Consider the following 110,910-nt stretch of genomic DNA (forward strand, 5'->3'; position numbering starts at 1 on the left):
GCTCGCAATGACGAAACTACTTCCCTTTCGCCCGCGCGATGCCTTCGGCGATCAGCTGATGCGCGTCCTCGGCGCCGCCCCAGCGCAGCACCTTGACCCATTTTCCGGGTTCGAGATCCTTGTAGTGCTCGAAGAAATGCTGGATCTGCTGCAGCGTAATGTCGGGCAGGTCGCTGTAGGTTCTCACCTTGTCGTAGCGCTGGGTCAGCTTCGACGACGGCACCGCGATGATCTTCTCGTCGCCGCCGGCCTCGTCTTCCATCAGCAGCACGCCGACCGGCCGCACGCTCATCACCGCGCCGGGAACGATCGCGCGGGTATTGGCGACCAGCACGTCGCAGGGATCGCCATCGTTCGAGAGCGTATGCGGAATGAACCCGTAATTGCCGGGATAGCGCATGGCGGTATAAAGAAACCGGTCGACGACAAGCGTGCCGGCTTCCTTGTCCAACTCGTATTTGATCGGCTCGCCCCCGACCGGCACTTCGACGACGACGTTGACCTCGCGCGGCGGATCGATCCCGATCGAAATGGCATCAACGCGCATGGGTGGCTCCGCAAGGTTTTGGAGTTAGGTCGGGGATAGAGGCGCTGGCGCGAATTTCTTGCCTCGACGCTTCAGCTTGGCGCGAGCCGGCATCTTCGCTCGAAAACGCGCGTTGAATGGCGAAGCTCAATTGGTCCAGGCGAAGGCGACCTTGTCGAGCGACTTGGGTCCGAATTTCTCCGAGGAGCGCGCCACCATCCGGCCGCCCAGCGCACGGTAAAATTCCGTCGCCGGATCGTTATCGGACAGCGCCCAGATCACCATGCTTTTGAGGCCGCTCTGCAACAGGTCACGCCTCGCCGCGGTGAACAGCCGGCGGCCGAAGCCGAGCCCCTGAAACTCGGGCCGCAGATAAAGCTCGTAGATCTCGCCTTCGAAATGCAGGCTGCGGGCGCGGTTGCGGCCGTAATTGGCGTAGCCCGCAACCTTGTCGCCGAATACCAGCACGCTGACCCGGCTGCCCTTGCGGATCGCGCTGTCCCACCATTGCGGGCCGCGGCGGTTGATCAGCTTCTCCAGCTCGGCGCCAGGGATGATGCCCTGATAGGCCGAACGCCAAGCTTCGTCATGCGTGGACGCTACCGCAGCTGCGTCCGCAGCCTTGGCCGGTCGAACCTCGATCAGGGTTGTGCTCATGGCCCAATCAAAGCAAGTCGGCGCGTCCGCTTCAAGGTCCATCATTAATTATCAGTTAAGCTGTGGATTTTTTGCATCAGTTTTCTTCCCCGGCTGTACCGAAACTGGACAGACTGGTGCCTTAAGGAGCATTTGGCCGGCGGTTGGCGGGATTTGGCCGGTGGTGCCAAGCCCGGCGGAGACATCGGCCGAGATCGCGTTCACCAAAAAATGCTCGGGATTTGATTCGCCGTGGGTACTCTGTTCGCCGATCCGGAAATCCTCCGCTCCCCTTGCGTCGGGTAAATTCATGCAGTCCTTCAAGGCGCTTTTGGCTCTGTTCGTGCTGGGTGCGGTCTGGACGCAGGCCGCGGCCGCGCAAGGGCGGCTCGGTCCGCAAGCTGCGGAAGCCGAACCAAACCGCGAGCAGCAATGGCTGGTGCCGTCACCCGATCCGGACACCGCGGCGCACGCCGTCTTGTTTCGTCCGCCCGGCGACGGACCGTTTCGCCTGGCGGTGATTGCGCACGCCTCGGTCCAGAACGTGCTGCGTCGCGCTCAAATGCCGCAGCCTGAATACCGCGCGCTGGCGGCATGGCTGGTGGCGCGGGGGTTTGCGGTGCTGGTGCCGGAGCGTCCCGGCCATGGCGCGACGGGGGGGAAATATCTCGAGGATCAGCGCGGCTGCGACGAGGCCGACTATTCCCATTCGGGAAGCGCTACCGCCGAGGAAATATCGGCGGCGTTGAACTATCTGCGCGGACAATCCTTCATCCGGCCGGATGGCGCCATCGTGCTCGGGCACTCGGCGGGGGGATGGGGTGCGCTGGCGCTCGCCGGGGCTGATCCAGCTGTTGTTTCGGGCATCGTGGTATTCGCCGCCGGCCGCGGCGGTCACGCCAACGACTTTCCCAATCAGGTCTGCGCACCGCACACGCTGATCTCCTCGGCCGCCGAATTCGGCCACGGCGCGCGGGTGCCGGTGACCTGGCTGGTCGCGGCCAATGACAGCTATTTCTCGCCCGATCTGTCGCGGAAACTGGCCGATGCGTTCCGCGGCGGTGGCGGAAAAGCAGACTTTCACGTGCTGGCGGCTTCGGGAAGCGAAGGTCACTGGCTGCCGGAGACCGAGGCCGGCGTCAAAATCGCGAGCCCCGAGATGGATCGCGCGCTGAAGGCGCCCAGGCTGGGCGGGGCCAGCAAGCGATGACGCTTTATTTCATCATCAAGTACCTCCATGTGCTCGGCGCGATCGTCATTCTCGGCACCGGCACTGGCATCGCCTTCTTCATGCTGATGGCCCACCGCAGCCGCGACCCGGCGTTCATCGCCCGCACCGCCGCCACGGTCGTGGTCGCCGACATGCTGTTCACGCTCAACGCAGGGGTGCTGCAACCCGTCAGCGGCGGGATATTGATGACGCTGTCCGCGACCACTTTTGCCGAGCGCTGGCTGGCAACTTCGCTCGCGCTCTATGCGGTGGCCGGCCTGTTCTGGGTTCCGGTGGTTTTCATGCAGATTGAAATGCGCAATCTGGCGCGCGTGGCTGTGCTACAGAATGAACCTTTGCCGGCGCGCTACTTCACCCTGTTTCGCCGCTGGTTCATATTCGGAATTCCCGGCTTCGGATCGGTGATGATCATCCTGTGGCTGATGATAGCCAAGCCGGTGTTCTAGGGACGGGCGCGGAGATGGGCGAAACCAGAACAATTCTCGTGCTCGGCGCCTCCGGCCTGATCGGGAGGTACGTTACCGACGATCTGCGGGCGCGCGGTTTCCAGGTGATCGGAATGGCGCGGCGATTCTCGTCCTCGCAGAAGGTGGGCGCGTTCGATCTGGAGATGCCGCTGCTGTCGCTGGATTCGTCCACGCTGGCGCGGCTGCTCGGCGACCACGGTATTGACGTCGTCGTCAATTGTGTGGGGCTATTGCAGGATGGGCCCGGCAGCAGCGTCGCCGCCGTGCACCGCGATTTCGTCGCGCGGTTGCTTCAGGCGATCAGGGATTGCGGCCGCGCGATCCGGCTGGTTCAGATCTCGATCCCGGGCGACATCACCGCCGACCATACGGCCTTCAGCGCGACCAAACGCGACGCCGAACGGCTGATCGCGGCATCCGGCCTCGCTTTCGCGATCCTGCGGCCCGGATTCGTCATCGCGCCATCGGCCTATGGCGGCAGCGCCATGGTGCGGGCGCTGGCGTCGTTGCCGTTTGATCTTCCCGCACGCGAATCGGCAGCGCCTTTCCAGCCGCTGGCGGTCGAAGACATTTCCGCGACGATTGCCTGGCTTGCCTGCCGCGATATCGGGGACAACAGCGCCAATGCCGTGGTCTGGGATCTGATGCAGCCGGAACCGATCACGCTCGGCGGCGTGATCAAGCTGTTTCGCCGTTCGCTCGGCACCGGCGAGTACCCGCGCATTGCGCTCCCCACGTTCATGCTCGATCTCGGCGCTGCGCTTGGCGATTTGGCAAGCTGGCTCGGCTGGATGCCGCCCATTCGCAGCACTGCGATCGCCGAATTGCGGCGTGGCGTGTGCGGCGACCCGTCGCCATGGATGGCGACAACCGGCATCGTGCCGACCGACCTGGGCAGGATCGTTGGGCTGCGCTCAGCGACCATCCAGGACAAATGGTTCGCCCGGCTGTACCTGATCAAGGCCCTAGTGATCGCAAGCCTTGTGGTGTTCTGGACCGTATCGGGCTGCATCGCGTTGTTTGTCTCCTACACCGCCGCCGCCGACATCCTGCGTTTGCATGCCTTCCCGCCGGCGCTGATCGCGCCAGTTACGGTCCTCACCAGTCTGATGGATATGACCATCGGCGCCTTGATTGCTTTCCGCCGCACCTCGGCCGCGGGATTGATCGCGGGGATAGCGGCGTCATTCGGCTACATGCTGGGGGCAGCGATTCTGACGCCGGATCTGTGGATCGAGCCGCTCGGCGCGCTGGTCAAGACCGGGCCGGCGATCGTGCTGATGCTGGTTGCGCTGCTAACGCTGGATAGCAGATGAGCGGTTGGCCTGACGACGACGTGATTCTCTACGACGGCGTCTGCGTGTTCTGCTCGCGCTGGATCCGCTTCATCGCGGCGCGAGACACGGCCGCGCGCTTTCGCTTCACCGCGATCCAGTCACCTTACGGCACGCGCCTGGCGCAGGCGTTCGGCATCGATCCGCAGGACCCCGACAGCAACGCCGTGATCCATGGTGGCATTGCCCGGTTCAAATCCGACGCGGCGCTGACGGTGCTGAGCCTTTTGCCGGGTTGGGGATGGACGCGGGCGTTACGCGCGGTGCCAAAGCCGTTGCGCGACGCCGCCTACAATCTGGTCGCGCGCAACCGTTACCGGATTTTCGGCAAGTATGAGGAATGCTTTGTGCCTGATACCCGCGTTCGAGAAAGGGTCATTGAATAGACCCGCGTGGGTTGGCGCCGCCTCCTCTGAACCAGCCGGCGGAGCAAGCCATCGACAAAGCTACAATCCAAGGTAACATTTTGGCTTTCAGCAATCGGAGGATTTTCATGCCCGAAACTATTGCGGAAGCCGCTGTCGACGAGACGAGTCCGGGACTGAAGCGCCGCACCGCGGTGCTTGTGGTCCACGGCATGGGTAGCCAGCGGCCGTTGGATACAGTGCGCGGCATCATCAATGCGGTTTGGCTCGACAAGGACGGCAAGCCCGGCAAGGGCGACAAGCGCTACTGGTTGCACCCGGAGCGAAAGAACGACGACATTGATCTGGCGGTCCTGACGACAAGTGGTGTGTCCGACACGACCGATCACCGCAGTGTCGATTTTCACGAACTCTACTGGGCCCATCTCATGAGCGAGACGCGGGCGGTCGCGGTGTTGCTCTGGCTTTTTGAGCTGGTGAGGAAGGGACCGCGACTGAAGCCCGGGATTCGCGCCCTGTGGTGGGGAACCACCATCTTCCTGTGCTTGCTGGTGCAATCCGTCGTCCTCCTCGGATTGCACGTCATTTTACTGTTCCTTGGCAATCCGCCTCTCATCGACAATCGCACGTTATCAGGCGTGGTTGAATTCGGGGCTATCAGGCTCTGGAATCATTCGTATCACGAACCGGAGGCCTTGTTGCTGGCGCCCTTCCTCGTCCTTTTCATGGCTGCTTCCTACGCTCTCTTTTTCTCGACGATTCGTGGCGCGTGGAAGATCATGATCGGGGCCGTCGTACTCGCCTTGCTCTCGGCGACCTTCTTCTATTTCGGCATCAATGATGACCACTCGTATTGGATTGCAAAAGAGATCGCTTATCTGCTTCATCCGTCGGTTTACAGAACGGTGGCGACAATGTTCCTCCCAATTCTTGTTTCCCTCTGCGTCGTTGCGATCGCAATGGGTACATGGGGAGCGCTCGCGATGATTGCCACTTACGTTCTCTCCTCGGCCTTCTTCTTACTTTATCTGAATGCGCGATGGCTGATTGGGTGGAATCATGACGACCCACTGGGTGATCTGCTTAGCCATCACGGGAATATTTTCGGTCCTGATTGGACGCCATTTTCCGATATCTGGCAGCAAGGCTGGATTCTCTGGAGTTTGAACGAGCGCTACAGTGCGGTCATCGCATGCGCCATTATCGTCATCTACTTCTCCCTGTATGCGCTATTCCTTCAGCCATATCTCGGCGATGCCGCGAGATATTTTCGCGCGTCGCCCGGAAATGTGTTGGTCAGACGCAAAATCAGGAAAGAGGCGGTCGATACACTTGATACGCTTCACAAATGGGGCAACTACGACCGCATCATCATCGTGGCACACAGCCTTGGCACCGTCGTTGCTTACGACATGCTGCGCGCGTATTTCAGCAGGATCAACGGCTTGCTTCCCGATGGCGCTCTTCTGGAGCCGCAGTTCTCGCAGATCGACAGATACGATCCGGACAAGCCGTCAGGCGAGATCAAGAACAAGAGCGATTTCAGGTCGGCAGGGCGCGAAATCATTAGAAAAATCGCCGCTCAAACCATTAATAGTCCGATCCCTTCAAATCGAAAGCTGCCGAGCTGGCTGGTCACTGACTTTGTCACGCTCGGTAGTCCATTGACGCATGCCCACTATCTGATCTGCGATTATCCCACCGAAGATAAGCTTTTTTATCATGCTACCGAAGACAAGCTCGTCGAGGATTTCAACAGACGGGTGGCGCAAAGGGAGCTTCCAACCTGTCCTCCCCACGCGGATGATGACGGCGGATTGCTCGCCTTCCGAAATCCCAACACGGGCAAAAAGGAATTTCATCACGCGGCGCTGTTCGGCCTGACGCGCTGGACCAATCTGTATTTCGAGATGAACCAGATGTTCTGGGGCGATGCGATCGGTGGGCCGCTCAAAATCTTCGGCCCTTACATCGAGGACGTAAAGGTCTCGACGCTGCCTTCGGGCGGACCTGCCCTCTTCACCCATACGTCCTACTGGAAAATTACCGGCCCGATGGGACGCGGCTCCCCACAAATCGGCGAGTTGCGCGCCGCGGTGAATCTGGTTGACGGACCGGTGTAGCGGCGCCTAACTCCTGGCCAGCCCCATCACTTCCCGCGCCGCCCGCTCCCCGGAATCCCGTGCGCCATGCGCGGTGGAGAAAAAGTTCGGCGAGGTTGCCTCGCCCGCAAAGAACAGGCGGTTGTCGACGGGCGCGGCGAGCACGGCGCGCTTGCCGGCGTGTCCGGGCAGGGCGTGCGAATAGGAGCCGCGCGCGAACGGATCGTGCGCCCAGCGCGATTCGGCGAGCGGTTTTAGTCGTCGGCGGTAATCCGAACCGAGCAGCGCCACGATTTCGTCGATCGCCTGCGCCGCCAGCGCGCCGTCGCCGGCGTTCTCCAGTTCGCGCGCAAAACGCCCGCCGAAAAAGCCTTCGATGCAGGCCTGCCCGAACGGGCGCAGATGATAGCCGCCCATCGCGGCGCGCATGGTGGCGCCGCGCAGATTGCCGTCCTTGGGCAAGGCCTCCGGCTGATCCAGCGCCAGCATCACCTTGTTGGCGAGCCCGAGCGGCAGGCCGCGCGCCGCGTCGACCTTTGCCGGGAGTACCGGGTGAAACCGGATCGCCTCGTCGGCGATCAGGTTGGTCGGCACGGTGACGATCACCCTGGCGGCGGAAAGCGCGCCGTTCGAGGTTTCGATCCGCACGCGCTGTCCGGAATGATCGATCAGGGTGACTTGTGTGTTGAGCGCGAGCGGGCAGGGTGCGCCATAGGCCGCCATCAGCGCGCCGTAGCCGCGCCGGATGCGCCAGTTGATCTCGCTGTCTTGATAGGCGTCCATATCGAGGATGGAAACCCGGTCGAGCTCGGCGCCATTCACATAGGTCGAGATCGCATCGATCATCGGATTCCAGCGATTGCCCGGCTCGAGACAGGTATTCGCCGGCCGGTCGCGGCCGGTCGTGGCGACTTCTTTGGCGGCTTGCTCGGCGCGGTCGTAGAACGCGTCGAGCGCGTCGATGAAGTCGAAGCGTTCGCTCGCCGGAAACACCGCGTCAAAACCCTGCTCGCGCCATGGCGGGCGGGTCTTGTCGATTTCGAAATTCAGTTGCTCGGCGACCCGGACGAACGAGTTCTGGTCGGCCGAATGCAGCCAGCCGCAGCCGACGTCGAAGGTGATGTCGGGCGCCGCCATGATGGTGTGGCCGCGGCCACCGACGCGGTCGCGCGCCTCCAGCACAATCAGCGAGAGGCCGGAAGTCTCCAGCGCGCGCGCCGCGCCAAGGCCTGCGGCGCCCGCGCCGACAATGGCGACATCGACTTCGGAGGGGAGGGACATGAATTGCGCATTTCTCCCCCTTCCCGTTCTGTACGGGGAGAGGGTCGGGGTGAGGCAGAAGGTGAGGCGATCAGAGTGCCTCGCCCCTCACCCGCTCGCAAGATGCTCGCGACCTCCCCGTAAAGAACGGGGAGAGGTGAAGAAAGCTTACGCCACCGCTTGCTTGGTCTTTTCCGCGCGCTTGCGCTCGTTGGCGTCGAGAAACTTCTTGCGCAGCCGGATCGACTTCGGGGTCACCTCGACCAGTTCGTCGTCCTCGATATAGGCCAGCGCCTTTTCCAGCGGCATCTGGATCGGCGGCGTCAGGCGCACCGCCTCGTCCTTCGAGGTGGTGCGGATGTTGGTGAGCTGCTTGCCCTTGAGGACGTTGATCTCGAGATCGTTGTCGCGGGTGTGCTCGCCGACGATCATGCCCTTGTAAACCTTGCAGCCGGGCTCGATCATCATCGGGCCGCGGTCCTCCAGCTTGAACATCGCGTAGGCCACCGCCTCGCCCTGGTCGTTGGAGATCAGGACGCCGTTGCGGCGGCCCTGGATATCGCCCTTGTAGGGCGCATAGCCGTGGAACAGCCGGTTCATGACCGCGGTGCCGCGGGTGTCGGTCAGCAATTCGCCCTGATAGCCGATCAGGCCGCGGGTCGGCGCGTAGAACACCAGCCGTTGCCGGTGACCGCCCGAGGGACGCATCTCGACCAACTCGGCCTTGCGTTCGCTCATCTTCTGCACGACGACGCCGGAATGCTCCTCGTCGACGTCGATCACGACTTCCTCGATCGGCTCCTGCCACTCGCCGGTGGCTTCGTCTTTCTTCAACACGACGCGCGGACGCGACACGCTGAGCTCGAAACCTTCGCGGCGCATGGTCTCGATCAGGATGCCAAGCTGCAACTCGCCGCGTCCGGCGACTTCCATCGCGTCATTGTCATCGGATTCGCGAACCCCCAGCGCAACGTTGCCTTCGGCTTCACGCAGCAATCGGTCGCGGATCATGCGGCCAGTGACCTTGGTGCCTTCGGTGCCAGCCAGCGGGGAATCGTTGACGCGAAACGTCATCGCCAGGGTTGGCGGATCGATAGGCTGCGCCTGGATCGGCAATTCCACGGAGGGATCGCAGATGGTGTGGGCGACGGTGGCGTTCGGCAGGCCGGCGAGCGCGACGATGTCTCCGGCTTCTGCCTCTTCGACGGGAACGCGTTCAATGCCGCGGAAAGCCAGCACCTTGGTAATACGGCCGGTCTCGATCAGCTTGCCATCATGGTCGAGCACCTTGACGCTCTGGTTCGGCTTGACCGACCCCGAAGTAACGCGTCCGGTGATGATGCGGCCGAGATAGGGATTGGCTTCGAGAATGGTGCCGAGCAGGCGGAACGGGCCTTCCTCCACCACCGGAGGCTTGACGTGGCTGAGGATCAGATCGAACAGCGGCTGCATGCCGTCGTCGTGCGAACCCTCGAGCGTCGTCGCCATCCAGCCCTGCTTGGCCGACCCGTACAGGATCGGGAAATCGAGCTGTTCCTCGGTGGCGTCCAACGCGGCGAACAGATCGAACACTTCGTTGATGACTTCGATGGGGCGCGCGTCGGAGCGGTCGACCTTGTTGATGACGACGATGGGCTTGAGGCCCATCCGCAGCGCCTTCGACACCACGAATTTGGTTTGCGGCAGCGGACCCTCGGCAGCGTCGACCAGCACCAGGGCGCCGTCCACCATGTTGAGAATGCGCTCGACCTCGCCGCCGAAATCGGCGTGGCCCGGCGTATCGACGATGTTGATGCGGATGTCCTTCCACTGTACCGAAGCCGCTTTGGCCAGAATGGTGATGCCGCGCTCGCGCTCCAGGTCGTTGGAATCCATCGCGCGCTCAACCTGGCGCTGGTTGTCGCGGTAGACGCCGGATTGCTGCAGCAGGCGATCAACCAGGGTGGTCTTGCCGTGGTCGACGTGGGCGATGATGGCGACGTTGCGAAGCTTCATGGTGTTTCTTCTGCATCAGACATTGGTGGGAGGCGCGATCTCACCGGAAAACCGGGACCCACTTTTCCGGATCACGCTCGAAAAACCTTGGAGTTTGAAGGGCGCTGAAACGCCCAAAAAGGAAGCCCGGCCAAAAGGACCGGGCATCACCCTACTCGTTGCGTTGCAATATAGTCAGAAATCGCTAAAAAACAATGGCTTCTTTGAAGACTTCTCGCCGACACCCGGGCCAGTACCGGGCGCTTTTTGGCTCAAATCAGCGGAAATGCCAGAGCAAAAAACCCGCATTCCCGCACCATCTCCTACGCTGCTGATGCAAACCGTTTCCACCGCGCCAATGCGGCGCTTCGGGTCCGGATCATGGTCTATTTGCCCGTTCCCTCGGTCGGGTATACCCCGCGCAGTACCTCCTCGAAGTGGTTTTTGACAGTTTCGTTACAGAGGCAGGCTCGCCTCTGCAGCGCCTCGGGGTTTCGGACCAGGATCGAGCCGCGACGTGTCTCCAAAACCCCCTCCGCCTTGAAGGTCTGGATTACACGGCTGACATAGCTGCGTCCGACCCCCAGCAGGGTCGCCAGCTGCTCGTGGGTCAGCGGCACGATGTTGTCGCCATTGGTCCGCTCCATCGCCGCGATGATCCATTTCGCCGTGCGCTGCTCGATCGAATGGATCGCATTGCAGGCGGTCGACTGAAACATCTGCGCCAGCAGGCAGTCGGCATAGCGCGCGAACACGTTGCGCAGCGAGACGGAGGTTGTTTTTGCCGCATCCAGCTTTCCGACCGGCAGGCGTCCGAACGGCCCGCCGAATTTGACGGTGATGCGTGTAAAGGCCGGCAGATAACCCAGGCTGACGATTCCGCCGACGGCGCCCTCGCGGCCGACGAGAATGGTCTCGACGTCGCGGCCGTCCTCGTTGGCCACCAAATAAGAGGCAAGGCTGGGTCCGCAGGGAAAGTGGACGGTATCGACGTCGTCGCCGGGATTATAAAGCAGCTCGCTGGCCTCAGCCTCATCGGGAACGAGATGCGGGGCAATCAGCGCAAAATCGCCAGCGTTGAGTCGTCGCAACAGATTATTGTCGGGCCGATCGAGGCCGTTGGTGGCCTTTGTCTGCAAAATCATTCCGTGTTCCCTGGCTTCGCGCTTTTCACGATAACCGCTCACATCCGACTGTTGCGTGCACAAGTGCACAGACAAACGGCGTAGGGATGTGATGGTTTCATCGGGGGAACCGGCCGCCGGGGTTTGTTATGCGCGGGCGGCGGGGCCAATCCGAGTTTGTGCAATGTTTAATTCTGGAACTTTTGCTAGCGAGATGATGAACGCTTCCGCCGATCGTGTGCCCGACGATGTCCTGATCGTCGAGGACGACCCGATCATTGCGCTCGACTTCGAAGACAGGATTCTTGGTTTCGGAGTGAAAATGGTCCGGACCGCGGGAAACGTCACCCGCGCGCTTGAGATGATCGCCGATCGCGCCCCGGATTTTGCGCTGCTCGATATCGGGCTCGTCCGGGAGAAAAGTTTTGCGGTCGCCGAGCGGCTGGACGCGTTGGAAATTCCGTTCGCCTTCGTCACCGGATATGGCGCCGATGTCAGGCTTCCCGCAGCCTTCGCGCAAAAGCCGAGACTGCCCAAGCCTTGTCTGTCCGACGCATTGGCAACCTTGCTGAAAGGCTGGTCGCTTGATCGCGCCAGGCGCTGACCGGTCTTGCGCATCGGCTTCGGATTCGCACAATTCGCAGGGAATGCTAGCCTTGTTTCGGCTCGAGCGTCGTCGACCACAGCGCCACGTCGGCGCGATCGCGCAGGGTCACGGTCATTTGCCCGGTCGCGCCGTCGATTCCGACGTGGCCGAAGAACTGCATGCCGGCGGAAGGCGGCAGGTTCTGCATGTCCGGACCCGGCGCCTTGAAGAACTTCACTTCCGGACCAAACGTGTTGTCGAGCTCGCCGGGGCCAAACGTGCCGGCATGCAATGGCCCGGAGACGAATTCCCAGAACGGCTCGAATTCCCCGAATTGCGCCCTGTTGGGGTTATAATAATGCGCGGCGGTGTAGTGCACGTCCGCCGTCAGCCACACGGTATTGGTGACGCCTGCGGTCTTGATGAAGCGCAGGAGCTCGGCGATCTCCAGTTCGCGGCCGCGCGGCGGACCATCGCCTTGTGCGAAGGCTTCCGAACCCTTCCTGTTTGCCGCGTCGTCATAGACGATCAGGCTGAGCGGCATGTCGGAGGCGATCACCTTCCAGGTGGCGCGCGAGTTCAACAGCCCGCGCTTCAGCCATGACAACTGATCGGGCCCGAGGAAGTAACTGTCGGGACCGTAACTGGTTTGCAGATTCGCGCCATTGGGGCCGCGGTAGCTGCGCTCGTCCAGCATGAAGACGTCGAGATGCGGCCCGTAGCCGAGGGTGCGATAGACCCGGCCCGGCTCCACAATGCTCTCGCGCATCGGGTACATCTCGTGGAATGCGCGGGCCGCGCGCGCGGCAAGCAGGCTGATGTCGCGCACCTTGTAGGCGGCGGGAAGCTCTTTCGATGCCGACCAGTTGTTGGTGACTTCGTGGTCGTCCCACTGCACGAAGATCGGTACCTCGGCGTTGAAGGCGCGCACATTGTCGTCAAGGAAATTGTATTTATGCGCCGCGCGGAACTCGTCGAGCGTCTCGGCGACTTTGGCCTTCTCCGGGATCGTGAGGTTTTTCCACAGCTTGCCGTCGGGTAATTTTACCTCGGATGAAATGATGCCGTCGGCATAGATGGTGTCGCCGGAATGCAGCAGGAAATCCGGGGCGTGTTTGCGCATGGTGGAGAAGGTGGCCATGCCGCCATCGTCGGGATTGATCCCCCAGCCCTGTCCGGCGACATCGCCGCCCCAGACGAAACTGACGTTGCGCCGGTCGGCCGGCGCCGTGCGAAAACGGCCGGTCACCGGCTCGCCGGAAATGTCCGGATGCGACAGATCGCGGAATCTGACGCGGTAAAAAATATCCTGTCCGGCCGGGAGGTTTTCCAGCAGCATTTTCGCGGTGAAGTCGCTCTCGGGCAGCGCCGCGATCGGCGGCAAAACCCTCGCATGATTGAAGGATTCGGTGGTGGCGACCTCGACCAGCATCTGCGCGGGCCGGTCGGCGCGCGCCCACACCACGCCGCCATCGGCGCCGACATCGCCGGATTGCACGCCATGGGTCACGATCGGCCGGTCGGCGGCGCGGCTGAGATAGGGCATCGCCATGGTGCCGAGTGCGCCCGCGCCGGTGGCAAGAAAGCGCCGGCGGGAAAGCCCAACGGAAGCGCCAAGGGAAGGCCTAAGAGAGGGCCAGGACGAAATCCGGCGAGGAATTTCGATGGTCATGCAGGGCCTTTCGGATCGGTCGTCGGAATGCGAGAGGTCGTGCGGAAACATTTAGGGGGCAAATGTGACGGCTCGATTGCGGAGAGACCAGCCGCGATGACGGCTTACAAAGTTCCGGTCGCCCGGAACTGCGCGCTCGCCCGTTGCAGATTCTGCGGCATGTTCGCCAGCAACGCCTTGCGGTCGGCCACCGCGTGGTGGAACTGCTCGAGCGCGATATTGAAGGCGGTCAATGCCCCTTCCTCGATGGCGCCGTCTTCGAAGCAAAGCAGCGTATCGCGTAATATGCTGTCCGCCTCCGCCTGCATCGTGTCGAGCTCTTCGGCGGAATCGCTGCGGCGCGCGGCCGCGATCATCTCCAGCAGCCGCTCGCGAAGCGACGAGTTGTTGTGGCGCTCGTCCTTCTTCAGATAGCCCGCGAACCAGGCGCCGGCGGAGCCCATCGCGGACAGCGCCATCAATCCCCACCAGATGTAATCGCTGTAGCGATCGAGGAAGGACTTCTCCTCGCCATCGACAAAGGCCGCGGCGCCCGGATGAACCGGGATCGCGGCATCCTTGTCGGTATCCGGGGTTTCGATTTTCGCCGCCAGCGGGAATTCCGCCATCACCGTCTGCCGAATGGCGAACAATTGCCGCGTGAAGGCGGCAACCGTGGGTTCCGAGAGATCCTTGCGGGCGACAATGTGGTGCGAGAAGCTGATCGTCTTCACCTCTTCTTCCGGCCGGTCAGGTGCGCCACCAAAGGCGCCGGCGGGAATCTCGGAGGCCTCGTAGATCGGGTGATTTTGCGCAATCGCCTCCGCCGAATCGATTGCGAGGAAGGTTGGCGCGCGCCCATCGCGTGTCGAGGCGGCGACCGCCTCGGCGGTAATCTTGCTGTTGACCGGACCCGCGGCGAGATAGGCATCCGCCTTCTGGCTGCGGATGGCGTCCGCGGCCTCGTTGGTGGGAAACTGCACGATCTCGACCTTGCCCGGATCCACGCCATATTGCAGCAGGATCACCTTGAGCAGGTCGACATTGGCCTGGGTGCGGCCGATGACGCCGACGCGGCGTCCGGAGAGCTGTGCAATCTTGGTGATCTTCGGCCCGGCCTTCTTGCCCTTCACGGCCGGAGGCACCCAAAGCACGGCGACGTTCTTGCGAAGCGTCGCCACCGCTTGCGCATTCTTCGGCACGTTGAGGTCGCCGCGGATGATGGCGAGATCGGCCTTGCCGTCGGCAATGGTCTGGGCGCTCGCGGCCGCACCGTCGGTCTGAATCGGCCGCAAGCGGATATGGCTGTGGGTCTGGGCAAAGGCCTGGGTCAGCGCCTGAACGACCCTGAGGTCGTCGCTGTTGGCGGGACCGACCGCGATCCGCAATGTCACCGGCCGCATCTCAAAATAATAGCCGCCCGCCAGCGTGCCGACGATGGCAAGCAGCCCGGCCAGCACGATCAACATCATGCTGCGCTTCGGCGATCGCGGCGACGACTCTTTCGGCGGCTCGGCGAGGTCAAGACCGCTGGTCATCGATCTGGCAAACAATCGTTTGAGGTCCAATTTCATCCGCCGCTGCGGTTTGAGGGATAATTGTAGCAAATTTCGAAGCCGCGCGCAGTTACATCGGCGTCATGGTTACCGGCCGGCTCGAAAAGGGACGATTTTGACCGGTTTGCGGCGCTGGAAGTGTGGATCCAGCAGGTATGGTTCGGTGTTAGGGTAGGTTGCGGGTCAAACGGGAGGCTATCATGGCGGAGCGGCTGTCGGCGGAGGCGCGGAAATCGGCCCTCAAGGGCTTGACGGGATGGACCGAGGTGGCCGGCCGCGAGGCCATTGCACGAACCTTCGTGTTCAGGGATTTCAACGAGGCGTTCGGATTCATGTGCCGCACCGCATTGGTGGCCGAAAAGAACGACCATCACCCGGAATGGCGTAACGTTTACAAGACGGTGGAGGTGGTCCTGGCGACCCATGACGCCGGCGGCGTCACCGCGCTGGACGTCGACCTTGCAAAGGCCATGAATGCGATCGCGGCGCAGCTCGGGGTCGCCTGAACCCGGTTCCTGCCATCAAATCTTGAAGGTCGGAGCCGACATCCCCAGCTTAAGTTGGGGATCGGCGTCGACGATCAACGTGGGTCCGCCGCGGCGATCAGCCGCGCAAGCCTGATGGGAGCTCCAGGGCGATGATGTCGGAACATACCGTGGGTTTTGAGCCGGCCGACGAGCTGGCGAAGGACCGCGAAAGCGTGCGTCGGCGCTTCTGGATCAAGTTGAAGCGGGTGGTGGCAAAGCTGCCCTTTGCCGAGGATTTGCTGAGCGCCTATTATTGCGCGTTCGACAAGCAGACGCCGCGCCACGTCCAGGCCGCGTTGTTAGGGGCCATCGCCTATTTCATCCTGCCGTTCGATTTCATTCCGGACATGTTGCCGGTGCTCGGCTTTACCGACGATGCCGCTGTGCTCGCCACCGCGATCCGGATGGTCGCGAGCCACATCACGCCGGAACATCGCGAAGCCGCCCGCGCCGCGCTCAAGCGCGGGATCGAGCAAGAGAATTAAGTGTCTGGAATTGCGCGCCCGCCCCGTCGAAGTTGACCGACGGCGACGAAACGCATCCGGTCGCCTTGGCGAATTCGCATTTTTCGGCAACGGCGAGGGCCGGGGTGCGGATCACCCCGGCCCAAGCTGGAGAGGTCTAGCGTTGTTTTGGCGTCGCCTGAACCTGGGCCCGGGCTTGTTCAGCTTCCCAGGCTTTGAATTGCTTGAATAGCGCTTCCTTGTCGGCATCTGCGGGCTGCTTTCCCGACGCCGCATTCTGCTTCAGAAATTCGTCAAAGCGGCTTCGCGCGACCGGCTCGATCCGGTGGCTGTCGAGCCATTGCTGCGCGTAGGGGAAGCGGTTCCAGCCAGCCAGCGGCGCCGACAACGAAACTTCCTTCCATTTCGGATGGAAGGGCGGATTCTGGAAGGTCGGGAATTTCGTGAAGAACGCGTCCACGAACTGCGTCAGCTTGCGATAGCGATCGGTATTGGGCGCCCAGTTATACGCCGCAAGCAGCGCCGGCACCGCGATGGTGTCCACCTTCTCGCCTTCCGCGATCAGGTTCGGATAATCCTTCGCGGTCAACGTTGCCGGCAGGTAGTCACCCTGCAGCGGCTTTTCGTAATCGACCTTCACGAGGTGGAAACGGCCGTCATTGCCGAAGCTGGAGACCGATTTGTAGGGTTTGCCTCCCACCACGATGACGGCGTCGATTTCGCCGGCCTTGAGTTTCTCCATCGCAATGCGTTGCTCGACATAGACCCAGTTCGCCTTGATCCCGAGCCGATCGGCAACCGTCAGCACGGTGACGAAGGTGCTGCCGTTGGGCAGGTCGACGCTGACAGTCTTGCCTTCGAGGTCCCTCAGGCTTTGCACCGATTTCGGTGCGATGATCTGCATCTCTTCGTTGTAGAGCTTCGTCACATAGGTGAATTGCTTCTTGATGTCCTTGGCGAAGCCCTTCTTCTCAAGATAATCGAGTGTGTCGGCCCGCACGATTCCCAAATCGACGCCCTGCAGGAACAGGATGTCGGCGACGCTCTGCACAGAGCCGCGCCCGACGATCGGAAGTACGCGCAACTTGTTTCCGTCGTCGAGCACGGAAGCGAGGTCGGCGCCGAATTGCACATAGGTGCCGCCGATGGTGCCGGAGATCAGCGTCACCGTGTTGGCGTTCAGCGCCTGCTTGGTGGCGGTCGAGCCGAATTGAAAGATGGCTTTAAGGCTTTCGCTGACCTTGGCCGGGTCGTATTCGTTGACTTCCGCCCGCGCCGCAAAGCCGCAAGCCATCATCATGGCAACGAGTGCTAATCCAAATAATCGTCGCATTTTTTGTGCCCCACTTGAAAAAATTATTGCCGTTGAATTATTGCAGTTGACTGAGACGCCGCTGTGCATCGGCCGAGCCGAGCTGGGCGGCCCGCTGGTACCAGCTGCGCGCCAGCGCCGGATCGGCAGTGATGTTGCGGGCATCCTGCGTTCCCAGCACCGCGGGATCGTAGGTCTGCGCCAGCAACAGCGCGGCGCCGGGCTCCTGCGCCTCCGCCGCCCGTTCCAGCAACAGGCGGGCCGGCGGAATATCACCCGCCGCAAGCAAGCCCTTGGCCCGCGTCATCAGCGTGGCGAGTTCGTCGGCACTGATCTTTCTTGCCGGCAGCGCAGCGATCACCGGCGGAGCCGCTATCGGCGGAGCCGCAGCGACGACAGGCGGGCGGATTTCCACCGGAGCCAAGGTCTGGTGGGCTGTTTTAAGGGCGGCAGCAATTTCGTCGCGCGTCGGTGCAGTCAACGGCGAGGGCTGAACGCGGGCGGTTGATGAAGGGACCGGCGCTGGCGGAACGGGGACCGATTGAGCCTCCGATGTTCCCATCAGCATCGCCGTCGCGTTGGCAAAAACAGGGAACGGATTCCTGACCGACAGGACCGCGTAACAGGTCACCGCGGCAGCGAGCAGCACGATACTGGTCCTGATAGGACGCCGCGAGATGACCCCTCTGTTCCGGGCGCTTCCAAATACCGGTGGCAGGGGATCATCGGCATATTCAGATAGAAAGAGAGGGGCGGGATCTTCCGGGAGGTAATCATCCCTTGTCGAGACCGATCGAGGGGCGCGGTAGGACCTGAGCTGCGAACCGAACTCGTCCAAGTCCATCGGTCCGTCAAATGGTCTGTCGTCAAATGGTCTGTCATATTGTTCGCCGCTAAAGGGGAACCTTGTTTCCTGCGCCATAGTGATGCCTCCCGTTACCACGCAACATCGGGCATCGCGGCCTTAGTCAGTTTCTTATCTTCTTGTTAACCAAGCCCAGTCTGCCCGCTACTGGAACCCGTAATTCGCATTTCGAATCCGTCCAAAAAGCGACGGCCGCCGGCACGATTTGGGAGATATTTTGATTTCTTTGAGGCACCGTGCGGTTGCCCACAGCGTTTCGACGCTTGTGGCGAAAACAAGAATGGCGCGATCTGCGAACGGCTGGAACCGCATCCGCCGCCCATTTTCGCATCACGGATGCAGGATCACCTTGCCCATCGCCTTGCGTCCCGCGAGCACCTTGAGGGCATCGGCGGTCTGTGCCAGCGGAAAGGTGCGGTCGACATGCGAGGAGATCTTGCCCTCCGCGGTCCACTTCACGAGCTTTTCCAGATTGGCGCGATTCTTTTCCGGATTGAGCCGTGCCCACGCGCCCCAGAACACGCCGCGGATATCGCAGCCCTTCAGCAGTGCCAGATTGAGCGGCATTTTCGGAATCTCGCCGGCGGCGAAACCGATCACCAAAAAGCGGCCCTCCCATGCGATCGACCGCAGGGCCGCTTCGGCATAGCTGCCGCCGACGGGATCAAAAATGATGTCGGCGCCCTTGCCGCCGGTGAGCCGGCGCAGGCCTTCCTTGAGATCTTCCTTGGCGTAGTTCAGGCCGAGCTCGGCGCCATGCGTCTTGGCGAATTCAAGCTTCTCGTCTGACGATGCGCAGGCAATGACCTTCAGGCCCATCAGCTTGCCGAGTTCGCATGCCGCCAGGCCGGTGCCGCCGGCAGCGCCTAACACTGCCATGGTCTCCCCCGCTTTCGGGCGGGCGCGATCCTCCAGCGCATGCAGCGCGGTGCCGTAGATGATGATGATCCCGGCGGCGCGGTCGAAATCCAGATTGTCGGGAATCCTGACGATGGAATTGGCCGGCAGCGCGATCTTTTCACGCGCGCCGTTGTGGCCGCACGAGGCCACGACGCGGTCGCCGGCCTTGAGGTCGGTGACCCCTGCGCCGACACTTTCGATCACGCCCGCGACCTCGGCCGCCGGCGAAAACGGAAACGGCGGCTTGATCTGGTATTTGCCCTGGATCATCAGGAGGTCGAAGAAATTCAGCGCGGCGGATCTGATCGCGATCACGGCCTCGCCGGGGCCCGCCACCGGATCCGGCAGCTCGGTCAGCACGAGATCGTCGGGGCCGCAATATTGCGAGCAGAGAATGGCTTTCATGGATTCACCTGAGTTTCCGGCGCGCAAGCAACGCGGTACGCTTCATGCCGGATTTGAAGCCGGGCTACAATTGGATTCGAAGGCCCGCTGCCCGGGATCAGGGCCGGCTTTGGCCGAAGAGGGTTAAAACGATGTTCGAAAAAGGCCTGCTCGCGGGAAAGCGGATATTGGTCACCGGCGGCGGCTCCGGGCTCGGCGCCGCGATGGTGCACCGTTTCGTCGAGCTTGGCGCCGAACTGATCATCTGCGGCCGACGGCTCGACGTGCTGGAGGCGACGGCCGCCAAGCTCCGCGCCGATCTCGGCGGCAAGGTCGACGTCATCAGATGCGATATTCGCGATGGTGCCGGCGTCGATGCCATGATGGATGCGATCTGGCGCACCGCGCCGCTCGACGTTCTCGTCAACAACGCCGCCGCGACCTTCGTCGCGCAGACCGAGCACTTGTCGTTTCGCGCCGCCGACGCGGTTCTGGCACCGACGCTGCACGGCGCGATGTATTGCACGCTGGCTGCGGGCAAGCGCTGGATCGAGGCAGGGCACCGGGGCGTGGTGCTGAGTATCCTGTCGACCTCGACCATTACCGGCCGCGCCTTCACGGTGCCGTCGGCGATGGCCAAGTCGGCGATTCTCGCGATGACCAAAAGCCTCGCGGTGGAGTGGGGACCCAAGGGGATCCGCACGGTGGCGATCGCGCCTGGCGCGTTTCCGACCGCGGGCGCCGTCGGCCAGCTTCGGCCCCAGGGCCGCGACGACAACTGGGGATCGAGAAATCCGCTCGGCCGCGTCGGCGAACATGGCGAGCTTGCCAATCTTGCGAGCTTCCTGATTTCCGATTCCGCCGGCTACATCAATGGCGAGATGGTGGTGCAGGACGGTGGCGCGCATTTGCGCAGTTCCGGCGCCGAGGACCTCCTGGCCTGGACCGAGGCGCAGTGGGAGGCGCAGCGGATGGCGCGGTCGAAGGACCGCACATAAAATGGCGCAGCGAGCGCGGAGCGGTCTCGGACGCTGGTGTCCGTGAGGACCGTAACTGCCTTCCCAACCAGAGATTTCCCGGCTATCCATCGGGCCTGTGACCACACGGTATCGGGCCATCTTCCAGTCACAATAATGAGGGACCAGATTTGGCGATGTTCGTGCGGCGAATGCTGACAGCTCTGATGGCAAGCGTACTGGTGTGCGGGGGTGCAGGCCTTGCGCAGGCGCAGGGCGCGCCGTCGAAAGGCGCGGCCAAGCCGGCGGCGGCCAAGCCGGAAGCTGCCGCCGCCGCTGTCGGTGCCGAGCCGACATTGATCGGCCAGTTCGGCCCCTGGGGCGCCTACACCGCGACGCCGAACGGAAAGAAGGTATGCTTCGCGCTGGCAAAGCCTTCATCGTCAAAAACCAATCCGCCGAACCGTCCGCGCGACCCGGCCTATGCGTTCGTCTCCACGCGTCCGGCTGAAAAGGTTGTCAACGAAGTCTCGATCATGATCGGCTATGCCCTGAAACCAGGTTCGGAATCGACGCTCGAAGTCGGCGGCGCTTCCTACGCGATGTATACCCAGGGCGATGGCCTCTGGATCAAGAACGCCGCCGAGGAAGAGCGGATGGTGGATGCCATGCGCAAGGCCGCCGATGTCACCGTCAAGGGCGTGTCGACGAAGGGCACCGAGACCACCGACGTGTTCTCGCTGAAGGGGCTTGCCCAGGCGCTCGACCGGCTGGCGCAGGATTGCAGGCGGTAGCGGCCTCAATGTCAAAAACCACGTTGTTTGGCGGCCCTAGAAGGCCTATCTGGTAGCTGTATCTCCCCATGGTGAGGAGGCGCGTTTGCGCCGTCTCGAACCATGAGGCCACAAGCTCATCCTGCGAGACGCGGCGAAGACGCCGCTCCTCAGGATGAGGAAACAACCCTCTAGCCGTGACGCATGACCATCACCATCACTTCAATCGAATCCGGATCCTATGCCCCGGCGCCCCTGGAAAAGGTCGCGCTGGAATCCTACGTGCCGCCGGCAAAGCCTTCGCTGGTCGGGTTGTCGCGTGACGAGATCGCCGAACAATTGGGAGCCATCGGCGTCGCGGCTGCGCAGCGCAGGATGCGGGTGCAGCAGCTGTGGCACTGGATCTATGTCCGCGGCGCGCAGCGGTTCGACGAGATGACCAGCATCTCCAAGGAGATGCGCAGTCAGCTCGAAGCGCATTTCACGGTGGCGCGGCCCGAGGTGGTCGCCGAACAGATTTCCAGCGACGGCACCCGCAAATGGCTGTTGCGGCTGCCGAGCGGCGACAGCATCGAGAAGGCGCATGAAGTCGAGTGCGTCTATATTCCGGAAACCGATCGCGGCACGCTGTGCGTTTCATCGCAGGTCGGCTGCACGCTGAATTGCTCGTTCTGCCATACCGGCACGCAACGGCTGGTGCGCAACCTCACCGCGGGCGAAATCGTCGGCCAGGTCATGGTGGCGCGCGACCGCCTCAATGACTGGGCCGACCGCGAAACGCCGACCGGCGGCCGTCTCGTCACCAACGTGGTGATGATGGGCATGGGCGAGCCCTTGTATAATTTCGACGCGGTGCGCGACGCGCTCTTGATCGTGTCGGACAATGAGGGCATCGGAATTTCCCGCCGCCGCATCACGCTGTCGACCTCGGGCGTGGTGCCGAACATCATCCGCACCGGCGAGGAGATCGGCGTCATGCTGGCGATCTCGCTGCATGCGGTGCGCGACGAATTGCGCAACCAACTGGTGCCGCTGAACCGCAAATATCCGATTGCCGAACTGCTGCAGGCCTGCCGCGATTATCCCGGCTCCTCCAACGCGCGGCGCATCACCTTCGAATATGTCATGCTGAAAGGGGTCAACGATTCGCTCGATGATGCCAAGCTGCTGGTGAGGCTCCTGAAGGGGATTCCGGCCAAGATCAATCTCATTCCGTTCAATCCGTGGCCGGGCACGGTTTACGAATGCTCGGATTGGGAACAGATCGAAAAATTCTCCGAATATATCTTCAACGCCGGCTACTCCTCGCCGGTGCGCACGCCGCGCGGCCGCGACATCCTGGCTGCCTGCGGCCAGTTGAAATCGGAGACCGAGAAATTGTCGGTGCGCGAGCGGCAGGCGCTGCGCGCCATGGCGATGACGGATTAGCGATGACGAGACTTCCGATTCAGGCTGTCATTGCCTGCGACAAACGCGAAGCGTTTGCGCAAGGGAGCGAAGCGACGAAGCAATCCAGCGTCCCGTGCGGTGCCATGGATTGCTTCGCTGGCGCTCGCAATGACGAGTTCGGATTGCCCGCATGGCATTGATCGGTCGCCTGTTCGTCATCCTCTTCGGATTTCTCGCCGCCTCTCTGGTGGCGGGGATGATCGTGGTCGGTGCGATCATGTTTCCCGAATTCAGCGACCTCGGTGCCGGTCCGGTTGATCCCGGCGCGCTGAACGTCCTGCTCGGTTTCGGCTTCATCTTTGTCAGCGGTTTTGCGCTTCTGCCGGCGGCGATCGTGGTCGCGATCACGGAAGCGTTTTATATCCGGGGCGCGCTGACCTACGCGGTTGGCGGCGGCATCGTTGGCCTGGCGTGCTATCTGGGCCTCGTGCCCTTCGATTCCGAGACGCTTCGCTTCGAGGGCATCGTGCGGCGTCACCTCGAAATCATGACCGGGGCGGGCATCGTCGCGGGCGTGGCCTACTGGATGATCGCCGGTCGCAATGCCGGCGCCTGGCGCAAGCCGCCGACCCCGCTGCGGTCGCCGCCGCCATTGCCGTCGCATTCGCCGCCGCCGGCATTGTAGCAAGCGTTACCCTCCCCTGGAGGGATCCGGCCACAGCCAAGCCTTTTCATCGCGAACCTCCTCGGCTAAACCCCGCGCCATGAACCGGACCGGACTCATCATCGCGCTCACGCTGGCGCTTGCTGTCGGATTGCTGTTCGGGATTTATCCCGAACTCGATCTCAAGCTCACCGCATGGTTCTACGATGCTCCGAGCAAGACGTTTCCGCTGAAGCTCAATGCGCTGGCGGCCATCGCGCGCGACGGTGCGATGTGGATTGCCTGGGGCCTGGCGCTGCCGGCGATCGTTGCGCTGCTCGTGAAACTGGCGCGGCCGGACCGGCCGCTGCTGATGTCGGGGCGTGCGATCGTTTTCCTGCTGGCGACGCTGATCCTTTCCGCCGGTGTTCTCACCAACCTCACCTTCAAGAGTTACTGGGGCCGGCCGCGTCCCGTGACCGTGACGCAATTCAATGGCGATCAGCCGTTCGTGGCGTGGTGGGATCCGCGCGGCAGCTGCGGACGCAATTGCTCGTTCTTCTCCGGCGAAGGTGCCACCGCCTTCTGGACCTACGCGCCCGCGGCGCTGACGCCGCCGGCGTGGCGGCCGCTGGCCTATGCCGCCGCAACGGCGTTCGGGGTTATGACCAGCCTGCTTAGGATGGCGTTCGGCGGGCACTTCTTTACCGATGTCGCCGCCGCCGGGCTGGTCACGTTTCTGGTGATCTGGCTGGCGCACGGCTATATCTACCGCTGGCCCTCGACCCGGCTTACCGATGAAGGCGTCGATGCCGCGCTGACGCGGCTGGCTACTCGTTTCCGCAAGCCGGGGTAATCCTGCTCCGGTCGTTCGAGCGCCATCCGCGATTAAACGCGTGCCGATCGGCGCGAAATTTGATATTCGCGCACTCAATTCGCTGGAAACGCCAGCCATTACGACCGATTGGAAGCTCCATGAGTACGATCTTGAAGGGCCTGCCCAAAGGGGAAAAAGTCGGCATTGCTTTCTCGGGCGGTCTCGACACCAGCGCGGCGCTGTTGTGGATGAAACAGAAAGGCGCCCGCGTCTTCGCCTATACCGCCAATCTCGGCCAGCCCGATGAGGCCGACTACGACGAGATCCCGCGCAAGGCGCAGGGCTTCGGCGCCGAGAAAGCCCGACTGGTGGATTGCCGTACGCAACTGGTCCACGAAGGTATCGCCGCGATCCAGTCCGGCGCTTTCCACATCAGCACCGGCGGCGCCACCTACTTCAACACCACGCCCCTGGGTCGCGCTGTGACCGGCACGATGCTGGTCGCGGCCATGAAGGAGGACGGCGTCAACATCTGGGGTGATGGCTCGACGTTCAAGGGCAACGATATCGAGCGGTTCTACCGCTACGGCCTGCTGACCAATCCGAGCCTCAAGATCTACAAGCCCTGGCTCGACCAGCAGTTCATCGACGAGCTGGGCGGCCGTGCGGAAATGTCGGCGTTCCTGACCGCCAACGGCTTCGACTACAAGATGAGCGCCGAGAAGGCGTATTCGACCGACAGCAATATCCTCGGCGCTACCCACGAGGCCAAGGATCTCGAGCGCCTGGACAGTGGCATCAAGATCGTCACTCCCATCATGGGCGTGCCGTTTTGGCGCGACGACCGTGTCGTCAAGGCCGAAACGGTCACCGTGTGTTTTGCGGAGGGACAGCCCGTCGCGCTGAACGGCCAGACGTTCGCCGATCCGGTCGCGCTGTTTCTCGAGGCCAACGCCATCGGTGGTCGACATGGCCTCGGCATGAGCGACCAGATCGAGAACCGGATCATCGAGGCCAAGAGTCGCGGCATTTACGAAGCTCCCGGCATGGCGCTGCTGCACGTCGCCTACGAGCGCCTGCTCACCGGCATCCACAACGAAGACACCATCGAGCAATACCGGATCAGCGGCATGCGCCTTGGCCGGTTGCTCTACCAGGGGCGGTGGTTCGATTCTCAGGCTCTGATGCTGCGCGAAACGGCCCAGCGCTGGGTGGCTCGCGCCATCACCGGCGAGGTCACGCTCGAACTGCGACGCGGCAACGACTACTCCATCCTGAACACCGAGAGCCCCAACCTGACCTATCAGCCGGAGCGGCTGAGCATGGAGAAGGTGGACGATGCGGCGTTCACGCCGGCGGACCGGATCGGCCAGCTGACCATGCGCAACCTCGACATCACCGATACCCGCGCCAAACTGAATCTCTACGCCGAGGCAGGCCTGCTATCGATCGGGGACAGCTCCCACATCTTCAAACTCGATACCGACAAGGACTGAGAACAGCACGGCCGCGCCGTTGGCCTAGTGCTGCGGAAACGATCCGGGGAGAGCAAACAAAATGGCCGGGATTGCTCCCGGCCATTTTCCTTTTCGACCTTGCTCTCGCCTCACCGCGGCGGGGCGGTGCCCGGGGGCGGCGGCGGCAGTGTCGCCACGCCGCCGTTGAGCAACGGCGTGATGCGGCGGATGGTGACGCGGCGGTTGATACGGCTCGGTCCGTCGGTCTGCTCTTTCAGATATTGAGAGCCATAGCCCTGCGAGGTCAGGTTTTCCGAGGGCACCCCGAATTGCTGGGTCAGCAACTCGGCCGCGGATTCGGCGCGCCGATCCGATAGCGAGAGATTGTCGACGGGATTGCCGACCGCGTCGGTGTGACCCTCGATCAGGAACACCTCGCGCGGGTTGCGCGCGATCGCCCGATTGAGCCCTTCCGCGATCACCTGCAGCCGCGCCGCCTGATCGGGCGGAATCTCCCACGATCCGGTCTCGAAGGTGATGGTGTTGAGATCGATGCTCGGCATCAACTGCCGCACCGACGGGCTGTAGCGGATCTCGTCGAGCGAATAACGTCGCTCGATCCGGTCCACCGGCGGCGCTTCCATGGTGTCGTAGATCAGGTCCGGCGACGCATCGTCGGCATCCACGATGTACCGGTCGTAGGGGATCCGGATCACCGGCGGCGGCAGGTCGACGTAGAACCCACCGGCGTCGCGAGGATCGCGGTAGCTGTTGTCGATGATGATGATCTCGCGGCCCTCATGGTCCCGCCTGATCCGGCGCAGCAACTGTCCGTCGCGGCCGACGACGGTGATGATCTGCGAGCCATCGGGACGAATCACGATGGTGCGGGTCTCGCCGCCGACCTGCTGGGTCTGGATATCGCGTGCGCCGAAACGGAATCGATCCTCTTCGTTGTGGCGAATGAACGACTGACCGCCGGGATCGACCACGATGACCCGGCCCGGCTCGGTGAAGACCTTGCGGCCGCCCTGGTCGCTTTCCTGCCGTTGGCCACGGAAATCCTCCATGCGGCGCGGTCCCTGCGGCGCCGCGCCCGGCGCAATCGGGGTCAAAGCCTGAGCCGGCGGCGGGGCCGCTGGAATCGGCGCGGCTACCGTTGGCGGCGCGTGACGGACCAACGGCGCAGCTCCGGGCGGCAGCGCGGTCTGCCCACCGGGTGCGGCCGGAGCGGTGCCCGGAGCAGGGGTGACCGGCGGCGGCCCGGTCCGCGGTGGCGGCGGTGGTGTGCCCGCGCCCGGTGAAGGAGTGGCGGGAGCGGCGCCCGGCGCAGGGGCGGCCGGGGGCGGCCCGGCGTGCGGTGGCGGCGGGGGTGTGGCCGCGCCCGAGGGCGGCGGCGGCGGTGCGGCTCCGCCCGCAGGCGGCCGCGGAGGCGGTGCCATTTTCTCCCGCTCTCTTGCCCTCTCCATCTCCAGCTCTCTTTCCCGCTCCTGCTGCTGCATGGCGGGCCCAGCCGGAGGCTTCGGTGGCGCAGGCGGCGGCGCTGCCGCCGGGGGAGTCGGCGGAGCGGGATGTGGCGGTGGTGCTGCCGCCGGCGGCGGCACATGCGGCGGCGCTGCAGCAGGCGGCGGAACGTGCGGCGGCGCAGCAGCGGGCGGTGGCGGCGGAGCGGGATGCGGCGGTGGTGGCGGTGGCGCGGGATGCGGCGGTGGTGGCGGTGGCGGCGGCGGAGCAGGCCGTGGAGGTGCGGCGGCCGGAGGCGCCGGGTGCGGCGGCGGCGCTGCCTTCGGCGGCTGCTTGGGCTTTCCATCGGGACCCAGCTCCTCATGGGCCTGCGCGACGACCAGCGGCGCAGTCTGCGCGTGCGATGGAGCAGCGGCCAGTTGCAGCGCGGTGAGAGCTGTGGTGGCAAGCAGCAAGAGTCGAAGTTTTGTCATGATGGTGGCGTCCCCGGAAAAATCTTGGCAACAAGGTTTGGCAACATGGTCTGTCAACAAACTCTGGCGATCAACGAACAAGCGTTAGGCCGGATTGTGGCGTCGTTCAAACCAGAATTGGTATTTATTTCCCGCACTGCAAAGTCCGGATGCGTGCTTGTTCATTTCGCATTCAGATCATCATTCCAATTCGCAGTCTTGCATTTCCCCTTGCGGCTATTCGCTGCACCTTGGCACGGAGTCGGCTACGAAGCCGATATTTCCCGTGTCGGTCGCGGGTGAGGGTGTGTTCGGTCCCTGCGGTCCGCGCACCGGCAATTCCTCCGGCGTGCGGCCCGGCAACTCCTCTGGCCGTGGCGGCTCACCCGGTTCCTGCATCGGCGGTGGCACCTCGGGGCGAGGGCTTCCGGGCGGGCTTTCCTGCGGCGGCTCCGACGGCTGCCCGGGCTTGATCGGCGGGTCCTCTGTGGGGTCGATCGGCATTCACGGTCCCACCTTGCCGTTATCGTTTTCCATGCTGGCTCCATGACGGTCGGAGCGATAACGACGCCGGCAAGGCGATGTTCCCCTGGCAAATGAGCTCAGCCCGGCGCGTGACAGACCGCTTCGATGTTGTGGCCATCGGGATCGAGCACAAATGCGCCGTAGTAATCGGGATGATAATGCGCACGAAGGCCGGGTGCGCCATTGTCGCGCCCGCCCGCGGCGATGGCAGCCTCGTAGAAGGCGTTCACGGCGGAGCGATCCTTTGCGAGTATGGCGACGTGTACCGGCTTGTTCAATCCGCCTTCGCCGCCGATCCAGAAATCCGGCTTGCCGTTGGCGCCAAAGCCGGCTGCGGGATCACGACCGGTCTGTTCCTGCGTGACCTCCATGACGAGGCTGTAGCCAAGAGGCGCCAGCGCCCTGGTGTAGAATGCCTTCGCGCGCGGATAGTCGGAAACCGAAAAGCCGAAATGGTCAATCATCGTCATCTCCCGGGCCTGAAGATCAATTTGCGGCAATGAAGCCGGTAGGCGCCGGGCTCTTCAGCCGCGCACCAGCATGGTGTTGCTGCGGGTCCTGCCGGTCTCCGCATAGCGGCGCGCGCGCATGTCGGCAATGCAGTCGTCCAGCCACTCGTTCCGCGACAGATGTTCGATCACCACCGCACGCGGCCACAGGCGTTGCGGCGCCTGCTTGAAGAAGCCGGTCAGAACGCGGTCCTCAAATCCCTCGACGTCGATCTTCAGGGCGTCGACGTGATCCGCGCCGGCATCGTCGAGAATGCGTTGCAGCCGCAACGAAGGCACCTTGATGGCATTGCCAGGGCGGTCGCCTGACACGATGTGGCTGGCGCCGAGATTGTCACCGTCGGTCGCGATCATCAGCTCGCCGTCGGAAGGACCGGCGGCGGCGGCCACGAGTTGAACCTGCGTGAAGCCGGACGCGCTACGATTAAAGGCCAGCCGGGCGTGGGTGACGGGATGCGGTTCGATCGCGATCACCTTCCCGGAGGCGCCGACATGCCGCGCCAGAACCATGGCGTAGGTGCCGACGTTGGCGCCGACATCGACGAACACCCCGCCGATCGGCGTATGTGCCCGCAGAAAATCCAGCTCTTCGAGATTGTAGTCGGGATTGAACAGGGCGCCGCGCTCCGTGGCGCTGGCCTGGTGATAGAACCGGAACGATGCGCCCTGATAGGGCACATCGAGCGGCCCGGCGCGCAGGGCGTTGATCAGCCGCGACAGCATCGGGCGGAACGCGCCGCGCTTCAATCGCGAGCGATGCGCAAGTGAGATGATCGAAGCCTGCGCGCGCGTCGGCGCGAACGCCCCGAAAGGTGGCGCCGCCGGATCATTGGCAGGCGCGATGCCTGGGGGGAGGGTTGATGAGGTCACGGATGTGCTCGCCGAAGAATGCCGCGCCTACTTAGCCGACTTTTGCCGGCGGATCCAATGACACCAGGATGATTGGCATGGCGTCGGGGCCCGCGGCCGGTCCTGGATTATGTCCGGGATCTGGTCCCGAGAAGCTGAGCGCAGACGCCCCCGAGAATGCCGAAATTCCTCGTCGGTGCGCCGGTGCCGTTCTGGTCCTCGGTGACAACCTGGGTGATGACCCCCTCCGGCGACACGGTGACGCTCATCTTGCAACGCCGGGGGTCATCGGTCATGTAACCAGGGGTGTGCCCGTCTCCATAGAGACCTGCCGAACCCGTATCGATCCGGCGGTCGTCAGCCGAAACCGTTGCGGGATCAAGTTCCCAGACATACGTCGTTTGGTCGTTGTCCATTTTATTGCGGCTGATCGGCTTGCCAAACTGAGATACGAGAGAACTCGCAGTTTTCCCGACGAATTGGTCGCCAAGCCGCGACGTCGACGCCACCTCTTGCCCGGGCGCCGCGCAGCCGCCCAACGCGGCGCAGACCGCGACGATTTCCAGAATTCGCATGTTTGTTGTCCCTAGACGGGCGGATAGTTTCGCAACCGCAAGCCCTGAGCAAGGGAATTTCGAACCCATGGCGAGGCGGCGCGCCGGGGTTGCGGTCGGGCCTCAATTTGCGGTGTCGACGTCTGTTCCGGTGCGTGCGATAGGCGGCCGGCGGCCGCGGCTCAGATCTGCCGCTCGACCATCTTGAGCTTGAGTTCGGCGATGGCCTCGGCGGGATTGAGGCCCTTCGGACAGGCCTTAACGCAGTTCAGGATGGTGTGGCAGCGATAGAGCCGGAACGGGTCCTCGAGATTGTCGAGCCTCTCGCCAGTGGCTTCATCGCGGCTGTCCTTGACCCATCGGTTCGCCTGCAGCAACGCGGCCGGGCCGAGATAACGGTCGCTGTTCCACCAATAGCTCGGGCACGAGGTCGAGCAGCAGGCGCAGAGAATGCATTCATAGAGGCCGTCGAGTTTCTCGCGGTCCGCGTGGCTCTGCCGCCATTCCTTCTGTGGCGTCGGCGTTGTCGTCTGCAGCCACGGTTCGATCGAGGCATATTGCGCGTAGAAATTGGTGAGATCAGGCACCAGGTCCTTGACCACGGGCTGATGCGGCAGCGGATTGACCTTCACCGCGCCATCCTTCACGTCATGCATCGACTTGGTGCAGGCCAGCGTATTCTGGCCGTCGATATTCATGGCGCAGGAACCGCAGACGCCCTCGCGGCAGGAGCGGCGGAATGTCAGCGTCGGGTCGATGTTGTTCTTGATCCAGATCAGGCCGTCGAGCACCATCGGGCCGCAATCATGGGTGTCGATGAAATAGGTGTCGACGCTCGGATTTTTGCCGTCATCCGGGTTCCAGCGATAGACCTTGAATTCGCGCGTCTCGGTGGCGCCCGCCGGCTTCGGCCAGCTCGTGCCGCCTGTGATCCTCGAATTTTTCGGCAGTGCGAATTCAACCATCTTCTCTCGCCTTTCGTCATTCCGGGGCGCGCGCAGCGCGAGCCCGGAATCCATACTCCCCGCCATGGCTATGGATTCCGGGCTCGCTCGCTTCCCGAGCGCCCCGGAATGACGGGCTATGATTGTTAATCAATACACCCGCGCTTTCGGCGGGATGTATTGAACGTCGTTGGTCATGGTGTAGTCGTGCACCGGGCGATAATCGACCGCGGTGTTGCCGCGATCGTCGATCCACGCCAGTGTGTGCTTCATCCAGTTCTTGTCGTCGCGGTCGGGGAAATCCTCGCGCGCATGGGCGCCGCGGCTCTCGGTGCGGTTCGCCGCCGAGTCCATCGTCACCACCGCCTGCACGATCAGATTGTCGAATTCGAGGGTCTCGACCAGGTCGGAATTCCAGGTCAGCGAGCGGTCGCTGACCGAGATGTCTGCGATGCCGCCGTGCACCTTGTGAATCAGATTGTGCCCTTCGGTCAGCACCTCGCCGGTGCGGAACACCGCGCAATTGTTCTGCATCACATTCTGCATGCTGTCGCGCAGCTTCGCGGTCGGCGTGCCGCCGGCGGCGTAGCGATAATGATCGAGCCGGCCGAGCGACTTGTCGGCCGAATCCGCCGGCAATTCCGGCTGCGTGCCGTTCGGCGCCAGCTTTTCGGCGCAGCGCAACGCCGCGGCGCGGCCGAACACCACGAGATCGATCAGCGAGTTGGAGCCGAGACGGTTGGCGCCATGGACCGAAACGCAAGCCGCTTCGCCCACGGCCATCAGGCCCGGCACCACGAAATTGTCGTCGCCGTTCTTCTTGGTCAGCACTTCGCCGTGATAATTGGTGGGGATGCCGCCCATGTTGTAATGCGCGGTCGGAACGATCGGGATCGGCTCGCGCGTCACATCGACATTGGAGAAGATCCGCACCGTTTCCGAGATGCCCGGCAGCCGTTCGTGCAGCACCTTGGGATCGAGATGATCGAGGTGCAGGAAGATGTGGTCCTTTTTCTTGCCGACGCCGCGGCCTTCGCGGATTTCGATGGTCATCGCGCGCGAGACCACGTCACGCGACGCCAGATCCTTGGCGGATGGCGCATAGCGCTCCATGAACCGCTCGCCGTCCGAATTGACGAGATAGCCGCCTTCGCCGCGCGCACCCTCGGTAACCAGGCAACCGGCGCCGTAGATGCCGGTCGGGTGGAACTGGACGAATTCCATGTCTTGCAGCGGCAGGCCGGCGCGCAGCGCCATGGCGCTGCCATCACCGGTCTGGGTGTGGGCGCCGGTGCAGGAATGATAGATGCGCCCATAGCCTCCGGTGGCAAGGATGGTGGTTTGCGCCCGGAAGCGATGCAGCGTGCCGTCGTCGAGCTTCAGCGCAATCACGCCGCGGCAGGTGCCCTGGTCATCCATGATCAGGTCGATGGCGAAGAACTCGATATAGAATTCCGCCGCGTGGCGCAGCGCCTGGCCGTACATGGTGTGCAGCATGGCATGGCCGGTGCGGTCGGCGGCGGCGCAGGTGCGCTGCGCCTGCCCCTTGCCGTAGTCCAGCGTCATGCCGCCGAACGGGCGCTGGTAGATCTTGCCGTCTTCGGTGCGCGAGAACGGCACGCCCCAATGTTCGAGTTCGTAGACCGCCGCCGGCGCATGGCGCACCATGTATTCGATCGAATCCTGATCGCCGAGCCAGTCCGAGCCCTTGACGGTGTCGTACATGTGCCAGCGCCAGTTATCCACGTGCATGTTGCCGAGCGCCGCGGAGATGCCGCCCTGCGCCGCCACCGTATGCGAACGGGTCGGAAATACCTTGGTGATGCAGGCGGTCTTGAGGCCGGCCTCGCTGCAGCCGACCACCGCGCGCAGGCCGGCGCCGCCGGCGCCGACGACCACGACATCATAGGTGTGGTCTTCAATCGGATAGGCGTGGCCGTTGGTGGCCGGGCCACCACTGCCATTCGCGGCGTTGCCGTTTCCGCCTACGGCCATGGGCTACACTCCGGATGACAATTTGAGGATGGCGTAGATCGAGGCCAGCGCCACCGCAATCGAGAAGAAATTGTTGGCCATGACGGCGACGAGCTTCGTCGTCTCGTGCTGCACATAGTCCTCGATCACCACCTGCATGCCGATCTTCATGTGCCAGGCGCTGGCGATGATGAACAGCAACAGGATGATCGCGACCAGCGGCGATCCGAGAATTTGCGCGGCGCCGGCCTGATTGCGGCCGAGCAGCATCATCACCACCACGATGACGGGCACCATCAGCAGCACCATGGCCACGGCGGTGAGGCGCTGGCGCCAGAAATCCGAGGTGCCGGAATGCGAGGCGCCGAGATTGCGAACACGGGCAAGCGGCGTGCGCATCGATCGGGTCGCTTCGGTATTGGGCGCGGTCATCGTCCGCCTCCGATGGCGTAGGCGGCGATCCAGAGCAATACGGTCAGGCAGATGCCGCCGATCAGCGCGCCCCATGTCAGCGCTTCGCGCTCGCTGGCCTTGAAGCCGTAACCCAGATCCCAGACCAGATGCCTGATGCCGCTGAGCAGATGATGCAGCAGCGCCCACGTATAGCCGAACACGATCAGGCGGCCGAGGAAGCTGGAGGTAAAGGCCTGCACGTGGGCGTAGGCGGTGGGTCCCGATGCGGCCGCTATCAGCCACCACGCCAGCAGCAAGGTGCCGAAATACAGGGCGACGCCGGTCAAGCGATGGACGATGGACAGCGCCATCGTCAGGGTCCAACGATAGGTCTGCAGGTGAGGTGAAAGCGGTCTTTCGATCCTGGCGGTCATCGGCGGCTTTGATGGTTTGCGGGCCTCCGCAGGGGCCCTTTGGGGATCGCGATCGACGGGTCCTATTTACGAACTCGAAACAGCCAGCGCAACGACGAAATCTGCAGGTTGCGAACCTATGTTCATAGCTTGAGATGAGCCTTGCATTGCCGGGCATTGACAAGGCCCGGGTGCGCTGGTGGCTGGTATACCTGAAGCACGATTCATGAACGCGCTCGGATTCGGCGCGAGCAGGAGGAAAATGGGGATGCTGGTCGCTGGGCTTGATGTCTCCGAGCTTCTCCAACTGGCGCTGCTGCTGGTGGTGGTCGGCGCGCTGTCCGGATTTCTGGCGGGCGTGTTCGGGATCGGCGGCGGCGCCATCCTGGTGCCGGTGTTTTTTGAATGCTTTCGGCTGGCCGGCGTGCCGCTCGAGGTGCGGATGCCGCTGTGCGTCGGCACCTCGCTCGCCATCATCATTCCGACCTCGATCCGCTCCTTCCGCGCCCATTACGCGCGCGGCGCGGTGGATATGAGGGTTCTGCGCGCGTGGTGGCTGCCGGTGCTGGTCGGCGTTCTCGCCGCCACCGTAGCCGCGCGTTATGCACCCGAGCGGTTGTTCAGGATCGTATTCGTGACGGTGGCATGGTTCGCCGCGGCGCGGCTGTTGCTGGGGCGCGAGACCTGGAAACTCGGCGACGATCTCCCGCAGGGACCGTTGATGCGCATTTACGGCTTCCTTGTCGGGCTTCTTGCCACGTTGATGGGTGTCGGTGGCGGGCTGTTCGCGAATCTGGTGATGACGTTTTATGGCCGGCCGATACATCAGGGGGTCGCGACCTCGTCGGCGCTGGCGGTGCTGGTCTCGATTCCCGGCGCGCTCGGCTATGTCTATGCCGGCTGGCCCGTGGCAGCGCATTATCCCGATGTGCTGGCGCTGCAATCGCCGTTTGCGATCGGCTACGTCTCGCTGATCGGCGCGGTGCTGGCGATGCCGACCAGCCTGCTCACCGCGCCGCTCGGGGTGAGAGTAGCCCATGCGATGTCGAAGACCACGCTGGAGCGCGCCTATGGCAGCTATCTCTTCATCGCCGGCGCCCGGTTTGTGATCAGCCTGCTGTAACCGACCAGGGACCGGTTCACGTTCCATCAAGTTGCTATAAACGCACAACGATCCGCGTCGTTGTAATCCGCCGCGATTTGGATGAGTGTCGCCTCGGCGCAGGACGCTGGTTGGGACATCAGAATGAAACGGCGGGAGTTCATCAGGCTTGCCGGAGCGGCGGCGGCGAGTGTGCCGCTGGCGGCGCGGGCGCAGCAGAAGCTTCCGACCATCGGGTTTCTAAGCGTCAGCACACCCACGGCCTGGCGGCATTTTGTCGTCGCTTTCGAGCAGCGCCTTCGCGAACTCGGCTGGATCGACGGCCGCACCGTTACGATCGAATATCGCTGGGCGGAGGGACGAGGCGAGCGGTTCGCGGAAATATCGGCTGAGTTCGTCCGGTTGAAAGTCGACGTCATCGTGGCCGGGGGCGGCGCGGTGCTCGCTGCCATGCATGCGACCTCGGTGATTCCGATCGTCTTCACCTTGGCTAACGATCCGGTCGGTGCCGGTCTCGTCGCAAGCCTGTCGCGGCCGGGCGGCAACGTCACCGGATTGTCGCTCCAGGGTCCGGATATCGCCAGCAAGCGGTTGGGACTCATGCGCGAGGCGCTCCCCGATTTGCGGCGGCTCGCGGTGATCGCAAATCCGGCCTCGCCCCAGGCGGCCAGCGAGCTGAACGAGGTTCAGACGTTGGCGCGCGCCGCCGGCATCGAGCCTTCCGCATTGGAGATTCGGCGCGCCGAGGAATTCGCGCCCGCTATCGAGACGCTCAAGGGCCGTAGCGACGCGCTTTATGCCTGTGCCGATGCTCTGGTTGGCGCCAATTCAGCACGCATCAATGCGTTGGCGCTGGCAGCGGGCCTTCCCACGATGCTTTATGCGAGGGAGTATCTCGAAGGCGGTGGTTTCATGTCTTATGGGCCGAACGTCCCGGACCTGTTTCGGCGCTCCGCCGATTTTGTGGACAAGATTCTCCGAGGGACGAAGCCGGGCGATATCCCGGTCGAGCAGCCGAGCAGGCTTGAGCTCGTCGCCAATCTCAAGGCCGCCAACACGCTCGGGCTGATGGTACCCGCGACGCTGCTCGCCCGCGCCGACGAGGTGATCGAATGAAGCGTCGGCTGTTTCTGGCATGGCTCGGCGGCGCGGCGGCAAGCCTGCCGATCATGGCGCGTGCGCAGCCATCGACGACGCCGGTGATCGGATTCCTCGGCAGCGGCATTCCAGCCGATCAGGTTAGCCTGGTGGCCGCGACCCGCGACGGCCTCAAGGAGGCGGGTTTCATCGAGGGCCAGAACCTGGCGATCGAATATCGGTGGGCGGAAGGAAAATATGACCGGCTGCCGGGGCTTGCGGCGGAACTGGTCGACCGTCGCGTCGCCCTGATCGTGGCGGCCGGCGGCAGCGATCCCGGCCGCGCGGCCAAGGGCGCCACATCCACCATTCCAATCGTTTTCGTCAGCGCCGCCGATCCGATCAGAGCCGGTCTCGTTGCCAGCCTCAATCGACCCGAGGGCAATGTCACCGGCATCAACCTGATCGGCGCGACGCTGGAGGCCAAGAGGCTCGAACTGCTGCACGAGATGATGCCGCAGGCCTCGATTCTCGGCGTCCTGATCAATCCAAAATATCCGGAAGCCAAGACGCAGGCGCAGGAAGTCGAGGAGGCCAGGGCTCGGCTCGGGGTGGCGCTGATCGTGCGCAATGCCAGTACCGAACAGGAAGTCGCGGCCGCCTTCGACGCCTTTGTCCAGCAGAAGGCCGCCGCCGTGCTGGCCTGCAACGATCCGTTCTTCGGTTCCTACCGCGAGCGGCTGGCGTCGCTGGCGTTGCGCCACAAGCTGCCGGCGATGTCGTTTCGTCGCGAGTTTGCGGAAGTCGGCGGCCTTCTCAGCTATGGAGCGCATTTTGCGGAAGGGTATCGTCAGGCCGGCGTCTATGCCGGCAGGATCTTGAAAGGCGCCAAGACAACCGATCTTCCGGTGATGCAGCCGACGAAATTCGAGATGGTCGTCAATCTCAAGACCGCCAGGGCGATCGGGCTAACGATTTCCGAATCGTTCCTGCTCCGCGCCGACGAGGTGATCGAATGAGGCGGCGTGAGTTTATCACGCTTATCGGCGGCGCGGCGGCAAGTGTGCCGCTCGCGGCGCGCGCGCAGTCGACGATGCCGGTCATCGGATTTCTCAGCCCGCGGTCGCCTGACGAGAGCGCAGAGCTCGTGGCTGCGTTCCGTCGGGGATTGGCGGAAACCGGCGCGGTCGAAGGTCGGAATCTTGCTGTCGAATACCGTTGGGCGTTAGGTGACTATGATCGCCTGCCGACGCTGGCGACCGAACTCGTGCGCCGACCGGTCGCTGTGCTCGTCTCGGTCGGCGGCGAACCTGCTGCACTGGCAGCCAAGGCCGCGACCGCAACGATTCCGATCGTCGCCGTTTTTATCGATGATCCGGTCGAACGTGGACTGGTTGCGAGTCTCAACCGGCCCGGGGGCAACGTCACCGGGATAAGCGGCCTCAACGGCACCCTGGAAGCCAAGCGGTTGGGCTTGTTACGTGAGTTAGCACCACAAGCAACAACGCTCGGTTTCCTCCTGAACCCGACCTTCCCTGCGGCTTCGCGTCAATCGCGAGCTATGCAGGAGGCCGCGCGCGCCATCGGCGTGCAGCTTCATATTTTTAACGCTGGGACCGATCCCGAAATCGAAACGGCATTCCAAACGATTGCGCAGCAGCGTATCCCCGGCCTCGTGGTAGCCGCCGACACGCTGTTCGTCACGCACCGCGACCGACTCGTGGCTTTGGCCACGCGGTACGCGGTCCCGGCCATATATAGTTTGCGCGAGTTTGCTGTTTTGGGCGGCTTGATGAGCTACGGTATCGATCTGCCGGACTTGTATCGCTACATTGGCGTTTACGCCGGTCGAATTCTCAAGGGGACCAAGCCTGCCGATTTACCGGTCGTGCAGCCAACCAAATTCGAGTTGGTGATCAATCTTAAGACTGCCAAGGCCCTCGGCCTGACTATTCCTCCCGGCGTGCTTGCAGTCGCCGATGAGGTCATTGAATACGGCGGTGCACTGGGCGCCCGCTCACTTCGCCTTGGCGTAAATATCCGCATAAGTATCGCGCAAGATATTCTTCTGCACCTTGCCCATGGCGTTGCGCGGCAGTTCGTTGACCACGAACACCCGCTTCGGCATCTTGAACTTTGCCAATCGTCCGTCCAGTGCCTTCAGCACGGAAATCTCATCGATGGACGCGCCCTTGTCGCATACAAGCACGGCGGTGACGCCCTCGCCGAAATCGGCATGCGGCACGCCGATCACGGCGGATTCGATCACGCCCGGCATGGCGTCGATCTCGCTCTCGATTTCCTTGGGGTAGACGTTGAAGCCGCCGGAAATCACCAGATCCTTGCCGCGGCCGAGAATGTGCACATAGCCCTTGGCGTCGATCTTGCCGAGATCGCCGGTGATGAAGAAGCCGTCGTCACGGAACTCGGCCTTGGTCTTCTCCGGCATCCGCCAGTAGCCCTTGAAGACGTTGGGGCCCTTGACCTCGATCATCCCGATCGCATCGCGGGCCAACTCTTGGCCGGTTTCCGGATCGGTGACGCGCACCGAGACGCCGGGCAAGGGATGGCCGACCGCGCCGGCGACGCGCTCGCCGTCATACGGATTGGAGGTGTTCATATTGGTCTCGGTCATGCCGTAGCGTTCGAGCACGGCGTGACCGGTGCGTGCAAACCATTCGCGATGGGTATCGGCGAGCAGCGGCGCCGAGCCCGAAACGAACAGCCGCATGTGTTTGGTGGATTCCTTGTTCAGCGCCGGGCTTTGCAGCAGCCGCGTGTAGAAAGTCGGCACGCCCATCAGCACGGTGGCGCGCGCCATCAGCTTGATGATCGCTTCCGGATCGAATTTCGGCAGGAAGATCATCGAGGCGCGGGCGAACAGCGTGACGTTGCTCGCCACGAACAGACCGTGGGTGTGATAGATCGGCAGCGCGTGGATCAGGACGTCCTTGTCGGTGAAGCGCCAGTAGTCGACCAGCGACAATGAATTCGACGCGAGGTTATCGTGCGTCAGCATCGCGCCCTTGGAACGTCCCGTGGTTCCCGAGGTGTAGAGAATGGCCGCCAAGTCATCGTCGGCGCGGGGAACGGTTGCGAATTCCGGTTTCGCGCTGGCGGCGGCCGCCGTCAGCGAACCGTTGCCGTCTGGCCCGAGCGTTTCGACCCGGGCGCCAACCTTCGCCGCGATCGCGCCGATGCCTTCGGCCTTCGACGGGTCGCACACCACCAGTGAGGGCTCGGCGTCGGTGATGAAATATTCCAGCTCGTTCAGCGTGTAGGCGGTGTTGAGCGGCAGATACACCGCGCCGGCGCGCACCGTGGCGAGATAGAGTACCAGGCCCGGCACCGATTTTTCGGTTTGGGCGGCGACCCGATCGCCGGGCTTGACGCCGCGATCAGCCAGCACATTCGCCATCTGCCCGGCGCGGGAAATCAGGTCGCCATAGCTGATGCGCGCGCCGTCGATGGTTTCGATGGCGAGGCGGCCCGGATCGTCAAGGCCATCGAACAGGCGGCAAAACAGGTTGGCGTTCACTGTGGTTTTGGGGGGCGCATTCATGCATCATTCCGGTGGGCGGGTGCGGTCCGACCGGGCCGCATAATCTCGTCATCTCAAGGGTTTCAATAGCAAAGTCGCCCCGCACAAAGCAACGGAGACGGTTTGCATGTCAAATAACGGGAAACGTGTGGCCTGGGTGACCGGCGGCGGCAGCGGGATCGGCGAGGCCGGGGCGGAATCGCTCGCCGCCGACGGCTGGACCGTGGTGGTTTCGGGCCGCCGCAAGCAGGCCCTGGACACCGTGGTGGCGAAGATCGCCGGGGCCGGCGGCAAGGCCGAGGCGATCGCGCTCGATGTCAGCAGGAAAGCCGATGTCAACGAGGCGGCTGAACAAATTCTGGAGCGTCACGGCCGCATCGATCTTTTGGTCAACAGCGCCGGCATCAACGTGCCGAAGCGCAGCTGGGCCGATATGGAACTGGAAGGCTGGGACCGGCTGGTCGAGATCAATCTCAATGACGTGCTGTACTGCATGCGCGCGGTGCTGCCGGCGATGCGCGCGCAAAAGGATGGCTGCATCATCAACGTTGCATCCTGGGCCGGCCGTCACGTTTCGAAAATGCCGGGCCCCGCCTACACCACCACCAAGCATGCGGTGCTGGCGCTGACCCATTCGTTCAACATGGATGAATGCGTCAACGGCTTGCGCGCCTGTTGCCTGTCTCCCGGCGAGGTCGCGACGCCGATCCTGAAATTGCGGCCGGTGGTGCCGAGCGAGGAGGAGCAGGCGAAGATGCTGCAGCCGGAGGACCTCGGCCGCACCATCGCCTTCGTCGCCAGCATGCCGCCGCGGGTCTGCGTCAACGAGATCCTGATCAGTCCGACCTGGAACCGGGGTTTTGTGCAGACGCCGAACAATCGAGACTAGCAGCGGTCTCTCGCTGGTCGTCGCCGCGAACGCAGGGGACCCCATAACCCCGACTGAATCGATTTTGCGAGCTGGTGTGACGATCCGCTCCAACAACCCGCGCCGGTGGTTATGGATCCCGGCTCGCGCTCGCGCTGCTCGCTTGGCCGGGACGACGCGCCAGGCCCACGTTCGTCGCCGCGAAAAGTTTCAAACCGGCGAAAATTTATTCCCTGAAACCACGCCCAGGACCTCCCGTAACTCGGCCAACGGCGACGCAGTCAACCCAACGGTCGGCCAGCGTCGTTGTTGCCCCTCATCGCCGGCGGAGATCCGCCGGTCACGCCATCAATCGGGAGACGTTTCCATGTCCAAGCGTATTGCACTGTTATCCGCCGCCGCGTTCGGCGCCCTTGCCCTCACCGCCACCATCGTCGCGCCCGTCAGCGCGCAGGAGAAGACCGTGATGGTCGGCGGCGCCGCGATGTTCCCCTCCAAGAACATCATCCAGAATGCCGTGAATTCCAAGGATCACACCACGCTGGTGGCGGCGGTGAAGGCCGCGGGCCTCGTCGACACGCTGGAAGGCAAGGGTCCGTTCACGGTCTTCGCGCCGACCAATGCCGCGTTCGGCAAGCTGCCGGCCGGTACCGTCGACACCCTGGTGAAGCCCGAGAACAAGGCTACCCTGTCCAAAATCCTGACCTATCATGTGGTCCCGGGCAAGCTCGAGGCTTCCGACCTGACCGACGGCAAGAAGCTCAAGACCGTCGAAGGCGAAGAGCTGACCGTGAAGAAGGCGGACGGCAAGGTGATGATCGTCGATGCCAAGGGCGGGTCGTCGACCGTCACCATCTCCAACGTCAACCAGTCGAACGGCGTGATCCATGTGGTCGACACCGTCCTGATGCCGGCGTCGTAACACCCCCCGCGTGTCCTGATTGCATCCCCATCGGGACAGGCGGCGCGAGCCGGGGAAGCCCGGCTCGCTTTTTTGTGACCGCCAGGCCCGGCCTGCTTCAATCCGATCAGACGCATGGCAGTAACGAAGTGCCGGTTTTCGGCGTATATGGGGGTAGTCAACTTTTCAGCGATGGGATCGCCATGTCCAGCCTTGCCGCCAGCAACGAACGCACCGTACCGGCCACAACCAAGGTCATTCAGCCGGCGTGGGTCCGGACCATGCATTGGATCAATGCGGTAGCGATCATCCTGATGATCATGTCGGGATGGCAGATCTACAACGCCTCGCCGCTGTTTGATTCTCTCAAATTTTCGCGCTCGATCACGCTCGGCGGCTGGCTGGGCGGCGCGCTGCTGTGGCATTTCGCGGCGATGTGGCTGTTGATGGTCAATGGTCTCGTCTATCTTCTGATGGGCATTGCAACCGGGCGCTTCAAAAGGAAGCTGCTGCCGATCACCCCGGGCGGCGTGGTCTCGGATGCCAAAGCGGCGCTGACCGGCAAGCTGTCGCATGACGATCTGACCAAATACAATCAGGTGCAGAAGCTGCTCTATGCCGGCATCATCGTCGTCGGTGTCGTTATCGTGCTGTCCGGACTGTCGATCTGGAAACCCGTGCAGTTGCAGTGGCTGACGGCGCTGTTCGGTGGCTATGATGCCGCGCGCTATGTCCACTTTATTTGCATGTCGGCGATCGTCGCGTTCCTGGCGGTTCACGTCGCCCTGGCGGTGCTGGTGCCGAAAAGCCTGCGCGCCATGGTCATCGGCCGCTAAACAAACTTACAGGAGACAAATCATGGGCAGACTTCGCAAGCTTCTGATCCCGGGCGTCGACAAGCAATTGCTGGTCCGGGACGCCACCAAGGTGATGCCGGATCCGGTGCGCCGGCGCTTTATTACCGGCGGTGCAAGCTTTGGGGCGTTGACGCTTCTGACCGGCTGCAACGTCCTGGACAGTTCTTCCGCCGAAGAAATGCTGAAGAAGGTCTCGAAGTTCAACGACGCCGTGCAGGCCTTTATCTTCAATCCCGATGCGCTGGCGCCGACCTTCCCGGAAAGCGCGATCACCAAGCCGTTCCCGTTCAATGCCTATTACGAACTCGACGACGCGCCCGAGATCGATGGCAAGGACTGGAAGTTCGAGGTGCGCGGTCTGGTCGACAACAAGAAATCATGGACGCTGGAAGAGCTCTACAAGCTGCCGCAGGTCAAGCAGGTGACGCGCCACATCTGCGTCGAGGGCTGGAGCGCGATCGGGAGCTGGACCGGCACGCCGCTGCGCGACTTTCTCAAGCTGGTTGGCGCCGATACGAGCGCGAAATATTGTTGGTTCCAGTGCGCCGACAAGGAGGGCTACAACTCACCGTTGGATATGCGCACCGCGCTGCATCCGCAGACCCAGATGACCTTCAAATTCGGCGATGAAATCTTGCCGCGGGCCTATGGCTTTCCGATGAAGATCCGGGTGCCGACCAAGCTCGGCTTCAAGAATCCGAAATACGTGATTTCGATGGAAGTCACCAACGACTACAAAGGCGGCTACTGGGAAGACCAGGGGTATAATTCGTTCAGCGGGAGCTAGGTTGCTTGGCTCAGCGTGGGGCGTTCGGCTTTAGTCTCCTTTGAAACGCTGCGGCGACCGCGCCCAGCGCCAGCATCAAAGCCGAGACATTCAAGGCATAGGACAGGCTGCCAAACGCGTCGGTGACGGCGCCGACCGCGGTCGGTCCCAGGGTCTGGCCTATTCCGAACGCGATGGTCATCGCCGCAATTCCCTTCGGCCATGCCGCGGGCGGATAGTTGAAACGCACAAAGGCGGTGGTCGATCCCACGATTGCAAAGAAGGAAACACCGAACACCAGCGCCGAAACCGCGAGCCAGAGCGCCGAATGCCCGAGCAGCGGCAGGGCGGCGCCGACTGCGTTGACGCCAAGGATAATTGCGGTGGACAGGCCGCCGCTGTTGCGCGCCAGCACGCCTCGCCACACCCATGGCGTTGCGAACGCGCTCACGCCGATCAGGCACCAGAACGCGCTCTGCGCCGCCGCGCCGCCGCCGGCATCGCGCACATAGGCAATCATGAAGGTCATGTAGGCGATGTATCCCGCACCGAACAGAAAATAGCCGGCGAGATAGATCAGTATCGGCCGAAGCGCGAATTCGCCGGATGCCGCGGCGGCGATGCCGGCCTTGGTATCGAGCGGCGTCAGCAACAGCGGGATGGTCAGGGCGATGGCGAGCAGCGTCATCGCCCACCATACGATCCACCACGATCCCGGGCCGAAAGCCTGCAGCACGAAGGGCGCGACCAGCCCCGAGGCCAGGATGCCGAGCCCGGTCCCGGCGTAGAACAGGCTGAGCAGAAAATTCGCCCGCGCGGGTTGTGCTTGCGCGATCAGGGCGGCCAGCGCTGCGGCGGCGACGAAGGCGGCCGCGGCCCCGAATCCGGCGAGCAAACGCGCGAAACTCAAAATGACAAAACCGCCTGACAGCGCGCAGAGCGCCAGCGACAGCAGAGAAGCCAGGGTTCCCCAGCGCACGGCGGCCGATAACCCGAAGCGCTTGATCAGTTTCGCCGCCATCAGGGCGCCGGCCAGATAGCCCGCGGCGTTGATGGTGTTCATGAAGCCGGCGGCGGAATAGGACCAGCCCAGCGTATCGCGCATGTCCGGCAGCACCAGCGAATAGGCGAAGCGGCCGATGCCGAGCCCCACGGTGGGGGCCAGCGAGAGAATGAGTATCAGCCGCGCGGGATGCGCAGGTGGCGGCGAAGGGTCGGGGCTTTTCACGGGATTCTCCGGCGGGGCGCGCATTCTGGCAGGCCGCGCGGCGATTGCACAGGCGCAGCCCCGGCAATGGTGTCTTGCCATCGGCGCAACGCCGCTTTAGCACTCCGCTTCCGCCGTCACTCCGGGGCGCGCGCCAGCGCGAACCCGGAATCTATCTCACCGCAGGATTCCGGATCGCCTCGCGGAAGCCTGTCATTGGGCCGGCCGACGGCCGGACCCGGTGGCTCGGCGTCCGGAATGACGAGTCGAGAATTCACAACAAGGACCTTCCCATGGCGACCCATAAACTGCTGCTTCTCCCCGGCGACGGCATCGGCCCCGAAGTGATGGCGGAGGTGAAGCGCCTGATCGACTGGCTCAACGCGCAAGGAATCGCTCATTTTGCCACCGAGCAGGGCCTGGTCGGCGGCGCCGCCTATGACGCGAGCAAGCTTGCGATCACGGATGCGACCATGGCGCAGGCAGGTGCTGCCGACGCCGTGATCTTCGGCGCGGTCGGCGGCCCGAAGTGGGACAGCGTTCCCTATGAGGCGCGCCCCGAAGCCGGGCTATTGCGCCTGCGCAAGGACCTCGGCCTGTTCGCGAACCTGCGCCCCGCGGTCTGCTATCCCGCGCTCGCGGACGCTTCGAGCCTGAAGCGTGAGGTGGTCGAGGGCCTCGACATCATGATCGTGCGCGAGCTCACCGGTGGAGTGTATTTCGGCGAACCCAAGACCATCACCGATCTCGGCAATGGCCAGAAGCGCGCCATCGATACCCAAGTCTACGACACCTACGAGATCGAGCGCATCGCCCGCGTCGCGTTCGATCTGGCGCGCAAGCGCCGCAACAAGGTGACATCGATGGAAAAGCGCAACGTGATGAAATCCGGCGTGCTCTGGAACGAGGTCGTCACGCAGGTGCATGCGCGCGAATACAAGGATGTGCAGCTCGAGCACCAGCTCGCCGACTCAGGCGGCATGAATCTGGTGAAATGGCCGAAGCAGTTCGACGTCATCGTGACCGACAATCTGTTCGGCGACATGCTGTCGGATATCGCCGCGATGCTGACCGGCTCGCTCGGCATGCTGCCGTCGGCCTCGCTCGGCGAGGTCGATGTCAAAACCAAAAAGCGAAAGGCGTTGTTTGAGCCGGTGCACGGCTCGGCGCCCGATATCGCGGGCAAGGGTCTGGCCAATCCGATCGCGATGATCGCCTCGTTTGGAATGGCGCTGCGCTATTCCTTCGATATGGGCGCGCTTGCCGACAAGGTGGATACCGCGATCGCCGCGGTGCTCGCGCACGGCCTGCGCACCGCCGACATCAAGTCCGAGGGCACCACAGCGGTGTCGACCGCGCAGATGGGCGAGGCGATTTTGAAGGAATTGCAGGCGCTGCACGCCTGAGCAGACGAAAGAGGTTCATGGTCGTCGCCGCGAACGCGGGGACCCATACGCCGGGAAATCTCGTTTGGTTACAGTGGTCGAGGCCTTTGGCCATAACCGACGCCTGTGGTTATGGGTCCCTGCGTTTGCAGGGACGACTCGGAGCTAGCGCAGCGATTGTCGCGCCGTTCGCTACTGCGGGATCGGGAAGCGCTGCGGATAGCCGCCCATGTCCGACGGCGGGTTGAGCGGCTGGCGGTCGATCGGGCGATTGTTGTTCTCGCGCGCGAACGATGGGTAGCCATTCTCCGGCGGAAACGCGTAGTCGGTGAATTTGCGGTCGCCGGGCAGTACCTCGACGCCGGCGTCAAGCCAGGAGCGCTTGGTGACGTAAATCCGGGTGTGCGGACCCTGCTGATAGGACACGTTGGGTCCGTTCGGCCCGTAGTAGTGACGGCCGCGGTCGTCATATTGACGCTTGGCCTGCTGCTTCTGGGCGTTGGTTGGCGCCTGCGTCTGCGCACTGGCCGGCATCGTGTCGAAGCCGATCGCGACTAGGGCGACAGCGGCAAGCAGCACCGCCAGTTTGTTCGCAGCAGGAAGTTTGGGGGTCATCAGATCCTCATGGGGCGGGCAGGCCGCCATATTCGTTTCAGCGGCCATTCTAGCCGCAGGGCATGCCTTCACAAGGTCAATCGCGCCACACTGCGTCAGAATAATGCCGGAGCGGCGAAAAAGTCGCATGAAAACCAGCATCTTGGCTGGTGGCTCGATTCAAAGCGGGCCGCGCAGCCGGGGATTTTCAGCGCCCATCAGCCAGTCCGTCGCGACGGCCGGCGCAGCAGCAGTGGCGCAGCCGCCGCGCCGCAGTTCGGCGCGGGCGAATAACTCGGCCAGTTTCGGCTCATTTCCGGCCGAGAGCAGCGTCAGCCGGTTCAGCATGCAACCGATCGCGGCCCGCCGCGCTGCCAATCCGCTGGGCTGGCACGACCAGCCGGATAGTTGCAAGGCGGCATCGCCAAGACGTTTGAGAAAGCCAAGGCAGGACTTCGCGCCGCCCGGATCGTTGGTGAGCCGAAGCAGCGTCACCCGGCCGAACTTGCTGTCGACCACGCCGGCCGGCTCCAGCTCGCGCCCACCCCCGGCGTCCATCCGGGCGGCGATTTCGGCCTCCAACCAGGCTTCCGATGGGTTGAATTCCCCGCCGGGACGATAGATCTCAAGTTCCGCGACCGGCTTTTCGTCTTGCGGCCCCCAATGGAAAACGTCCTTGCGGCCGCCCTCGGGGTGTCGAAAAATCTCGTAAGTCTCTGATTTTTCATATAGATCAGGCGAGCTGACGGCAAAGGCCGGTCGCGAGCGCGATGCCAGACTCCAGCCCGGTCTGGCGGCCGGTCCGACAGCCACGGCCGTAGGCAATTCGTCCCATAGATGCACGCCGACCATGCCAAGCAAGGCCAGCGCACCTACATAGGCAATCAGGCGCGCCAGCGTGGCGCAGCATTCGTCGGCAAAGCTGGTCAGGGCCGGATGAATTCTCGCGTGGTAGTGTGGGTCGTCAGGGGTGGCCGAAAACGGTCGCATCAGATGCCCAGGCGCCGCTGAGCGCCGAGGGGCGGGGCTCAGGTCCAACGTTGTCTTGACGGCGTTTCTCGCATAGAAGCGCTGCCTCTTCCCTTTCCACCGCGGATCGGGGCGGGGCATTTTTCTTCGGAGAGTGAACGATGGGTTACAAAGTCGCGCTGGTCGGAGCGACCGGCAATGTCGGGCGGGAAATGCTCAACATTCTTGACGAACGCAAATTCCCGGCTGACGAGGTGGTGGCGCTGGCGTCACGCCGCAGCATGGGCGTCGAAGTCTCGTATGGCGACCGCACCCTGAAAGTCAAAGCGCTCGAGCATTACGACTTCAGCGATGTCGACATCTGCCTGATGTCGGCGGGTGGCGCGGTGTCGAAGGAATGGTCGCCGAAGATCGGCGCCGCCGGCGCGGTGGTGATCGACAATTCGTCGGCGTGGCGAATGGATCCGGACGTGCCGCTGATCGTGCCCGAAGTCAACGCGGATGCGGTCAAGGGCTTCGTCAAGAAGAACATCATCGCCAATCCGAACTGCTCGACCGCGCAGCTCGTGGTCGCGCTGAAGCCGCTGCATGACAAGGCGGTGATCAAGCGCGTCGTGGTCTCGACCTATCAATCGGTCTCGGGCGCCGGCAAGGACGCCATGGACGAGCTGTTTTCGCAGACCAAGGCGGTCTACACCAACAGCGAACTGATCAACAAGAAATTCCCCAAGCGTATCGCCTTCAACGTGATCCCCGAGATCGACGTGTTCATGGAGGACGGCTACACCAAGGAAGAGTGGAAGATGATGATGGAGACCAAGAAGATTCTTGATCCCAAAATCAAGCTGACCGCGACTTGCGTGCGGGTGCCGGTGTTCGTCGGCCATTCCGAAGCCGTCACCATCGAATTCGAAAATCCGATTTCGCCCGACGAGGCGCGCGACATCCTGCGCAATGCGCCGGGATGCCTCGTGATCGACAAGCATGAACCGGGCGGCTACGTCACACCCTACGAGGCCGCCGGCGAGGACGCCACCTACATCAGCCGCATCCGCGCCGATCCCACCGTGGACAACGGCCTGGTGCTGTGGTGCGTGTCGGACAATCTGCGCAAGGGTGCCGCGCTGAACGCGGTCCAGATCGCCGAATGCCTGATCAACCGCAAGCTGATCAGCGCCAAGAAAAAGGCGGCGTGAAAGCAAGGTCGGTTCTGATTGAATCAGAACCGACGCTCTAATTTTTGTTTTGACGCGTTTTCTTCACGCGAACCGGTATCCACTTCGCTCGGAAACGCTTTAGCAGGAGCCGGAACTGCGATGACCGAGCAACCGGCTCCTTATCGGCCGAACCCGACGCTGAAGCGCGTCGAGAGCGGATTCGAGAGTGTGATCTTCAACAGCCGCTGGCTGATGGCGCCGTTCTATTTCGGCCTCGTCGTCAGCCTGGCGGTGCTGTTGCTGAAATTCTGCATGCTGCTGTGGGAATTCATCGTGCATGCGCCGGGCTCCAAGGAGTCCGACATCATTCTCGGCGTGCTCAGCCTGATCGACGTGTCGCTGACCGGCAATCTGATCCTGATCGTGGTGTTTTCCGGCTACGAGAATTTTGTCTCGAAGATCGATCCCGGTGGCCATCCGGACTGGCCGGACTGGATGACCAAGGTCAATTTCGGCGGCTTGAAACAGAAGCTGCTGGCCTCGATCGTCGCGATTTCCGCGATCCAGGTGCTGAAGGCGTTCATGAACATCGATACCGTGTTCGAACCCGGCAAGCTGGCCTGGCTGGTCGGCGTGCACCTGGTGTTCGTGATCTCGGCGTTCATGCTTGCCCTGTCGGACCGCTGGAGCGGCGGCGACCACGGCGGCGAATAGCTATCCGCCGGCCTGCAGCATCTCCCTGACGCCGCGAAACTCCTTCGCAGCCGGGTCGAGCACGAACAGCGAGCCCTCGGCGACGCCGAAATAGGCGCCGTGCAAATTGAGCTCGCCGCGCGCGACCGCCGCCTGCACGAACGGAAACGTCGTCAGGTTCTCCAGGCTGCGGAACACGGCCGCCTTCTCGATCCGGACGGTGAAGTCAGCCATAGTCTCATGGTCGCGCTGCTCGACCTTCTCGCCCGGCTTGACGAACATCGACATCCAGCGGCCGATGAAGTCACCGGGCGACAGCGGCGCGTTATTGTCGATGAAGGCGCGGATGCCGCCGCATTGCGCATGGCCGAGCACCACGATGTGTTTGACGCGCAGCGCCCGGACCGCGTATTCGAGCGCCGCCGAAACGCCGTGCGCGCCGCCGTCCGGCGCATAGACCGGCACCAGGTTGGCGACGTTGCGCACCACGAACAATTCGCCGGGGCCGGCATCGAAGATCACCTCCGGCGACACCCGGGAATCGCAGCAACCGATCACCATCACTTCCGGGGCCTGGCCGCGCTCGGACAATTCGCGGTAGCGCGACTGCTCGGTCGGCAGCCGCTGCGAGGTGAAGGTTCGGTAGCCGTCAAGCAGATGTTGCGGGAATGGGGACATGCGAATTGCTAACCATAGGCTGCAAGCCGGAACAAGCCTTTCGGTCGAAAGCCTGAAATGTTAAAGCATGAGCCGCAACAGCGGGCACCGGTTTTTTCCGCGGGACAAACGTTGGACGCCTGCCCGAAGCTCATGCTCAAACAATAAGCTGACGCCAAAATCGGCTTTGACGACGTCGAACCGGCTTCGGCAAGCTCGCAATTCGAAGGGAACGAAACCATGATCCGTCCGCGCCGCAGCCTTTTGTTCATGCCCGGATCGAACGCCCGGGTGCTGGAAAAGGCTCGCAACCTTCCCGCCGACGGCCTCATCCTCGATCTTGAGGATTCCGTGGCGCCGGAGGCCAAGGCGCTGGCGCGCGACCAGATCGCGGGCGCGATTGCGGCCAAGGGTTTCGGCAAGCGCGAGGTGCTGATCCGCACCAACACGACGGATTCGCCGTGGTGGATGGATGACATCGCGATGGCCGCCAAGGCGCGGCCCGACGGCATTCTGGTTCCAAAGGTTTCCAGCGTGGCGGATATCAAGACCATCGCCCGTTGCCTGCTTGATGTTGACGCCGATCCCTCGATCCGGGTCTGGACCATGATCGAGACCGCGCGTGCGGTGCTGCACGCGGAGGAACTCGCCGCCGCCTCGCGCGATGCCGATACGCGGCTGGCCGGCTTCGTCTTCGGGCCGAACGATATCTCGCGCGAGACGCGGATACGCATGCAGCCGGGCCGCGCGGCGATGCTGCCGCTGATCACGCACTGCATTCTCGCCACCCGCGCTTACGGCCTCGAGATTCTTGACGGACCCTTCAGCGATTTTAGCAATTTCAACGGCTTCGGGCAGGAGTGCACGCAAGCGCGCGATCTCGGTTTCGACGGCAAGACCCTGATCCATCCGGGCCAGATCGAGGCCTGCAACGCCATCTTCACGCCGCCCGAGGAGGAAGTCGCCTACGCCCGCAAGATCATCGCCGCGTTCGACCAGCCGGAGAACGCGTCGCGCGGCGCGATTTCGCTGGATGGCCAGATGGTGGAGCGGCTGCACGCCGACATGGCAAGGCGCACGATCGCGATCGCGGACTCGATCGCGGCGCTGGCCCGGCAATAGATGGATTGGTCCGCGATCCCGCGGTCTACCGGATCATGACCACGGCAAGCGGCGGGATCCCGCTCGCATCGTGCAGGCGGATCAGGAACAGCGCCGCGACGGCGATCAGAATCGCCAGCGAGATATGGATCCAGGCGGAATGCGGGATTTTCATTTGTTCGGCGCCCGGCCCAGCTGTTCGATCGTCGGCGCGTTGAGGCAATATCCCTGATAGTGTTCGGCGGAGGTCCCGGCGGCGAGATCGCGGTCGCATTCGCGCTTGTTCTGGCACAGGGCGCAGACGCGCTCCATGTCGTGCAACACCATGGGTTCGACGCGCGCCAGATCGGCCTGATCGATGCCAAGGGCCTTCAGCAGTTTCGGCAATTCATCCGCCGCATGCGGCCCGTGACGTACCAATTCATTCAGATCGGCGGGCGAAACCCGCAAGTCGCCTGCGATGCGGTCGAACTCCGAGGTGTTGAGCTGGCGCAGCTCGCTGAGCTCCTGGCGGTGCTTGAGCCAGTCGCTGAAGGTATGGGTCAGTCGTTCGACGACGGAATGCGGCTTCTCTAAAGCAGTCATGGGACACCTCCGATCATGCGCAATAGTGCATAAACGGGAGCGGTCCTCGTTGCGGTAGATCAAAGAAATGAGGCGGCTTAAGCCCCGAACCGCTCCGCCGCCCAGGCATAAAGGCTGCCCGGAACGGGAGCCGTGTTGCCGCGGCCCTTTGGCGAAATGTGGAACCCGATAATGTCGGGATCGCCGGTCAGCGCTGAGATGTCTCTGGGCTCGAAGAACAGCTTCGGCTCGGCATGCACGGCATAGAATGATTTCTTCGGCAGGGCGTAGCGAAGTTCGCCGGCTCGGCGGGCGAGTGCGGTCAGCGCCGCGGGGCCATAGATCGCGACGCGAACATCCGACAGCCGCCTGTAGCCGCGCAACTTGCGAAGCATGAATGTCAGGCGGTGTCGCAGCGCCAACCAGTCCGGCGTCAATTCGTCCTGCTGGATCAGGGAAGCGAACGCCGCGACGATCGGATCGCCCGGGGGCAGATAGAGCACGGAATTGCCGAGTTGCCGCGGCCGCTCCCAGGCGAAATAAGGCTTTGCCGGATCGATCTCGACCGGCTTCTTCAGCAGCACGTCGGCGTCGAGCCACAGGCCCGCAGCGCGCGCCATCAGCCGCATCCGGAAGAAATCCGAGAATTGCAGCGTGGTCCAGTCGCGCCATACCCCATCGGGGCCGGTCGGGCGCAACCGTTCGGCGAAGCTATGCGGCAGGATCGCTTCGGCTTCGGCGTTGCCGACGCCGTCGGGCAACTGCGCCAGCGGATCAAAGCTGTAGACGGTGACCTTGTGGCCCATTGCCACCTGCGATCTCAGGCATAGAAGCCTGAGTGCATCGAGCGGGCCGTGCCAGAAGGTGACGATGTCGGGCCGCAAAGTGCTACGATCAAGCCCAGGCGCGCGCGGTCTTCGCCTTTTCCTCGTAGGCATCGATCGAGGCCTTCTTCTCCATCGTCAGCCCGATGTCGTCGAGCCCGTTCATCAGGCAGTGCTTGCGGAACGGATCGATTTCGAATTTCACCGTGCCGCCGTCAGGGCCGCGGATTTCCTGATTGGCAAGATCGATGGACAGCGTCGCATTGGCGCCGCGTTCGGCGTCGTCGAACAATTTGTCGAGGTCGTCCTGGGTGACGCGGATCGGCAGAATGCCGTTCTTGAAACAGTTGTTGTAGAAGATGTCGCCGAACGAGGTCGAGATCACGCAGCGGATGCCGAAATCCAACAACGCCCATGGCGCGTGTTCGCGGCTGGAGCCGCAGCCGAAATTGTCGCCGGCGACCAAGACCTTGGCGTTGCGATAGGCCGGCTTGTTGAGGATGAAATCCGGGTTCTCGCTGCCGTCGTCCTTGTAGCGCTGTTCCGAAAACAGTCCCTTGCCGAGGCCGGTGCGCTTGATGGTCTTCAGATACTGCTTGGGGATGATCATGTCGGTATCGACATTGATGATCTTCAGCGGCGCAGCGACGCCTTCCAGCGTGGTGAATTTTTCCATCGGTCGCACTTCTCGGTTGGAATTGACGATAGCCGTTTTACAGGCGTAGTTTATCGCGGATGTCGCCGGCGTTAAAGGCCAAATCGCGCGCATTCCGCGAAAGGGGGCACCGGTTTGCTTTGCAACCGAGCCTGCGCCATAGGCTTGCCTGACCCCGGCAAAGCAAGCCCTAATCGGCGTTCGCCTCGATCGCCGCCATGTCGTCGTCGGAGAGGCCGAAATGATGGCCGATCTCGTGAATCAGCACGTGGCGCACGATCCGCCCCAGCGCCTCGTCATGCTCGGCCCAGTAATCGAGGATCGGGCGGCGGTAGAGCCAGATCATGTTGGGCAGCCGCGCGGTTTCCTCATGGCTTCGATGCGGCAGGCCCACCCCGTGGAACAGGCCGAGCAGATCGAATTCGGTCGCCGCATCCATCTCGTCGAGAACTTCTTCGGTTGGAAAATCGTCGACACGAATGATCACGCCTTCGCACAGGTCGCGGAAGGTCTTCGGCAGGCGCGCCAGCACTTCGTGCGCCATGGCTTCCATCTCGGCGAGCGATGGGGCTTTTGCGGAGGTCCACATCGAGCCTCTTTAGCGCGGGTCCCGGGGCCGTGCCTACCGGAAATCGGTTCGGCCTGCAGTTGACGTTGCCGCGGCAATCGGAGACCGTAGGCCGACAACGGGTTTGGGCGGGCGTCGGGATGCGGATCAGGACAGCGGCAGTATCGGTGGCTTTCGCGGGGTTTTTTTCGCTGCTCGCGGCCGGAGCCGAAGCGCAGACCGCGCCGCAGGGAACGCGAACCGCGCAGGCTGCCCCAGCCGGCGAGCCGTCCATGCAGCCCCCGGTTCGACGACCGCCGACGCGGCTTCGTATCTATCCGCGCTATCAGGCGGAACCCGACGGCGTCTATCCGCGGTATTTCCCCGGCGCGAACGCGGTGCGGGTATGCAACGCGACCTATGTGCAGGAATACCGGCCAAGCGGCACGGTGATCGTGCCCCGCATGAGCTGCGTCTGGCGCCGCGGCTAGGCGACCAGGCGTTTCTCAACGCCTTCGCACGGCGCCGATCAGCAGCGCCGAACTGCCGTAGACGATGGTCGCCATGACCAGTTGCGTGAACGGGCTGGCGCTGCCGGGACCGCCGCCAGGGCCCTGGGAGGCGAGTGCCGCATCGGCGAAGAGCAACGCTGCGGCTGGCGTGAGGGCAACTGCGAAGTGCGATATCCCATGCGATTTTCGAGGTGAGGCCATGACGATCTCCCGGGCGATCTTGCAGCAGATACGGATCGCAGCCCAGGCCGGTTTTGAATGATGGCGTGAAATGTTGCGGAGCGAAGTGGAACCGGATCGCGCGATGCGTATTCCTGTTCACGGCGCAGGTATTCATCCCACATTCAGGTCGTTCTCTCCAGTTTACGATCTGCGTCGCGGCAGGCGGTCGATACGATCAACCGCGTGGCACGAGCCTGACAAAATTGACCCAAGGGAGTTATCAATGAAACTAACGAAGGTTCTGGGACTCGCTGCAGTTGGTGGGTTTCTGATGCTGGCGGCTCCGGCCGAGCGGGCCCAGGCGCTGTCGCTGGCCAATCCCGCCGCCGCTTCGGCGGTCCAGGAAAGTTCGAAGCAGGGCGTGACCGAAGTGCGTTGGCACGGACATCATCGGTGGCATCGTCACTGCTGGCGCTGCCGGTAGTGAGCCCTCGCCGCCATCATCACGTCTACCGCTGAGGTTCGAGACGGTAGGCGAGATGAATCAGGCGCCCGCTAGGGCGCCTGATTTTTATCCAGATGCATCGTCTGCACGGCAAGCAATGCTGCCGTCCGGGTCTCTTGTCTTGACGCGCTTTTATCTTGACGCGGTCATGACGCGCCTTGCGCGCCAACCGCTACCGCCCGGGAATCAGGTCCGAAGGATGCGAAGCGTTCTAATCCCAGTCCTTGAATCGCCAGGGTTTGAGCTTCCATGGCGTAAGATGTTCCATACGCCACTGCTCCCAGCGGTCCGGCGGCCAGTGGCTGAGGCGCGATGTCTCCTTGACCACCGGCGCGACCACGCGCGGCATCACCCGACGCCGCTTCTGCTGCGTCGCCTCGCCGATCATATCGACGAATTCAGGCTTGTTGGCCATGGCTGGCTCCCTCGCGGAAGGCTTCGCCTTCTTGAGCCGACAAGCTTGCTCCCAACTGCTTAACGACTTCCTTCGCCGATGCAGAGATGTTGAGGGTTAGCGTACGGCAGGGCCGCCTGAAGCGTTTTCGAGCGAAGCACCCGTCGGACCTGATCCGACGGGGCTACCGGTATGCGCCGGGAAAACGCGTCAAAACCAAAGCCTACCGCCACTCCCGGATATCGACAAAATGCCCGGCAATCGCCGCCGCGGCCGCCATCGCCGGCGACACCAAATGGGTGCGGCCCTTGAAGCCCTGGCGGCCCTCGAAATTGCGGTTCGAGGTCGAGGCGCAGCGTTCTTCGGGGTTGAGCTTGTCGGGGTTCATCGCCAGGCACATCGAGCAGCCCGGCTCGCGCCAGTCGAATCCGGCCTTGATGAAAATCTTGTCGAGGCCTTCGGCTTCCGCCTGCTCCTTCACCAGCCCCGAGCCCGGCACGATCATCGCGTTGACGTTGGCGTTGACGGTCTTGCCCTCGGCGATCTTCGCCGCGGCGCGCAAGTCTTCGATCCGGCCGTTGGTGCAGGAGCCGATGAAGACGCGATCGAGCGTGATGTCGGTGATCTTGGTCCCCGCCTTGAGGCCCATGTAATTCAGCGCGCGATGCTTCGACAGCCGTTTGGCCTCGTCGGCAATCTTGTCGGGATCGGGCACAAAGCCTGATATCGATACCACGTCCTCCGGCGAAGTGCCCCAGGTCACGATCGGCGGCAGTTTTGCGGCGTCCAGCCGGATCTCGTGGTCGAAATGTGAGCCGTCATCGCTGCGCAGCGTTTCCCAGTAGCGCATCGCGGCGTCCCAATTCTCGCCCTTCGGCGATTTCGGGCGGCCCTTGAGGAATTCAAACGCCTTCTCGTCCGGCGCAATCAGGCCGGCGCGGGCGCCGCCCTCGATCGACATGTTGCAGACCGTCATGCGGCCTTCCATGGATAGCGCGCGGATCGCCTCGCCGGCATATTCCAGCACATAGCCGGTGCCGCCGGCGGTGCCGATCTCGCCGATGATCGCGAGGATGATGTCCTTGCCGGTGACGCCGTCGGGCAATTTGCCGTCGACGACCGCGCGCATGTTTCTGGCTTTTTTCTGAATCAGGGTTTGCGTCGCCAGCACATGTTCGACCTCTGAGGTGCCGATGCCATGCGCCAGCGCGCCGAACGCGCCATGGGTGGAGGTGTGGCTGTCGCCGCAGACGATGGTGGTGCCGGGCAGGGTAAAGCCCTGCTCGGGGCCGATGACGTGCACGATGCCCTGACGCTTGTCGAATTCGTTGTAATACTCGATGCCGAAGTCTTTCGCGTTCTCCGCCATCACGCGGATCTGCTCGGTGCTTTCGGGGTCCGGATTGGGCTTGGAGCGATCGGTGGTCGGGATGTTGTGATCGACCACGGCCAGCGTCTTTTCCGGCGCGTGAACCTTGCGGCCGGTGGCGCGTAGGCCCTCGAAGGCCTGCGGCGAAGTCACCTCGTGGACCAGATGGCGGTCGATATAGAGCAGGCAGGTGCCGTCATCGGCTTCGTGAGCCAGATGGTCGTTCCAGATCTTGTCGTACAGCGTGGTCGGCTTGGACATGAGCGTATGCTCCAAAGAATATTTTGCGGGATCGGTTGCGCGCGGAGACGCGCTACTCAGGGAAAAGGGCGCCGCAGCTTCAGTGCGCGCGGCCAAGTTCCGAGGTCGCCGAAGTCGTAAACCGCCCGAAGAAACGGCCGGGCAGGCGGCGGCGATCGTCGATGACGATGGGTGCGACGCGCCGGCAAGCCATGTTGGTCTGATCTGGAACCATTGTCGGGAATATATCACGTAAAGTTCGGAGTGCGAGCGCATTCACGTGATCGCGAGCCAGCGGGTCGCGCGAATGCGGGCCTCGCGCTCGCAATGACGGGGCGCCGCAACAAAAAAGCGCGGGACCTGAACCCCGCGCCTTTCGTCAAACTTGTTGCTGCCCTGCGATTACTCGCCGACGGCGGCGGCCTGCGGGCGATCCGACTTCTTCTCGACGATGCGGGCCGACTTGCCGCGCAGGTTGCGCAGGTAATACAGCTTGGCGCGGCGCACCTTGCCGCGGCGCACCACCTTGATCGAGTCGATCATCGGCGACATCACGGGGAAGACGCGCTCGACGCCTTCGCCGTAGGAAATCTTGCGCACCGTGAAGCTCTCGTTGAGCCCGCCGCCAGAGCGCCCGATGCAGACGCCTTCATAGGCCTGCACGCGCGAGCGGTCGCCTTCGACCACCTTGACGTTGACGATCACGGTGTCGCCGGGTCCGAATTCCGGAATCTCCTTGCCGGCGGACAATTTGTCGAATTGCTCTTTTTCGAGCTGTTGAATGAGGTTCATCGCAAAATCTCCATCGGCGGCGCGCCCCAGCCGCGAAATGCGCGCGGGCTGCGCGAGTGTTCGTTTATCCTGCGCGGAATTGGCGCCCGTATACGGCAAAGGCGGGGCGTTGTCACCCTTTCGTCGTGTTTTTTGGCTGTTTTTGGCGGCTGTTTTTGGCCGCCCAGAGGTCGGGCCGCCGCGCCTTGGTCAGCGCCTCCGCCTCGGCCAGTCGCCAGGCGGCGACCTTGGCGTGGTCGCCCGAAACCAGGATTTCCGGGATCGGCTGCCCCTCGAACTCCTGCGGGCGGGTGTATTGCGGGTATTCCAATAGGCCGTCGGAAAAGCTCTCGTCGGCGCCGGAGCTTAGCTTTCCCATCACCCCCGGCAGCAGCCGCACGCAGGCGTCGATCAGGGCCATGGCGGCGATTTCACCCCCCGACAGCACGTAATCGCCGATCGAAACCTCCTGCAGCCCGCGGGCAGCGATGACCCGCTGGTCGACACCCTCGAACCGGCCGCAGACCACTAGCGGTCCGGGTCCGGCGGCGAGTTCCACGACCTGCGACTGGGTCAATGGCCGACCCCGCGGGCTCATCAAGAGCCTTGGTCGGTCCTCTGGCCGGTCAGGGCCGCAATCGGCGGCATCGATGGCGGCGGCCAGCACGTCGGCGCGCAGCACCATGCCGGGCCCACCGCCGGCCGGCGTATCGTCGACGCTGCGGTGACGGTCGGTGGCCGAATCCCGGATATCGCGCGCCTCCAGGGCCCACAATCCGGACGCCAGCGCCTTGCCGGCAAGGCTGACGCCAAGCGGCCCAGGGAACATCTCCGGGAACAGCGTCAGGACGGTCGCGCGCCAGATCGGGCCTACCAAAGTCATGCCTTCCAATGGCGCGTGCGCTCGCGGCCGTCAACGACCGCATCCCGTGCGGAAGGCCCGGGCGGGGACGGCTGGCATCGACCCGAAATGATCCAGCAAGCCCCCTGGCCGCTACTGCTTGCGACCATATTCAATCAGCTCAATCACATTGCTGATCTGCAGATGTTTGTTGGCCCTGGAGACAAAGGTCCGTCTCACCCAATGATCAATCGCAGGCGCGTACCACGTTGATGATGTGACCTGGTTTTCCATGGTCGGGTTATTGACGTTCCTTCCCGTAAACGTGGTTTCGATCTTGAAGGTATCGAAGGTCCCGGCTTTGGTGGTGACGCTTTCCTCCCCGACGACCTTCGAAAGCCCCGATCGTCTCCAGACACTGCCGTTCGCGCTGTTGATGTTGTTGGTTTGCACGGGCCACGTTTTGCCGACGGCGAGAGGCGATTGGATACCGGTGCCGTCATGGGGCGAGTATCTCCAGGGCCGCTCCTCGACCCTGTTCCACGATCGGTCATATACGGCGAAACCTTCGTTGTTGTTGTCGCCGGGTTTCATGAACTTTACGCTGATTGCGGTCGGCGTCACCTCGGTGACGACGTGCTCCCGGGTCGCGGTGATCTTCCCTGTTATCTCGTCCCGTATCTCGTAAGTCCAATGGTCGCCGGGGCGTGGCTCCTCCATCGGGACGACAGCTTTCGCAGGCTGGGGCGAGGTGGTTGCTGCATCCGGGGGTGACGCGGTCGGCGCTGGTGCCTGCTGCGCCCAAGCGCCGGCGGCGATGAGGCTAATGACCACAGCAGCGGTGTAACGAAGCATGTGCATCACCCTGATTTGGTCCCCTTGAGATTTTGTGATGAGCAGGTGCGGGTCGAGGGCCTAGCGGCGGCCATACTCGACCAGCTCGATCGTACTCTTGTCCCGAACGCGCCCGTCCGACCGCGATACGTAGCTGCGCTTCACCCAGTGATCAATCGCCGGCGCGTACCAGAGCTGCTGCACGGCCTGCACTTTCCTGGTCGGGTCATTCGCGTTTTGCATTTGAAAGGAGGTTTCGATCTTGAAGGTGTCGAACGTGCCCGCTCTGGTCGTGACGCTTTCCTGTGCGACCACCTTCGCGGTGCTCGATCGTTTCCAGCTGACTCCGGCCGTGCTGTTGAGGTCGGTGGATTTTAGCGACCAAGTCTTGCCTACTGCCAGCGGCGTGCGGATGCCAGTGCCGTCATGGGGCGCGTATCGCCAGATGCCGTTGTTCGTCAGATTCCAGGAGCGATCGAAGGTCTGGTAGCCGGAGTTGGAATTTCCGAGCTGGGCAATCCGGATGCTGATCTCTGATCCCGACACATCGGTCACGGTGTTGGTGATCGTCGATTTGACATCGCCGGTAATGTCGTCGCGAAGCTCATAGGTCCAGTGGTCGCCGGTCTGCGGGTCTTCCATCGCCTCAATGCTATTCGCCGGTTCGACTGCGGGCGGGGCGGCCGCCGGCGGTGACTCGGTGGGCGCCGTTTGGGCGGACAGCAAGTCCGTTGTTGCAATCAGGCCGAGGGCCGCGAGGAAAGCGTAGCGCAACATGGAGCAACTCAGGGGAGGGTCATCAGGCGGCAGATCGCGAACGCCCGATGACGCGGAGGGGCAGCAACCTTAGCGTGCCCGAGTCAAAAATTGTAGGCAAGTGTTCTTGCAAGCGGAATGGCGATGCGGAGCATTATTTTTTTGTGACGGCTGAATGTCGGTGAGGCCCGCCGGCAAGCCGCGGCTAAATCGAATTCTGTTCGCTGTCGCCCTCGATCTCCGCGGGCAACTCGATCACCACGCGTCCGCCCGCCAGATCGACCGTCGGCACAACAGCGTTGGTGAACGGCAGCAGCAGGGTCGCGCCATGCGGCGGCGCAATCTCGATGATGTCGCCGGCGCCGAAATTGTGAATCGCGACGACGCGGCCGAGCGGCTGATCGGCCGGCGTCACCGCGGCGAGCCCGATCAGGTCGGCGTGGTAATACTCGTTCTCGTCGGTATCGGGCAGTTCTTCGCGCGCGACATAGAGCTCGACGCCGTTGAGACGTTCGGCGTCCTCGCGCGTGGTGATGCCTTTGAGCGTCGCCACCAGATGGCCCTTGGCCTCACGCGCGCTCTCCACTTCGAAATGACGCGCGCCGTCCTTGGTCGCAAGCCGCCCATAGCGCTTCACGGCCAAAGGGTCTTCGGTAAACGTCCACAGTTTCACCGCGCCGCGCACGCCATGCGCGGCGCCGATCCGGGCGACGCAAATCGGTGTGGGCACCGTCGCGCGCCGTTACGCTTTACGCCGTCTTGGCGGCGGCTTCGGCTTGCGCCTTGCGCTCCTTGCGCGGCACGGCCTTTTCCGGATTGTTGCGCGCGGCGCGTTTCACCACGCCGGCGGCGTCGAGGAAGCGCGTCACGCGGTCCGACGGCTGCGCGCCCTTGGCGAGCCAGGCCTTGACCTTGTCCATGTCGAGCTTCAGCCGTTCGGTGTTGTCCTTGGGCAGCAGCGGATTGAAATGGCCCAGACGCTCGATGAAGCGTCCGTCGCGCGGAAAGCGCGAATCAGCGACGACGACGTGATAGACCGGGCGCTTCTTGGTGCCTGCGCGAGCGAGGCGGATAACGACTGACATTTAGTTCTCCTTTGAGTTCGAAAATAGCGTGAGTGGAATTCGGATAAATTTGCCCGTCATTGCGAGGAGCCAACGGGTCGCGCGAATGCGCGCCCGATGACAGGCTCCGCGACGAAGCAATCCAACCTCCTGCGCCGCGGCGATATGGATTGCTTCGCTTCGCTCGCAATGACGAAAGAGGTCATTTCTTCTTCCCCAGTCCGGGAAAGCCGCCGAGGCCGGGCAGGTTCGGCTTGCCGCTCAAGCCGGTCAGTCCCGGCAGGTTCGGCAGGCCCGAGCGCAGGCCGGCCGGAAGATCTCTCGGCAGCGCGGGCATGCCGCCGGGCCCCGCACCTCCGGGCATTTTTTCCGCCAGCGCCTTCATCTGCTCGGGTGACGGCATGCCGCCGCCGAAGCCCATCGCCTGCGCGATGCCGGCCATCGGGCCGCGCTTGCCGGAGCCCATCGCCTTCATCATGTCGGCCATGTTGCGGTGCATCTTGAGCAGCTTGTTTAGATCCTCGACCTTGCCGCCGGCGCCGGCGGCGATCCGCTTCTTGCGGCTGGCCTTGAGGATGTCGGGATTCTTGCGCTCACCGCGCGTCATCGAATCGATCAGCGCGACCTGACGCTTGATGATCTTGTCGTCGATCCCCGCATTGGCGATCTGATTCTTCATCTTCGCGATGCCGGGCATCATGCCCATCAAGCCGGAGATGCCGCCCATATTCGCCATCTGCAGCAATTGCTCACGCATGTCGGAAAGGTCGAACTGGCCCTTGCGCATCCGCTCGGCGGTGCGCGCGGCCTTTTCCGCATCGATATTGGCGGCGGCCTTCTCCACCAGCGACACCACGTCGCCCATGCCGAGAATGCGGCCGGCGATGCGGCTGGGGTGGAAATCCTCCAGTGCGTCGGTCTTTTCGCCGGTGCCGATCAGCTTGATCGGCTTTCCCGTGACCGCGCGCATCGACAGCGCAGCGCCGCCGCGGCCATCGCCGTCGACCCGCGTCAGCACGATGCCGGTCAGCCCGACGCGCTCGTCGAACGCACGCGCCAGATTGACCGCGTCCTGGCCGGTCAGCGAATCCGCGACCAGCAGCACTTCGTGCGGATTGGCCACCGCTTTGATCTCGGCCGCTTCGCTCATCATCTCTTCGTCGAGCGTGGTGCGGCCGGCGGTGTCGAGCAGCACCACGTCGTAGCCGCCGAGCTTGGCGGCTTCCAGCGCGCGCTTGGCAATTTGCGCCGGTTTCTGGCCGGCGACGATCGGCAAGGTCTGGATCTCGAGGTCGCGCCCGAGCACCGCGAGCTGCTCCATCGCCGCCGGGCGATAGATGTCGAGCGAAGCCATCAGCACCTTGCGCTTGTCGCGCTGGGTCAGGCGGCGCGCCAGTTTCGCGGTCGTGGTGGTTTTGCCGGAGCCCTGCAGGCCGACCATCATGATGGCGACCGGCGGCACCGCGTTGAGGTCGATGCTCTGGCCGTCCGAGCCCAAGGTGGCGATCAGCTCGTCATGGACGATCTTCACCACCATCTGGCCGGGGGTGACCGACTTGACCACGGTGGCGCCGATCGCCTGCTCGCGGACCTTTTCGGTGAAGCTTCGGACCACGTCGAGCGAGACGTCGGCCTCGAGCAGCGCGCGGCGCACCTCGCGCATCGCGGCATCGACGTCGGCTTCCGTCAGCGCCCCGCGCCGCGTCAGCCGATCAAGAATGCCACCAAGCTTTTCCGACAGATTGTCGAACACGTCCGTTTATCCTTTGTCATGCCCAATACGGGCACAGCATCACTCGTTTCGCCGCCGTCATACCCCGCGCAAGCGGGGTATCCAGTACGCCGCAGCTTCTCGGTTCTAGCGAGCTGCTCTGGGATACTGGATCACCCGCATTCGCGGGTGATGACGACTTGGTATCCTGGGCAAAAAAGCGCCACGACGGATATTCCAAACAATTTTGCGCCCGAGGGCGCATCGCGCTGTCGGGCGTTGACCTCCGGCCTCAGGGGCCGGGCGGCGGGTCGAAAAGAACGTCTTTTCGAGGATTGCGGGCGTTAAACCCTTGCGGGCCTCAAAAGTCAAGGAAAGTCGCGGTCAAATGGCGTTTTCGTGAACCCCGGGGATTGGCTACCCCCTTGCAGAAACGAACGTTTTTATTGCCAATCCGGGCCATGAGTTCCACCGGAAAGAGCTATGTTGGACCCCCTTCCGATCATTTCGACGGGGAGCGCTTCTTCGATCCTGACGGCGTGCCACCGAAATCGCTCCGTGAGGTATTGCGCTGGCAGTTTGGCCGTGATCGGCAACGACAGACCTGGCCCGCATGGGCGCCGAGCCCGCACGCCGACACGCCCCCGGAGCGTGTCGAGGGCGACAAGGTACGGTTGTCGTTTGTCGGCCACGTCAGCTGGTTGATCCAGACCGCAGGGCTCAACATCCTGATCGACCCGGTGTGGTCGGCGCGGGCTTCGCCATTCCGTCGGGCCGGGCCAAAGCGCTGCAACGACCCCGGCATTGCCTTCGACGCGCTGCCGCCGATCGACGTCGCGCTGGTCTCACACGGCCATTACGATCATCTCGATATCTCAACGCTGTCAAAACTCGCGGCGAAATTCGCCCCGCGCGTGATCACGCCGCTCGGCAACGACATTACGATGCACAGCGCCGATAACGCGATCAAGGCGGAGGCGTTCGATTGGCATCAGCGTGTCGATCTCGGCGGCGGCATCGCGGTGACGCTGGTGCCGACCCGGCACTGGTCGGCGCGCGGATTGTTCGACCGCAACCGGTCGTTATGGGCGAGCTTTGTGCTGGAGACGCCGGCGGGCAAAATCTACATCGTCTGTGATTCCGGCTATGGCGAGGGCAACCATTTCCGCCGCGTCCGGGGGGCGCATGGTCCGCTGCGGCTCGCGATCCTGCCGATCGGCGCCTACGAGCCGCGCTGGTTCATGCGCGATCAGCACATGAACCCGTCCGATGCCGTCAAGGCGCTTGGCGATTGCGGCGCCGAGCAGGCGCTGGCGCATCATCACGGCACGTTTCAGCTGACCGATGAGGCGATCGACGCACCGATCATCGCGCTGCATGCGGCACTCGCTGAGGCAAACATTCCCCGCGAGCGTTTTGCCACGCTCAAACCGGGGCAGGTGGTGGAGATTTAGAGCGTCATTGCGAGCGCAGCGAAGCAATCCAGAGTCACAAAGCAAGGCTGGATTGCTTCGTCGCTTCGCTCCTCGCAATGACGGTCGTCACTGCTCCTTCTTGATCGCCCAGGATACGCTCACCGTCACCTGCAGCGTCTCCTCACCCTGCGCCACCGCTGCGCCGGATGCGGCCATGGGCGCGGCGACCCTGCGATAAAGGATCGGGCCGGGGGCGCCGCCCTCGGTGATGCTGAGCGGCGCGCCCAGCGTGACGCCGGCAGCCCTGGCGTAGATTTCGGCCTTGCGGCGGGCATCGGCGATCGCCTTTTCGCGGGCCTCGTCGAGAAGTTTCGACGCCTGCGACACCGTGAAGTTGATGCCGCCGATATCGTTCGCGCCGGCGCCCACCAGCGTGTCGATCACGTTCGCCACCTTGGTGATGTCGCGCAGCCGGATCGTCACCCGGTTGCTGGCGCGATAGCCGACGATGGTGGATGGTCCGCCGGGCCTGCTCGACGAATTTTGCGGCTGCAGCGATAGCCGGGAGGTCTGGTAGTCCTTTTCCTCGATGCCGGCACCCTTCAGCGCCAGCAGGACCTTGCCCATCGCCGCGTTATTGGCGTCCGAGGCTTCGCGCGCGGTCTTGGCCTCCGAGGTGACGCCGCCGTCGATCTGCGCCAGATCGGGCGGCACCGAGACCTGGGCTTCGCCGGTGACGGAAATCATCGCCGGAGGCTCCGTCTGCGCCCGCGCCGGCACAGCGAGCAGCGTGCCCGCGGCGAGCGCGAGAATGATCGGGAGGGAAATGCGATGCTTCATGGTCTCACTTCAGCGGAACGTAGACATTGATCACCAGCTTGTCTTCCGCCGTCTTCAGCGGATCGGTGATGTATTCCTCGATGAAGGTATCCTTGGCTTCAAGTTTCTTGTCGTCGAGGTGATTGGTGATGGCCTCATAGGTGTTGTCCATGTTTTCGTAGGATCCGCGGTGGACAAACTTCAACGCCTTGCCATCGGGCGACTTGCCCATGCTCATGGCCTTGGTCAGATTCTTCGGATCCTGATCGACCGGGATCTCGGCCAGAAACGTGAAACCGGTATCGTCGGTGGACGTATAGACGATCATCGCATTGCCCGTTGGCTTGATGCCCTGCTTGTCCAGCAACGTTGACAGCGCATTGAACGAAGCTATCAGGGTGTCGAACGCCGAATCCCAGTTGGCATTGCCCTTCATCACGACCACCGTTTTCGGCGCCAGCGTGATTTCCTCGCCGAACGGATCGGCCGTCTGGACCGGCGCGGGTGATGGCGGCGTCGGCGCTGGTGTTGCCGCGGCTGCCGGCGGAGCAGCCGTTGGGCTGGCTGACGGAGCCGGGGCGGGTGTTGCGGGGGTTGCCGGCGTGCCGGCAGCGGGAGGAACCGGCGCCGGCGATTGCGCCAGCGCAGCGCCGAGGCCCAACGAAATCGCGGCTACCGGGACCAATGCGACCATGGCCTGGCGGAAAAAGCGGGGGAAATTCATATTCGGTATTCTCCATGGCCGTGATCAGCGGTCGCGCCGTGGCTCGCACGTCCCGATTCACGGGCGGCGAAGGCACCTTAATTCTAACACGCCGGCTCGTCTCTCGTCCCGTGCCAGATATTTCATGGGCCTCCCTGCCCGGTAAAGGTCCCCGACACAGATTCACCACACTGGTCAATCCGCCGCCGTTCGCCATATAAGGCAGGCACCAGTGCCGCCGATTTGACGTTCCTGCACCATTGCCGCGAGCCCGCGCCGGAAACGTCAAAGCGAACAGCGGCTCTGGCAATGGTTGCTAGTCGGGAAATTCCATGAGCGCGCTCGCCAACCACAGCTTTGCCAAGATGAACGGTATCGGCAACGAAATCGTGGTGGTCGATCTGCGCGACCAGGCCGCCCTCGTCACGTCGGAGGACGCCCGCGCGGTGGCCTCGCCCAAGGGCGTGCATTATGACCAGCTGATGGTGCTGCAGCCGCCGCGCCTTGCGGGCACCGAGGCCTTCATCCGCATCTACAACAGCGACGGCTCGGAAGCGGCGGCCTGCGGCAACGGCATGCGCTGCGTGGCGCGCCGGCTGTTCGAGGCCAGCGGCCAGACCAAGGCCACCTTCGAGACCAAGGCCGGCCTCCTGAACTGCTGGCAGGGACCGTCCGGCGATCTCTACACCGTCGACATGGGCCCGCCGAAATTCGGCTGGAAGGATATTCCGCTGGCCGAGGAGTTTCGCGACACCAGGTCCATCGAGCTGCAGATCGGCCCGATCGATGCGCCGGTGCTGCACACGCCATCCGTGGTCAGCATGGGTAATCCGCATGCGATCTTCTGGGTCGACGACGTCGATGCCTACGATCTCGCCCGCTTCGGGCCGCTCCTGGAAAATCATCCGATCTTTCCGGAGCGCGCCAACATCACGCTGGCCCACATCGTCGATCGCGACCACATCACGATCCGTACCTGGGAGCGTGGTGCGGGACTGACGAAAGCCTGTGGCTCGGCGGCCTGCGCCACGGCGGTGGCCGCGGCACGATTGAAGCGCGCCAATCGCAACGTCCAGATCATGCTGCCCGGCGGCGAACTTTCGATCGAGTGGCGGCAGGGCGACGACCACGTGCTGATGACGGGCACGGCGACGTTCGAATATGAAGGCCGCTTCGATCCGGCGCTGTTTGCGTCGGTCGCTTAAGACCATGAGCGTCGAAATCGTCACCTTCGGCTGCCGCCTCAACGCCTTTGAATCCGAAGTGGTTCGCGTCGAAGCCGAGCGCGCCGGGCTCACCGAGACCATCGTCATCAACAGTTGCGCAGTCACCGGCGAGGCTGTCGCACAGGCGCGGCAGTCGATCCGCCGGCTGAAGCGCGAGCGGCCTTCGTCCCGGATCGTGGTGACCGGCTGCGCGGCGCAGACCCAGCCGGAAATGTTCGCCGAGATGGCCGAGGTCGATCGGGTCGTCGGCAATGCCGACAAGATGCAGGGTGAAAGCTGGCGCCAGACGCGTGCGGCACTCGATTCGCTCGCGACGTTCGGCGTCGCGGCAGGCGAAAAGATCGCGGTCGCCGACATCATGGCGGTCGGCGAGATGGCGCCGCACCTTCTGGAGGGATTTCAAAAGGGCCTGCCGCGGGTGTTCGTGCAGGTGCAGAACGGCTGCGATCACCGCTGCACCTTCTGCATCATTCCCTATGGCCGTGGCAATTCGCGCTCGGTGCCGATGGGCGCTGTCGTCGAGCAGGTCCGCGCGCTGGTCGAGCGCGGCCACGCCGAGATCGTGCTGACCGGCGTTGATTTGACCAGCTACGGCGCGGATCTGCCGGGTACCCCGAAACTCGGCCAACTGACCAAGCAGATCCTGCGGCATGTGCCGGAATTGAAGCGGTTGCGGATTTCATCGGTCGATTCGATCGAGGTCGATCGCGATCTGCTCGATGTGATCGCGGCGGATGAACGTCTGATGCCGCATCTGCACCTTTCGCTGCAGTCGGGCGATGACCTGATCCTGAAACGGATGAAACGGCGGCATTCCCGCAGGGAAGCGATCGATTTCTGCGCCCAGGTGCGGCGGCTGCGGCCGGACATCGCGCTCGGCGCCGATATCATCGCGGGCTTCCCGACCGAGACCGAGGAGATGTTCGCCCGCTCGCAGGATTTGGTCGAGGCGTGCGGCCTGACATTCCTGCATGTGTTTCCCTATTCGCCGCGCCCGGGCACGCCGGCTGCGCGAATGCCACAAGTTATGGGCCCGGAGATTCGCGAACGCGCGAAACGCTTGCGCGCGGCTGGGGAGGCCGCCATGCAGCGGCGGCTCGAATCGGAAATCGGCGCGACGCGCCAGGTTCTGATCGAAAGCGCCACGCAGGGCCGCACCGAACATTTTTTGCCGGTAGCGATCAGCCGGGATACGCAAGGCGCGGTGCGGACGCTCACGATCGCGGGAAATGATGGCGCGCGGCTGACGGTGTGAGTTGCAAGGGCGCCCGCATTTTCGACCGTCATTGCGAGGAGCGCTTGCGACGAAGCAATCCAGCTTTTTGCTCTGTGACCGGCTTGTGGATTGCTTCGCTTGCGCTCGCAATGACGAGTTTCACTCCCCGTTCCACCCGCATGCCATGAGCCGTTCCCGCAAATGCGCGGGCGCCGGGGCCGTCACGCGCACCGGATCTTTGTTTTTCGAGATCGGGATCACGATCTCGCGGGAATGCAGATGCAGCCGCGGCTCGCCGAAACGCGGGCCGTTGCCGTAAATATTGTCGCCGACGATCGGCCAGCCCATCGCGGCCGAATGCACGCGCAATTGATGGGTGCGGCCGGTGACCGGTTCGAGCGCGAGCCAGCTAAGGCCGTTTCCGCGCCCCAGCACTTTCCAGTTGGTGATGGCCGACTGGCCTTCCGGATCCGGTTTTTGCCACCAGCCGCGCTCGGCGTTGAGGCGGCCGAGCGGCATGTCGATGGTGCCTTCGTTCTCGACCGGGCCGCCTTCGACCACCGCCCAATAGGTCTTTGCAATTTTACCATGCTTGAACAACAGGCCGAGCGACGCCGTCGCCTTGCGATGGCGTCCCAGCACGAGGCAGCCTGACGTATCGCGGTCGAGCCGATGGGCGAGAACCGGAGGACGCGGCAGGCCAAATCGCAGCGCGTCGAACGAGGTTTCGAGGTTGGCCCCGCCTTTTGGTCCGCGATGTACCGGCAGGCCTGCAGGCTTGTCGATCACCAGCATCAGCCCGTCGCGATGGAGCACGCGGGCCTGGATTTCATCCGCGGTCAGCTCGGGAAGCTGGATCGATCGGTCAAGACTTTCGCTCATGGCCCGAAACCGCTAACACGTCCCCAACATGAACGATACCACTCCCGAAACGACAAAACTGAGCTGGTGGCGGCGGCTGTCCGGCGGCCTCAAACGAACGTCGAGCTCGCTCGGGGCGGCGGTGGCCGACCTCGTCACCAAGCGCAAGCTCGACCGCGCGATGCTCGAAGATATCGAGGACGTGCTGCTGCGTGCCGACCTCGGAACCGAGGTCGCGGCGCGCATTGCCGCGGCCGTGGGTGTTGGCCGCTACGACAAGTCGATCTCGGCAGACGACGTGAAATCGGTGGTCGCGACCGAAGTCGAAAAGGTCCTTGTTGCCGTGGCGAAGCCGCTTGTCATCGATGAGACAAAAAGGCCGTTCGTCATTCTCGTGGTTGGCGTCAACGGTTCCGGCAAGACCACCACCATCGGCAAGCTCGCGTCCAAACTTTCCGCCGAAGGCCGCAAGGTGATGCTGGCCGCCGGCGACACCTTTCGCGCCGCGGCGATCGAGCAGTTGAAGATCTGGGGCGAACGCACCGGATCGCCGGTCATCGCAGGCGCACAGGGTTCGGATTCCGCGAGCCTTGCCTTCAATGCGCTGACGGCGGCGCGCGATGGAAAGCTCGACGTGCTGCTGGTCGATACCGCCGGCCGCCTGCAGAACAAGGCGGAACTGATGAACGAACTGGAAAAGGTCGTTCGGGTCATCAAGAAGGTCGATGGCTCGGCGCCGCATGCGGTGCTGCTGGTGCTTGACGCCACGGTGGGGCAAAATGCGCTGTCGCAGGTCGAGGCGTTTCACCGTAGTGCTGATGTCACCGGCCTTGTGATGACAAAACTCGACGGCACCGCGCGCGGAGGCATCCTGGTGGCGCTGGCGGAAAAACACCAACTGCCGGTGCATTTCATCGGCGTCGGCGAGGGCATCGACGATCTCGCGCCGTTCACCGCACGGGATTTTGCGCAGGCGATCGCGGGGATTGAGTCTTAGATTTTTCTTGTCATGCCCCGCGCAGGCGGGGCATCCAGTACGCCGCGCCGTCGGTGGGAATCGAAACGGCGCGGAATACTGGGTCATCCGCTTTCGCGGATGATGACGGTAGCAACAGGTGACGCATGGACAAGACCCAGCCACATCCGCTGTTCAAGCTCGCGACCGAACTCGGTCCGCTCTTGGTGTTCTTCGTGGCGAACGCCAAATTCCATCTGTTCGTGGCCACCGGCGCCTTCATGGTGGCGATCGTGGCGGCGATGATCGCGTCTTATGTTGTGACGCGGCACGTGCCGCTGATGGCGCTGGTCACCGGCGTCATAGTCATCGTGTTCGGCACGCTGACGCTGGTCTTGCACGATGAAACCTTCATCAAGGTCAAGCCCACCATCATCTACGGTCTGTTCGCCGTCGTTCTCGGCGGCGGGCTGCTGTTCGGCCGCTCCTTCATCGCGGTCATGTTCGATCAGATGTTCAATCTCACGCCGCAGGGCTGGCGCGTCCTCACCCTCCGCTGGGCCCTGTTTTTCGTCGCGATGGCGATCCTGAACGAAGTCGTCTGGCGCACCCAGACCACCGATTTCTGGGTGGCGTTCAAGGCGTTCGGTGTGATTCCGCTGACGATGGCTTTTGCGGTCGCGCAGATGCCGCTGATCAAGCGCTATCATCTGGAGCCGGTGTCGCTGCAGGCCAGCGAGGCGGCGGAGGGGGATGTGACGAAGGGAATTTGAGAAAGTCATTCCGGACATCGCGCCCGGAATGACGATCAAGATTCGGCTCAGGATCCCGCTTTCAGCGCCTTGTCGATCTCGACCCTGAGCACGCTGTTGATATTCTCCGGCGTCACCGGGCCGACCATCTTGTAGACGATGGTGCCTTCGCGCCCGACGATGAAGGTTTCCGGCACGCCGTAGACCCCCCACTCGATCGCCGCGCGGCCGTTGGCGTCGACGCCGACAATGCCATAGGGATTGCCGTAACGGCCAAGAAAGCGCCGGGCGTTGTCGGGGGCATCCTTGTAGTTGATGCCGACGATCTGCAGCCGCTTGTCGCGGCCAAGCTGGGTCAACAGCGGCGCTTCGTCGTGGCACGGCACGCACCACGACGCCCAGACGTTGACGATGCTGACCTTGCCCTTGAACACCGCGGGATCGAGCCCAGGTACCGGCGCGCCGGCATCGGCGAGACCCGGCAGCGGCGGCAGCGCGGTCTGCGGCGCCGGATGGCCGATCAGCGCGGATGGAATCCGCGACGGGTCGCTGTTGCCGAGCCGGAACCAGAAGATCGCGGCCAGCGCCGCGAACGCAACCAGTGGCAGCGCCATCGGCCAGCGCAGGGTTCGTTGGCTTGCGCCCGTTGTCGAAGGTTCGCTCATCTCATATCCGTTGCGCTGCGCCCGGAGCGCCTGACCACGCCCCCGGCTTCGAGCTCGCGCAGATGTTGCTGCTGGCGGCGGTAATCGACCGTGATCCAGGCAATCAGCATCAGCACGACCATTGTGGCCAGCAAATAGGACGTCACGATGAAGGGCGCGTAGGGGCCGAGCGACATCGCGTTCACGCCGAACGCCGGCTGGCTTGCATCATCTGCAAGGTACGCACCCGGCGGCGCAGGATCTCGTTGCGCATCGCCGCCAGATGCAGCGTCAGGAACAGCAGCGAAAACGCCACCGCCATCACCAGCAGCGGGATCAAGAAGGCGCGGTCGAGCGCCGGCCCACCCATCCGCATCACCGATGCTGGCTGATGCAGCGTGTTCCACCAGTCCACCGAGAATTTGATGATGGGCAGATTGATGGCGCCGACCAGCGTCAGGATCGCGGCGGCGCGCGCGGCACGCGACGGATCCTCCACCGCCCTCCACAGCGCGATCAGGCCGAGATACATCAGAAACAGAATCAGCACCGAGGTCAGCCGCGCGTCCCACTCCCAATAGGTGCCCCACATCGGCCGCCCCCACAGCGAGCCGGTCACCAGCGCGAGAAACGTAAACGCCGCTCCGATCGGGGCGGCGGCCTTGGCGGCGACGTCCGCCAGCGGATGCCGCCACACCAGCGTGCCCAGCGCAGCCAGACTCATCACGCCCCACACGAACATCGACAGCCAGGCATTCGGCACGTGGATGAACATGATCTTCACGGTGGCGCCCTGCTGATAGTCGTCGGGCGCCATGGCCGATTGGTAAAGCCCGATCGCGAGCAGGATCGCGGTCGCAGCCGCAAGCCATGGCAACAGGCGCGCGGTCAGCGACAGGAACCGGGTCGGGTTGGCGAGATCGATCAGCGTCATGGCATCCTGTTAATGGTCGCGACTGCCCGAGGCAATCAGCATAAAGGTTTTCAGGCAGAGTTGATCGGCATCAAGTCGGGCATGATTTTATCCGAAAGCCGGAAATTCGCTGCTTGGGATCATGCCCGGTCAGTCCAATCCGTGCCGCAGGCTCGCGGCGGCGGCGAACGGCCCGACCACAAAGCTGACCAGCGACAGCGCGCACAGGATCGAAAACGGCGCTCCGAATGACAAGGGCCCCGTGATCGCGGCCTCCGAGGCCGCCACGCCAAAGATCAGCACCGGAATCGACAGCGGCAGCACCAGGACCGCGAGCAGCAGTCCGCCGCGGTGCAGCGTCACGGCGAGCGCCGCGCCGATCATGCCGGTGAATGTCAGCGCCGGGGTGCCGGCCAGCAGCGTCAGCGCGACCGCCGATGTCGCCGTGGCGTCGAGATTTAGCAGCAACCCCAGCACCGGGGTTGCGATGACAAGCGGCAATCCCGCGGCCAGCCAGTGCGCCAGCGCTTTCGCCGCGCATGTCAGTTCCAGCGGCGTCCGGCTCATCACGATCAGATCGAGCGAACCATCCTCGTGGTCGGCCATGAACAGGCGATCGAGGGTGAGCAGGCTTGCCAGCAGCGCGCCGAGCCAGAGGATCGCCGGTCCGAGCCGTGTCAGAAGTGCAAGATCGGGCCCGACCGCGAATGGCATCAACACCACGACGGTGAGAAAGAACAGCACGCCGATCAGCGCGCCGCCGCCGACGCGAAGCGCGATTTTGATGTCCCGGCGAATCAGCGCGGCGAGCGCGGTCACGATGCGCCCCCGATTCGCAGCTCGCGCGCGGTAATTCCCAGGGGCGTGTGGGTCGCGGCGATGATCAGGCCGCCGCGCAACAGATGTTCGCCCATCAGCTTTGCGAACAGGGTCTGCCCGGCCGCGTCGAGAGCGTTGGTCGGCTCGTCGAGCAGCCAGACCGGCCGCCGCACGGCAAGCAATCGGGCAATCGAGAGCCGCCGCCGCTGTCCGGCCGATAGAAACGCGGCCGGCAATCCCGCGGCATGATCGAGCCCCACCACGACCAGGATTTCTGCCGGATCGAACGCCTCACCGCCCAGAAAATCCCGCCAGAACCACAGATTTTCCGACACGCTCAACGCCGGTTTGATGGCGTCGCGGTGGCCAAGATAATGGATTTGCTCAGGCAGCGTCAGTTCGCTCTCGCCGCCTTCCAGGCTGATCGATCCCCCGGCGATTGTCAGCAGGCCGCCGATCAACCGCAGCAGCGAGGTTTTGCCTGCGCCGTTGGGGCCGGTGATCGCCAGCGCCTCACCCGAAGCGGCCTCGAAATAAAGACCGGAGAAAACTTCCCGCCCGCCCCTCACGCATCTGACGCCGCTTCCCGTGAGCCGCATGTTGTCCTTTCACAGCCCTCTGGAAACGATGGGTACCGAATCGGAATTTGTGGGTCGTGCAATGCTGCAGCACGATTGTCGGTGTGGCGGTGCTTCTTGAAAGATTCTATAAGCCGGAACTTGATGCAGCACATAATCCGCAGCTGCAAGCTTACCGGCCAAGCCTCTTCGCTGGTGTTATGATACCCTTTCCGGGTATAACTGACAATTGGGATTGCCTCACATGACCTCGCTCGACAGCTTCAAATGCCAAAAACCCCTCAAGGTTGGCAGCAAGACCTACGTCTATTACAGCCTGCCCGCCGCCGAGAAGAACGGTCTGAAGGGAATCTCCAAACTCCCCTATTCGATGAAGGTGCTGCTGGAAAACCTGCTGCGCAATGAAGACGGCCGCACCGTCAAGAAAGACGACATCGTCGCTTTCTCGAAGTGGCTGAAGAAGCGCGCGCTGGAACATGAAATCGCGTTCCGCCCGGCGCGGGTGCTGATGCAGGATTTCACCGGCGTGCCCGCGGTGGTCGATCTGGCAGCGATGCGCAACGCGATGCAGGCGCTCGGCGGCGACGCCGAGAAGATCAACCCGCTGGTGCCGGTCGATCTCGTCATCGACCACTCGGTGATCGTGAACTTCTTCGGGGACAACAAGGCGTTCGGCAAGAATGTGGTCGAGGAATACAAGCAGAATCAGGAACGCTACGAATTCCTGAAGTGGGGCCAGAAGGCATTTTCGAACTTCTCCGTGGTGCCGCCCGGCACCGGCATCTGCCACCAGGTCAATCTCGAATATCTCGCCCAGACGGTCTGGACCAGGAAGGAGAAGATGACGGTCGGCAAGAAGACCGGCACCTTCGAGGTCGCTTATCCGGATTCGCTTGTCGGCACCGATTCGCACACCACCATGGTCAACGGCCTTGCCGTGCTCGGCTGGGGCGTCGGCGGCATCGAGGCGGAAGCCTGCATGTTGGGCCAGCCATTGTCGATGCTGCTGCCGGAAGTGGTCGGCTTCAAGCTCAAGGGTCAGCTCAAGGAAGGCGTTACCGCGACCGACCTGGTGCTGACGGTGACGCAGATGTTGCGCAAGCAGGGCGTGGTCGGAAAATTCGTGGAATTTTTCGGTCCCGGCCTCGATCACCTCTCGGTCGCGGACAAGGCGACCATCGGCAACATGGCGCCGGAATATGGCGCGACCTGCGGCTTCTTCCCGGTCGACGCCGCGACCATCGATTATCTCAAGACCTCGGGCCGCAAGGCTGACCGCGTCGCGCTGGTATCGGCCTATGCCAAGGCGCAGGGCCTGTTCCGCACCGCGAAGTCGGCGGACCCGGTCTTCACGACAACGCTGACGCTCGATCTTGCCGAGGTGGTGCCGTCGATGGCCGGACCGAAGCGTCCCGAAGGCCGCGTCGCGTTGCCCGCGGTGGCCGAAGGTTTCGCCGCCGCGATGGTCAGCGAATACAAGAAGGCCGCCGATGCATCGAAGCGCTACGCGGTGGAAAATCGCAATTTCGATCTCGGCCATGGCGACGTGGTGATCGCGGCGATCACCTCCTGCACCAATACCTCCAATCCGAGCGTGCTGATCGGCGCGGGCTTGCTGGCCCGCAACGCCGCCGCCAAAGGCCTGACCGCAAAGCCCTGGGTCAAGACCTCGCTGGCGCCGGGCAGCCAGGTGGTTGCGGAATATCTTTCCAACTCCGGACTGCAGCTCGACCTCGACAAGGTCGGCTTCAATCTGGTCGGCTTCGGCTGCACCACCTGCATCGGCAATTCCGGCCCGCTGCCGGAAGAGATTTCGAAGTCGATCAACGACAACGGCATCATCGCCGCCGCCGTGCTTTCCGGTAACAGGAATTTCGAAGGCCGCGTCAGCCCGGACGTGCAGGCCAACTATCTCGCATCGCCGCCTCTGGTCGTCGCTTACGCGCTGGCCGGAACGGTCACCAAGGATCTTGCGGTCGAACCGATCGCCACCGGCAAGGACGGCAAGCCGGTATATCTGAAGGATATCTGGCCGACGACCAAAGAGATCAACGCTTTCATGAAGAAATACGTGACCGCGACGATCTTCAAGAAGCGCTACGCGGACGTGTTCAAGGGTGACACCAACTGGCGCAAGATCAAGACCGTCGAGAGCGAGACCTATCGCTGGAACATGAGCTCGACCTATGTGCAGAACCCGCCCTATTTCGAAGGCATGAAGAAAGAGCCGGAACCGATCGTCGATGTCGTCGATGCGCGGATTCTGGCGATGTTCGGCGACAAGATCACCACCGATCACATCTCGCCGGCCGGCGCGATCAAGCTGACGTCGCCTGCCGGAAAATATCTCTCGGAACATCAGGTGCGTCCGGCCGACTTCAACCAGTATGGCACGCGGCGCGGCAATCATGAGATCATGATGCGCGGCACCTTCGCCAATATCCGGATCAAGAACTTCATGCTGAAGGGCGCCGACGGCAACATCCCCGAAGGCGGCCTGACCAAGCACTGGCCCGACGGCGAGCAGATGTCGATCTACGACGCCGCGATGAAATATCAGGCCGAGAAAGTGCCGCTGGTGGTGTTCGCCGGCGCCGAATACGGCAACGGTTCCTCGCGGGACTGGGCCGCGAAGGGAACCCGGCTGCTCGGCGTGCGCGCCGTGATTTGCCAGAGCTTCGAGCGCATCCACCGCTCCAATCTCGTCGGCATGGGCGTGCTGCCGCTGACCTTCGAGGACGGGGCGTCCTGGCAGTCGATCGGGCTGAAGGGCGATGAGACCGTAACTATACGGGGGTTGCAGGGCGACCTGAAACCGCGGCAGAAGCTTACTGCGGAAATCGTCTCGGGCAACGGCTCGTTGCAGCGCATCTCGCTGCTGTGCAGGATCGATACGCTCGACGAGCTCGATTATTATCGAAACGGCGGCATCTTGCATTACGTGCTGCGCAAGCTCGCCGCGTGATCGTGATCGATGGCTCACTGCGAAGTGAGTAGCGAGGGAAGTGAAGGCGGCCTAAGAAAGGCCGCCTTCTTTTGTTCGGAGGGCGGGCGGCCGACAGGCCGCATGGTTAACGGCCTGATGTGCGGACAGTTGCGGCGGGGAAATTCCTGGGTCCTGGTATGACAGCGATGGTGGCCTATAATTGCATTTCGCGGTGGTCAGGGGCGCTCGGCGTCTGCGCGATTGTAGCGATTATCCGACCCGCCATCGCCGAACCCCGCGCGGTGGTGGAGCTCTTCACCTCACAGGGATGCTCGTCGTGCCCACCCGCCGACAAGATTATCGGCGAACTGGCCAAGGATCCTTCGGTGATCGCGTTGAGCATGCCGATCGATTACTGGGACTACCTTGGCTGGAAGGACACGCTGGCGGATGCGCGCTTCAGTGCCCGTCAGAAAGCCTATTCGCAGATGCGCGGCGATCGCGACGTCTACACGCCGCAGGTGGTCGTGAACGGTGCCGCCCACGTGATCGGCAGCGACCGGGCCGGCATCGAAAGTGCGATCGGCAATACCAAGAAAGCCGATGGTGTGATGTCGGTGCCGGTTTCCATGACGCTGGCGGGGAAGCAGATTACAGTGTCGGTGGCGGCCGCCAACAAGGGCCCGGCCGCGATGCATGGCGAAATATGGATCTGCTCGATCTCGAAAGCGGTGCCGATATCGATCGGACGGGGCGAGAATCGCGGCCGTGAAATCACCTACTACAATGTGGTGCGCAACGTGCTGAAGGTCGGCGACTGGAACGGCAATGCCGGCAGCTGGACCGTGCCGCTGGAAAATGTTTCGCGCGAGGGCATCGATGCCGCCGCCGTCTATATCCAGGACGGCAGCCGCGACAGGCCTGGCCCGATGCTGGGCGCGGCGTATACGTCGCTTCACTAAGAATTTATCTCTCGCGCGGCGTGTTTGCGCGGACGCTGCCCGCTGCGGGTTGGCTGCAAGCTTTCGCCTGGCGGGCGCGGCTATTGCTTCGTCATGACGAATTTGCCAACGCCATCCACATAGGCCTGATAGCTGCCACGGATGGTCTTGCCGTCCTTTGAAGCCGTCCCTGCATTCGAATATCCCATTTCGGGCAGACGATCTGGAGTGCCAGCTTCCGGTTGGAAGCGAGGAAATTGTGCCGGCATGAAAACGAAGGCCGCCTGCCAATGATCTGGCGGCCAAAAAGAAAAAGGACCAACTCGCGTTGGCCCAGTATGGGGATAAACTACTCTGCGGACAGGCCCGATCCCGACGACCCCGGGGGGCTGGGGGCTGAGGAATCCGGTGTCGAAAGGACCGGGCCAGCGCAGAGATTTTCTTGTCGCAATCCAGCAGGGCGGTCGCTGGGCGGAAGTTGGGCGGTATTATGATTCCGCTAACGATCCTGTGACGGCCTGTTTCTCCTGATCGGGGAGTTTTCGGTTGCGGACGAATTCAGAGACTGCCGTCATGGCCCTCTTGCAGCGGAGGTCAGTCGGCGCGATCATGTCGTCACGATGACAGGAGATGGCCATGAGCTCGATGTCGGAGGAACCCGACCCAAGCGAGGCCCGCGCAGCGGCGCGCCACGTCGCTGCGGGTGCCTTGCCAAGCCGGGTGACGTTCAATCGTCTCGAACTCAATCGCATCCTGAATCTGTACGGACGCATGGTCGCTGACGGCGAGTGGCGCGATTATGCCATCGATTTTCTACGCGACCGTGCGGTGTTCTCGGTATTCCGCCGCGCTTCCGAAGTGCCGATCTATCGCATCGAGAAGGATCCGCGATTGGCGCGCAAGCAGGGAATCTACAGCGTGATCTCGGCGAGCGGACTGATTCTGCGCCGCGGCCATGAACTGGATCGTGTGCTGCTGGTGATCGACCGCAAGCTGGCGGTGGTCTAGCCGCGCAACGTCGCCTCATCCCGAGGAGGGGCAAGTCAGCCCGGGTCGCTCACCGGCACGGTGGCCGCCCCCTCGCCGAGCGCGCGCTGCATCATCACGGTGTCGAGCCAGCGGCCGAACTTGAAGCCGACATTCGGATGGGTCCCGATCATCTGAAATCCGCACCTTGAATGGACGCCGACCGATGCGGCATTGGCGGAATCGCCGATCACCGCGATCATCTGGCGATAGCCGCGCGCCTCGCATTCGCTGATCAGCCGTTGCAGCAATTGCTGGCCGATCCCACGCCGGTGGATGGCCGGCTGCAAATAGACCGAATTCTCCACGGTGAACCGGTAGGCCGGTCGCGGCCGGTAGGCGCCGGCATAGGCGTAGCCGGCGACGTTGTCCCCGAGGGTTGCGACGAAATAGGGGAAGCCGCCGTCCACCAGGGTTTCGAAGCGCCGCGTCATCTCGGCGAGATCCGGCGGGATCAGCTCGAACGTCGCGGTTCCGAAGAGGACGGCATGCGCGTAGATATCGGCAATGGAGGGCAGATCGGCGGCGGTTGCGGGTCTGATTTCAAGTGAGGGCATGGCGCACAGATTATTTTACCCGTCGCAAAAGAAAAGCCCCGGCCGCGAGGCCAGGGCTTGGAATGGTCTGCTTCAAGCGAAAGCGGTCAGTCGCGCTGACCGAGCAATTGCAGCAGCAGCGTGAACAGGTTGATGAAGTTCAAATAGAGCGACAGGGCACCGGTGATTGCCGCACGCTCCGCCACGTCACCGCCCTGCCGGGCATAGCCGTAGATGTAGTCGTTCTTCAGCCGCTGGGTGTCCCAGGCGGTGAGGCCGGCGAATACCAGCACGCCGACCACGGACACCACGAACTGCAGCATCGAGCTGGCGAGGAACAGGTTGACCAAGCTCGCGATGATGATGCCGAACAGGCCCATGATCAGGAACGACCCCATCCCGGTCATGTCACGCTTGGTGGTATAGCCGTAGAGGCTCAGGGCACCGAAGGTGGCCGCGGTGATGAAGAACACCCGCACGATCGAGGTGTGGGTATACACTAGGAAGATCGAGGACAGCGAAATCCCCATCAGCGCCGAAAACACCCAGAACAGCATCTGGGCGGTCGCCGGAGCGAGACGGTTGATCCCGGCCGAGATCACGAACACCATGGCGAGCGGCGCCAGTATGAACAGCCATTTCAGCGGGCTTACGAACATCGCGTAGCCGAACGGCGTCAGGAAGGCGTTGCCGATCTTTGCGGCGGCGCCGGACGGATCGGCGGTCACCGCCAGCATATAGACGCCGAGCGCGGCCAGCCCGGTGATGGCCAGGCCGATGCTCATGTAATTGTAGATGCGCAGCATGTAGGCGCGCAGACCGGCGTCGACGGTCGCGGCGTCAACGCGCCCGGCGGCCCGGCCGAAAGGAGACGTATAGTTGCGGTCTAGGTCCGACATGGTCGAATTCCCGTTGGTTGTCTGGCGGAGCGCAAGGGGTTGCGGCGCCAGCTAGAAAATCTATCCCAGATGCCGTGTTTTCCTGACATTAATTTTGCGTCATGAAACAGCACCTGACCCAAACTGATATTTGGGAAACTAGCACATCCACCGCAAGCGTCCATGCGCGGCCGAATGTCGCTAGGCCGACAGGATTCCGCCCCCGCGCCGGCTGCCCCCGGCCGTGCCGGTTGTATAAAATTTATATTATAAATTTCGCAGCACCGCGGCCGGCTTCTGGTTCAGCGCCAGCAATGTTCCGGCGAGCCCCAATCCTACCGTGACGACCAGCGCTGCCGCCACCACGCCGGCGGCGCTACCGGCCTGCCAGACGAAGCTCAGGGTCATGAGCCGGGTCACGATCAGCCAGGCCGCCACCGAGCCGGCGATGACACCGAAAACCGCGGTGGCAAAGCCGATCATCAGATATTCCAGCGCGTAGGCCCCGAGCAGCCGCGCCCTTGTCGCGCCGAGCGTCTTGAGGATCACCGCGTCGTAGACGCGGTGGCGATGGCCGGCGGCAAGCGCTCCGCCCAGCACCAGAACCGCCGAAATCAGCGTGACCGCACTGGCGCCGCGGATCGCCAGCACCAGGTTGGTGACGACCGTGCCGATGGTTTCCAGCGCTTCACGCACCCGCACGCTGGTGACCATCGGGAACGCGTCGGCCACCGACCGGATGATTCGGGCGTCGCCGGCGGAATCCGGGTGGGTCTCGGTCAAGGTCGCGATATGGGTATGCGGCGCGCCCTTGAAGGCGTTGGGCGAGAATACCAGCACGAAATTGATGCCGAGGCCCTGCCAGTCGACGGTCCGCATGTTTCCAATTGTTGCCGGGATATCGCGACCGAGCACGTTGACGACGATCTCGTCGCCGAGTTTCAGCCTGAGCCCGTCGGCGATCTTCTTCTCGATTGAGATCAGCGGCGGCCCGTCATAGTTTGGGCCCCACCATTGGCCTTCGACGATTTTCGAGCCCTTGGGGATTTCGCCGGTCGCGGTGAGGCCTCGGTCGCTCTGCAGCACCCATTCGCTGTCGGTCGAGGGTTTGAGGTCTTCCGCCCTGACGCCGCGCGCGGCGACGATGCGGCCGCGCAGCATCGGCACGTCCTCGACCGTCGATTGCGGCGCGGTCTGTTTCAGGAAGGCGCTGAAGCGGTCGGCTTCGGTGGCGGGAATATCGATGAAATAGAACGACGGCGCGCGGTCCGGCAGCGCCGCCAGGAATTGCCGCCGCAGATTGCCGTCGATTTGCGTGATCGTGACCAGCACGGTCAGACCAAGACCGAGCGACATCACCACCGAGGGCGTCATTGCGCCGGGCCGGTAGATATTGGCGATGGCAAGACGCAGCATGGTGACGCGCGTCCGGGGCAGGCGGCGCGCCAGCGCCATCAAGCCGGCGGCGATGCCGCGCAACAGCGCGAACACGGCGATCGAGGATACCACGAACACGGTGGCGACGCGCTTGTCATAGGCGAGCCCGATCACGACCACGATCAGGAGCGCGATCACCGCGGCCATCAAGGCGAGGTAGCGCCAGCGCGGGCGATGCCACGGGCTGGTCACAGCTTCGCGAAACAGCGCCGCCACCGGCACGTCATGCACGCGGCCCAGCGGCCATAGCCCGAACGCGAGCGCGGTCAAAAGGCCATAGACGAATGACAGCACGAGTTGATCGACATGCAGCGCCGGCACCACCGGCAGCGGCAACAATTTGCCGAACACATCGACGATGAGGAACGGCAGCGCGGCCCCGGCGGCAAGACCGATCACCGAGCCGATCACGGCGAGTACGATCACCTGTGTGAGGTAGATCGCAAAGACGTCGCGGCCGGTGGCGCCCAGCGCCTTGAACGCGGCGATGACATCGCGGCGCCGGTCGATATGGCTCTTGACGGCATTGGCGACCCCGACGCCGCCGACCAAAAGCGCGGCAAGGCCGACCAGGGTGAGAAACTGGGTAAAACGGCTGATGGTGCGCTCGAGTTGCGGCGAGGCGCTGTCGCGGGTGCGGATTTCCCAGCCGGCTTCCGGCAGCGCGCTCCTCGCATCGTCGGCCAGCACGGTCGCGGCACGATCGCCGGCCGAGTTGTCCGGCAGCCTTACCCGATAGATCCAGCGCACCAGGCTGCCGGGTTGCAACAGCTGAGTGGCACGAAGGCCGGCCTCGCTGGCCAGGAATCGCGGCCCGAAGCCGAGGCCGCCGGCGAGCTTGTCGGGCTCGGCACTGAGGACGCTGCGAATCTGAAACGTCGCGCTGCCGATGCTGACCCGGTCGCCTACCTTGAGATCGAGCCGGGCCAGCAAGGTCTGATCGACCGCCGCGCCGAACAGCCCGTCGCGCTCGGCCAGCACATCCGCCACCGGCAGTTTCGGGTCGAGCGCGACCTCACCGAGCATCGGATAAGTGCCGTCCACGGCCTTGATCTCGACCAGCGCAAGCCGGCCGTCGCCGGTGCGCGCCATGCCGCGCAGCGTCGCCGTGACGGAAACTTCGCCGCGCGAACGCAGAAACGCGACTTCATCGGGTTTGGCCTCGCGCTGGAACAGGGAGAAGGCCACGTCGCCGCCGAGCAGCGTGCGGCCCTCGCGCGCCAGTCCCTCGCTGAGGCTGGCCGCCACCGAGCCGACGCCGGCGATCGCCATGACGCCAAGTGCGATGCAAGCGATGAAGACGTAAAAGCCGCGCAAGCCGCCGCGCAATTCGCGTAACGCATAGCGCAGGGGAAGCGACGCGGCGCGGCCGCCGGCAATGGGTTCGGAAACCGTCGTCATGAAGCGGCTTCGCGTTCCGCCACCTGTCCGTCGATCCGGCCCGAGCGCAGCCGCACCACCCGGTCACAACGCTGCGCCAGCGATGTATCGTGGGTCACCAGCACCAGCGTCATGCCGCGCTCGGCATGCTTGGTGAAGAGCAAATCGACGATCTGCTTGCCGGTGGCTTCATCGAGATTGCCGGTAGGCTCGTCGGCGACCAGAATGGCCGGATCGGGCGCCAGCGCCCGCGCCAATGCGACGCGCTGCTGCTCGCCGCCGGATAATTGCGTGGGATAATGATGCAGCCGGTCGCCAAGACCGACCGATGTCAACTCTTGCGCCGCGCGCCGCGCCGCATCGGGATTGCCCGCGAGCTCCAGCGGCACCGCAACGTTTTCCAGCGCCGTCATGGTCGGAATCAGGTGAAACGACTGGAATACGATGCCGACCTGCCGACCGCGAAAGCGCGCCAGCGCGTCCTCATCGAGGGCATTGAAAGGGGTACCGTTGACCACCACCTCTCCGCTATCAGGACGCTCCAGTCCGGCCATCACCATCAGCAGCGTGGATTTCCCCGAGCCTGACGGCCCGATCAGGCCGATCGCTTCGCCCGGTGCCACACTAAGGCTGATATCTTTCAGGATATGGACGCGGGCCGGCCCCGCGCCGAGCGAGAGATTGACGTTCGAGATGGAAATGGTGTCCGGTTCGGTGCCGGCCAACGATGAGGGTGCGATGAGACTGTCCATGGCTCGGTCATATGGCACTTCCGGCGGCGCGGTCGAGGGGCTGTCGCGGATGTTCGTGCACATGCTCGTGTTGGGGCTGGCGCTGATGGGGGTGGAACCGGCCTTTGCCCAGACCTCGGCGGCGGTCGAGGCCAAGCCGGTCAAGATGGTCGTGCTGGGTGATTCGCTGAGTGCGGGGTTCGGTCTTTCGGGTTCCGACGCGTTTCCGGAGAAGTTGCAAAAAGCATTAAAGGTCAAAGGGATAGAGGTTGAAATGACGAACGCCGGGGTTTCCGGCGACACCAGTTCGGGTGGCCGTGACCGGCTCGACTGGTCGGTGCCGGAGGGGACCCAGGCCGTCGTCGTCGAGCTTGGCGCCAATGACGCCTTGCGCGGCACCGATCCCGCGATCACCCGTGCGGCTTTGGCCGACATCGTGACGCGGCTGAAGGCACGCGGAATCGCGGTTCTGTTGTGCGGGATGCTCGCGCCGCCGAATAACGGCAGTGATTATTCGGCCCGTTTCAATGCGATCTATCCGGACCTCGCCAAGTCCCTTGGGGTGGCATTGTATCCGTTCTTCCTCGAGGGTGTCGTTGGCGACGCCAGGCTCAATCAGGCGGACGGCATGCATCCGACGGCGGAGGGCGTCGAGGTGATCGTCAAGAACATCCTGCCCAGCGTGGAGGCATTTCTCGGCGCGATATCCGGGCAACGCAGCTGAAAAGCGGGCAGCGATAACCCTAACACCGTAGTTTTCCCGGAGCGGCACGCCGAATGCTTCGCAGAGTCACATAACTACGGTAGAAAATAACGATCGGTGATTCGTTACCGGACTTTGTTACAGGGCGTGATCGTTCCCGAGAAACCGGTGTCCACTTTTCGGGATCACGCCCCAGCATCGGGAGTCTTGCGATGCCGCGTTTGTTTACTGGACTGGAAATTCCGGCCGAGATCGGCCAGACACTTTCCTCTTTGCGTGGCGGCCTGCCGGGCGCGCGCTGGATCGACCCCGAAAATTATCACGTCACTTTGCGCTTCATCGGCGATATCGACGGTATCGCGGCCAACGAAATCGCCTCGCTGCTGTTCCGGGTCAACCGCAAGCCGTTCGAGGTTGCCGTGCAGGGCCTCTCCAGCTTCGGCGGAAAGAAGCCGCGCGCGGTGGTGGCCCAGGTGGTGCCGAGCCGGCCGTTGATTGAACTGCAGGCCGAGCTCGAGCGGCTGATGCAGCGCATCGGGCTCGATCCGGAGGGCCGCAAATTCACCCCCCATGTGACCCTGGCAAGACTCCGCGACGCCTCCACCCAGGACGTTGCGGACTACCTGTCGGTGCGCGGCTATTTCCCGACCCGGGTGTTCACGGCGTCGCGCTTCGTGCTGTTTTCCTCGCGTGCCTCGACCGGCGGCGGCCCCTATGTGGTGGAGGATTCCTACGCGCTGAGCGCGTGAAGCACGCGCTTGCCCACCCACTGTCGTCGTCACCCGGCTTGACCGGGTGACCCAGTATTCCAGAGCTGAGCGTGCCAGAGCCGAGAGGCCCCGGCGTACTGGATCCCCGCTTGCGCGGGGATGACGATCTTCGTTCGGGTCGGCAACGGGCAGTTTGCATAGCCCCTGCACCAATTCACGGCTTGCAATTTTCTTAAGCTTGGGGCGGTAAGAGGGGGCCATGCTGTCTCCCCCGCCCGCATCGTTCCGCGCCCATTATCAGGCTCTCGTCTCCTCCGGCGCGATCGAGCCCGATGCCGCGCAGGAAGAGGTCGCGGAAGCCTTCGCCGACCTCGACCAACGCCTCGCGCGCTACAAGCCGCTGCGCAAGCAGGGCCTGCTCGGCCGCCTGTTCGCCGACAAGGACGATGCGCGGCCGCGCGGCCTCTATGTTCACGGCGACGTCGGGCGCGGCAAGACCATGCTGATGGACCTGTTTTTTCAGCACAGCGCGGTCGAGCACAAGCGCCGTGCGCACTTCCACGAATTCATGGCCGAGGTGCATGAGCGGATCTACGGCTTCCGCCAGAACATCGCGCGTGGCGAGATCGCCGATGGCGATGTGATCGCACTCACCGCCGCTTCGATTTTCGACCAGGTCTGGCTGTTGTGTTTTGACGAATTCCACGTCACCGACATCGCCGACGCGATGATCCTGGGGCGGCTGTTCGCCAAGCTGTTCGACCTCGGTACCGTGGTGGTCGCGACCTCCAATGTTGCGCCCGACGAGCTCTACAAAGGAGGCCTGAACCGGGCGCTGTTTCTGCCTTTCATTGCGCAGATATCGGAACATATGGACGTGCTGCGGCTCGAGGCGCGGACTGATTTCCGGCTGGAAAAGCTTGTGGGCGTGAAAATGTGGCTGGTGCCGGCCGACGCTGCCGCCGACGCTGCGCTCGACAAGGCCTGGGTCAGCATGAGCGGCAATGCGCCCTGCAGGCCGCGCGATATCTCGATCAAGGGCCGCGTCCTGCATGTGCCGTGTTCGGCGCATGGCGTCGCGCGATTTTCCTTCGCGGATATCTGTGAAAAGCCGCTCGGCGCCTCCGACTACCTTCGGTTGGCCCACGACTACCACACCCTCATGATCGACCGCATTCCCGTGATGGACTATGCGATGCGCAACGCCGCCAAGCGGTTCATTACGCTGATCGACACCCTCTATGACAACGGCGTGAAGCTGATGGCTTCGGCCGAAGCTGATCCGCTGTCGTTATATGTCGCGAGCGAGGGCAATGAGGCGAACGAATTCAAGCGGACCTCGTCGCGGCTGATCGAGATGAGTTCGGAATCCTATCTGGCGCTGCCGCACGGACACAAGGATTCCGCGGCCAGCGGTTCGAGCACGGGGCTCGTGGAGACCTGATCACTGTTGCTGTCATTCCGGGGCGCGAGCGAAGCGAACGAGCCCGGAATCTCGAGATTCCGGGTCTGGTCCTTCGGACCATCCCGGAATGACAAAAGCGGTCTGATCGAAATCGAGGCAAGACCGACAATTGAGCATGCCCCGGCTTGAACGGGTCGGGCGAAAGGGATAACCAGCCAGTCAATCTTTCTTCGATCCACCTCCGTACGTTCAAAGGACAGATTTCCCATGGCGCGCGACAAAATTGCTTTGATTGGCTCCGGCCAGATCGGCGGAACGCTGGCCCACCTCGTCGGCCTGAAGGAACTGGGCGACGTCGTGATGTTCGACATCGCCGAGGGCGTGCCGCAGGGAAAATCGCTCGATATCGCGCAGTCCTCGCCCGTTGACGGGTTCGACGCGCATTTCACCGGCGCCAATTCCTACGAGGCGCTCGACAATGCCAAGGTCTGCATCGTCACCGCCGGCGTGCCGCGCAAGCCCGGCATGAGCCGCGATGATCTCTTGAGCATCAATCTCAAGGTGATGGAGCAGGTCGGCGCCGGCATCAAGAAATACGCCCCCGACGCCTTCGTCATCTGCATCACCAACCCGCTCGACGCCATGGTGTGGGCGCTGCAGAAGGCTTCCGGCATGCCGCACAAGAAGGTGGTGGGCATGGCTGGTGTGCTGGATTCCTCGCGCTTCCGCTATTTCCTCGCCGACGAATTCAACGTCTCGGTCGAGGATGTCACCGCCTTCGTGCTGGGCGGCCATGGCGACACCATGGTGCCGCTGGTGCGATATTCGACCGTGGCCGGCATTCCGCTGCCCGATCTTGTCAAGATGGGATGGACCTCGCAGGCCCGGATCGACGAGATCGTCGACCGCACCCGCAATGGCGGGGCCGAGATCGTCAACCTCCTGAAGACCGGCTCGGCGTTCTATGCGCCGGCGGCTTCCGCGATCGCGATGGCCGAGAGCTACCTCAGGGACAAGAAGCGCGTGATGCCCTGCGCCGCCTACCTCAACGGCGAATACGGCGTGAAGGACATGTATGTCGGCGTGCCCGTCGTCATCGGATCGAAGGGCGTCGAGCGTATTGTCGAGATCGAACTCGCAGGCAAGGACCGCGAAGCCTTCGACAAGTCGGTTGGCGCGGTGCAAGGTCTGGTCGATGCCTGCAAGAAGATCGCGCCCGATCTGCTCGGCCGCTGATCGCTCCGTGAGTTGCCGGCCGACGGCCGGGCTGGTCGATCTTCGGCACACGGTGATTTCCAGATTCGCCGGTGTCTACGGTGGATCTGGAATCGAGACGCGGCTAACGCGATGGAATTACAGAGTATTTTGAATTTGCGCTCGGTGTGGCATATGGTATACCAATCTGAAACGGGTATCGTTGCCGATTGAAGCGCATGAGGATTCGGGGAGCGTCTGCATGAACATCCATGAATACCAAGCCAAGGCACTGCTGCACGAATTCGGGGTTGCGATCTCCGGGGGTGTGCCGGTGCTGCGGGCTGCCGATGCCGACGTGGCCGCGAAGACGCTTCCCGGTCCGGTCTGGGTGGTGAAAAGCCAGATCCACGCCGGCGGCCGCGGCAAAGGCAAATTCAAGGAGGCCAGCGCCGGCGACAAGGGCGGCGTCCGCATCGCCAAATCGGTCGCCGAGGTCAATGAATTCGCCAAGCAGATGCTGGGAGCGACGCTGGTCACGGTGCAGACCGGGCCGCACGGCAAACAGGTCAACCGGCTCTACATCGAGGAAGGCTCCGACATCGACAAGGAGTTTTATCTTTCGATCCTGGTCAACCGCGAAACCTCCGAAGTGTCGTTCGTGGTTTCCACCGAGGGCGGCGTCAACATCGAGGACGTCGCGCACAACAGCCCTGAGAAGATCGTCAGCTTCTCGGTCGACCCCGCGACCGGCATCATGGCCCATCACGGCCGCACCGTCGCCAAGGCGCTGAAATTGTCCGGCGATCTCGCCAAGCAGGCCGAAAAACTGGTGACGCAGCTCTACACGGCCTTTATCGCCAAGGACATGGCGATGCTGGAGATCAATCCGCTGGTCGTCACCAAGCAGGGCCAGCTGCGGGTCCTCGACGCCAAGGTGTCGTTCGACGACAACGCGCTGTTTCGCCATCCCGACGTGGTGGCGCTGCGTGACGAGACCGAGGAAGACGCCAAGGAAATCGAAGCTTCGAAATACGACCTCAACTACGTCGCGCTCGATGGCACCATCGGCTGCATGGTCAACGGCGCCGGCCTCGCGATGGCGACCATGGACATCATCAAGCTCTACGGCATGGAGCCGGCGAACTTCCTCGATGTCGGCGGTGGCGCCAGCAAGGAAAAGGTCGCGGCCGCCTTCAAGATCATTACCGCCGATCCCAGCGTGAAGGGTATTCTGGTCAATATCTTCGGCGGCATCATGAAATGCGACATCATTGCCGACGGCGTGGTCGCCGCGGTGAAGGAAGTGGGCCTCAAGGTGCCGCTGGTGGTGCGGCTCGAGGGCACCAATGTCGAGGCCGGCAAGAAGATCATCCGGGAGAGCGGCCTCAACGTGCTGTCGGCCGATGACCTCGACGACGCCGCGCAGAAGATCGTCAAGGCCGTCAAGGGAGGGTAGGCCGATGCCCGCCGATCATCTCGTCGCACCGACGCCGCTGCAGGAGCATCGCAAGCTTGCGGTGTTCGCGGGCGAGTGGGCCGGCGAGGAGATGGTGCATCCGTCGCGCTGGACCGAGGGCGGGCCAGCGACCTCGCATGTCGCAGCCCGCATCGATCTCAACGGCTTCTATCTGATCCAGGATACGCGTCAGACCCGCGACGGCAAGGAATCCTTCGCCACCCATGGCGTGTTCACCTATGACCGCGAGGACCGGCTCTACAAATTGTTCTGGCACGATTCACTCGGCTACTACCCGCCGTCGCCGGCCTCCGGCGGCTGGACCGGCCAATCGCTGGTCCTGGTGCGCGGCTCACTGCGCGGCAATGCGCGCCACGTCTACGAAGTCATCGACGACAACAGCTACGCCATGAAAATCCAGTTCTCGCCTGACGCGGAAGGGTGGGCCGACGTGCTCACCGGCGTCTACCGGCGGATTCACTGACCCCTTACCGAACGTCTCGCGAAAGCACCCTCAATCATGTCCATCCTGATCGGCAAGAATACCAAAGTCATCTGCCAGGGCTTTACCGGCAAGAACGGCACCTTCCATTCGGAAGCCGCGATCGCTTACGGCACCAAGATGGTCGGCGGCACCTCGCCGGGCAAAGGCGGCGCGACGCATCTCGGCCTGCCGGTGTTCGATACCGTCGCCGAAGCGCGCGAGAAGACCGGCGCCGATGCCTCTGTGATCTATGTGCCGCCGCCGAGTGCGGCGGATGCGATCTGTGAGGCGATCGACGCGGAAATTCCGCTGATCGTATGCATCACCGAAGGTATCCCGGTGCTCGACATGGTGCGGGTCAAAAGGTCGCTGAGCGGATCGAAATCACGGCTGATCGGGCCGAATTGCCCGGGCGTCATGACCGCGGGCGAATGCAAGATCGGCATCATGCCGGCGAATATCTTCAAGCCCGGCAATGTCGGCATCGTCTCGCGCTCCGGCACGCTGACCTATGAAGCGGTGTTCCAGACCTCCCAGGAGGGACTCGGCCAGACCACCGCGGTCGGCATCGGCGGCGATCCGGTCAAAGGCACCGAATTCATCGACGTGCTGGAAATGTTCCTGGCCGATCCCAAGACGACCTCGATCGTCATGATCGGCGAAATCGGCGGATCGGCCGAGGAAGATGCCGCCCAATTCCTGAAAGATGAGGCCAAGCGCGGCCGCAAGAAGCCGATGGTCGGCTTCATCGCGGGTGTTACGGCCCCTCCGGGACGGCGTATGGGCCATGCCGGCGCGATCATTTCGGGCGGCAAGGGCGACGCCGGTTCCAAGTCCGCGGCCATGGAATCGGCCGGAATTACCGTCTCTCCGTCGCCTGCAAGGCTCGGAAAGACCCTTGTCGAAAAATTGAAGTCTTAATTCATTTCTTGGCTCTTTTCGGCGCGAATATTCGCCTTAAATAGGGTAGAGGTTCTTTACCCTGCTGGTCCGGTTGCCGGACCAGCCGCCGCGCCGTCTTCCACGCGCGAACTAAAAATCACCAGGACGCCACCATGTCTCGCCAGGACGCGAACGCCGCTTTTGCCCTCTCCTCGTTTTTGCAGGGCACAAACGCCCCCTACATCGACGACATTTACGCCCGCTACGAGAATGACCCCGCTTCGGTCGACGCCGAGTGGCAGGCGTTCTTCAAAAGCCTCAAAGACACGCCGGCAGACGTCCGCAAGAACGCCGAAGGACCGTCCTGGGGCCGGGACAATTGGCCGCCGACGCCGCGCGACGAACTGACCTCGGCGCTCGACGGCAACTGGATCGAAGTCGAGAAGTCGGTCGGCACCAGGCTCGCGGCCAAGGCGCAGGCCAAGGGAATCGAGCTGACGGCGGCCGATATCCATCAGGCCACGCGCGACTCCGTGCGCGCCCTGATGCTGATCCGGGCCTACCGCATGCGCGGCCATTTCCACGCCAACCTCGACCCGCTTGGAATCGAGGCGCCGCGCGACCGCGAAGAGCTCGATCCGCGCTCCTATGGCTTCACCGAGGCCGATTTCGACCGGAAAATCTTCCTCGACCATGTGCTCGGCCTCGAATACGGCACGTTGCGCGAAATCGTGGCGATCTGCGAACGCACCTACTGCCAGACGCTCGGCGTCGAGTTCATGCACATCACCAACGCCGCGCAGAAGGCCTGGATCCAGGAGCGCATCGAGGGGCCGGACAAGGAAATCAGCTTCACCCGCGAGGGCAGGCGCGCGATCCTCAACAAGCTGGTCGAAGCCGAAGGCTTCGAGAAATTCTGCGATACGAAGTTTACCGGCACCAAGCGTTTCGGACTCGACGGCGCGGAATCGCTGATCCCGGCGCTGGAGCAGATCATCAAGCGCGGCGGCAATCTCGGCGTGAAGGAGATCGTCGTCGGCATGCCGCATCGCGGCCGCCTCAACGTGCTGACGCAGGTGATGGGCAAGCCGCATCGCGCGCTGTTTCACGAGTTCAAGGGCGGCTCAGTCAATCCCGACGCGGTCGAAGGTTCCGGCGACGTCAAATATCATCTGGGCGCATCGTCGGACCGCGAATTCGACAACAACAGGATCCATCTGTCGCTGACCGCCAACCCCTCGCATCTGGAGATCGTTGATCCCGTGGTGCTCGGCAAGGTGCGCGCCAAGCAGGACCAACACGGCGATCCGCCGGATATGCGGATTTCGGTGCTGCCGCTGCTGATGCATGGCGACGCGGCGTTCGCAGGGCAGGGCGTGGTCGCGGAATGCTTTGGGCTGTCCGACCTGAAGGGTTATCGCACCGGCGGTTCGCTGCACTTCATCGTCAATAACCAGATCGGCTTCACCACCTATCCGCGCTATTCGCGCTCCTCGCCCTATCCGTCCGACGTGGCGAAGATGATCGACGCGCCGATCTTCCATGTGAACGGTGACGATCCGGAAGCCGTGGTGTTCGCGGCCAAGGTCGCGATCGAGTTCCGGCAGAAATTCCACAAGCCCGTCGTCATCGACATGTTCTGCTATCGCCGCCATGGCCATAACGAGGGCGACGAGCCGGCGTTCACCCAGCCGGTGATGTACAAGAAGATCGCCTCGCATCCGACCACGCTGGAGATTTACGCCAAGCGGCTGGTCGCCGAAGGCGTGATGACCCAGGGCGAAGTGGACAAGGCCAAGGCCGACTGGCGGGCGCGGCTCGATGCCGAGCTCGAGGCAGGCTCGGGCTACAAGCCCAACAAGGCCGACTGGCTCGACGGAAAATGGGCCGGATTCAAGTCGGCCGATCAGGAAGAAGATGCGCGCCGCGGCGTCACCGGCGTCGACGTTGCGATCTTGAAGGATATCGGCCGCAAGATCACCAAGGTGCCGGACGGCTTCCGGGTTCATCGCACTATCCAGCGCTTCCTGGATAATCGGTCGAAGGCGATCGACAGCGGCATCGGCATCGACTGGGCGACCGGCGAGGCGCTGGCGTACTGCACATTGCTGCAGGAAGGTCATCACGTGCGGCTGTCCGGACAGGACTCCGAGCGCGGCACGTTCTCGCAACGCCACTCGGTGCTGATCGATCAGGAAGACGAGAGCCGCTACACGCCGTTCAATCATCTGGGCGGCGATCAGGGCCACTATGAAGTCATCAACTCGCTGTTGTCCGAAGAGGCCGTGCTCGGTTTCGAGTATGGCTACTCGCTGGCGGAACCGAATGCGCTGGCGATGTGGGAAGCGCAGTTCGGCGACTTCGCCAATGGCGCGCAGGTGTTGTTCGACCAGTTCATCTCCTCGGGCGAGCGCAAATGGCTGCGCATGTCCGGGCTCGTCTGCCTGCTGCCGCATGGCTATGAGGGGCAGGGCCCGGAGCATTCCTCGGCGCGGCTCGAACGCTTTCTGCAGATGTGCGCCGAAGACAATATGCAGGTGGTCTATCCCACCACGCCCGCCAATTACTTCCATGCGTTGCGGCGCCAATTGCACCGCGAGATCCGCAAGCCGCTGATTGTGATGACGCCGAAGTCGCTGCTGCGGCACAAGCGCGCGGTCTCGCGGCTCGACGAACTGGGCAGGGACGCCACGTTCCACCGCATCCTCTACGATGACGCCCAGATGCTGCCGGACGAGAAGATCAAGCTGGTGGCCGACGACAAGATCCGCCGCATCGTGTTGTGCTCGGGCAAGGTCTATTACGACCTTTACGAGGAGCGCGAGAAGCGCGGCATTGATGACATCTACCTGATGCGGGTCGAGCAGCTTTATCCGGTGCCGCTCAAGGCGCTGGTGGCGGAGTTCGCCCGCTTCAAGAATGCCGAGCTGGTCTGGTGCCAGGAAGAGCCGCGCAACATGGGCGCGTGGCACTTCATCGAGCCGTATCTCGAATGGGTGCTGAACCAGGTCAACGCACCGCACAAGCGGCCGCGTTACGCCGGGCGGGCGGCGTCGGCGGCAACCGCCACCGGTTTGATGTCGAAGCACCTGGCACAGCTCAAGGCGCTACTGGATGAGGCGCTGAACTAGGAATCCATCACGCGTCATGCCCCGCGAGAGCGGGGCATCCGGTAACCCGCGCCGTTCTTTTTTATCACGATGGTCACGGATTACTGGATCATCCGCCTTCGCGGACGATGACCACAGAGGGCATTTGAGGACACACATCATGACTGAAATTCGCGTGCCGACGCTCGGCGAATCCGTGACCGAAGCCACTATCGGCCGTTGGTTCAAGAAGGCCGGCGACGCCGTCGCGGTCGATGAGCCGCTGGTCGAGCTGGAGACCGACAAGGTCACCATCGAGGTCCCGGCCCCTTCCGCCGGCACGCTTGGCGACATCATCGCCAAGGATGGCGAAACCGTCGCGGTTGGCGCGCTACTCGGGCAGATCAATGAAAGTGCAGCGGGAGCCGCCGCCAAACCGGCCGCTGCGCCCGCCAAGGCGCCGCCGCCGCCTTCCCCCGCTGCACCCGCGCCGGCTGCGAAGGCAGCGCCGTCCGACGCGCCGCTGGCGCCGTCAGTACGCAAGATATCCGCCGAAACCGGCATCGACGCCGCAACCGTCCCCGGCTCCGGCAAGGATGGACGGGTGACAAAGGGCGACATGCTGGCCGCGATCGAGAAGGCCGCCTCCGCGCCGACACCGATCAATCAGCCCGCCGCGGCGGTGCAGGTCCGCGCGCCCTCGCCCGCCGACGACGCCGCCCGCGAAGAGCGCATCAAGATGACGCGGCTGCGCCAGACCATCGCGCGTCGCCTGAAGGACGTCCAGAACACCGCGGCGATGCTGACGACCTTCAACGAGGTCGACATGAGCCACATCATGGCGATGCGGTCGCAATACAAGGACGTGTTCGAGAAGAAGCACGGCAGCAAACTGGGATTTATGGGCTTCTTCACCAAGGCCTGCGTGCAGGCGCTGAAGGACATTCCGGCCGCCAACGCCGAGATCGACGGCACCGACCTGATCTACAAGAATTATTACCACATCGGCGTCGCCGTCGGCACCGACAAGGGCCTCGTCGTGCCGGTGGTGCGCGACTGCGATCACAAGTCGATCGCCGAGATCGAAAAGAGCATCGCCGATTTCGGCCGCCGCGCCCGCGACGGCCAGCTCAAGATCGACGAGATGCAGGGCGGCACCTTCACCATCACCAATGGCGGTATCTACGGTTCGCTGATGTCGACGCCGATCCTGAACGCGCCGCAGTCCGGCATTCTCGGCATGCACAAGATTCAGGATCGTCCGGTTGCGATCGGCGGCAAGGTCGAGATCCGTCCGATGATGTATCTGGCGCTGTCCTATGATCACCGCGTCATCGACGGCAAGGAAGCGGTGACGTTCCTGGTGCGCGTCAAGGAAAGCCTGGAGGATCCGGCGCGGCTGGTGCTGGACCTCTGATCGGACGACGTTGTGTCAGATGAAAGTGCACCTGCCCCACCGTGGATGCCATCTGGAGATCTGGATGATCGGCCGAAGTGGGATCGGGAGGAAGCAGAGGGTTTTGTCGGCCTATTGGTGCTGGTAGGCATTACCTGTCTGGCAGCAGATGGAGAGAGGGTGATTTCGCAAGTACAATACTTCGGCCGCATTGTCAGCGTGGACGCGACGAAGGGCCTCGAAATTGCTTGCGAGGGCAAGCTGGCCGGGGAGATCAAAACATTGCCCCCGGATTTGCGGGCGTTTCATCACGCAAAGCCAGGGCAATACAGGCTCCGTTCAACGGGCGAGACGATTGAGAATCCTGACCTCACCGCAACTTGGTCGATAACTGAACCTTCAAGGTCATGATGCTGTCGCGGCTTATATGCAGATAATTAGGGGGCTACATTGACCGACAAGGTTGTGATCATTACCGGTGGAAGCCGCGGCATCGGCCGTGCCACCGCGCTCGCCGCGGCCGCCCGCGGCTATCGGGTCTGCGTCGGCTATGCCAGCAATGAAGCCGCGGCGCAGAGCGTGGTCTCCGCGATCGAGGCCAAGAACGGCAAGGCGATCGCGGTGAAATGCGATGTCGGCAGCGAGAAGGATATCCTCGCTCTGTTCAAGGCTGCCGACGCCTTCGGAACGTTGCGGGCGCTGGTCAACAACGCCGGCATCGTCGGGACGACCTCGCGGGTCGACGAAATGTCTTCCGAGCGGATCCAGCGCATGATGGCAGTCAACGTCACCGGCAGCATCCTCTGTGCCCGCGAAGCGGTGAAGCGGATGTCGACGCGCCATGGTGGCAAGGGCGGGGTTATCGTCAACCTGTCGTCGGTCGCGGCGAAACTTGGTTCGCCCAACACCTATGTCGATTATGCGGCCTCCAAGGGCGCCATCGATTCCTTTACCGTCGGCCTCGGCCACGAAGTCGCCGGCGAGGGAATTCGCGTCGCGGCGATCCGGCCCGGATTGATCGATACCGAAATTCACGCCTCTGGCGGCGAGCCCGACCGCGCCCACCGGCTTAGCCACATGGTGCCGATGAAGCGCGTCGGCACCGCGCACGAAATCGCCAATGCGATTATCTGGCTGATGTCGGACGATGCGTCCTATGTGACCAGCGCCATTCTCGACGTGTCGGGCGGGCGCTAAGGCCTGTCACATTATCCAGCTACGGGACTTCAATCATGGCCACTTACGATCTTGTTGTTATCGGCACCGGTCCTGGCGGGTATGTGTGCGCGATCCGCGCGGCGCAGCTCGGCATCAAAGTCGCCGTGGTCGAGAAGAACGCCACGCTGGGCGGCACTTGCCTGAACGTCGGCTGCATGCCGTCGAAGGCGCTGTTGTATGCGTCCGAAATGTTCGAGGAGGCCGGTCACTCCTTTGCGAAGATGGGGGTCAGCGTTCCCGCGCCGAAACTCGATCTGCCGGCGATGATGAACTTCAAGCAGCAGGGCATCGACGGCAACGTCAAGGGCGTCGAGTTCCTGATGAAGAAGAACAAGATCGACGTCATCAGCGGCAAGGGAAAGATCCTCGGCAGCGGAAAGGTCGAGGTGTCCGGCAATGACGGCAAGACGCAAATCGTCGAGACCAAGAACATTGTCATCGCCACCGGCTCGGATGTCGCGCGGCTGAAAGGCGTCGAGATCGACGAGAAGCGCATTGTATCGTCGACCGGCGCGCTTTCGCTGGACAAGGTGCCCGGCAAGCTTCTGATCGTCGGCGCCGGCGTGATCGGGCTTGAACTTGGCTCGGTCTGGCACCGGCTCGGCGCGCAGGTCACGGTGGTGGAATTTCTGGATCGTATCTTGCCGGGCATGGACGGCGAGGTGGCGAAGCAATTCCAGCGCATCCTTGAGAAGCAGGGCTTTGCGTTCAAGCTCGGCGCCAAGGTCACCGGCGTCGACACTTCCGGCAAGACGCTTGTCGCGAAGATCGAACCGGCCGCGGGCGGGCCTGCGGAAACGCTGGAAGCCGATATCGTGCTGGTCGCGATCGGCCGCGCTCCCTACACCGAGGGCCTCGGTTTGAAGGAAGCCGGCGTCGCGCTCGACAATCGCGGCCGGGTGCAGATCGACCACCACTTTGCGACCAGCGTGAAGGGCGTTTATGCGATCGGTGATGTCGTCGCGGGCCCGATGCTCGCGCACAAGGCCGAGGACGAAGGCGTCGCGGTTGCGGAAATCCTTGCCGGCCAGGCCGGACACGTGAATTACGAGGTCATCCCTGGTGTCGTGTATACCACACCGGAAGTATCGGCGGTCGGAAAGACCGAGGAGGAACTGAAGCAAGCCGGCGTGGCCTACACGTCGGGCAAGTTCCCGTTCACCGCCAACGGCCGCTCCAAGGTCAACCAGACCACGGACGGATTTGTGAAGATTCTCGCAGATGCGAAGACCGATCGGGTACTCGGCGTGCATATTGTCGGCCGCGAGGCCGGCGAAATGATCCACGAAGCGGCGGTATTGATGGAGTTTGGCGGTTCCGCCGAGGATCTGGCGCGGACCTGCCATGCCCACCCGACCCGCTCGGAGGCCATCAAGGAAGCCGCGCTTGCGGTTGGCAAGCGCGCGATACATATGTGATCTTGCCCGGCTGAAGTTGGGCCGGGATGACATTGATGCTGCGCCGCCTCCTTCAACCGATCTGGGTCCTGCTTGCGGTCGTCTTCCTGATCGAGGCATGGCTGTGGGATCACCTCGAGCCGATCGTGGCCTGGGCGGTCGCGAAAATTCCGCTGCGCGCCTTCAAGCATTGGCTGGCCGAGCGCGTCGATACCCTGTCGCCGGCGATGACGCTGGTCGTCTTCATCGTGCCGGTGGCTCCGCTGTTTCCGTTGAAGCTGGTCGGATTCTGGCTGCTCACCCATGAATATTGGATGAGCGCTATTTTCACCATCATGTTCGCAAAACTCGTGGGTGTCGGCGTGACAGCCTTCCTGTTCGACGTGACGCGCTCGAAACTGCTGGAAATGGAATGGTTCGAAACGCTCTATGAATTCGTCATGGCGTTGCGGGCGAAGGCGGCCGCATTGGTCGAGCCGTTCAAGCGGCGAATCATCGACGTGTTGCGCGGCGACGGCAGCGGCTGGTCATCGCGGATGCTGCGGCTGATCCAGCGCTTCCGCAAAAGCGTGCGCGAAGCGCGGTAGAGAGCGTTTTCGAGCGAAGTGGACAGCGGTTCGCGTGAAGAAAACGCGTCAAAACAAACGACTACACGCCGCTCTCACAGGGCCAAATGCAGCGCGTGCGGCGCGACCATGCCGAGCACGGTAAAGCCAACGCCGGCCAGGGCCAGCAGGCCCGAGATCCAGGCCAGCGCGATGATGCCGGTGATGATGGTGGCCGAGGCCAGCACGATACCGATCTGGAAGGCAGCGGAAGCGAGCTCGAAGTGGTGATACTTCGCGGTGGCGAGGTCGCGCTCTTTCTCGGCGTGCTTGGCGCGTTCGGATAGTTGCTCCGAACCTTCGCCGGTTTCGGGTTCCGAGCGGTAGCGCGCGGCGGTCTTCTGCCATTCATCGATCTGCTTTTGCAGCGCCGCCTTGGCTGCGGCGTCGCCCATGACGCCGAGGCTGAGCTTGGCCTGGTCCGACGTGGCCTGGACGACCGTGCGGCGGATGCTCTTGGCCTGAAAGAATGCCCACAGGTTCGAAGCCTCGACATTCTTGCTGATCGATTCGGTCTGGGCGCCCTTGCCCAGCGTTTCCGACAGCGCGAGAAACAGCGCGATCACGGCGATCAGGAGCGCGATCTTCTTGTTTTCGCCGGACGCATGTTCTGCGTGTTCGGCGTGCTCCATGCTTTCCTGCGCGCTCATGATTCTCTCCCTGCCCGAAGCGCATGATCCGCCAAAGTGTGAGCGTTTTGGCGACAAGATCATGCGCGGCTCAAGATCCAACGATGGACCGAACGATAAGGCGAGCGCAAGGGCCAAGCGGAACGGGAACGCGTCAGGGTGTGAAAATCAGCCGATCTCAGGCGCGGGGATGCGCGGTGCGGTAGACTTCCAAGAGCCGCTCGCTGTCGATCCCGGTATAGATCTGCGTGGTCGAGAGCGACGCATGGCCGAGCAACTCCTGGATCGCGCGCAGATCGCCGCCGCGGCTCAGAAGATGGGTTGCGAAAGAATGTCGCAGCGCATGCGGCGTCGCGCTATCGGGCAGGCCCAGCGCGCCGCGCAGCCGTTCCATGGTCAGTTGAATGATGCGGGCGTTCAGGGGACCGCCGCGGGCGCCGACAAAGATCGGCCCTTCGGCCGGTAAGGGATGCGGGCACATCGCCACATACGCCTGAACCAGCGCCAGCACGTTTTGCAAAACCGGCACCATGCGGGTCTTGTTGCCCTTGCCGGTGACAATCAGGACATCGCCGGCGCCGGGCAACGGCACCTCGCGGCGTTTTAGTCCGAGCGCCTCGGAGATGCGCAGGCCCGATCCGTAGAGCAGCGCCATCACGGCGGCGTCGCGCGCCCAGATCCAGGGATCGCGGGTCTCGCCGGCGCGTTCATCGGCGTCGGCGAATCGCTTGGCCGCCGCCATCTGGATCGGCTTCGGCAGGCTCTTGCCGACCTTGGGCGCGCGTATCGCCGACAGCGCGCCGACCTTGCCCTTGCCTTCGCGTTCGAGGAAGCGTCCGAACGAACGCAGGCCCGCCAGCGCCCGCATCAGGGAACGGCCGCCGATATGGGCGGCGCGCCGCATCGCCATGAATGCCCTGACGTCGCTGGCCTCAAGCGCAGCAAAGCCGGCAAGCGTCACCCGCGCGCCCCAGTGCCCGCCGAGGAATTCCAGGAATTGACGGAGATCGCGGGCATAGGCCTCCGATGTCTTCGGCGACAGCCTGCGCTCGGCGCGCAGATGCGAAAGCCAGCGCGTCATCTCCAGCGTCAGATCGCCGGCGGCGCAGTCAAGTTCGATGGGCTGAATGGCAGGGATTGGCTTGGCCATTGGCTGTCTTTCGGATTCTCGACCGAATGGCCAATATTATCACATCCTTCTCGTTTACCTTTGGTGAACCGCCGCGGCAGGCCGGGATATTCGCTTCAATACCGGGCCGGACTGCTGGTCCGGTACGGCTGGTGATCCTAGAGCCTTTTCCGTTTCGATTGAATCGAAACGGGGCTCTAGATTCTTGGTTTGACGCGTTTTCTCGACGCGAACCGGTCTCCACTTCGCTTGAAAACGCTTTAGATTGGCTCAAACTCCTCTGATCTGATTCTCCAATGGACCATTCCCCGCGCGCCTCGCCATCCTCCGCAACGTCGACGCGCGTCGTCGATGTGCTGGTGCCGGTCGCGCTCAACCAGAACTATTCCTACCGGGTGCCCCGCGGCATGGAGCTGGCGCCCGGCGATGTCGTGTGCGTGCCGCTCGGACCGCGCGAGGTGGTCGCTGTGGTGTGGGCTGAAAACGCCAACCCCGATCCGCGCCTGCACAATCGCCTCAAGGACGTCGGCGAAAAGCTCGACGTGCCGCCGCTGAAGGCGGAACTGCGCACGCTCGTCGATTGGGTCGCCAACTACACGCTGTCGGCGCGCGGCATGGTGCTGCGGATGACGTTGCGGATGGGCGAGCATCTCGGCCCCGAGTGGGTGCGGCTGGGGGTGCGGCTGGTCGGCAAACCGCCGCAGCGCTTGACGCCAGCACGGCGGCGGCTGATCGAGCTGTTGTCGGACGGCCTGTTGCACGGCAAGTCGGACGCCGCCAGGGAAGCCGGCGTCAGCGTCGGCGTCGTCGATGGGCTGGTCGACGAAGGCACGCTGGCGACGGAAGCGATGCCGCGGGCACCGGCGCCGCCCGCGCCCGATCCGTCATTCGCGCTGCCCGAATTTTCCCGTCAGCAGCGCACCGCGGTGGATGCGATGCGCGCGCTGGCGGCCAATGGCAGCTTTCATGTCGCGCTGCTCGACGGCGTCACCGGCTCGGGCAAAACCGAGGTCTATTTCGAGGCGATCGCCGAAACGCTCCGTCGCGGCAGGCAGTCGCTGATCCTGATGCCGGAGATCGCATTGACCGGTCAGTTCCTCGATCGCTTTTCGCGGCGTTTCGGCGTGCGGCCGCTGGAATGGCATTCCGAACTGACCCCGCGCACGAGGCAACGCAACTGGGCCGCGATAGCGGCGGGCGAAGCGGCGGTCGTGGTGGGGGCGCGCTCGGCGCTGTTTCTGCCTTACGCCGATCTCGGGCTGATCGTCGTCGACGAGGAGCACGACCAGGCCTACAAGCAGGACGAAGGCGCGCATTACCACGCCCGCGACATGGCGGTGGTGCGCGCGCATATCGCGAAAATCCCGATCGTGCTGGCCTCGGCAACGCCGTCGGTCGAGACGGAGGTCAACGCGCGCAAGGGCCGCTATCAGCGCATCGTGCTGCCGTCGCGGTTCGGCGGCCAGCACATGCCGCATATCGAGGCGATCGATCTGCGGCGCGAAGCTCCTCCGCGCGGCCATTTCATCTCGCCGCGGCTCGCCGAGCAAATCCGGATCGCGGTCGAGCGGCGCGAGCAGGCGCTGCTGTTCCTCAACCGCCGCGGCTACGCGCCGCTGACCTTGTGCCGGGCCTGCGGGCATCGCTTTGCCTGCACCATCTGCGACGCCTGGCTGGTCGATCACCGGTTTCGCCAGCGGCTCGTCTGCCATCATTGCGGCTTCTCGATGCCGCGTCCGCATGTCTGTCCGAATTGCGCGGCGGAAGAATCGCTGGTGGCGGTCGGACCCGGCGTCGAGCGGCTGCAGGAAGAGGCGGCGGGCCTGTTTCCGGATGCGCGCACCATGGTGCTGTCGAGCGACCTGATCACCTCGATCGAGACCATGCGCAGCGAATTGAACGAGATCGCGGAAGGCCGCGTCGACATCATTATCGGCACGCAATTGGTGGCCAAGGGCCATCATTTTCCGCGGCTCAATCTGGTCGGCGTGGTGGACGCCGATCTGGGCTTGAGCAATGGCGACCCGCGCGCCGCCGAGCGCACGTTTCAGCTGCTCAACCAGGTGATCGGGCGCGCCGGGCGCGATCAGGGCCGCGGCGTCGGCTACCTGCAGACCCATCAACCCGAACACCCCGTGATGAAGGCGCTGGTGGCGTGCGACCGCGAGGCCTTTTACGCCAGTGAAATCGAGGCCCGCGAGCGCGCCCATTATCCGCCGTTCGGCCGCCTCGCAAGCCTGATCATTTCCGCGGGCGACCGGCCAACGGCGGAAGGTTTCGCGCGCAAGCTGGCCGCGGTGGCGCCGATCGATGAACGGATCCAGGTGCTCGGCCCCGCCGAGGCCCCGCTCGCCGTGATCAAGGGCCGCTACCGTTTCCGCCTGTTGGTGAAATCGCTGCGCAATGTCGATTTGTCGGAATATCTGCGCGAATGGCTGGCCGCCGGTCCGAAGACCAAGGGCAACCTCAAGCTCGAGGTCGACGTCGATCCGCAGAGCTTTTTATGAAAAGCCGTCATTCCGGGATGGTCCGAAGGACCAGACCTCAGATGCGCAATCGCGCACCGGGGAATCTCGAGATTCTCCGATGTGCAATTGCACATCGTAGTTCGATGCTGCGCATCGCCCCGGAATGACGAAAAAGCCTGCCGACATTTCTGACGGCAGGCTTTGTTTTCGACGTGCGCGGAGAGTTCTGCGGCCGATGCGGTCGCAACGCTCACCCAGCTTGTTGGATTGACGAGGTTACATGACCTCTGCGACGACGCGGCCGACGCCGGCACTCGTCAGGCCGATCGCGCGGGCAGCGCCCGTCGACAGGTCCAGCACCCGGCCGCGGATGAACGGGCCGCGGTCGTTGATCGTGACGACCACGCTGCGGTCGCCATGGGTGACCTTGAGCTTGGTGCCGAACGGCAGGGTACGGTGGGCCGCGGTCATGGCGTTCTGGTTGAAGTGCTGGCCAGAGGCGGTCTTGCTGCCGGATTCGTTGCCGTAAAAGGAGGCCATGCCCGAGAAGCTGCCCCGGGAGCCGGTCGACGCGGTGATGGCGGCATTGGCGTCGCGCCAGGCCGGAGCGGCACCGGACGCGGCGGCGTGGTGAAAATGGTGATGAGCATGATGATGGTGATGTCTATAGGACTTGGCCGAGGCTTCGGTAGCGCTCCCACCGGCCATTATAGTTGCGGCGAAAAGAACCAGCGCCGTGCGTGACTGGGTTATGCGTCCCAGTGTCTGCTTTTTTAAATTTACCATATATCTGTCCCTCAATGTAGTAATGCCACATGTGTGACAAGTGGAACCCCCGCTCCGTTTTGAGTGATTGCCGTTTGGTGACCTAATGAGGCATAAAAGGGGCAGTAGACCGTTTTATCCTTGGCTGAAACATCTTGTTATCGAATACAGATAAACGAAAGAAATTCCGTAATATTTCCGAATGCCTGATTATTAACCAATTTATTACTTGGGATTACTGATAACTGAAGTTATCGCTGCCGCCGCCATTGTCTTGGCAAGTAATGCGATAATGGAATGGCTCGTTGGGGTCGGCCGTTCTGTCCGCCAGCCCACCCAAGCCTCCCGGAGCCGAACGACCGGCTTTGTCGGGAACGGTGGAGCGTGGCCGCGTGGCGGCCGGTGGTGAAATGGGTCTCGGCGGATGCGCCGACTCAGCCGTCAGCGATCCTCGGCGAGCGGGCTGCGACAAGGCATCGCCTGCCGCAGCCGTCATGTTGCACCTGCGCTCTTGCTATGTTAGCAAAGCCGCGATTTTAACGATCCCGGCACAGCCTGTGCCGGTCGAAAATCGAAGTCCCGCTTGAATTCCAAGGGCTTGGATCGCTAGGCGCCGCATTGTGGCGACGGTTTTTCCCTTGCGAGTTTGACAGCAAAAAGAGCGCGCTTGTGGCTGCTGAAGATCCGTCGGTTTCGGGAGTGTCCGGTCGTTATGCAACGGCCTTGTTTGAACTGGCGCGCGATGAGAAATCCATCGACGCGGTCAGGGCCGATCTCGACAGGTTCGACGCCATGCTGGCGGGCAGCGCCGATCTGAAGCGCCTGGTCCGCAGCCCGGTGTTTTCGGCGGATTCGCAGTCGAAAGCGCTGGCGGCGGTGTTCGACAAGGCCGGGATTTCCGGCATTTCCGCAAAATTCCTGAAAGTTCTCACCGCCAACCGCCGGCTGTTCGCTGTCAGCGACGTGATCCGCGCGTTCCGCGCCCTGGTGGCGAAGTTCAAGGGCGAGGCGACCGCCGACGTCACGGTGGCCGAAACGCTCAGCGACAAGAATCTCGACGCCCTCAAGGCCGCGCTGAAATCGGTGTCGGGCAAGGACGTTGCGCTCAACGTGAAAGTCGATCCCTCGATCATCGGTGGCCTCATCGTCAAACTGGGCAGCCGCATGGTGGATAGTTCGCTTCGCACCAAACTCAATTCGATCAAGCACGCGATGAAAGAGGCAGGCTGATGGACATCCGCGCCGCGGAAATTTCCGCGATCCTGAAGGACCAGATCAAGAATTTCGGCCAGGAGGCTGAGGTTTCCGAAGTTGGACAAGTGTTGTCCGTCGGCGACGGCATCGCCCGCGTCTATGGCCTCGACAACGTCCAGGCCGGCGAGATGGTCGAGTTCGAGAACGGCACCCGCGGCATGGCGCTGAATCTCGAGACCGACAATGTCGGCATCGTGATCTTCGGCGCCGACCGCGAGATCAAGGAAGGCCAGACCGTCAAGCGCACCCGCGCCATCGTCGATACGCCGGTGGGCAAGGGCCTGCTCGGCCGCGTGGTCGATGCGCTCGGCAATCCGATCGACGGCAAGGGTCCGATCCAGGCCGACAAGCGGATGCGGGTCGACGTCAAGGCCCCCGGTATCATTCCGCGCAAGTCGGTCAATGAGCCGATGGCGACCGGACTCAAGGCGATCGACGCGCTGATCCCGATCGGCCGCGGTCAGCGCGAGCTGATCATCGGCGATCGTCAGACCGGCAAGACCGCGATCGCGCTCGACACGATTCTCAACCAGAAGCCGCTCAACGCGCAGACCGACGAGAAGATCAAGCTGTATTGCGTCTATGTCGCGATCGGCCAGAAGCGTTCGACCGTTGCCCAGTTCGTCAAGGTCTTGGAAGAGCAGGGCGCGCTGGAATACTCGATCATCGTCGCCGCCACCGCCTCCGATCCGGCGCCGATGCAGTACATCGCGCCGTTTACCGGCTGCACCATGGGCGAATATTTCCGCGACAACGGCATGCACGCCGTCATCATCTATGACGATCTTTCCAAACAGGCCGTCGCCTATCGTCAGATGTCGCTGCTGCTGCGCCGTCCGCCGGGCCGCGAAGCCTATCCCGGCGACGTATTCTATCTGCATTCCCGCCTGCTCGAGCGCGCCGCCAAGCTGAACGACGAGCAGGGCTCCGGCTCGCTGACCGCGCTGCCGATCATCGAAACCCAGGCCAACGACGTCTCGGCCTACATCCCGACCAACGTGATCTCGATCACCGACGGCCAGATCTTCCTGGAGACCGATCTGTTCTTCCAGGGCATCCGCCCCGCGGTGAACGTCGGTCTTTCGGTGTCGCGCGTCGGATCCTCGGCGCAGACCAAGGCGATGAAAAAGGTCGCCGGCAAGATCAAGGGCGAGCTCGCGCAGTACCGCGAAATGGCGGCGTTCGCGCAGTTCGGAAGCGATCTCGATGCCTCGACGCAGCGCCTGCTCAACCGCGGTTCGCGCCTGACCGAGCTCCTGAAGCAGCCGCAGTTCTCGCCGCTGAAAATGGAAGAGCAGGTCGTGGTGATCTATGCCGGCGTCAACGGCTATCTCGATGCGCTTCCGATCGGCAAGGTGCGCGGCTTCGAGGACGGCCTGCTGTCGCTGTTGCGCGGCAAGAACGTCGACATTCTCAATACCATCCGCGACACCCGCGATCTCAGCGACGACACCGCCGCCAAGCTGAAGAGTGTGGTCGAGGGTTACGCCAAGACTTTTGCTTGATATGCCGTCACGGCCCGGCGCAAACGCCGGGCCTGATGAAAGAGGGGCTTGCGGTCGGATCGAGGATCGGATCGCCGGGGTGAACTAAAGAATGGCTTCACTGAAAGACATGCGGGTCCGCATCGCCTCCACCAAGGCGACGCAGAAGATCACCAAGGCGATGCAGATGGTCGCAGCCTCGAAGCTGCGCCGCGCGCAGACCGCCGCCGAGGCGGCGCGTCCCTATGCCGAAAAAATGGACGCGGTGATCTCCAACATCGCGACCGCCGCCGCCGGCGCGCCCGGCGCGCCGATGCTGCTGGCCGGTACCGGCAAGGATCAGGTGCATCTGCTCCTGGTCTGCACCGGCGAACGCGGCCTGTCCGGCGCGTTCAATTCGTCGATCGTGCGGCTTGCCCGTGAGCGGGCGTTGGCGCTGATCAGCCAGGGCAAGGAAGTCAAATTCTTCTGCGTCGGCCGCAAGGGCTACGAGCAGCTGCGCCGCACGTTCGAAAGGCAGATCGTCGAACACCTCGATCTGCGCTCGGTGCGCCAACTCGGTTTCGTCAACGCCGAGGATATCGCCAGGAAAGTCATCGCGCGGTTCGTGGCCGGCGAATTCGACGTCTGCACGCTGTTCTATTCGCGCTTCAAGTCGGTCATCGCCCAGATCCCGACCGCGCAGCAGATCATTCCGCTTGTCGTGGAAACGCCGGCGGCGAACGCCGGTCCGTCGACGTCTTATGAATATGAGCCGGAAGAAGACGAGATCCTGGCCGGCCTGTTGCCGCGCAATCTCGCGGTGCAGATTTTCCGCGCGCTGCTAGAAAACAACGCCTCGTTCTACGGCGCCCAGATGAGCGCGATGGACAACGCCACCCGCAACGCCGGCGACATGATCCGCAAGCAGACCCTGATCTACAATCGCACCCGTCAGGCCCAGATCACCAAGGAGCTGATCGAAATCATCTCCGGCGCCGAGGCAATGTAACGGCGCCAACGCGATCAAACTGACGGACGCTTAGATAGAATTCGAAGGAGAGAGTTTCATGGCTACACCCGCCAACCAGACCGGACGCATCACGCAAGTCATCGGCGCCGTCGTCGACGTGCAGTTCGAAGGCCATCTGCCGGCGATTCTGAATGCCATTGAGACCACCAACAATGGCAGCCGTCTGGTGCTCGAAGTCGCCCAGCATCTCGGCGAATCCACGGTGCGCACCATCGCCATGGACACCACCGAAGGGCTGGTCCGCGGCGGCGAGGTTACCGACACCGGCAATCCGATCATGGTGCCGGTCGGTGCCGGAACGCTCGGTCGCATCATCAACGTGATCGGCGAGCCGGTCGATGAACAGGGCCCGGTCAAGGCCGAAAGCATGCGCGCGATCCACCAGGAAGCGCCGAGCTACACCGACCAGTCCACCGAAGCCGAGATTCTGGTCACCGGCATCAAGGTCGTCGACCTGCTGGCGCCTTACGCCAAGGGCGGCAAGATCGGCCTGTTCGGCGGCGCCGGCGTCGGCAAGACCGTGCTGATTCAGGAGCTGATCAACAACGTCGCGCGCGCCCACGGCGGCTATTCGGTGTTCGCCGGCGTCGGCGAGCGGACCCGCGAAGGCAACGACCTCTATCACGAGTTCATCGAATCCGGCGTCAACAAGAAGGGCGGTGGCGAAGGCTCCAAATGCGCACTGGTGTACGGCCAGATGAACGAGCCGCCGGGCGCCCGCGCGCGCGTCGGCCTCACCGGTCTGACCGTCGCCGAGCATTTCCGCGACCAGGGCCAGGACGTGCTGTTCTTCGTCGACAACATCTTCCGCTTCACCCAGGCGGGCTCGGAAGTGTCGGCGCTGCTCGGCCGCATTCCGAGCGCCGTGGGCTATCAGCCGACGCTCGCCACCGACATGGGCGCGCTGCAGGAGCGCATCACCACCACGCACAAGGGTTCGATCACCTCGGTGCAGGCGATCTACGTGCCGGCCGACGACTTGACCGACCCGGCGCCCGCCACCTCGTTCGCGCATCTTGACGCCACCACGGTGTTGAACCGCGCGATTTCGGAAAAGGGCATTTACCCCGCCGTGGATCCGCTCGACTCGACCTCACGCATGCTGTCGGCGAGCATCGTCGGCCAGGAGCATTACGAGACCGCGCGCATGGTTCAGCAGGTGCTGCAGAAATACAAGTCGCTGCAGGATATCATCGCCATTCTCGGCATGGACGAACTGTCGGAAGATGACAAGATCGCGGTCGCCCGCGCCCGCAAGATCGAGCGCTTCCTGTCGCAACCGTTCTTCGTCGCCGAGGTCTTCACGGGATCGCCGGGCAAGTTCGTCGACCTCGCCGACACCATCAAGGGTTTCCGCGCCATCTGCGAAGGCAAGTACGATCATCTGCCGGAGGCGGCTTTCTACATGGTCGGCACCATCGAAGAGGCGGTCGAAAAGGGCAAGAAGCTCGCCGCCGAAGCGGCCTAAGAGGGCGAATAGCGAAGAGGGAGTGGCGAATAGTTAAAAGCCGTTCCCTTGCTTCACTACTCGCCATTCGCCACTCGCCATTCGCAGGACTACACCATGGCCACCTTCCACTTCGATCTCGTCTCCCCCGAAAAGCTCGCCTTCTCCGGAGACGTCGATCAGGTTGATGTTCCCGGCGTCGAGGGTGATTTCGGCGTGCTGGCTGGGCATGCCCCGGTCGTGGCCGCGATTCGACCGGGTATTCTGACCGTCACCAGCGGCGGCACGAAGCAGAAGATCATCGTGCTCGGCGGTCTTGCGGAAGTCTCCGACAAGGGTCTGACGGTATTGGCCGATGTCGCCACCTCGCTGGAGGATCTGGATCGGGCGCTGTTCGCCGACACCATCGCCGACATGCAGGCCAAGCTTTCGGAAAAGGAAGGCTCCGAGCTCGACCGCGAGATCGAGCGGCTCGATCATTTCAAGAGCATCCAGAGCCAACTCAACTCGACGGCGCTGCACTAGAGCCTTTTCCGTTTCGATTGAATCGAAACAGGGGGCTCTAGATTCTTGATTTGACGCGTTTTCTTGACGCGAACCGGTCCCCACTTCGCTTGAAAACGTTTTAGGGCCGCTGCCGCAGCAGGTCCGCGTTCGGTTGCACCGGGCTGGCGGCATTCTGCGCCGGCTATCCGGCGAACGCCGCAAAGCTCCGCGCCACCGCCCGATACACATCGCGCCGGAACGGCACCACGAGATCGGCGACAAGGTCGAGCCGCTCCCATCGCCATTGGTCGAACTCCGGCGGCTGACCATTGCGCGATGTCAGCGGATCGATTTCGGCGTCGGTGCCGGTGAAGCGCAGCGCGAACCATTTTTGCCGCTGGCCGCGAAATATCGCGAGCCGGTGCGATGCGGGGCCGGCGAACGGCGGAAACTCGTAATGGAGCCAATCGGTTTCACCGAGATAATCGGCGTACGCCACGCCGGTCTCTTCCCAAAGCTCGCGCATCACGGCATCGCGCGGATTCTCGCCGACGTCGATGCCACCCTGCGGCATCTGCCACTCCAGGCCCGGCAGAATGATTTCGGGCCCGTCGTCCCGGAATCGGCGTCCGATCAGCACCCGACCGGAGGTGTTGAACAGGGCGATGCCCACATTGGGGCGATAGGGTCTGCTGTCTGACATCAAGTAAGTCTGGAGCTTGTTGCGGCTGGATCGTCGCTCCGGGCTTGCTCGTTGCACGAGCGCCCGGGGGGACGTCACCAGACTAACTGCCTGCGAGCCTGGAGAATTCCTTGACCACGCGCTCGTAGACCGGGCGCTTGAAGGGAACAATCAGGTCGGGGAGATTCTTCATCGGCTCCCATCGCCAACTGATGAACTCCGCCTTGTGGCCACCGCCGGGGCTGGCGACATTGATCTCGCTGTCCTGGCCTGTGAAACGGACCGCGTACCATTTCTGCCGCTGGCCGCGATAGCGGCCCTTCCACGCCCGGCCGGCGACGGTGCGTGGAATGTCATAAATCAACCAGTCGGCAACCTCGCCAAGCTTCTCCACCGAACGGACGCTGGTTTCCTCGTAGAGTTCGCGCTTTGCGGCCTCCCAGGTTTCCTCGCCGGGATCGACGCCGCCTTGCGGCATCTGCCAAACGTGGGATTCGTCGACGTGCTCGATGCCGCCGGCGCGGCGACCGATGAAGACCAGCCCCGCTGCGTTGATCAGCATCATGCCGACGCATGTTCGATAGGGCAGATCTTCGTAACGCGCCATTCGGTCAAAGCCTCCTGCGAAGTCGCACGGTCCTAAAAAAATCTCAGCTCGATTTTGATTTCAGCATCGCGGTTGTCAATGGCACAAGCATGATGCCGCGGTTTTCCAGCGCCTTGGTCCAGACGCTAATGCGCTCAATCGAAATCGGCAATGCCGAGGCGACACCGATCGCTATTCCGCGTTCTTTCGCCAGTGCTTCGAGCCTGCCCAGTGCACGATCGATTTCCGCGGCCGTCGGCACTGCATCGATCGAGGCATCGGCCTTGGCGAAAGGCATGGTCTGGGCGGCCGCCAATGAGGGGGCGACGCTGCGCGGCGCCGAACCGTCGTCGAAATAGCCCAACCCACGCTTGGCGGCCTCGCGGACGATCGGCTGCATCGCGGCATCGGTGACGACAAAGCGCGCGCCCATGAAGTTGGCAATACCGGCGTAACCCTGGAACCGGCTGAGGTGCCAGTAAAGCCGGTCGAGATTCTGTTCGGGCGCAAGCGTCGTCAGCAGGGTTTGCGGCCCCGGATCGTTGTCGGGATAATCGAACGGCTCCATCGGAATCTGCAGCAGAATCTCGTGGCGTTGCGCGCGCGCCCGTTCGGCCAGTTTGGTAGGGTCCGAGCCGTAGGGCGTGAACGCCAGCGTCACCGCGGCGGGCAGCTTCATGATGGCATCGGTGGTCTTGGCGGCGCCGACGCCAAGTCCACCAACGACGATCGCGACCACGGGCATCTTTGCCGCTTTGGCCCGGTCGGCCTCGGCGGCGTACACCGTGAAGGGCTTTGATCCGTCCGCTACCACCGGGATCATGCCGTAGCGTGATTTTTCAAGCAGGCGCGGATCTATCCCGGCCATCATGGCGGGGGCACCGTCGGCCGCGGCCTTGTCCGGAGCCTCGCCGGATATCGCGACGTCGTGGCGCGCGCCGCTGGAGCCGTCGATGATGGTGACCGTCTTTTGCTCGGACGGCGCGGCTTGCTTGGCCGCGGATTTCGCGCCGGCCTCCGAACCGCTCGCGGGGGCGGCGGCCAGCTTTTCTTCGGCCGGGTTAGGCGGCCGAATCGCAATTCGGGTCATGGGTTCGCCGCCCAGCGGATCGTCATGGAACAGCGCGAAGCCGGCGAAGGCAGCCAGAAACAGACCGAGCAGGACGGCGAGTGCCTGGATTCCGGTAAACGGCAGCCGGAACCGGCGCCTGCGGCGCACCGGTTCCTGTCCAAGCGGAGCGCTCAGATCATCGGCCGTCTCTGCCATGGAACTCCCCGAATCAACCGGGCCGACGATACCACGGCGAGACAAGACCGCGGCAGCTGAGGCAGTTTGGCCCCGCGCAAAGCTACGCACCTGAGGCCGCAGGGGCCCGATTCGCTCCCGCAGCGGCCCTGATCGGTTCCGACGGCAGCCGAGCCGCGGCCTAATCTTTTGTTTTAACGGGTTTTCTTCACACCGAGCGCAGCTGGCTTCGCTCCAGGGACGCTCAAACAAAAAGGGCGACCCGAAGGCCGCCCTCTTTAGAGAACGCAAGTGGAGCCGGATCAGTTGGCTTCCTTGTTGGAAGGCTTGTCGATCGCAGCCTTGTCGCCGGTTGCAGGCGCGCTGGCGTTGACCTTCACGCCTCGAAGCAGGTCGTCCGCCATCTTCAGGGCCTTGTCGTCCT

Annotated in this window: 114 protein-coding genes and 1 pseudogene (1 of these 115 only partly in view); 55 read left to right on the top strand and 60 right to left on the bottom strand. The window is 63.3% G+C overall.

Annotated features, from left to right (window positions below; genetic code table 11):
• Nucleotides 1-16 precede the first annotated feature (16 nt).
• From ppa to E8A46_RS07610, 3 genes are all read right to left on the bottom strand, one after another.
• Entirely contained in the window at nt 17-547 is a 531-nt protein-coding gene (ppa, locus tag E8A46_RS07600) for an inorganic diphosphatase (protein WP_291559176.1), read from the bottom strand.
• Between the two features lie 126 nt (nt 548-673).
• A complete protein-coding gene (locus E8A46_RS07605) occupies nt 674-1,183 on the bottom strand; it encodes a GNAT family N-acetyltransferase (protein WP_291559177.1) in 510 nt (169 codons plus the stop codon).
• Nucleotides 1,184-1,234: 51 nt separating this feature from the next.
• Nucleotides 1,235-1,474 (bottom strand): hypothetical protein, encoded by a 240-nt coding sequence (locus E8A46_RS07610; protein ID WP_291559178.1) that lies wholly within the window; start codon nt 1,472-1,474, stop codon nt 1,235-1,237.
• Here E8A46_RS07610 and E8A46_RS07615 point away from each other — a divergent pair.
• From E8A46_RS07615 to E8A46_RS07635, 5 genes are all read left to right on the top strand, one after another.
• Nucleotides 1,473-2,372 (top strand): alpha/beta fold hydrolase, encoded by a 900-nt coding sequence (locus E8A46_RS07615; protein WP_291559179.1) that lies wholly within the window; start codon nt 1,473-1,475, stop codon nt 2,370-2,372. The genes E8A46_RS07610 and E8A46_RS07615 overlap by 2 nt on opposite strands.
• Nucleotides 2,369-2,839 carry a DUF2269 domain-containing protein gene (locus E8A46_RS07620; RefSeq protein WP_291559180.1) on the top strand — a complete coding sequence of 157 codons (471 nt, stop codon included), beginning with the start codon at nt 2,369-2,371 and terminating at the stop codon, nt 2,837-2,839. The genes E8A46_RS07615 and E8A46_RS07620 overlap by 4 nt, the downstream gene beginning before the upstream one ends.
• A 14-nt stretch (nt 2,840-2,853) precedes the next feature.
• Nucleotides 2,854-4,176 carry an SDR family oxidoreductase gene (locus tag E8A46_RS07625; RefSeq protein ID WP_291559181.1) on the top strand — a complete coding sequence of 441 codons (1,323 nt, stop codon included), beginning with the start codon at nt 2,854-2,856 and terminating at the stop codon, nt 4,174-4,176.
• Nucleotides 4,173-4,580 (top strand): DCC1-like thiol-disulfide oxidoreductase family protein, encoded by a 408-nt coding sequence (locus E8A46_RS07630; RefSeq protein WP_291559182.1) that lies wholly within the window; start codon nt 4,173-4,175, stop codon nt 4,578-4,580. The genes E8A46_RS07625 and E8A46_RS07630 overlap by 4 nt, the downstream gene beginning before the upstream one ends.
• A 107-nt stretch (nt 4,581-4,687) precedes the next feature.
• On the top strand, nt 4,688-6,682 hold the full coding sequence (locus E8A46_RS07635; RefSeq protein WP_291559183.1) for a hypothetical protein: 1,995 nt from the start codon (nt 4,688-4,690) through the stop codon (nt 6,680-6,682).
• A gap of 6 nt (nt 6,683-6,688) precedes the next feature.
• On the opposite strand, the gene E8A46_RS07640 is transcribed toward E8A46_RS07635, so the two are convergent.
• The 3 genes from E8A46_RS07640 to E8A46_RS07650 form a co-directional block, all read right to left on the bottom strand.
• Nucleotides 6,689-7,942, bottom strand: a complete 1,254-nt coding sequence (locus E8A46_RS07640; protein ID WP_291559184.1) for an NAD(P)/FAD-dependent oxidoreductase — start codon at nt 7,940-7,942, stop codon at nt 6,689-6,691.
• 147 nt (nt 7,943-8,089) lie between these two features.
• On the bottom strand, nt 8,090-9,916 hold the full coding sequence (typA, locus tag E8A46_RS07645) for a translational GTPase TypA (protein ID WP_291559185.1): 1,827 nt from the start codon (nt 9,914-9,916) through the stop codon (nt 8,090-8,092).
• A 365-nt stretch (nt 9,917-10,281) separates the two neighbouring features.
• The gene (locus E8A46_RS07650) at nt 10,282-11,040 is read right to left on the bottom strand and encodes a helix-turn-helix domain-containing protein (protein WP_291559186.1); all 759 of its coding nucleotides are present in this window, start codon (nt 11,038-11,040) and stop codon (nt 10,282-10,284) included.
• Between the two features lie 196 nt (nt 11,041-11,236).
• On the opposite strand from E8A46_RS07650, the gene E8A46_RS07655 reads away from it, so the two are divergent.
• On the top strand, nt 11,237-11,623 hold the full coding sequence (locus tag E8A46_RS07655) for a response regulator (RefSeq protein WP_291559297.1): 387 nt from the start codon (nt 11,237-11,239) through the stop codon (nt 11,621-11,623).
• Between the two features lie 46 nt (nt 11,624-11,669).
• Here E8A46_RS07655 and E8A46_RS07660 read toward each other — a convergent pair whose 3' ends face one another.
• Nucleotides 11,670-13,157, bottom strand: a complete 1,488-nt coding sequence (locus E8A46_RS07660) for an alkaline phosphatase D family protein (protein ID WP_291559298.1) — start codon at nt 13,155-13,157, stop codon at nt 11,670-11,672.
• Between the two features lie 224 nt (nt 13,158-13,381).
• On the bottom strand, nt 13,382-14,725 hold the full coding sequence (locus E8A46_RS07665; RefSeq protein WP_291559300.1) for a TAXI family TRAP transporter solute-binding subunit: 1,344 nt from the start codon (nt 14,723-14,725) through the stop codon (nt 13,382-13,384).
• A 287-nt stretch (nt 14,726-15,012) separates the two neighbouring features.
• On the opposite strand from E8A46_RS07665, the gene E8A46_RS07670 reads away from it, so the two are divergent.
• Both E8A46_RS07670 and E8A46_RS07675 read left to right on the top strand, forming a co-directional pair.
• The gene (locus tag E8A46_RS07670; protein WP_291559187.1) at nt 15,013-15,318 is read left to right on the top strand and encodes a 4a-hydroxytetrahydrobiopterin dehydratase; all 306 of its coding nucleotides are present in this window, start codon (nt 15,013-15,015) and stop codon (nt 15,316-15,318) included.
• 131 nt (nt 15,319-15,449) lie between these two features.
• The gene (locus E8A46_RS07675; protein ID WP_291559188.1) at nt 15,450-15,824 is read left to right on the top strand and encodes a YkvA family protein; all 375 of its coding nucleotides are present in this window, start codon (nt 15,450-15,452) and stop codon (nt 15,822-15,824) included.
• A 136-nt stretch (nt 15,825-15,960) separates the two neighbouring features.
• Here the strand turns inward: E8A46_RS07675 and E8A46_RS07680 are convergent, their stop codons facing one another.
• The 3 genes from E8A46_RS07680 to E8A46_RS07690 form a co-directional block, all read right to left on the bottom strand.
• Nucleotides 15,961-17,136 carry a TAXI family TRAP transporter solute-binding subunit gene (locus E8A46_RS07680; RefSeq protein WP_291559189.1) on the bottom strand — a complete coding sequence of 392 codons (1,176 nt, stop codon included), beginning with the start codon at nt 17,134-17,136 and terminating at the stop codon, nt 15,961-15,963.
• Between the two features lie 37 nt (nt 17,137-17,173).
• Nucleotides 17,174-17,764, bottom strand: a complete 591-nt coding sequence (locus tag E8A46_RS07685; protein ID WP_291559190.1) for a hypothetical protein — start codon at nt 17,762-17,764, stop codon at nt 17,174-17,176.
• A 546-nt stretch (nt 17,765-18,310) separates the two neighbouring features.
• Nucleotides 18,311-19,285 carry an NADPH:quinone oxidoreductase family protein gene (locus tag E8A46_RS07690; RefSeq protein ID WP_291559191.1) on the bottom strand — a complete coding sequence of 325 codons (975 nt, stop codon included), beginning with the start codon at nt 19,283-19,285 and terminating at the stop codon, nt 18,311-18,313.
• Between the two features lie 131 nt (nt 19,286-19,416).
• Between E8A46_RS07690 and E8A46_RS07695 the strand changes: the two genes are divergently transcribed.
• The 6 genes from E8A46_RS07695 (at nt 19,417) to argG (ending at nt 25,338) form a co-directional block, all read left to right on the top strand.
• On the top strand, nt 19,417-20,262 hold the full coding sequence (locus E8A46_RS07695) for an SDR family oxidoreductase (protein ID WP_291559192.1): 846 nt from the start codon (nt 19,417-19,419) through the stop codon (nt 20,260-20,262).
• Between the two features lie 155 nt (nt 20,263-20,417).
• Entirely contained in the window at nt 20,418-21,014 is a 597-nt protein-coding gene (locus tag E8A46_RS07700) for an invasion associated locus B family protein (protein ID WP_291559302.1), read from the top strand.
• Nucleotides 21,015-21,197: 183 nt separating this feature from the next.
• Complete coding sequence (rlmN, locus tag E8A46_RS07705; protein WP_291559193.1) at nt 21,198-22,421, top strand: 23S rRNA (adenine(2503)-C(2))-methyltransferase RlmN; 1,224 nt, start codon at nt 21,198-21,200, stop codon at nt 22,419-22,421.
• Between the two features lie 151 nt (nt 22,422-22,572).
• On the top strand, nt 22,573-23,067 hold the full coding sequence (locus E8A46_RS07710) for a hypothetical protein (RefSeq protein WP_291559194.1): 495 nt from the start codon (nt 22,573-22,575) through the stop codon (nt 23,065-23,067).
• A 79-nt stretch (nt 23,068-23,146) separates the two neighbouring features.
• Nucleotides 23,147-23,881, top strand: coding sequence for a phosphatase PAP2 family protein (locus tag E8A46_RS07715; RefSeq protein WP_291559195.1), 735 nt, complete (start codon nt 23,147-23,149; stop codon nt 23,879-23,881).
• 119 nt (nt 23,882-24,000) lie between these two features.
• Nucleotides 24,001-25,338 (top strand): argininosuccinate synthase, encoded by a 1,338-nt coding sequence (gene argG, locus E8A46_RS07720; protein WP_291559196.1) that lies wholly within the window; start codon nt 24,001-24,003, stop codon nt 25,336-25,338.
• A 110-nt stretch (nt 25,339-25,448) separates the two neighbouring features.
• On the opposite strand, the gene E8A46_RS07725 is transcribed toward argG, so the two are convergent.
• The 9 genes from E8A46_RS07725 to sdhC all read right to left on the bottom strand — a co-directional run bounded on the left by E8A46_RS07725 (nt 25,449) and on the right by sdhC (nt 33,397).
• Nucleotides 25,449-27,236, bottom strand: coding sequence for an OmpA family protein (locus tag E8A46_RS07725; protein ID WP_291559197.1), 1,788 nt, complete (start codon nt 27,234-27,236; stop codon nt 25,449-25,451).
• Nucleotides 27,237-27,452: 216 nt separating this feature from the next.
• Nucleotides 27,453-27,719 (bottom strand): hypothetical protein, encoded by a 267-nt coding sequence (locus tag E8A46_RS07730; protein ID WP_291559198.1) that lies wholly within the window; start codon nt 27,717-27,719, stop codon nt 27,453-27,455.
• Nucleotides 27,720-27,817: 98 nt separating this feature from the next.
• A complete protein-coding gene (locus tag E8A46_RS07735; RefSeq protein ID WP_291559199.1) occupies nt 27,818-28,204 on the bottom strand; it encodes a VOC family protein in 387 nt (128 codons plus the stop codon).
• 60 nt (nt 28,205-28,264) lie between these two features.
• Nucleotides 28,265-29,092 carry an FkbM family methyltransferase gene (locus E8A46_RS07740; protein WP_291559304.1) on the bottom strand — a complete coding sequence of 276 codons (828 nt, stop codon included), beginning with the start codon at nt 29,090-29,092 and terminating at the stop codon, nt 28,265-28,267.
• Nucleotides 29,093-29,226: 134 nt separating this feature from the next.
• On the bottom strand, nt 29,227-29,673 hold the full coding sequence (locus tag E8A46_RS07745) for a hypothetical protein (RefSeq protein WP_291559200.1): 447 nt from the start codon (nt 29,671-29,673) through the stop codon (nt 29,227-29,229).
• Nucleotides 29,674-29,834: 161 nt separating this feature from the next.
• Nucleotides 29,835-30,617, bottom strand: coding sequence for a succinate dehydrogenase iron-sulfur subunit (locus E8A46_RS07750; RefSeq protein ID WP_291559201.1), 783 nt, complete (start codon nt 30,615-30,617; stop codon nt 29,835-29,837).
• Between the two features lie 129 nt (nt 30,618-30,746).
• Nucleotides 30,747-32,591 (bottom strand): succinate dehydrogenase flavoprotein subunit, encoded by a 1,845-nt coding sequence (sdhA, locus tag E8A46_RS07755; RefSeq protein WP_291559202.1) that lies wholly within the window; start codon nt 32,589-32,591, stop codon nt 30,747-30,749.
• A gap of 3 nt (nt 32,592-32,594) precedes the next feature.
• Entirely contained in the window at nt 32,595-33,002 is a 408-nt protein-coding gene (sdhD, locus tag E8A46_RS07760; RefSeq protein ID WP_291559203.1) for a succinate dehydrogenase, hydrophobic membrane anchor protein, read from the bottom strand.
• Nucleotides 32,999-33,397, bottom strand: a complete 399-nt coding sequence (sdhC, locus tag E8A46_RS07765) for a succinate dehydrogenase, cytochrome b556 subunit (protein ID WP_291559204.1) — start codon at nt 33,395-33,397, stop codon at nt 32,999-33,001. The genes sdhD and sdhC overlap by 4 nt, the downstream gene beginning before the upstream one ends.
• Nucleotides 33,398-33,647: 250 nt before the next feature.
• Between sdhC and E8A46_RS07770 the strand changes: the two genes are divergently transcribed.
• From E8A46_RS07770 to E8A46_RS07785, 4 genes and pseudogenes are all read left to right on the top strand, one after another.
• Nucleotides 33,648-34,499, top strand: coding sequence for a sulfite exporter TauE/SafE family protein (locus E8A46_RS07770; protein ID WP_291559307.1), 852 nt, complete (start codon nt 33,648-33,650; stop codon nt 34,497-34,499).
• A gap of 123 nt (nt 34,500-34,622) precedes the next feature.
• Entirely contained in the window at nt 34,623-35,594 is a 972-nt protein-coding gene (locus E8A46_RS07775) for an ABC transporter substrate-binding protein (RefSeq protein WP_291559205.1), read from the top strand.
• Nucleotides 35,591-36,574 (top strand): ABC transporter substrate-binding protein, encoded by a 984-nt coding sequence (locus E8A46_RS07780; protein WP_291559206.1) that lies wholly within the window; start codon nt 35,591-35,593, stop codon nt 36,572-36,574. Before E8A46_RS07775 ends, E8A46_RS07780 begins: the two co-directional genes overlap by 4 nt.
• Before the next feature lie 74 nt (nt 36,575-36,648).
• Nucleotides 36,649-37,533: pseudogene (locus tag E8A46_RS07785) on the top strand (ABC transporter substrate-binding protein); the annotation flags it as partial.
• 39 nt (nt 37,534-37,572) lie between these two features.
• Here the strand turns inward: E8A46_RS07785 and E8A46_RS07790 are convergent.
• Nucleotides 37,573-39,117: a malonyl-CoA synthase gene (locus tag E8A46_RS07790; protein WP_291559207.1), complete on the bottom strand. Its 1,545-nt coding sequence runs from the start codon at nt 39,115-39,117 to the stop codon at nt 37,573-37,575.
• 106 nt (nt 39,118-39,223) lie between these two features.
• On the opposite strand from E8A46_RS07790, the gene E8A46_RS07795 reads away from it, so the two are divergent.
• The 4 genes from E8A46_RS07795 to E8A46_RS07810 all read left to right on the top strand — a co-directional run bounded on the left by E8A46_RS07795 (nt 39,224) and on the right by E8A46_RS07810 (nt 42,509).
• Complete coding sequence (locus E8A46_RS07795; RefSeq protein WP_291559208.1) at nt 39,224-39,985, top strand: SDR family oxidoreductase; 762 nt, start codon at nt 39,224-39,226, stop codon at nt 39,983-39,985.
• Between the two features lie 346 nt (nt 39,986-40,331).
• A complete protein-coding gene (locus E8A46_RS07800; RefSeq protein WP_291559209.1) occupies nt 40,332-40,886 on the top strand; it encodes a fasciclin domain-containing protein in 555 nt (184 codons plus the stop codon).
• Between the two features lie 182 nt (nt 40,887-41,068).
• Entirely contained in the window at nt 41,069-41,701 is a 633-nt protein-coding gene (locus E8A46_RS07805; protein ID WP_291559210.1) for a cytochrome b/b6 domain-containing protein, read from the top strand.
• A 22-nt stretch (nt 41,702-41,723) separates the two neighbouring features.
• Complete coding sequence (locus E8A46_RS07810; protein ID WP_291559211.1) at nt 41,724-42,509, top strand: molybdopterin-binding protein; 786 nt, start codon at nt 41,724-41,726, stop codon at nt 42,507-42,509.
• 10 nt (nt 42,510-42,519) lie between these two features.
• On the opposite strand, the gene E8A46_RS07815 is transcribed toward E8A46_RS07810, so the two are convergent.
• Nucleotides 42,520-43,716 carry a YbfB/YjiJ family MFS transporter gene (locus tag E8A46_RS07815; protein ID WP_291559212.1) on the bottom strand — a complete coding sequence of 399 codons (1,197 nt, stop codon included), beginning with the start codon at nt 43,714-43,716 and terminating at the stop codon, nt 42,520-42,522.
• A 272-nt stretch (nt 43,717-43,988) separates the two neighbouring features.
• Here E8A46_RS07815 and leuB point away from each other — a divergent pair, with 272 nt between their 5' ends.
• Entirely contained in the window at nt 43,989-45,101 is a 1,113-nt protein-coding gene (gene leuB / locus E8A46_RS07820; protein WP_291559213.1) for a 3-isopropylmalate dehydrogenase, read from the top strand.
• 171 nt (nt 45,102-45,272) lie between these two features.
• On the opposite strand, the gene E8A46_RS07825 is transcribed toward leuB, so the two are convergent.
• Both E8A46_RS07825 and E8A46_RS07830 read right to left on the bottom strand, forming a co-directional pair.
• Complete coding sequence (locus E8A46_RS07825; protein WP_291559214.1) at nt 45,273-45,695, bottom strand: hypothetical protein; 423 nt, start codon at nt 45,693-45,695, stop codon at nt 45,273-45,275.
• Nucleotides 45,696-45,854: 159 nt separating this feature from the next.
• The gene (locus E8A46_RS07830) at nt 45,855-46,664 is read right to left on the bottom strand and encodes a hypothetical protein (protein WP_291559215.1); all 810 of its coding nucleotides are present in this window, start codon (nt 46,662-46,664) and stop codon (nt 45,855-45,857) included.
• 140 nt (nt 46,665-46,804) lie between these two features.
• Between E8A46_RS07830 and E8A46_RS07835 the strand changes: the two genes are divergently transcribed.
• Both E8A46_RS07835 and E8A46_RS07840 read left to right on the top strand, forming a co-directional pair.
• Entirely contained in the window at nt 46,805-47,839 is a 1,035-nt protein-coding gene (locus E8A46_RS07835) for an aspartate-semialdehyde dehydrogenase (protein ID WP_291559216.1), read from the top strand.
• Nucleotides 47,840-47,959: 120 nt separating this feature from the next.
• Nucleotides 47,960-48,514, top strand: a complete 555-nt coding sequence (locus E8A46_RS07840; RefSeq protein WP_291559217.1) for a TIGR00645 family protein — start codon at nt 47,960-47,962, stop codon at nt 48,512-48,514.
• On the opposite strand, the gene E8A46_RS07845 is transcribed toward E8A46_RS07840, so the two are convergent.
• On the bottom strand, nt 48,515-49,171 hold the full coding sequence (locus E8A46_RS07845; protein WP_291559218.1) for a carbonic anhydrase: 657 nt from the start codon (nt 49,169-49,171) through the stop codon (nt 48,515-48,517).
• 219 nt (nt 49,172-49,390) lie between these two features.
• Here E8A46_RS07845 and E8A46_RS07850 point away from each other — a divergent pair, with 219 nt between their 5' ends.
• Nucleotides 49,391-50,272 carry a CoA ester lyase gene (locus E8A46_RS07850; RefSeq protein ID WP_291559219.1) on the top strand — a complete coding sequence of 294 codons (882 nt, stop codon included), beginning with the start codon at nt 49,391-49,393 and terminating at the stop codon, nt 50,270-50,272.
• Between the two features lie 25 nt (nt 50,273-50,297).
• Here E8A46_RS07850 and E8A46_RS07855 read toward each other — a convergent pair whose 3' ends face one another.
• The 5 genes from E8A46_RS07855 to E8A46_RS07875 all read right to left on the bottom strand — a co-directional run bounded on the left by E8A46_RS07855 (nt 50,298) and on the right by E8A46_RS07875 (nt 52,883).
• Nucleotides 50,298-50,426, bottom strand: coding sequence for a hypothetical protein (locus tag E8A46_RS07855; RefSeq protein ID WP_291559220.1), 129 nt, complete (start codon nt 50,424-50,426; stop codon nt 50,298-50,300).
• Nucleotides 50,423-50,836, bottom strand: a complete 414-nt coding sequence (locus E8A46_RS07860) for a hypothetical protein (protein ID WP_291559221.1) — start codon at nt 50,834-50,836, stop codon at nt 50,423-50,425. Before E8A46_RS07860 ends, E8A46_RS07855 begins: the two co-directional genes overlap by 4 nt.
• 77 nt (nt 50,837-50,913) lie before the next feature.
• On the bottom strand, nt 50,914-51,699 hold the full coding sequence (locus E8A46_RS07865; protein WP_291559222.1) for a hypothetical protein: 786 nt from the start codon (nt 51,697-51,699) through the stop codon (nt 50,914-50,916).
• Nucleotides 51,700-51,709: 10 nt separating this feature from the next.
• A complete protein-coding gene (leuD, locus tag E8A46_RS07870) occupies nt 51,710-52,315 on the bottom strand; it encodes a 3-isopropylmalate dehydratase small subunit (RefSeq protein ID WP_291559223.1) in 606 nt (201 codons plus the stop codon).
• Between the two features lie 169 nt (nt 52,316-52,484).
• Nucleotides 52,485-52,883, bottom strand: coding sequence for a metallopeptidase family protein (locus tag E8A46_RS07875; RefSeq protein ID WP_291559224.1), 399 nt, complete (start codon nt 52,881-52,883; stop codon nt 52,485-52,487).
• A gap of 119 nt (nt 52,884-53,002) precedes the next feature.
• Between E8A46_RS07875 and E8A46_RS07880 the strand changes: the two genes are divergently transcribed.
• Nucleotides 53,003-53,332, top strand: coding sequence for a hypothetical protein (locus E8A46_RS07880; protein WP_291559225.1), 330 nt, complete (start codon nt 53,003-53,005; stop codon nt 53,330-53,332).
• 15 nt (nt 53,333-53,347) lie between these two features.
• Here the strand turns inward: E8A46_RS07880 and E8A46_RS07885 are convergent, their stop codons facing one another.
• Entirely contained in the window at nt 53,348-53,554 is a 207-nt protein-coding gene (locus E8A46_RS07885) for a hypothetical protein (protein ID WP_291559226.1), read from the bottom strand.
• A 244-nt stretch (nt 53,555-53,798) separates the two neighbouring features.
• Between E8A46_RS07885 and E8A46_RS07890 the strand changes: the two genes are divergently transcribed.
• Nucleotides 53,799-53,999, top strand: coding sequence for a hypothetical protein (locus tag E8A46_RS07890; RefSeq protein WP_291559227.1), 201 nt, complete (start codon nt 53,799-53,801; stop codon nt 53,997-53,999).
• A 232-nt stretch (nt 54,000-54,231) separates the two neighbouring features.
• Here the strand turns inward: E8A46_RS07890 and E8A46_RS07895 are convergent, their stop codons facing one another.
• The 9 genes from E8A46_RS07895 to ffh form a co-directional block, all read right to left on the bottom strand.
• Entirely contained in the window at nt 54,232-54,435 is a 204-nt protein-coding gene (locus tag E8A46_RS07895; protein ID WP_291559228.1) for a hypothetical protein, read from the bottom strand.
• Between the two features lie 202 nt (nt 54,436-54,637).
• On the bottom strand, nt 54,638-56,044 hold the full coding sequence (gene leuC, locus E8A46_RS07900) for a 3-isopropylmalate dehydratase large subunit (RefSeq protein ID WP_291559229.1): 1,407 nt from the start codon (nt 56,042-56,044) through the stop codon (nt 54,638-54,640).
• A 381-nt stretch (nt 56,045-56,425) separates the two neighbouring features.
• Nucleotides 56,426-56,815: a 50S ribosomal protein L19 gene (rplS, locus tag E8A46_RS07905; RefSeq protein ID WP_291559230.1), complete on the bottom strand. Its 390-nt coding sequence runs from the start codon at nt 56,813-56,815 to the stop codon at nt 56,426-56,428.
• A gap of 112 nt (nt 56,816-56,927) precedes the next feature.
• Nucleotides 56,928-57,677 (bottom strand): tRNA (guanosine(37)-N1)-methyltransferase TrmD, encoded by a 750-nt coding sequence (gene trmD, locus E8A46_RS07910; protein WP_291559231.1) that lies wholly within the window; start codon nt 57,675-57,677, stop codon nt 56,928-56,930.
• A 111-nt stretch (nt 57,678-57,788) separates the two neighbouring features.
• Complete coding sequence (locus tag E8A46_RS07915; RefSeq protein ID WP_291559232.1) at nt 57,789-58,490, bottom strand: hypothetical protein; 702 nt, start codon at nt 58,488-58,490, stop codon at nt 57,789-57,791.
• 60 nt (nt 58,491-58,550) lie between these two features.
• Complete coding sequence (locus E8A46_RS07920) at nt 58,551-59,246, bottom strand: hypothetical protein (protein ID WP_291559233.1); 696 nt, start codon at nt 59,244-59,246, stop codon at nt 58,551-58,553.
• A gap of 184 nt (nt 59,247-59,430) precedes the next feature.
• On the bottom strand, nt 59,431-59,955 hold the full coding sequence (gene rimM, locus E8A46_RS07925) for a ribosome maturation factor RimM (protein ID WP_291559234.1): 525 nt from the start codon (nt 59,953-59,955) through the stop codon (nt 59,431-59,433).
• A 19-nt stretch (nt 59,956-59,974) separates the two neighbouring features.
• Nucleotides 59,975-60,310 (bottom strand): 30S ribosomal protein S16, encoded by a 336-nt coding sequence (gene rpsP, locus E8A46_RS07930; protein WP_291559235.1) that lies wholly within the window; start codon nt 60,308-60,310, stop codon nt 59,975-59,977.
• 181 nt (nt 60,311-60,491) lie between these two features.
• A complete protein-coding gene (gene ffh / locus E8A46_RS07935) occupies nt 60,492-62,042 on the bottom strand; it encodes a signal recognition particle protein (RefSeq protein WP_291559236.1) in 1,551 nt (516 codons plus the stop codon).
• A 419-nt stretch (nt 62,043-62,461) separates the two neighbouring features.
• Here ffh and E8A46_RS07940 point away from each other — a divergent pair, with 419 nt between their 5' ends.
• The gene (locus tag E8A46_RS07940) at nt 62,462-63,454 is read left to right on the top strand and encodes an MBL fold metallo-hydrolase (RefSeq protein ID WP_291559237.1); all 993 of its coding nucleotides are present in this window, start codon (nt 62,462-62,464) and stop codon (nt 63,452-63,454) included.
• An 87-nt stretch (nt 63,455-63,541) separates the two neighbouring features.
• Here E8A46_RS07940 and E8A46_RS07945 read toward each other — a convergent pair whose 3' ends face one another.
• A complete protein-coding gene (locus tag E8A46_RS07945) occupies nt 63,542-64,255 on the bottom strand; it encodes an SIMPL domain-containing protein (RefSeq protein ID WP_291559238.1) in 714 nt (237 codons plus the stop codon).
• A 4-nt stretch (nt 64,256-64,259) separates the two neighbouring features.
• The gene (locus tag E8A46_RS07950) at nt 64,260-64,958 is read right to left on the bottom strand and encodes a GyrI-like domain-containing protein (protein WP_291559239.1); all 699 of its coding nucleotides are present in this window, start codon (nt 64,956-64,958) and stop codon (nt 64,260-64,262) included.
• A 311-nt stretch (nt 64,959-65,269) separates the two neighbouring features.
• Between E8A46_RS07950 and dapF the strand changes: the two genes are divergently transcribed.
• A complete protein-coding gene (gene dapF / locus E8A46_RS07955; protein WP_291559240.1) occupies nt 65,270-66,142 on the top strand; it encodes a diaminopimelate epimerase in 873 nt (290 codons plus the stop codon).
• Between the two features lie 4 nt (nt 66,143-66,146).
• Nucleotides 66,147-67,418 carry a tRNA (N(6)-L-threonylcarbamoyladenosine(37)-C(2))-methylthiotransferase MtaB gene (mtaB, locus tag E8A46_RS07960; protein ID WP_291559241.1) on the top strand — a complete coding sequence of 424 codons (1,272 nt, stop codon included), beginning with the start codon at nt 66,147-66,149 and terminating at the stop codon, nt 67,416-67,418.
• A 120-nt stretch (nt 67,419-67,538) separates the two neighbouring features.
• Here the strand turns inward: mtaB and E8A46_RS07965 are convergent, their stop codons facing one another.
• Complete coding sequence (locus E8A46_RS07965) at nt 67,539-68,261, bottom strand: RNA pseudouridine synthase (protein ID WP_291559242.1); 723 nt, start codon at nt 68,259-68,261, stop codon at nt 67,539-67,541.
• Between the two features lie 28 nt (nt 68,262-68,289).
• Here E8A46_RS07965 and ftsY point away from each other — a divergent pair, with 28 nt between their 5' ends.
• Together ftsY and E8A46_RS07975 are read left to right on the top strand one after the other, a co-directional pair.
• The gene (gene ftsY, locus E8A46_RS07970) at nt 68,290-69,237 is read left to right on the top strand and encodes a signal recognition particle-docking protein FtsY (RefSeq protein WP_291559243.1); all 948 of its coding nucleotides are present in this window, start codon (nt 68,290-68,292) and stop codon (nt 69,235-69,237) included.
• Nucleotides 69,238-69,362: 125 nt separating this feature from the next.
• Complete coding sequence (locus E8A46_RS07975) at nt 69,363-69,968, top strand: septation protein A (RefSeq protein ID WP_291559244.1); 606 nt, start codon at nt 69,363-69,365, stop codon at nt 69,966-69,968.
• A gap of 47 nt (nt 69,969-70,015) precedes the next feature.
• Here the strand turns inward: E8A46_RS07975 and E8A46_RS07980 are convergent, their stop codons facing one another.
• From E8A46_RS07980 to ccmA, 5 genes are all read right to left on the bottom strand, one after another.
• Entirely contained in the window at nt 70,016-70,612 is a 597-nt protein-coding gene (locus E8A46_RS07980) for a DsbE family thiol:disulfide interchange protein (RefSeq protein WP_291559245.1), read from the bottom strand.
• Nucleotides 70,609-70,788, bottom strand: a complete 180-nt coding sequence (gene ccmD / locus E8A46_RS07985; RefSeq protein WP_291559309.1) for a heme exporter protein CcmD — start codon at nt 70,786-70,788, stop codon at nt 70,609-70,611. The genes E8A46_RS07980 and ccmD overlap by 4 nt, the downstream gene beginning before the upstream one ends.
• A 5-nt stretch (nt 70,789-70,793) precedes the next feature.
• Complete coding sequence (locus E8A46_RS07990; RefSeq protein WP_291559246.1) at nt 70,794-71,525, bottom strand: heme ABC transporter permease; 732 nt, start codon at nt 71,523-71,525, stop codon at nt 70,794-70,796.
• Nucleotides 71,526-71,654: 129 nt separating this feature from the next.
• Nucleotides 71,655-72,323, bottom strand: a complete 669-nt coding sequence (gene ccmB / locus E8A46_RS07995) for a heme exporter protein CcmB (RefSeq protein ID WP_291559247.1) — start codon at nt 72,321-72,323, stop codon at nt 71,655-71,657.
• Nucleotides 72,320-72,922 (bottom strand): heme ABC exporter ATP-binding protein CcmA, encoded by a 603-nt coding sequence (gene ccmA, locus E8A46_RS08000; RefSeq protein ID WP_291559248.1) that lies wholly within the window; start codon nt 72,920-72,922, stop codon nt 72,320-72,322. The genes ccmB and ccmA overlap by 4 nt, the downstream gene beginning before the upstream one ends.
• Before the next feature lie 223 nt (nt 72,923-73,145).
• Here ccmA and acnA point away from each other — a divergent pair, with 223 nt between their 5' ends.
• Both acnA and E8A46_RS08010 read left to right on the top strand, forming a co-directional pair.
• Nucleotides 73,146-75,866, top strand: coding sequence for an aconitate hydratase AcnA (gene acnA / locus E8A46_RS08005; protein WP_291559249.1), 2,721 nt, complete (start codon nt 73,146-73,148; stop codon nt 75,864-75,866).
• A 158-nt stretch (nt 75,867-76,024) separates the two neighbouring features.
• Nucleotides 76,025-76,789 carry a DUF1223 domain-containing protein gene (locus E8A46_RS08010; protein WP_291559250.1) on the top strand — a complete coding sequence of 255 codons (765 nt, stop codon included), beginning with the start codon at nt 76,025-76,027 and terminating at the stop codon, nt 76,787-76,789.
• Nucleotides 76,790-76,869: 80 nt separating this feature from the next.
• Here the strand turns inward: E8A46_RS08010 and E8A46_RS08015 are convergent, their stop codons facing one another.
• Nucleotides 76,870-77,037 carry a hypothetical protein gene (locus E8A46_RS08015; protein ID WP_291559251.1) on the bottom strand — a complete coding sequence of 56 codons (168 nt, stop codon included), beginning with the start codon at nt 77,035-77,037 and terminating at the stop codon, nt 76,870-76,872.
• A gap of 367 nt (nt 77,038-77,404) precedes the next feature.
• On the opposite strand from E8A46_RS08015, the gene E8A46_RS08020 reads away from it, so the two are divergent.
• Complete coding sequence (locus E8A46_RS08020; protein ID WP_291559252.1) at nt 77,405-77,776, top strand: DUF2794 domain-containing protein; 372 nt, start codon at nt 77,405-77,407, stop codon at nt 77,774-77,776.
• Nucleotides 77,777-77,811: 35 nt separating this feature from the next.
• Here E8A46_RS08020 and E8A46_RS08025 read toward each other — a convergent pair whose 3' ends face one another.
• From E8A46_RS08025 to E8A46_RS08040, 4 genes are all read right to left on the bottom strand, one after another.
• Nucleotides 77,812-78,351: a GNAT family N-acetyltransferase gene (locus tag E8A46_RS08025; protein WP_291559253.1), complete on the bottom strand. Its 540-nt coding sequence runs from the start codon at nt 78,349-78,351 to the stop codon at nt 77,812-77,814.
• 86 nt (nt 78,352-78,437) lie between these two features.
• Complete coding sequence (locus E8A46_RS08030; RefSeq protein WP_291559254.1) at nt 78,438-79,229, bottom strand: Bax inhibitor-1/YccA family protein; 792 nt, start codon at nt 79,227-79,229, stop codon at nt 78,438-78,440.
• 246 nt (nt 79,230-79,475) lie between these two features.
• Entirely contained in the window at nt 79,476-82,046 is a 2,571-nt protein-coding gene (locus E8A46_RS08035) for an FtsX-like permease family protein (protein ID WP_291559255.1), read from the bottom strand.
• Nucleotides 82,043-82,777, bottom strand: a complete 735-nt coding sequence (locus E8A46_RS08040) for an ABC transporter ATP-binding protein (protein WP_291559256.1) — start codon at nt 82,775-82,777, stop codon at nt 82,043-82,045. Before E8A46_RS08040 ends, E8A46_RS08035 begins: the two co-directional genes overlap by 4 nt.
• A gap of 55 nt (nt 82,778-82,832) precedes the next feature.
• On the opposite strand from E8A46_RS08040, the gene E8A46_RS08045 reads away from it, so the two are divergent.
• From E8A46_RS08045 to E8A46_RS08105, 13 genes are all read left to right on the top strand, one after another.
• A complete protein-coding gene (locus E8A46_RS08045; protein WP_291559311.1) occupies nt 82,833-83,480 on the top strand; it encodes an arylesterase in 648 nt (215 codons plus the stop codon).
• Between the two features lie 191 nt (nt 83,481-83,671).
• Nucleotides 83,672-84,208 carry an RNA 2',3'-cyclic phosphodiesterase gene (gene thpR, locus E8A46_RS08050; RefSeq protein ID WP_291559257.1) on the top strand — a complete coding sequence of 179 codons (537 nt, stop codon included), beginning with the start codon at nt 83,672-83,674 and terminating at the stop codon, nt 84,206-84,208.
• A 220-nt stretch (nt 84,209-84,428) separates the two neighbouring features.
• Complete coding sequence (gene zapE, locus E8A46_RS08055) at nt 84,429-85,613, top strand: cell division protein ZapE (protein WP_291559258.1); 1,185 nt, start codon at nt 84,429-84,431, stop codon at nt 85,611-85,613.
• A 228-nt stretch (nt 85,614-85,841) separates the two neighbouring features.
• Nucleotides 85,842-86,810: a malate dehydrogenase gene (mdh, locus tag E8A46_RS08060; protein WP_291559259.1), complete on the top strand. Its 969-nt coding sequence runs from the start codon at nt 85,842-85,844 to the stop codon at nt 86,808-86,810.
• Between the two features lie 220 nt (nt 86,811-87,030).
• On the top strand, nt 87,031-88,227 hold the full coding sequence (gene sucC, locus E8A46_RS08065; protein ID WP_291559260.1) for an ADP-forming succinate--CoA ligase subunit beta: 1,197 nt from the start codon (nt 87,031-87,033) through the stop codon (nt 88,225-88,227).
• Between the two features lie 4 nt (nt 88,228-88,231).
• On the top strand, nt 88,232-88,711 hold the full coding sequence (locus E8A46_RS08070) for a DUF1579 family protein (protein ID WP_291559261.1): 480 nt from the start codon (nt 88,232-88,234) through the stop codon (nt 88,709-88,711).
• A gap of 36 nt (nt 88,712-88,747) precedes the next feature.
• A complete protein-coding gene (sucD, locus tag E8A46_RS08075) occupies nt 88,748-89,632 on the top strand; it encodes a succinate--CoA ligase subunit alpha (protein WP_291559262.1) in 885 nt (294 codons plus the stop codon).
• A gap of 134 nt (nt 89,633-89,766) precedes the next feature.
• Complete coding sequence (locus E8A46_RS08080) at nt 89,767-92,724, top strand: 2-oxoglutarate dehydrogenase E1 component (protein ID WP_291559263.1); 2,958 nt, start codon at nt 89,767-89,769, stop codon at nt 92,722-92,724.
• Between the two features lie 139 nt (nt 92,725-92,863).
• Nucleotides 92,864-94,099 (top strand): 2-oxoglutarate dehydrogenase complex dihydrolipoyllysine-residue succinyltransferase, encoded by a 1,236-nt coding sequence (gene odhB, locus E8A46_RS08085; protein ID WP_291559264.1) that lies wholly within the window; start codon nt 92,864-92,866, stop codon nt 94,097-94,099.
• Between the two features lie 12 nt (nt 94,100-94,111).
• The gene (locus E8A46_RS08090; RefSeq protein ID WP_291559265.1) at nt 94,112-94,489 is read left to right on the top strand and encodes a hypothetical protein; all 378 of its coding nucleotides are present in this window, start codon (nt 94,112-94,114) and stop codon (nt 94,487-94,489) included.
• Between the two features lie 39 nt (nt 94,490-94,528).
• Nucleotides 94,529-95,275, top strand: a complete 747-nt coding sequence (locus E8A46_RS08095; RefSeq protein ID WP_291559266.1) for an SDR family oxidoreductase — start codon at nt 94,529-94,531, stop codon at nt 95,273-95,275.
• Nucleotides 95,276-95,310: 35 nt separating this feature from the next.
• Nucleotides 95,311-96,714 (top strand): dihydrolipoyl dehydrogenase, encoded by a 1,404-nt coding sequence (gene lpdA, locus E8A46_RS08100; protein WP_291559267.1) that lies wholly within the window; start codon nt 95,311-95,313, stop codon nt 96,712-96,714.
• Between the two features lie 35 nt (nt 96,715-96,749).
• Nucleotides 96,750-97,280: a hypothetical protein gene (locus E8A46_RS08105; protein ID WP_291559268.1), complete on the top strand. Its 531-nt coding sequence runs from the start codon at nt 96,750-96,752 to the stop codon at nt 97,278-97,280.
• A gap of 74 nt (nt 97,281-97,354) precedes the next feature.
• Here E8A46_RS08105 and E8A46_RS08110 read toward each other — a convergent pair whose 3' ends face one another.
• Together E8A46_RS08110 and E8A46_RS08115 are read right to left on the bottom strand one after the other, a co-directional pair.
• Entirely contained in the window at nt 97,355-97,948 is a 594-nt protein-coding gene (locus E8A46_RS08110; RefSeq protein WP_291559269.1) for a DUF4337 domain-containing protein, read from the bottom strand.
• A gap of 157 nt (nt 97,949-98,105) precedes the next feature.
• Nucleotides 98,106-99,077, bottom strand: coding sequence for a tyrosine recombinase XerC (locus tag E8A46_RS08115; protein ID WP_291559270.1), 972 nt, complete (start codon nt 99,075-99,077; stop codon nt 98,106-98,108).
• A 275-nt stretch (nt 99,078-99,352) separates the two neighbouring features.
• Here E8A46_RS08115 and E8A46_RS08120 point away from each other — a divergent pair, with 275 nt between their 5' ends.
• Nucleotides 99,353-101,563, top strand: a complete 2,211-nt coding sequence (locus tag E8A46_RS08120; protein WP_291559271.1) for a primosomal protein N' — start codon at nt 99,353-99,355, stop codon at nt 101,561-101,563.
• Between the two features lie 237 nt (nt 101,564-101,800).
• Here the strand turns inward: E8A46_RS08120 and E8A46_RS08125 are convergent, their stop codons facing one another.
• Complete coding sequence (locus E8A46_RS08125) at nt 101,801-102,310, bottom strand: septal ring lytic transglycosylase RlpA family protein (RefSeq protein WP_291559272.1); 510 nt, start codon at nt 102,308-102,310, stop codon at nt 101,801-101,803.
• Nucleotides 102,311-102,958: 648 nt separating this feature from the next.
• On the opposite strand from E8A46_RS08125, the gene E8A46_RS08130 reads away from it, so the two are divergent.
• The 5 genes from E8A46_RS08130 (at nt 102,959) to E8A46_RS08150 (ending at nt 108,011) form a co-directional block, all read left to right on the top strand.
• Nucleotides 102,959-103,519, top strand: coding sequence for a F0F1 ATP synthase subunit delta (locus E8A46_RS08130; RefSeq protein WP_291559273.1), 561 nt, complete (start codon nt 102,959-102,961; stop codon nt 103,517-103,519).
• Nucleotides 103,519-105,048, top strand: a complete 1,530-nt coding sequence (gene atpA / locus E8A46_RS08135; RefSeq protein WP_291559274.1) for a F0F1 ATP synthase subunit alpha — start codon at nt 103,519-103,521, stop codon at nt 105,046-105,048. Before E8A46_RS08130 ends, atpA begins: the two co-directional genes overlap by 1 nt.
• 91 nt (nt 105,049-105,139) lie before the next feature.
• Complete coding sequence (locus E8A46_RS08140; RefSeq protein WP_291559275.1) at nt 105,140-106,018, top strand: F0F1 ATP synthase subunit gamma; 879 nt, start codon at nt 105,140-105,142, stop codon at nt 106,016-106,018.
• A 58-nt stretch (nt 106,019-106,076) separates the two neighbouring features.
• Nucleotides 106,077-107,507, top strand: a complete 1,431-nt coding sequence (atpD, locus tag E8A46_RS08145) for a F0F1 ATP synthase subunit beta (RefSeq protein WP_291559276.1) — start codon at nt 106,077-106,079, stop codon at nt 107,505-107,507.
• Nucleotides 107,508-107,603: 96 nt separating this feature from the next.
• Nucleotides 107,604-108,011, top strand: coding sequence for a F0F1 ATP synthase subunit epsilon (locus E8A46_RS08150; protein WP_291559277.1), 408 nt, complete (start codon nt 107,604-107,606; stop codon nt 108,009-108,011).
• 163 nt (nt 108,012-108,174) lie between these two features.
• Here the strand turns inward: E8A46_RS08150 and E8A46_RS08155 are convergent, their stop codons facing one another.
• The 4 genes from E8A46_RS08155 to E8A46_RS08170 all read right to left on the bottom strand — a co-directional run.
• Nucleotides 108,175-108,675 carry an RNA pyrophosphohydrolase gene (locus tag E8A46_RS08155; RefSeq protein ID WP_291559278.1) on the bottom strand — a complete coding sequence of 167 codons (501 nt, stop codon included), beginning with the start codon at nt 108,673-108,675 and terminating at the stop codon, nt 108,175-108,177.
• Nucleotides 108,676-108,757: 82 nt separating this feature from the next.
• Nucleotides 108,758-109,261, bottom strand: a complete 504-nt coding sequence (locus E8A46_RS08160; protein WP_291559279.1) for an RNA pyrophosphohydrolase — start codon at nt 109,259-109,261, stop codon at nt 108,758-108,760.
• A gap of 43 nt (nt 109,262-109,304) precedes the next feature.
• The gene (locus E8A46_RS08165; RefSeq protein WP_291559280.1) at nt 109,305-110,507 is read right to left on the bottom strand and encodes a divergent polysaccharide deacetylase family protein; all 1,203 of its coding nucleotides are present in this window, start codon (nt 110,505-110,507) and stop codon (nt 109,305-109,307) included.
• A gap of 281 nt (nt 110,508-110,788) precedes the next feature.
• Nucleotides 110,789-110,910: the end of a S41 family peptidase gene (locus tag E8A46_RS08170; RefSeq protein ID WP_291559281.1), read on the bottom strand. The gene runs 1,234 nt beyond the window's last position; only the last 122 of its 1,356 coding nucleotides appear in the window; the start codon falls outside the window, past its right edge; the stop codon is at nt 110,789-110,791.

It is taken from the genome of Bradyrhizobium sp., from assembly GCF_004799445.1.
GTDB lineage: Bacteria > Pseudomonadota > Alphaproteobacteria > Rhizobiales > Xanthobacteraceae > Bradyrhizobium.

What these genes read in the sequence shown, in the direction of transcription:
- ppa (WP_291559176.1), bottom strand. Translation starts at nt 547, where the DNA reads ATGCGCGTTGATGCCATTTCGATCGGGATCGATCCGCCGCGCGAGGTC.
- E8A46_RS07605 (WP_291559177.1), bottom strand. Translation starts at nt 1,183, where the DNA reads ATGAGCACAACCCTGATCGAGGTTCGACCGGCCAAGGCTGCGGACGCA.
- E8A46_RS07615 (WP_291559179.1), top strand. Translation starts at nt 1,473, where the DNA reads ATGCAGTCCTTCAAGGCGCTTTTGGCTCTGTTCGTGCTGGGTGCGGTC.
- E8A46_RS07610 (WP_291559178.1), bottom strand. Translation starts at nt 1,474, where the DNA reads ATGAATTTACCCGACGCAAGGGGAGCGGAGGATTTCCGGATCGGCGAA.
- E8A46_RS07620 (WP_291559180.1), top strand. Translation starts at nt 2,369, where the DNA reads ATGACGCTTTATTTCATCATCAAGTACCTCCATGTGCTCGGCGCGATC.
- E8A46_RS07625 (WP_291559181.1), top strand. Translation starts at nt 2,854, where the DNA reads ATGGGCGAAACCAGAACAATTCTCGTGCTCGGCGCCTCCGGCCTGATC.
- E8A46_RS07630 (WP_291559182.1), top strand. Translation starts at nt 4,173, where the DNA reads ATGAGCGGTTGGCCTGACGACGACGTGATTCTCTACGACGGCGTCTGC.
- E8A46_RS07635 (WP_291559183.1), top strand. Translation starts at nt 4,688, where the DNA reads ATGCCCGAAACTATTGCGGAAGCCGCTGTCGACGAGACGAGTCCGGGA.
- E8A46_RS07640 (WP_291559184.1), bottom strand. Translation starts at nt 7,942, where the DNA reads ATGTCCCTCCCCTCCGAAGTCGATGTCGCCATTGTCGGCGCGGGCGCC.
- typA (WP_291559185.1), bottom strand. Translation starts at nt 9,916, where the DNA reads ATGAAGCTTCGCAACGTCGCCATCATCGCCCACGTCGACCACGGCAAG.
- E8A46_RS07650 (WP_291559186.1), bottom strand. Translation starts at nt 11,040, where the DNA reads ATGATTTTGCAGACAAAGGCCACCAACGGCCTCGATCGGCCCGACAAT.
- E8A46_RS07655 (WP_291559297.1), top strand. Translation starts at nt 11,237, where the DNA reads ATGAACGCTTCCGCCGATCGTGTGCCCGACGATGTCCTGATCGTCGAG.
- E8A46_RS07660 (WP_291559298.1), bottom strand. Translation starts at nt 13,157, where the DNA reads ATGGCGATGCCCTATCTCAGCCGCGCCGCCGACCGGCCGATCGTGACC.
- E8A46_RS07665 (WP_291559300.1), bottom strand. Translation starts at nt 14,725, where the DNA reads ATGTTGATCGTGCTGGCCGGGCTGCTTGCCATCGTCGGCACGCTGGCG.
- E8A46_RS07670 (WP_291559187.1), top strand. Translation starts at nt 15,013, where the DNA reads ATGGCGGAGCGGCTGTCGGCGGAGGCGCGGAAATCGGCCCTCAAGGGC.
- E8A46_RS07675 (WP_291559188.1), top strand. Translation starts at nt 15,450, where the DNA reads ATGATGTCGGAACATACCGTGGGTTTTGAGCCGGCCGACGAGCTGGCG.
- E8A46_RS07680 (WP_291559189.1), bottom strand. Translation starts at nt 17,136, where the DNA reads ATGCGACGATTATTTGGATTAGCACTCGTTGCCATGATGATGGCTTGC.
- E8A46_RS07690 (WP_291559191.1), bottom strand. Translation starts at nt 19,285, where the DNA reads ATGAAAGCCATTCTCTGCTCGCAATATTGCGGCCCCGACGATCTCGTG.
- E8A46_RS07695 (WP_291559192.1), top strand. Translation starts at nt 19,417, where the DNA reads ATGTTCGAAAAAGGCCTGCTCGCGGGAAAGCGGATATTGGTCACCGGC.
- E8A46_RS07700 (WP_291559302.1), top strand. Translation starts at nt 20,418, where the DNA reads ATGTTCGTGCGGCGAATGCTGACAGCTCTGATGGCAAGCGTACTGGTG.
- rlmN (WP_291559193.1), top strand. Translation starts at nt 21,198, where the DNA reads ATGACCATCACCATCACTTCAATCGAATCCGGATCCTATGCCCCGGCG.
- E8A46_RS07710 (WP_291559194.1), top strand. Translation starts at nt 22,573, where the DNA reads ATGGCATTGATCGGTCGCCTGTTCGTCATCCTCTTCGGATTTCTCGCC.
- E8A46_RS07715 (WP_291559195.1), top strand. Translation starts at nt 23,147, where the DNA reads ATGAACCGGACCGGACTCATCATCGCGCTCACGCTGGCGCTTGCTGTC.
- argG (WP_291559196.1), top strand. Translation starts at nt 24,001, where the DNA reads ATGAGTACGATCTTGAAGGGCCTGCCCAAAGGGGAAAAAGTCGGCATT.
- E8A46_RS07725 (WP_291559197.1), bottom strand. Translation starts at nt 27,236, where the DNA reads ATGACAAAACTTCGACTCTTGCTGCTTGCCACCACAGCTCTCACCGCG.
- E8A46_RS07730 (WP_291559198.1), bottom strand. Translation starts at nt 27,719, where the DNA reads ATGCCGATCGACCCCACAGAGGACCCGCCGATCAAGCCCGGGCAGCCG.
- E8A46_RS07735 (WP_291559199.1), bottom strand. Translation starts at nt 28,204, where the DNA reads ATGATTGACCATTTCGGCTTTTCGGTTTCCGACTATCCGCGCGCGAAG.
- E8A46_RS07745 (WP_291559200.1), bottom strand. Translation starts at nt 29,673, where the DNA reads ATGCGAATTCTGGAAATCGTCGCGGTCTGCGCCGCGTTGGGCGGCTGC.
- E8A46_RS07750 (WP_291559201.1), bottom strand. Translation starts at nt 30,617, where the DNA reads ATGGTTGAATTCGCACTGCCGAAAAATTCGAGGATCACAGGCGGCACG.
- sdhA (WP_291559202.1), bottom strand. Translation starts at nt 32,591, where the DNA reads ATGGCCGTAGGCGGAAACGGCAACGCCGCGAATGGCAGTGGTGGCCCG.
- sdhD (WP_291559203.1), bottom strand. Translation starts at nt 33,002, where the DNA reads ATGACCGCGCCCAATACCGAAGCGACCCGATCGATGCGCACGCCGCTT.
- sdhC (WP_291559204.1), bottom strand. Translation starts at nt 33,397, where the DNA reads ATGACCGCCAGGATCGAAAGACCGCTTTCACCTCACCTGCAGACCTAT.
- E8A46_RS07775 (WP_291559205.1), top strand. Translation starts at nt 34,623, where the DNA reads ATGAAACGGCGGGAGTTCATCAGGCTTGCCGGAGCGGCGGCGGCGAGT.
- E8A46_RS07780 (WP_291559206.1), top strand. Translation starts at nt 35,591, where the DNA reads ATGAAGCGTCGGCTGTTTCTGGCATGGCTCGGCGGCGCGGCGGCAAGC.
- E8A46_RS07790 (WP_291559207.1), bottom strand. Translation starts at nt 39,117, where the DNA reads ATGAATGCGCCCCCCAAAACCACAGTGAACGCCAACCTGTTTTGCCGC.
- E8A46_RS07795 (WP_291559208.1), top strand. Translation starts at nt 39,224, where the DNA reads ATGTCAAATAACGGGAAACGTGTGGCCTGGGTGACCGGCGGCGGCAGC.
- E8A46_RS07800 (WP_291559209.1), top strand. Translation starts at nt 40,332, where the DNA reads ATGTCCAAGCGTATTGCACTGTTATCCGCCGCCGCGTTCGGCGCCCTT.
- E8A46_RS07805 (WP_291559210.1), top strand. Translation starts at nt 41,069, where the DNA reads ATGTCCAGCCTTGCCGCCAGCAACGAACGCACCGTACCGGCCACAACC.
- E8A46_RS07810 (WP_291559211.1), top strand. Translation starts at nt 41,724, where the DNA reads ATGGGCAGACTTCGCAAGCTTCTGATCCCGGGCGTCGACAAGCAATTG.
- leuB (WP_291559213.1), top strand. Translation starts at nt 43,989, where the DNA reads ATGGCGACCCATAAACTGCTGCTTCTCCCCGGCGACGGCATCGGCCCC.
- E8A46_RS07825 (WP_291559214.1), bottom strand. Translation starts at nt 45,695, where the DNA reads ATGACCCCCAAACTTCCTGCTGCGAACAAACTGGCGGTGCTGCTTGCC.
- E8A46_RS07830 (WP_291559215.1), bottom strand. Translation starts at nt 46,664, where the DNA reads ATGCGACCGTTTTCGGCCACCCCTGACGACCCACACTACCACGCGAGA.
- E8A46_RS07835 (WP_291559216.1), top strand. Translation starts at nt 46,805, where the DNA reads ATGGGTTACAAAGTCGCGCTGGTCGGAGCGACCGGCAATGTCGGGCGG.
- E8A46_RS07840 (WP_291559217.1), top strand. Translation starts at nt 47,960, where the DNA reads ATGACCGAGCAACCGGCTCCTTATCGGCCGAACCCGACGCTGAAGCGC.
- E8A46_RS07845 (WP_291559218.1), bottom strand. Translation starts at nt 49,171, where the DNA reads ATGTCCCCATTCCCGCAACATCTGCTTGACGGCTACCGAACCTTCACC.
- E8A46_RS07850 (WP_291559219.1), top strand. Translation starts at nt 49,391, where the DNA reads ATGATCCGTCCGCGCCGCAGCCTTTTGTTCATGCCCGGATCGAACGCC.
- E8A46_RS07855 (WP_291559220.1), bottom strand. Translation starts at nt 50,426, where the DNA reads ATGAAAATCCCGCATTCCGCCTGGATCCATATCTCGCTGGCGATTCTG.
- E8A46_RS07860 (WP_291559221.1), bottom strand. Translation starts at nt 50,836, where the DNA reads ATGACTGCTTTAGAGAAGCCGCATTCCGTCGTCGAACGACTGACCCAT.
- leuD (WP_291559223.1), bottom strand. Translation starts at nt 52,315, where the DNA reads ATGGAAAAATTCACCACGCTGGAAGGCGTCGCTGCGCCGCTGAAGATC.
- E8A46_RS07875 (WP_291559224.1), bottom strand. Translation starts at nt 52,883, where the DNA reads ATGTGGACCTCCGCAAAAGCCCCATCGCTCGCCGAGATGGAAGCCATG.
- E8A46_RS07880 (WP_291559225.1), top strand. Translation starts at nt 53,003, where the DNA reads ATGCGGATCAGGACAGCGGCAGTATCGGTGGCTTTCGCGGGGTTTTTT.
- E8A46_RS07885 (WP_291559226.1), bottom strand. Translation starts at nt 53,554, where the DNA reads ATGGCCTCACCTCGAAAATCGCATGGGATATCGCACTTCGCAGTTGCC.
- E8A46_RS07890 (WP_291559227.1), top strand. Translation starts at nt 53,799, where the DNA reads ATGAAACTAACGAAGGTTCTGGGACTCGCTGCAGTTGGTGGGTTTCTG.
- E8A46_RS07895 (WP_291559228.1), bottom strand. Translation starts at nt 54,435, where the DNA reads ATGGCCAACAAGCCTGAATTCGTCGATATGATCGGCGAGGCGACGCAG.
- leuC (WP_291559229.1), bottom strand. Translation starts at nt 56,044, where the DNA reads ATGTCCAAGCCGACCACGCTGTACGACAAGATCTGGAACGACCATCTG.
- rplS (WP_291559230.1), bottom strand. Translation starts at nt 56,815, where the DNA reads ATGAACCTCATTCAACAGCTCGAAAAAGAGCAATTCGACAAATTGTCC.
- trmD (WP_291559231.1), bottom strand. Translation starts at nt 57,677, where the DNA reads ATGACTTTGGTAGGCCCGATCTGGCGCGCGACCGTCCTGACGCTGTTC.
- E8A46_RS07915 (WP_291559232.1), bottom strand. Translation starts at nt 58,490, where the DNA reads ATGCTTCGTTACACCGCTGCTGTGGTCATTAGCCTCATCGCCGCCGGC.
- E8A46_RS07920 (WP_291559233.1), bottom strand. Translation starts at nt 59,246, where the DNA reads ATGTTGCGCTACGCTTTCCTCGCGGCCCTCGGCCTGATTGCAACAACG.
- rpsP (WP_291559235.1), bottom strand. Translation starts at nt 60,310, where the DNA reads ATGTCAGTCGTTATCCGCCTCGCTCGCGCAGGCACCAAGAAGCGCCCG.
- E8A46_RS07940 (WP_291559237.1), top strand. Translation starts at nt 62,462, where the DNA reads ATGAGTTCCACCGGAAAGAGCTATGTTGGACCCCCTTCCGATCATTTC.
- E8A46_RS07945 (WP_291559238.1), bottom strand. Translation starts at nt 64,255, where the DNA reads ATGAAGCATCGCATTTCCCTCCCGATCATTCTCGCGCTCGCCGCGGGC.
- E8A46_RS07950 (WP_291559239.1), bottom strand. Translation starts at nt 64,958, where the DNA reads ATGAATTTCCCCCGCTTTTTCCGCCAGGCCATGGTCGCATTGGTCCCG.
- dapF (WP_291559240.1), top strand. Translation starts at nt 65,270, where the DNA reads ATGAGCGCGCTCGCCAACCACAGCTTTGCCAAGATGAACGGTATCGGC.
- mtaB (WP_291559241.1), top strand. Translation starts at nt 66,147, where the DNA reads ATGAGCGTCGAAATCGTCACCTTCGGCTGCCGCCTCAACGCCTTTGAA.
- E8A46_RS07965 (WP_291559242.1), bottom strand. Translation starts at nt 68,261, where the DNA reads ATGAGCGAAAGTCTTGACCGATCGATCCAGCTTCCCGAGCTGACCGCG.
- ftsY (WP_291559243.1), top strand. Translation starts at nt 68,290, where the DNA reads ATGAACGATACCACTCCCGAAACGACAAAACTGAGCTGGTGGCGGCGG.
- E8A46_RS07975 (WP_291559244.1), top strand. Translation starts at nt 69,363, where the DNA reads ATGGACAAGACCCAGCCACATCCGCTGTTCAAGCTCGCGACCGAACTC.
- E8A46_RS07980 (WP_291559245.1), bottom strand. Translation starts at nt 70,612, where the DNA reads ATGAGCGAACCTTCGACAACGGGCGCAAGCCAACGAACCCTGCGCTGG.
- ccmD (WP_291559309.1), bottom strand. Translation starts at nt 70,788, where the DNA reads ATGTCGCTCGGCCCCTACGCGCCCTTCATCGTGACGTCCTATTTGCTG.
- E8A46_RS07990 (WP_291559246.1), bottom strand. Translation starts at nt 71,525, where the DNA reads ATGACGCTGATCGATCTCGCCAACCCGACCCGGTTCCTGTCGCTGACC.
- ccmA (WP_291559248.1), bottom strand. Translation starts at nt 72,922, where the DNA reads ATGCGGCTCACGGGAAGCGGCGTCAGATGCGTGAGGGGCGGGCGGGAA.
- acnA (WP_291559249.1), top strand. Translation starts at nt 73,146, where the DNA reads ATGACCTCGCTCGACAGCTTCAAATGCCAAAAACCCCTCAAGGTTGGC.
- E8A46_RS08010 (WP_291559250.1), top strand. Translation starts at nt 76,025, where the DNA reads ATGACAGCGATGGTGGCCTATAATTGCATTTCGCGGTGGTCAGGGGCG.
- E8A46_RS08015 (WP_291559251.1), bottom strand. Translation starts at nt 77,037, where the DNA reads ATGCCGGCACAATTTCCTCGCTTCCAACCGGAAGCTGGCACTCCAGAT.
- E8A46_RS08020 (WP_291559252.1), top strand. Translation starts at nt 77,405, where the DNA reads ATGAGCTCGATGTCGGAGGAACCCGACCCAAGCGAGGCCCGCGCAGCG.
- E8A46_RS08025 (WP_291559253.1), bottom strand. Translation starts at nt 78,351, where the DNA reads ATGCCCTCACTTGAAATCAGACCCGCAACCGCCGCCGATCTGCCCTCC.
- E8A46_RS08030 (WP_291559254.1), bottom strand. Translation starts at nt 79,229, where the DNA reads ATGTCGGACCTAGACCGCAACTATACGTCTCCTTTCGGCCGGGCCGCC.
- E8A46_RS08035 (WP_291559255.1), bottom strand. Translation starts at nt 82,046, where the DNA reads ATGACGACGGTTTCCGAACCCATTGCCGGCGGCCGCGCCGCGTCGCTT.
- E8A46_RS08040 (WP_291559256.1), bottom strand. Translation starts at nt 82,777, where the DNA reads ATGGACAGTCTCATCGCACCCTCATCGTTGGCCGGCACCGAACCGGAC.
- thpR (WP_291559257.1), top strand. Translation starts at nt 83,672, where the DNA reads ATGCCGCGTTTGTTTACTGGACTGGAAATTCCGGCCGAGATCGGCCAG.
- zapE (WP_291559258.1), top strand. Translation starts at nt 84,429, where the DNA reads ATGCTGTCTCCCCCGCCCGCATCGTTCCGCGCCCATTATCAGGCTCTC.
- mdh (WP_291559259.1), top strand. Translation starts at nt 85,842, where the DNA reads ATGGCGCGCGACAAAATTGCTTTGATTGGCTCCGGCCAGATCGGCGGA.
- sucC (WP_291559260.1), top strand. Translation starts at nt 87,031, where the DNA reads ATGAACATCCATGAATACCAAGCCAAGGCACTGCTGCACGAATTCGGG.
- E8A46_RS08070 (WP_291559261.1), top strand. Translation starts at nt 88,232, where the DNA reads ATGCCCGCCGATCATCTCGTCGCACCGACGCCGCTGCAGGAGCATCGC.
- sucD (WP_291559262.1), top strand. Translation starts at nt 88,748, where the DNA reads ATGTCCATCCTGATCGGCAAGAATACCAAAGTCATCTGCCAGGGCTTT.
- E8A46_RS08080 (WP_291559263.1), top strand. Translation starts at nt 89,767, where the DNA reads ATGTCTCGCCAGGACGCGAACGCCGCTTTTGCCCTCTCCTCGTTTTTG.
- odhB (WP_291559264.1), top strand. Translation starts at nt 92,864, where the DNA reads ATGACTGAAATTCGCGTGCCGACGCTCGGCGAATCCGTGACCGAAGCC.
- lpdA (WP_291559267.1), top strand. Translation starts at nt 95,311, where the DNA reads ATGGCCACTTACGATCTTGTTGTTATCGGCACCGGTCCTGGCGGGTAT.
- E8A46_RS08105 (WP_291559268.1), top strand. Translation starts at nt 96,750, where the DNA reads ATGCTGCGCCGCCTCCTTCAACCGATCTGGGTCCTGCTTGCGGTCGTC.
- E8A46_RS08110 (WP_291559269.1), bottom strand. Translation starts at nt 97,948, where the DNA reads ATGAGCGCGCAGGAAAGCATGGAGCACGCCGAACACGCAGAACATGCG.
- E8A46_RS08115 (WP_291559270.1), bottom strand. Translation starts at nt 99,077, where the DNA reads ATGGCCAAGCCAATCCCTGCCATTCAGCCCATCGAACTTGACTGCGCC.
- E8A46_RS08120 (WP_291559271.1), top strand. Translation starts at nt 99,353, where the DNA reads ATGGACCATTCCCCGCGCGCCTCGCCATCCTCCGCAACGTCGACGCGC.
- E8A46_RS08125 (WP_291559272.1), bottom strand. Translation starts at nt 102,310, where the DNA reads ATGGTAAATTTAAAAAAGCAGACACTGGGACGCATAACCCAGTCACGC.
- atpA (WP_291559274.1), top strand. Translation starts at nt 103,519, where the DNA reads ATGGACATCCGCGCCGCGGAAATTTCCGCGATCCTGAAGGACCAGATC.
- E8A46_RS08140 (WP_291559275.1), top strand. Translation starts at nt 105,140, where the DNA reads ATGGCTTCACTGAAAGACATGCGGGTCCGCATCGCCTCCACCAAGGCG.
- atpD (WP_291559276.1), top strand. Translation starts at nt 106,077, where the DNA reads ATGGCTACACCCGCCAACCAGACCGGACGCATCACGCAAGTCATCGGC.
- E8A46_RS08150 (WP_291559277.1), top strand. Translation starts at nt 107,604, where the DNA reads ATGGCCACCTTCCACTTCGATCTCGTCTCCCCCGAAAAGCTCGCCTTC.
- E8A46_RS08155 (WP_291559278.1), bottom strand. Translation starts at nt 108,675, where the DNA reads ATGTCAGACAGCAGACCCTATCGCCCCAATGTGGGCATCGCCCTGTTC.
- E8A46_RS08160 (WP_291559279.1), bottom strand. Translation starts at nt 109,261, where the DNA reads ATGGCGCGTTACGAAGATCTGCCCTATCGAACATGCGTCGGCATGATG.
- E8A46_RS08165 (WP_291559280.1), bottom strand. Translation starts at nt 110,507, where the DNA reads ATGGCAGAGACGGCCGATGATCTGAGCGCTCCGCTTGGACAGGAACCG.